Annotated in this window: 111 protein-coding genes, 1 tRNA gene and 1 pseudogene (1 of these 113 only partly in view); 85 read left to right on the top strand and 28 right to left on the bottom strand. The window is 49.2% G+C overall.

Features of this window, described 5'->3' with window-relative positions:
- The first annotated feature begins 495 nt into the window (after positions 1-495).
- On the top strand, positions 496-585 hold the full coding sequence (locus tag ACJJIM_RS11240) for a hypothetical protein (RefSeq protein ID WP_444913325.1): 90 nt from the start codon (positions 496-498) through the stop codon (positions 583-585).
- A gap of 696 nt (positions 586-1,281) precedes the next feature.
- On the opposite strand, the gene ACJJIM_RS11235 is transcribed toward ACJJIM_RS11240, so the two are convergent.
- On the bottom strand, positions 1,282-2,445 hold the full coding sequence (locus ACJJIM_RS11235; RefSeq protein ID WP_444913391.1) for an alpha-hydroxy acid oxidase: 1,164 nt from the start codon (positions 2,443-2,445) through the stop codon (positions 1,282-1,284).
- Positions 2,446-2,652: 207 nt separating this feature from the next.
- Here ACJJIM_RS11235 and ACJJIM_RS11230 point away from each other — a divergent pair, with 207 nt between their 5' ends.
- The 9 genes from ACJJIM_RS11230 to ACJJIM_RS11190 all read left to right on the top strand — a co-directional run bounded on the left by ACJJIM_RS11230 (position 2,653) and on the right by ACJJIM_RS11190 (position 23,710).
- Positions 2,653-3,051, top strand: a complete 399-nt coding sequence (locus ACJJIM_RS11230) for a hypothetical protein (RefSeq protein WP_444913324.1) — start codon at positions 2,653-2,655, stop codon at positions 3,049-3,051.
- Positions 2,973-3,758, top strand: coding sequence for an HNH endonuclease (locus tag ACJJIM_RS11225; RefSeq protein WP_444913323.1), 786 nt, complete (start codon positions 2,973-2,975; stop codon positions 3,756-3,758). Before ACJJIM_RS11230 ends, ACJJIM_RS11225 begins: the two co-directional genes overlap by 79 nt.
- Before the next feature lie 56 nt (positions 3,759-3,814).
- Entirely contained in the window at positions 3,815-6,739 is a 2,925-nt protein-coding gene (locus ACJJIM_RS11220) for a DEAD/DEAH box helicase (RefSeq protein WP_444913322.1), read from the top strand.
- 2 nt (positions 6,740-6,741) lie between these two features.
- On the top strand, positions 6,742-11,628 hold the full coding sequence (locus ACJJIM_RS11215) for an Eco57I restriction-modification methylase domain-containing protein (protein WP_444913321.1): 4,887 nt from the start codon (positions 6,742-6,744) through the stop codon (positions 11,626-11,628).
- A 25-nt stretch (positions 11,629-11,653) separates the two neighbouring features.
- Entirely contained in the window at positions 11,654-13,879 is a 2,226-nt protein-coding gene (locus ACJJIM_RS11210) for a GmrSD restriction endonuclease domain-containing protein (RefSeq protein WP_444913320.1), read from the top strand.
- Between the two features lie 10 nt (positions 13,880-13,889).
- Positions 13,890-20,261, top strand: coding sequence for a DEAD/DEAH box helicase (locus tag ACJJIM_RS11205; protein ID WP_444913319.1), 6,372 nt, complete (start codon positions 13,890-13,892; stop codon positions 20,259-20,261).
- Positions 20,258-22,510 carry a UvrD-helicase domain-containing protein gene (locus tag ACJJIM_RS11200; protein WP_444913318.1) on the top strand — a complete coding sequence of 751 codons (2,253 nt, stop codon included), beginning with the start codon at positions 20,258-20,260 and terminating at the stop codon, positions 22,508-22,510. The genes ACJJIM_RS11205 and ACJJIM_RS11200 overlap by 4 nt, the downstream gene beginning before the upstream one ends.
- 274 nt (positions 22,511-22,784) lie before the next feature.
- Positions 22,785-23,111: a hypothetical protein gene (locus ACJJIM_RS11195; RefSeq protein WP_444913317.1), complete on the top strand. Its 327-nt coding sequence runs from the start codon at positions 22,785-22,787 to the stop codon at positions 23,109-23,111.
- 95 nt (positions 23,112-23,206) lie between these two features.
- Positions 23,207-23,710 (top strand): GNAT family N-acetyltransferase, encoded by a 504-nt coding sequence (locus ACJJIM_RS11190; protein ID WP_444913316.1) that lies wholly within the window; start codon positions 23,207-23,209, stop codon positions 23,708-23,710.
- Between the two features lie 82 nt (positions 23,711-23,792).
- Here ACJJIM_RS11190 and ACJJIM_RS11185 read toward each other — a convergent pair whose 3' ends face one another.
- On the bottom strand, positions 23,793-24,221 hold the full coding sequence (locus tag ACJJIM_RS11185; RefSeq protein WP_444913315.1) for an Rrf2 family transcriptional regulator: 429 nt from the start codon (positions 24,219-24,221) through the stop codon (positions 23,793-23,795).
- Positions 24,222-24,337: 116 nt separating this feature from the next.
- Between ACJJIM_RS11185 and ACJJIM_RS11180 the strand changes: the two genes are divergently transcribed.
- Entirely contained in the window at positions 24,338-25,237 is a 900-nt protein-coding gene (locus ACJJIM_RS11180) for an NAD(P)/FAD-dependent oxidoreductase (RefSeq protein ID WP_444913314.1), read from the top strand.
- 105 nt (positions 25,238-25,342) lie between these two features.
- Here the strand turns inward: ACJJIM_RS11180 and ACJJIM_RS11175 are convergent, their stop codons facing one another.
- The 4 genes from ACJJIM_RS11175 to ACJJIM_RS11160 form a co-directional block, all read right to left on the bottom strand.
- Complete coding sequence (locus ACJJIM_RS11175) at positions 25,343-26,728, bottom strand: L-serine ammonia-lyase (protein WP_444913313.1); 1,386 nt, start codon at positions 26,726-26,728, stop codon at positions 25,343-25,345.
- Between the two features lie 188 nt (positions 26,729-26,916).
- Positions 26,917-27,894 carry a tRNA 5-methoxyuridine(34)/uridine 5-oxyacetic acid(34) synthase CmoB gene (cmoB, locus tag ACJJIM_RS11170; protein ID WP_444913312.1) on the bottom strand — a complete coding sequence of 326 codons (978 nt, stop codon included), beginning with the start codon at positions 27,892-27,894 and terminating at the stop codon, positions 26,917-26,919.
- A gap of 7 nt (positions 27,895-27,901) precedes the next feature.
- On the bottom strand, positions 27,902-28,645 hold the full coding sequence (cmoA, locus tag ACJJIM_RS11165) for a carboxy-S-adenosyl-L-methionine synthase CmoA (protein ID WP_108733518.1): 744 nt from the start codon (positions 28,643-28,645) through the stop codon (positions 27,902-27,904).
- Between the two features lie 101 nt (positions 28,646-28,746).
- Positions 28,747-31,656, bottom strand: coding sequence for an insulinase family protein (locus ACJJIM_RS11160; RefSeq protein ID WP_444913311.1), 2,910 nt, complete (start codon positions 31,654-31,656; stop codon positions 28,747-28,749).
- Between the two features lie 177 nt (positions 31,657-31,833).
- On the opposite strand from ACJJIM_RS11160, the gene ACJJIM_RS11155 reads away from it, so the two are divergent.
- From ACJJIM_RS11155 to ACJJIM_RS11145, 3 genes are read left to right on the top strand one after another with little or no spacing between them, the layout of a single operon-like run.
- Positions 31,834-32,565, top strand: a complete 732-nt coding sequence (locus ACJJIM_RS11155) for a DUF599 domain-containing protein (RefSeq protein ID WP_108733516.1) — start codon at positions 31,834-31,836, stop codon at positions 32,563-32,565.
- A complete protein-coding gene (locus ACJJIM_RS11150; RefSeq protein ID WP_444913310.1) occupies positions 32,552-32,887 on the top strand; it encodes a nucleotide pyrophosphohydrolase in 336 nt (111 codons plus the stop codon). The genes ACJJIM_RS11155 and ACJJIM_RS11150 overlap by 14 nt, the downstream gene beginning before the upstream one ends.
- A complete protein-coding gene (locus tag ACJJIM_RS11145) occupies positions 32,880-33,671 on the top strand; it encodes a methyltransferase (RefSeq protein ID WP_444913309.1) in 792 nt (263 codons plus the stop codon). Before ACJJIM_RS11150 ends, ACJJIM_RS11145 begins: the two co-directional genes overlap by 8 nt.
- Here the strand turns inward: ACJJIM_RS11145 and ACJJIM_RS11140 are convergent.
- Positions 33,668-34,177: a DnaJ domain-containing protein gene (locus ACJJIM_RS11140; protein WP_282932527.1), complete on the bottom strand. Its 510-nt coding sequence runs from the start codon at positions 34,175-34,177 to the stop codon at positions 33,668-33,670. The two genes, ACJJIM_RS11145 and ACJJIM_RS11140, sit on opposite strands and share 4 nt — an antisense overlap.
- Positions 34,178-34,334: 157 nt before the next feature.
- Between ACJJIM_RS11140 and msrA the strand changes: the two genes are divergently transcribed.
- From msrA to ACJJIM_RS11125, 3 genes are all read left to right on the top strand, one after another.
- The gene (msrA, locus tag ACJJIM_RS11135) at positions 34,335-34,958 is read left to right on the top strand and encodes a peptide-methionine (S)-S-oxide reductase MsrA (RefSeq protein ID WP_282932528.1); all 624 of its coding nucleotides are present in this window, start codon (positions 34,335-34,337) and stop codon (positions 34,956-34,958) included.
- Positions 34,959-35,313: 355 nt separating this feature from the next.
- Positions 35,314-35,949, top strand: coding sequence for a YopT-type cysteine protease domain-containing protein (locus ACJJIM_RS11130; protein WP_413662335.1), 636 nt, complete (start codon positions 35,314-35,316; stop codon positions 35,947-35,949).
- Between the two features lie 688 nt (positions 35,950-36,637).
- Entirely contained in the window at positions 36,638-37,357 is a 720-nt protein-coding gene (locus tag ACJJIM_RS11125) for a YopT-type cysteine protease domain-containing protein (protein WP_413662334.1), read from the top strand.
- 254 nt (positions 37,358-37,611) lie between these two features.
- Here ACJJIM_RS11125 and ACJJIM_RS11120 read toward each other — a convergent pair whose 3' ends face one another.
- From ACJJIM_RS11120 to ACJJIM_RS11090, 7 genes and pseudogenes are all read right to left on the bottom strand, one after another.
- Positions 37,612-38,310 carry a tetratricopeptide repeat protein gene (locus ACJJIM_RS11120; RefSeq protein ID WP_413662333.1) on the bottom strand — a complete coding sequence of 233 codons (699 nt, stop codon included), beginning with the start codon at positions 38,308-38,310 and terminating at the stop codon, positions 37,612-37,614.
- Positions 38,311-38,378: 68 nt separating this feature from the next.
- Positions 38,379-39,017, bottom strand: coding sequence for a glutathione S-transferase family protein (locus ACJJIM_RS11115; RefSeq protein ID WP_413662332.1), 639 nt, complete (start codon positions 39,015-39,017; stop codon positions 38,379-38,381).
- A 244-nt stretch (positions 39,018-39,261) separates the two neighbouring features.
- Complete coding sequence (locus tag ACJJIM_RS11110; protein ID WP_413662331.1) at positions 39,262-40,176, bottom strand: hypothetical protein; 915 nt, start codon at positions 40,174-40,176, stop codon at positions 39,262-39,264.
- Between the two features lie 333 nt (positions 40,177-40,509).
- Positions 40,510-40,907 (bottom strand): annotated as a pseudogene (gene fos / locus ACJJIM_RS11105) (fosfomycin resistance glutathione transferase).
- An 18-nt stretch (positions 40,908-40,925) separates the two neighbouring features.
- On the bottom strand, positions 40,926-41,756 hold the full coding sequence (locus ACJJIM_RS11100; RefSeq protein WP_444913308.1) for a sulfurtransferase: 831 nt from the start codon (positions 41,754-41,756) through the stop codon (positions 40,926-40,928).
- 59 nt (positions 41,757-41,815) lie between these two features.
- Entirely contained in the window at positions 41,816-43,468 is a 1,653-nt protein-coding gene (locus ACJJIM_RS11095; RefSeq protein WP_444913307.1) for an alpha/beta fold hydrolase, read from the bottom strand.
- A gap of 60 nt (positions 43,469-43,528) precedes the next feature.
- Positions 43,529-44,146: a trimeric intracellular cation channel family protein gene (locus tag ACJJIM_RS11090; protein ID WP_413662328.1), complete on the bottom strand. Its 618-nt coding sequence runs from the start codon at positions 44,144-44,146 to the stop codon at positions 43,529-43,531.
- A gap of 215 nt (positions 44,147-44,361) precedes the next feature.
- On the opposite strand from ACJJIM_RS11090, the gene ACJJIM_RS11085 reads away from it, so the two are divergent.
- Positions 44,362-45,261, top strand: a complete 900-nt coding sequence (locus ACJJIM_RS11085; RefSeq protein ID WP_444913306.1) for an EamA family transporter — start codon at positions 44,362-44,364, stop codon at positions 45,259-45,261.
- Between the two features lie 477 nt (positions 45,262-45,738).
- Here ACJJIM_RS11085 and ACJJIM_RS11080 read toward each other — a convergent pair whose 3' ends face one another.
- Positions 45,739-46,923 (bottom strand): acyl-CoA dehydrogenase, encoded by a 1,185-nt coding sequence (locus ACJJIM_RS11080; RefSeq protein WP_282932536.1) that lies wholly within the window; start codon positions 46,921-46,923, stop codon positions 45,739-45,741.
- 320 nt (positions 46,924-47,243) lie between these two features.
- On the opposite strand from ACJJIM_RS11080, the gene ACJJIM_RS11075 reads away from it, so the two are divergent.
- The 4 genes from ACJJIM_RS11075 (at position 47,244) to ACJJIM_RS11060 (ending at position 57,037) form a co-directional block, all read left to right on the top strand.
- Positions 47,244-48,680 (top strand): efflux transporter outer membrane subunit, encoded by a 1,437-nt coding sequence (locus tag ACJJIM_RS11075; protein WP_444913305.1) that lies wholly within the window; start codon positions 47,244-47,246, stop codon positions 48,678-48,680.
- Positions 48,680-49,918: an efflux RND transporter periplasmic adaptor subunit gene (locus ACJJIM_RS11070; protein ID WP_444913304.1), complete on the top strand. Its 1,239-nt coding sequence runs from the start codon at positions 48,680-48,682 to the stop codon at positions 49,916-49,918. Before ACJJIM_RS11075 ends, ACJJIM_RS11070 begins: the two co-directional genes overlap by 1 nt.
- Complete coding sequence (locus tag ACJJIM_RS11065) at positions 49,911-53,069, top strand: efflux RND transporter permease subunit (RefSeq protein WP_444913303.1); 3,159 nt, start codon at positions 49,911-49,913, stop codon at positions 53,067-53,069. Before ACJJIM_RS11070 ends, ACJJIM_RS11065 begins: the two co-directional genes overlap by 8 nt.
- 416 nt (positions 53,070-53,485) lie before the next feature.
- Positions 53,486-57,037 carry an amino acid adenylation domain-containing protein gene (locus tag ACJJIM_RS11060; protein WP_444913302.1) on the top strand — a complete coding sequence of 1,184 codons (3,552 nt, stop codon included), beginning with the start codon at positions 53,486-53,488 and terminating at the stop codon, positions 57,035-57,037.
- 105 nt (positions 57,038-57,142) lie between these two features.
- Here the strand turns inward: ACJJIM_RS11060 and ACJJIM_RS11055 are convergent, their stop codons facing one another.
- Complete coding sequence (locus ACJJIM_RS11055; RefSeq protein WP_444913301.1) at positions 57,143-58,378, bottom strand: MFS transporter; 1,236 nt, start codon at positions 58,376-58,378, stop codon at positions 57,143-57,145.
- A 495-nt stretch (positions 58,379-58,873) separates the two neighbouring features.
- On the opposite strand from ACJJIM_RS11055, the gene ACJJIM_RS11050 reads away from it, so the two are divergent.
- The 29 genes from ACJJIM_RS11050 to ACJJIM_RS10910 all read left to right on the top strand — a co-directional run bounded on the left by ACJJIM_RS11050 (position 58,874) and on the right by ACJJIM_RS10910 (position 80,540).
- The gene (locus tag ACJJIM_RS11050; protein WP_444913297.1) at positions 58,874-60,082 is read left to right on the top strand and encodes an IS91 family transposase; all 1,209 of its coding nucleotides are present in this window, start codon (positions 58,874-58,876) and stop codon (positions 60,080-60,082) included.
- 74 nt (positions 60,083-60,156) lie between these two features.
- On the top strand, positions 60,157-60,993 hold the full coding sequence (locus tag ACJJIM_RS11045) for a hypothetical protein (protein WP_444913300.1): 837 nt from the start codon (positions 60,157-60,159) through the stop codon (positions 60,991-60,993).
- A 57-nt stretch (positions 60,994-61,050) separates the two neighbouring features.
- Positions 61,051-61,563, top strand: a complete 513-nt coding sequence (locus ACJJIM_RS11040; protein WP_444912351.1) for a hypothetical protein — start codon at positions 61,051-61,053, stop codon at positions 61,561-61,563.
- Positions 61,547-62,155: a hypothetical protein gene (locus ACJJIM_RS11035; protein ID WP_444913299.1), complete on the top strand. Its 609-nt coding sequence runs from the start codon at positions 61,547-61,549 to the stop codon at positions 62,153-62,155. Before ACJJIM_RS11040 ends, ACJJIM_RS11035 begins: the two co-directional genes overlap by 17 nt.
- A 116-nt stretch (positions 62,156-62,271) precedes the next feature.
- A complete protein-coding gene (locus tag ACJJIM_RS11030; protein WP_444913298.1) occupies positions 62,272-62,880 on the top strand; it encodes an ankyrin repeat domain-containing protein in 609 nt (202 codons plus the stop codon).
- Between the two features lie 181 nt (positions 62,881-63,061).
- Positions 63,062-64,270: an IS91 family transposase gene (locus ACJJIM_RS11025; protein ID WP_444913297.1), complete on the top strand. Its 1,209-nt coding sequence runs from the start codon at positions 63,062-63,064 to the stop codon at positions 64,268-64,270.
- A 63-nt stretch (positions 64,271-64,333) separates the two neighbouring features.
- Complete coding sequence (locus tag ACJJIM_RS11020) at positions 64,334-64,708, top strand: hypothetical protein (RefSeq protein WP_444913296.1); 375 nt, start codon at positions 64,334-64,336, stop codon at positions 64,706-64,708.
- Positions 64,709-64,824: 116 nt separating this feature from the next.
- Positions 64,825-65,187, top strand: a complete 363-nt coding sequence (locus ACJJIM_RS11015; RefSeq protein WP_413662918.1) for a DUF2750 domain-containing protein — start codon at positions 64,825-64,827, stop codon at positions 65,185-65,187.
- A gap of 76 nt (positions 65,188-65,263) precedes the next feature.
- On the top strand, positions 65,264-65,527 hold the full coding sequence (locus ACJJIM_RS11010; RefSeq protein WP_444913295.1) for a hypothetical protein: 264 nt from the start codon (positions 65,264-65,266) through the stop codon (positions 65,525-65,527).
- 83 nt (positions 65,528-65,610) lie between these two features.
- Positions 65,611-66,120, top strand: coding sequence for a hypothetical protein (locus tag ACJJIM_RS11005; protein ID WP_444913294.1), 510 nt, complete (start codon positions 65,611-65,613; stop codon positions 66,118-66,120).
- A gap of 123 nt (positions 66,121-66,243) precedes the next feature.
- A complete protein-coding gene (locus ACJJIM_RS11000; RefSeq protein ID WP_444913293.1) occupies positions 66,244-66,579 on the top strand; it encodes a hypothetical protein in 336 nt (111 codons plus the stop codon).
- Between the two features lie 177 nt (positions 66,580-66,756).
- Positions 66,757-67,164, top strand: a complete 408-nt coding sequence (locus tag ACJJIM_RS10995) for a hypothetical protein (protein WP_444913292.1) — start codon at positions 66,757-66,759, stop codon at positions 67,162-67,164.
- A 77-nt stretch (positions 67,165-67,241) separates the two neighbouring features.
- Positions 67,242-67,604, top strand: a complete 363-nt coding sequence (locus ACJJIM_RS10990) for a hypothetical protein (protein WP_444913291.1) — start codon at positions 67,242-67,244, stop codon at positions 67,602-67,604.
- A 577-nt stretch (positions 67,605-68,181) separates the two neighbouring features.
- Positions 68,182-68,481: a hypothetical protein gene (locus ACJJIM_RS10985; RefSeq protein WP_444913290.1), complete on the top strand. Its 300-nt coding sequence runs from the start codon at positions 68,182-68,184 to the stop codon at positions 68,479-68,481.
- A gap of 839 nt (positions 68,482-69,320) precedes the next feature.
- Positions 69,321-69,722 carry a hypothetical protein gene (locus ACJJIM_RS10980; protein ID WP_444913289.1) on the top strand — a complete coding sequence of 134 codons (402 nt, stop codon included), beginning with the start codon at positions 69,321-69,323 and terminating at the stop codon, positions 69,720-69,722.
- 106 nt (positions 69,723-69,828) lie between these two features.
- Positions 69,829-70,221 (top strand): DUF5958 family protein, encoded by a 393-nt coding sequence (locus tag ACJJIM_RS10975; protein WP_413662929.1) that lies wholly within the window; start codon positions 69,829-69,831, stop codon positions 70,219-70,221.
- A gap of 93 nt (positions 70,222-70,314) precedes the next feature.
- Positions 70,315-70,737 (top strand): GNAT family N-acetyltransferase, encoded by a 423-nt coding sequence (locus ACJJIM_RS10970; protein WP_444913288.1) that lies wholly within the window; start codon positions 70,315-70,317, stop codon positions 70,735-70,737.
- Between the two features lie 509 nt (positions 70,738-71,246).
- Positions 71,247-72,281, top strand: coding sequence for a hypothetical protein (locus tag ACJJIM_RS10965; RefSeq protein WP_444913287.1), 1,035 nt, complete (start codon positions 71,247-71,249; stop codon positions 72,279-72,281).
- A 113-nt stretch (positions 72,282-72,394) separates the two neighbouring features.
- Positions 72,395-72,802: a hypothetical protein gene (locus tag ACJJIM_RS10960; RefSeq protein WP_444913286.1), complete on the top strand. Its 408-nt coding sequence runs from the start codon at positions 72,395-72,397 to the stop codon at positions 72,800-72,802.
- A 97-nt stretch (positions 72,803-72,899) separates the two neighbouring features.
- Complete coding sequence (locus tag ACJJIM_RS10955) at positions 72,900-73,415, top strand: hypothetical protein (protein ID WP_444913285.1); 516 nt, start codon at positions 72,900-72,902, stop codon at positions 73,413-73,415.
- Positions 73,416-73,552: 137 nt separating this feature from the next.
- Complete coding sequence (locus ACJJIM_RS10950; protein WP_444913284.1) at positions 73,553-74,917, top strand: IS4 family transposase; 1,365 nt, start codon at positions 73,553-73,555, stop codon at positions 74,915-74,917.
- Positions 74,918-74,959: 42 nt separating this feature from the next.
- Positions 74,960-75,418: a hypothetical protein gene (locus ACJJIM_RS10945; RefSeq protein ID WP_444913283.1), complete on the top strand. Its 459-nt coding sequence runs from the start codon at positions 74,960-74,962 to the stop codon at positions 75,416-75,418.
- Between the two features lie 76 nt (positions 75,419-75,494).
- The gene (locus ACJJIM_RS10940; RefSeq protein WP_444913282.1) at positions 75,495-75,956 is read left to right on the top strand and encodes an ankyrin repeat domain-containing protein; all 462 of its coding nucleotides are present in this window, start codon (positions 75,495-75,497) and stop codon (positions 75,954-75,956) included.
- An 84-nt stretch (positions 75,957-76,040) separates the two neighbouring features.
- Positions 76,041-76,310, top strand: a complete 270-nt coding sequence (locus tag ACJJIM_RS10935; protein ID WP_444913281.1) for a hypothetical protein — start codon at positions 76,041-76,043, stop codon at positions 76,308-76,310.
- A 195-nt stretch (positions 76,311-76,505) separates the two neighbouring features.
- Positions 76,506-77,855: an IS4 family transposase gene (locus tag ACJJIM_RS10930; RefSeq protein WP_444912479.1), complete on the top strand. Its 1,350-nt coding sequence runs from the start codon at positions 76,506-76,508 to the stop codon at positions 77,853-77,855.
- Positions 77,856-77,937: 82 nt separating this feature from the next.
- Entirely contained in the window at positions 77,938-78,108 is a 171-nt protein-coding gene (locus ACJJIM_RS10925) for a hypothetical protein (RefSeq protein WP_444913280.1), read from the top strand.
- Positions 78,109-78,228: 120 nt separating this feature from the next.
- Positions 78,229-78,582, top strand: coding sequence for a transposase (locus ACJJIM_RS10920; protein WP_413662302.1), 354 nt, complete (start codon positions 78,229-78,231; stop codon positions 78,580-78,582).
- A complete protein-coding gene (locus ACJJIM_RS10915; protein ID WP_444913279.1) occupies positions 78,534-79,421 on the top strand; it encodes an IS3 family transposase in 888 nt (295 codons plus the stop codon). Before ACJJIM_RS10920 ends, ACJJIM_RS10915 begins: the two co-directional genes overlap by 49 nt.
- Before the next feature lie 105 nt (positions 79,422-79,526).
- A complete protein-coding gene (locus tag ACJJIM_RS10910) occupies positions 79,527-80,540 on the top strand; it encodes a hypothetical protein (RefSeq protein ID WP_444913278.1) in 1,014 nt (337 codons plus the stop codon).
- Positions 80,541-80,644: 104 nt separating this feature from the next.
- Here the strand turns inward: ACJJIM_RS10910 and ACJJIM_RS10905 are convergent, their stop codons facing one another.
- Both ACJJIM_RS10905 and ACJJIM_RS10900 read right to left on the bottom strand, forming a co-directional pair.
- A complete protein-coding gene (locus ACJJIM_RS10905) occupies positions 80,645-81,607 on the bottom strand; it encodes a hypothetical protein (protein ID WP_444913277.1) in 963 nt (320 codons plus the stop codon).
- A gap of 283 nt (positions 81,608-81,890) precedes the next feature.
- Positions 81,891-82,124, bottom strand: coding sequence for a hypothetical protein (locus ACJJIM_RS10900; RefSeq protein ID WP_444913276.1), 234 nt, complete (start codon positions 82,122-82,124; stop codon positions 81,891-81,893).
- Between ACJJIM_RS10900 and ACJJIM_RS10895 the strand changes: the two genes are divergently transcribed.
- From ACJJIM_RS10895 to ACJJIM_RS10860, 8 genes are all read left to right on the top strand, one after another.
- Positions 82,118-82,267, top strand: a complete 150-nt coding sequence (locus ACJJIM_RS10895; RefSeq protein ID WP_444913275.1) for a hypothetical protein — start codon at positions 82,118-82,120, stop codon at positions 82,265-82,267. The genes ACJJIM_RS10900 and ACJJIM_RS10895 overlap by 7 nt on opposite strands.
- Positions 82,268-82,352: 85 nt before the next feature.
- A complete protein-coding gene (locus tag ACJJIM_RS10890) occupies positions 82,353-82,694 on the top strand; it encodes a DUF2793 domain-containing protein (RefSeq protein ID WP_444913390.1) in 342 nt (113 codons plus the stop codon).
- 217 nt (positions 82,695-82,911) lie between these two features.
- Entirely contained in the window at positions 82,912-83,325 is a 414-nt protein-coding gene (locus ACJJIM_RS10885) for a hypothetical protein (RefSeq protein ID WP_444913274.1), read from the top strand.
- Positions 83,326-83,577: 252 nt separating this feature from the next.
- Positions 83,578-83,868, top strand: coding sequence for a hypothetical protein (locus tag ACJJIM_RS10880; protein ID WP_444913273.1), 291 nt, complete (start codon positions 83,578-83,580; stop codon positions 83,866-83,868).
- 117 nt (positions 83,869-83,985) lie between these two features.
- Entirely contained in the window at positions 83,986-84,417 is a 432-nt protein-coding gene (locus tag ACJJIM_RS10875) for a hypothetical protein (protein WP_444913272.1), read from the top strand.
- Positions 84,418-84,531: 114 nt separating this feature from the next.
- Positions 84,532-84,804 carry a hypothetical protein gene (locus ACJJIM_RS10870; protein WP_413662294.1) on the top strand — a complete coding sequence of 91 codons (273 nt, stop codon included), beginning with the start codon at positions 84,532-84,534 and terminating at the stop codon, positions 84,802-84,804.
- 129 nt (positions 84,805-84,933) lie between these two features.
- The gene (locus ACJJIM_RS10865) at positions 84,934-85,386 is read left to right on the top strand and encodes a hypothetical protein (RefSeq protein ID WP_444913271.1); all 453 of its coding nucleotides are present in this window, start codon (positions 84,934-84,936) and stop codon (positions 85,384-85,386) included.
- 462 nt (positions 85,387-85,848) lie between these two features.
- Entirely contained in the window at positions 85,849-86,163 is a 315-nt protein-coding gene (locus tag ACJJIM_RS10860; protein ID WP_444913270.1) for a hypothetical protein, read from the top strand.
- Positions 86,164-86,251: 88 nt separating this feature from the next.
- Here the strand turns inward: ACJJIM_RS10860 and ACJJIM_RS10855 are convergent, their stop codons facing one another.
- Positions 86,252-86,512, bottom strand: coding sequence for a helix-turn-helix domain-containing protein (locus tag ACJJIM_RS10855; protein WP_444908052.1), 261 nt, complete (start codon positions 86,510-86,512; stop codon positions 86,252-86,254).
- 156 nt (positions 86,513-86,668) lie between these two features.
- On the opposite strand from ACJJIM_RS10855, the gene ACJJIM_RS10850 reads away from it, so the two are divergent.
- The 3 genes from ACJJIM_RS10850 (at position 86,669) to ACJJIM_RS10840 (ending at position 88,627) form a co-directional block, all read left to right on the top strand.
- Positions 86,669-86,866, top strand: a complete 198-nt coding sequence (locus ACJJIM_RS10850; protein WP_444908053.1) for a hypothetical protein — start codon at positions 86,669-86,671, stop codon at positions 86,864-86,866.
- A gap of 100 nt (positions 86,867-86,966) precedes the next feature.
- Entirely contained in the window at positions 86,967-87,356 is a 390-nt protein-coding gene (locus ACJJIM_RS10845; protein ID WP_444908054.1) for a LexA family protein, read from the top strand.
- On the top strand, positions 87,356-88,627 hold the full coding sequence (locus ACJJIM_RS10840) for a Y-family DNA polymerase (protein ID WP_444913269.1): 1,272 nt from the start codon (positions 87,356-87,358) through the stop codon (positions 88,625-88,627). The genes ACJJIM_RS10845 and ACJJIM_RS10840 overlap by 1 nt, the downstream gene beginning before the upstream one ends.
- A 750-nt stretch (positions 88,628-89,377) precedes the next feature.
- On the opposite strand, the gene ACJJIM_RS10835 is transcribed toward ACJJIM_RS10840, so the two are convergent.
- From ACJJIM_RS10835 to ACJJIM_RS10800, 8 genes are all read right to left on the bottom strand, one after another.
- Complete coding sequence (locus ACJJIM_RS10835) at positions 89,378-89,593, bottom strand: hypothetical protein (protein ID WP_444913268.1); 216 nt, start codon at positions 89,591-89,593, stop codon at positions 89,378-89,380.
- Positions 89,594-89,690: 97 nt separating this feature from the next.
- Positions 89,691-90,908: a DUF2971 domain-containing protein gene (locus tag ACJJIM_RS10830; RefSeq protein ID WP_444913267.1), complete on the bottom strand. Its 1,218-nt coding sequence runs from the start codon at positions 90,906-90,908 to the stop codon at positions 89,691-89,693.
- 535 nt (positions 90,909-91,443) lie between these two features.
- Positions 91,444-91,731, bottom strand: a complete 288-nt coding sequence (locus ACJJIM_RS10825) for a hypothetical protein (RefSeq protein ID WP_444913266.1) — start codon at positions 91,729-91,731, stop codon at positions 91,444-91,446.
- A 64-nt stretch (positions 91,732-91,795) separates the two neighbouring features.
- Positions 91,796-92,242, bottom strand: coding sequence for a hypothetical protein (locus tag ACJJIM_RS10820; RefSeq protein WP_444913265.1), 447 nt, complete (start codon positions 92,240-92,242; stop codon positions 91,796-91,798).
- 457 nt (positions 92,243-92,699) lie between these two features.
- Positions 92,700-92,915 carry a hypothetical protein gene (locus ACJJIM_RS10815; protein WP_282950757.1) on the bottom strand — a complete coding sequence of 72 codons (216 nt, stop codon included), beginning with the start codon at positions 92,913-92,915 and terminating at the stop codon, positions 92,700-92,702.
- Complete coding sequence (locus ACJJIM_RS10810; RefSeq protein ID WP_444913264.1) at positions 92,915-93,433, bottom strand: hypothetical protein; 519 nt, start codon at positions 93,431-93,433, stop codon at positions 92,915-92,917. Before ACJJIM_RS10810 ends, ACJJIM_RS10815 begins: the two co-directional genes overlap by 1 nt.
- A gap of 210 nt (positions 93,434-93,643) precedes the next feature.
- Positions 93,644-93,731, bottom strand: a tRNA-Ser gene (locus tag ACJJIM_RS10805).
- Positions 93,732-93,896: 165 nt separating this feature from the next.
- Positions 93,897-96,851: an Rne/Rng family ribonuclease gene (locus ACJJIM_RS10800; protein ID WP_444913263.1), complete on the bottom strand. Its 2,955-nt coding sequence runs from the start codon at positions 96,849-96,851 to the stop codon at positions 93,897-93,899.
- On the opposite strand from ACJJIM_RS10800, the gene ACJJIM_RS10795 reads away from it, so the two are divergent.
- The 3 genes from ACJJIM_RS10795 to ACJJIM_RS10785 all read left to right on the top strand — a co-directional run bounded on the left by ACJJIM_RS10795 (position 96,850) and on the right by ACJJIM_RS10785 (position 99,287).
- Positions 96,850-97,323: a hypothetical protein gene (locus ACJJIM_RS10795; protein WP_444913262.1), complete on the top strand. Its 474-nt coding sequence runs from the start codon at positions 96,850-96,852 to the stop codon at positions 97,321-97,323. The two genes, ACJJIM_RS10800 and ACJJIM_RS10795, sit on opposite strands and share 2 nt — an antisense overlap.
- A 312-nt stretch (positions 97,324-97,635) precedes the next feature.
- Entirely contained in the window at positions 97,636-98,631 is a 996-nt protein-coding gene (rluC, locus tag ACJJIM_RS10790; protein WP_444913261.1) for a 23S rRNA pseudouridine(955/2504/2580) synthase RluC, read from the top strand.
- A 14-nt stretch (positions 98,632-98,645) separates the two neighbouring features.
- Entirely contained in the window at positions 98,646-99,287 is a 642-nt protein-coding gene (locus ACJJIM_RS10785) for an HAD-IA family hydrolase (protein ID WP_282932471.1), read from the top strand.
- On the opposite strand, the gene ACJJIM_RS10780 is transcribed toward ACJJIM_RS10785, so the two are convergent.
- Positions 99,284-99,880: a Maf family protein gene (locus ACJJIM_RS10780; protein ID WP_444893643.1), complete on the bottom strand. Its 597-nt coding sequence runs from the start codon at positions 99,878-99,880 to the stop codon at positions 99,284-99,286. The genes ACJJIM_RS10785 and ACJJIM_RS10780 overlap by 4 nt on opposite strands.
- Positions 99,881-99,986: 106 nt before the next feature.
- Between ACJJIM_RS10780 and ACJJIM_RS10775 the strand changes: the two genes are divergently transcribed.
- The 20 genes from ACJJIM_RS10775 to ACJJIM_RS10680 form a co-directional block, all read left to right on the top strand.
- On the top strand, positions 99,987-100,529 hold the full coding sequence (locus tag ACJJIM_RS10775; RefSeq protein WP_444913260.1) for a YceD family protein: 543 nt from the start codon (positions 99,987-99,989) through the stop codon (positions 100,527-100,529).
- A 73-nt stretch (positions 100,530-100,602) separates the two neighbouring features.
- A complete protein-coding gene (rpmF, locus tag ACJJIM_RS10770; RefSeq protein ID WP_108733564.1) occupies positions 100,603-100,797 on the top strand; it encodes a 50S ribosomal protein L32 in 195 nt (64 codons plus the stop codon).
- A gap of 3 nt (positions 100,798-100,800) precedes the next feature.
- Positions 100,801-101,859 carry a phosphate acyltransferase PlsX gene (gene plsX / locus ACJJIM_RS10765; protein WP_282932473.1) on the top strand — a complete coding sequence of 353 codons (1,059 nt, stop codon included), beginning with the start codon at positions 100,801-100,803 and terminating at the stop codon, positions 101,857-101,859.
- A 51-nt stretch (positions 101,860-101,910) separates the two neighbouring features.
- Positions 101,911-102,855, top strand: coding sequence for an ACP S-malonyltransferase (gene fabD / locus ACJJIM_RS10760; RefSeq protein ID WP_444913259.1), 945 nt, complete (start codon positions 101,911-101,913; stop codon positions 102,853-102,855).
- A 56-nt stretch (positions 102,856-102,911) separates the two neighbouring features.
- On the top strand, positions 102,912-103,655 hold the full coding sequence (fabG, locus tag ACJJIM_RS10755; protein WP_444894745.1) for a 3-oxoacyl-ACP reductase FabG: 744 nt from the start codon (positions 102,912-102,914) through the stop codon (positions 103,653-103,655).
- A gap of 225 nt (positions 103,656-103,880) precedes the next feature.
- The gene (gene acpP, locus ACJJIM_RS10750) at positions 103,881-104,117 is read left to right on the top strand and encodes an acyl carrier protein (protein WP_020415205.1); all 237 of its coding nucleotides are present in this window, start codon (positions 103,881-103,883) and stop codon (positions 104,115-104,117) included.
- 191 nt (positions 104,118-104,308) lie between these two features.
- Positions 104,309-105,550, top strand: coding sequence for a beta-ketoacyl-ACP synthase II (fabF, locus tag ACJJIM_RS10745; protein ID WP_413662282.1), 1,242 nt, complete (start codon positions 104,309-104,311; stop codon positions 105,548-105,550).
- A gap of 45 nt (positions 105,551-105,595) precedes the next feature.
- Complete coding sequence (locus tag ACJJIM_RS10740; RefSeq protein ID WP_444913258.1) at positions 105,596-106,366, top strand: aminotransferase class IV; 771 nt, start codon at positions 105,596-105,598, stop codon at positions 106,364-106,366.
- Positions 106,363-107,427, top strand: a complete 1,065-nt coding sequence (mltG, locus tag ACJJIM_RS10735) for an endolytic transglycosylase MltG (protein WP_444913257.1) — start codon at positions 106,363-106,365, stop codon at positions 107,425-107,427. Before ACJJIM_RS10740 ends, mltG begins: the two co-directional genes overlap by 4 nt.
- Positions 107,427-108,047, top strand: coding sequence for a dTMP kinase (gene tmk, locus ACJJIM_RS10730; RefSeq protein WP_282932477.1), 621 nt, complete (start codon positions 107,427-107,429; stop codon positions 108,045-108,047). Before mltG ends, tmk begins: the two co-directional genes overlap by 1 nt.
- A 47-nt stretch (positions 108,048-108,094) precedes the next feature.
- The gene (locus ACJJIM_RS10725) at positions 108,095-109,120 is read left to right on the top strand and encodes a DNA polymerase III subunit delta' (RefSeq protein ID WP_413662280.1); all 1,026 of its coding nucleotides are present in this window, start codon (positions 108,095-108,097) and stop codon (positions 109,118-109,120) included.
- A 104-nt stretch (positions 109,121-109,224) separates the two neighbouring features.
- Positions 109,225-109,578: a PilZ domain-containing protein gene (locus ACJJIM_RS10720; RefSeq protein ID WP_413662279.1), complete on the top strand. Its 354-nt coding sequence runs from the start codon at positions 109,225-109,227 to the stop codon at positions 109,576-109,578.
- Positions 109,579-109,585: 7 nt separating this feature from the next.
- Complete coding sequence (locus ACJJIM_RS10715; protein WP_444913256.1) at positions 109,586-110,362, top strand: TatD family hydrolase; 777 nt, start codon at positions 109,586-109,588, stop codon at positions 110,360-110,362.
- Between the two features lie 27 nt (positions 110,363-110,389).
- Positions 110,390-111,013: a dUTP diphosphatase gene (locus ACJJIM_RS10710; protein WP_444913389.1), complete on the top strand. Its 624-nt coding sequence runs from the start codon at positions 110,390-110,392 to the stop codon at positions 111,011-111,013.
- A gap of 133 nt (positions 111,014-111,146) precedes the next feature.
- The gene (locus tag ACJJIM_RS10705; RefSeq protein WP_444913255.1) at positions 111,147-112,127 is read left to right on the top strand and encodes a malate dehydrogenase; all 981 of its coding nucleotides are present in this window, start codon (positions 111,147-111,149) and stop codon (positions 112,125-112,127) included.
- A 72-nt stretch (positions 112,128-112,199) separates the two neighbouring features.
- Positions 112,200-112,838 (top strand): DUF2244 domain-containing protein, encoded by a 639-nt coding sequence (locus ACJJIM_RS10700; protein ID WP_413662277.1) that lies wholly within the window; start codon positions 112,200-112,202, stop codon positions 112,836-112,838.
- A gap of 83 nt (positions 112,839-112,921) precedes the next feature.
- Positions 112,922-113,398 (top strand): thioredoxin-dependent thiol peroxidase, encoded by a 477-nt coding sequence (gene bcp, locus ACJJIM_RS10695; protein WP_282932483.1) that lies wholly within the window; start codon positions 112,922-112,924, stop codon positions 113,396-113,398.
- Positions 113,399-113,814: 416 nt separating this feature from the next.
- On the top strand, positions 113,815-114,261 hold the full coding sequence (locus ACJJIM_RS10690; protein ID WP_020415217.1) for a helix-turn-helix domain-containing protein: 447 nt from the start codon (positions 113,815-113,817) through the stop codon (positions 114,259-114,261).
- Between the two features lie 111 nt (positions 114,262-114,372).
- The gene (gene yajC / locus ACJJIM_RS10685; RefSeq protein WP_282932486.1) at positions 114,373-114,705 is read left to right on the top strand and encodes a preprotein translocase subunit YajC; all 333 of its coding nucleotides are present in this window, start codon (positions 114,373-114,375) and stop codon (positions 114,703-114,705) included.
- 363 nt (positions 114,706-115,068) lie between these two features.
- Positions 115,069-115,343, top strand: the 5' portion of a protein-coding gene (locus tag ACJJIM_RS10680) for a D-cysteine desulfhydrase family protein (RefSeq protein ID WP_444913254.1). It continues 751 nt past the right edge of the window; only the first 275 of its 1,026 coding nucleotides appear in the window; the start codon lies at positions 115,069-115,071; the stop codon falls past the right edge of the window.

Below are 115,343 nucleotides of genomic sequence, written 5' to 3'. Positions count from 1 at the left end.
CGTACATTTTAAGTAGGCTTAGTCCAGTATCACGATGCTGTATAAGTTGTGTTATGCACCATCGGATATTTTTTTGAAATATCCCTTTGTTTTTATCCGGTTTTCTATGTATCTGATATCTAGAGTTGATTTGGGTGCTGCAAATAGAGGGGATTATCTACTTATAATTCGGTCGTTTTTTGGCACACAAAAGGATCGAAAAGCAGAGCGTAGATTGATGTATGTGCTTTGCACTGGATAGAGTGGGGCGATTATCACTTCTTTGGTGTAAATGGGGGCTTAAGTAGACTAGGAAACGGTGCGTGGCTTTGAAGTCACATGTACTAGTTGTCAATATTGGGGCTAAACAATAGTTTGTATTTATATATAGTATTGTGATATCCGATATGAAGTTCCTTTCTTTATTCAGTCGTAGTGTTACCTGCGGCTTTCCCTCGCCAGCACTTGATCACGAGTCCAGCTGCCACGTTCCTGGCCAGAGCTTGTGGTGATTCTATGCAGAATCTTGGGATTTTTGATCGTGACCTTCTGGTAGTAGATCGGTCTCTTACGCCTGTTCATGAGGATGTTGTTGTGGTCGCTTAAGATGGGCAGATAACCTGTAAGGTGTTCGATCGTCACAAGGGCAGGCTGTTATTAGCAAACGATTAATATGAACCAATTCCTATTGGGGATGGCCAGGAGTTGATTGTTGAGGGGGTAGTAAAGGCCTCTATCCTTGTGCCATCGTCCCTGCTAATGTTGGCCTTGGTTGATTACAACAGCTGCTATGCCAGCTGTGAACAAATATTTCGTACGGGCTTGCGCGGTGGCCTGCTCTGTTGAGGCCAAATCGCTTGGTATTCCCGAATTACAACCTTTTTTCAAAATTGAGCACCTACTGCGGAAGCATGGAGTTGCTATTTTCTACTGCATGCGTCACCTTACGAATCCAACAATTACCGCTGTAGTACTGTAGTACAACCCCCATACTCAACTGATGACACCCGGCTCATAGTGCAACTGGTAAAGAGGGCTGTGCCGGGGCTATTTCGACAGGTTTGTCGATTCTTTAAAGCTGGAGTGGAGTTAATTCCCTGTTCATTGAGGCGAGGTGATATGTTTTGCTTGGGGCAGCCATTTAAGGCCAGTAAAATCATGCAAACCATTGATTGAATTGACCAGCGTTTTGGCCGAAGAGCACTATTTCTAGGGGGAAGGGCATCCAAAAGAATTGGAAAATGCGGTAACAGTATAAGCTTTCGGCTTACACGACTCGGCGGGATGAACTGCCTGAGCTTTTCATCTGTTGGTTAGTTCTACCTTGCCGCAAATACCTTCAAGATTAGTAGCTCCGATTTGCTGCATAACCTGAGTTAACTGAGCTTTAAGTAGGTAAATTGCATGATTGGCTCCTTCATTGCCAAGGGCACAGACGCTATACATAAAAAATCTTCCCAGAAAGCAAAAGTTTGCCCCTAGGCCACAAGCACTTGCGATATCCACACCGGATCTGATTCCACTATCGATAGCCAAGGAAATCCTATCCTGATAGTTGGAAAACCGTCCCAGTAAGGGAAGAGTCGCTTCGCCTAAATCAAGTTGCCGTGCACCGTGATTGGATAAAATGACTCCATCTGCCCCGAGTTTAATCGCTTGTTGAAGATCGGGTTCACTCATTATCCCTTTAATAATAAGTTTATGGGGCCAGAGATCTCTTATACGTTTTACACTGTCAAAATCCAGTGGGCCCATAGTTGTGGTGTTCATAAACTCGGTTAGTTCAAGTTTTTTGTTATCGGTATCAATGTAAGGCTCTAGATTTTTAAATTTAGGGAGACCGTATCGCAATGTGGATAGACTCCAATTTGGCCTGAGTATCGCTTGCCAGATATTTTTTACATTCAATTTCGGTGGCATTGCCAATCCGTTGTGGAAGTCTCTGGGGCGTAAGCCAAAAGTAGGAACATCAATGGTAATGACTAAATGTTGGTATTGGGCAGAGGTTAGTCGGGATAGCAGGTCAGAAAGAATGGCTGGGTCTGTTGGGTTGTAGAGTTGGTACCAGGCTGTTCCCTGTGAGACTTCAGAAATTCGCTCCAGTGATTCAGAAGATACAGTGCTGAGGATGAATGGGATCTTGTGTTCATATGAGGCTTTGGCAAGTATTACAGGCGCATTTGGCCACATAAGCCCCTGTAGCCCAATGGGCGCTATGCCAAATGGAGCGCTGTATAGCTTCCCAAAAAGTTCACAATTTAAGTTTGGTGTAGAGTTGGGGCGGATATATTGGGGGGTGAACTTTACAGAATCGAATGCCTGGCGATTTCGGCATAAACCAATATCATCCATACAGCCTTCTATTAGGTATTCATAGGAAAACTTTGGAACTCTCTGCTTTGCTCGATTTTTAAGCCGTTCTGAACTTGCGAAGTGACGGTTAAATAGGCTGTTGTAACTGGTCATGCGCCCCCCATTTCTGACTAACATAGGCTAGTCCAATTATATGGAGGGTGCCTCTTGAGGTTGTAGCGGTTTAATTCTTTTATGCATTTTGCTTATTCGACAATACTACCGAGTGAGGTGATGTATAACAAATAATGGAGCTTTCCGGTATTTCAAGGCAGGATTATAGGAAGAGCTTCTTGTCCAAAAAATACTGGCGGCAGCCCCATGAGGTTGGACCTGGATCGGGAGTTGCTGGCGCTTAGGGCCTCGGCAGAGCGGATGGGAGACTTTACCCCAGACTTTAATATTGAAGCTATGGCCGCAGCGGAGTTCAGTTTGGACACCGAGCTTGAGCGCGGCAAAGAAATTAGCTTGGACGAGTTGGCAACGGATAATGGACTCTTATCCATAGAAGGGCGACAAGTTCTGCTTTATATCCCCGATCATGGTGTCGGGATTATTGAGGCCCAACTAAACCCTGTTCTGGGAGGAAGTTTCATGTCGCGGATTGTAGAACGCTGCAAGCGATGCGACGGAAAAGCCGTTTGGAACGCTATAAAGTCACAAATAACCTTTCCGGTGTTTTTGAGATTTACGGTACTCACCCAGGTGGTAGGGAGATAAAAGGGGAGACAAAGCTCAAAGTCTGCCAAAATTATTTAAAGCTGGTGAACTATAAAGGTTTTGCCACTTCAGGTGATCGCAGGGTGTTTACTGGCTTTAAGATAGATGAATTCTTTGCAACCTATAGTTCACTGTTTACCCAGTTGCCCAAACACAATGAATATTTGAAAGGGACAGGGTATAGCAGTGATTGGGAGCGGATATCACTTAGTGTGCGGGAGAGAGCAAGGTATGTTTGTCAGGATTGTCGGGTAGACCTCTTTAATCATAAATCCCTTCTTCATGTCCACCATATTAACGGTAATAAACGGGATAACCGCCCGGAAAACCTCCGAGCTCTTTGCGCAGATTGTCATAAAAAGCAGCCGCATCACCAGCATATGCTGGTGAGTTACGGCGATATTCAAATTATTAAAAAGTTTCGTCGGCAGCAACATCTACACAAGGTGAGCGAGTGGGATGATGCATTTGCATTATCTGATACGGCCGTACATGATTTGTTGGAGTGCTGTCGAAGGGCAGGCCGCTCGGTCCCTGAAATTGGATATGAGGTAGTCAATCATGAAGGTGCAGTGCTTGCGGAATTTGAAATTGCTTGGCCCAATGAGAAAAAGGGTATTTATATTGATGCTGAAGCTGCACAGAATGCTAAATCTATTGGATGGAATATTTATAGCCTGGGTCAGGCCATGAAGAGCTTCCAGTAGAGGACAATAACGCCTAGTATCTCCACCTCTGATTTTTGCCAAAAAAGGATCAAGTGGTGGAGCAGTTTATACCGGGCATGCGAGTTGAAGTTCGGGATGCGGAGTGGCGGATTCAACGCGTTGACCGAGCTAGTGATGGTGGTTACTTACTTACATGTATTGGACAGTCCGAATTAGTGCGCGGTCGAACTGCAAAATTTCTAAGTAAAATTGAAAAAACTGCACGTATTCTTGATCCAGCTCAAACGGAGCTGATAGATGATTTGTCAGATGGTTACCTCGCTGGGCAGCTATTTATTGATACGGCCCTTCGGCAAACGCCCCCAGTCGATGACAAGATCCATATCGGCCACCGGGCCGCTATGGATCTTTTACCATTCCAGTTAGACCCGGCCCTTCAGGCGCTGCGCCAACCGCGCCAGCGCATAATGATTTCTGACGCGGTGGGTTTAGGTAAAACTCTGGAAGCAGGAATTTTGGTTTCTGAACTAATTCGCCGGGGGCGCGGTAAGCGTATATTGGTTCTGGCCGTTAAATCTATGCTGAGCCAGTTTCAGCGAGAGTTCTGGCAGCGCTTTACCATTCCCCTTGTGCGCCTGGATTCCGTGGGCTTACAGCGGGTACGCAACGATATACCCACCAACCACAATCCGTTCCACTATTACGATCGTACCATTATCTCAATTGATACCCTGAAGCATACCCTGGAGTACCGCCACCACCTGGAGCAGGCCTACTGGGATATTATTATTATCGATGAGGCGCACAACGTTGCCAGGCGCAGTACAAACTCTCAGCGGCATAAGTTGGCAGAACTTCTCTCAACCCGTTCTGACACCTTGATTATGCTGTCGGCCACACCGCATGACGGCAAAGCGGAAAGCTTTGCCAGCTTGGTTAACATGCTAGACCCAACCGCTATCGCCAATCCCCGTGATTACGCTCACGAAGACTTTCGCGATAAAGGCCTGGTTGTGCGCCGCTTTAAAAAGGACGTATCCGCACAGCTCAGCACCCATTTTCCTGAGCGTGATATTGATACGGTGAAGGTGGTCGCCTCTTCGCAAGAGGAGTCCGTTTTTGCCGTGTTAAAAGCGATTCGCTTTAATACCCTGGATGGGCGTGGTAAATCGGGTGCGCAGTTATTTCGCACTACTTTAATGAAGGCCCTGTTTTCCAGCCCCAGAGCCTGCCTGTCAACGGTGGAAAACCGCCTTAAAACGCTCGAGAAAAAGTGCGATAAAGCGGGGGTTGCAGAGGACATTTGCACATTGCAAAGTGTTCAGTCCGCCCTGCGTATGATAACCCCTGAAGAGTTTTCTAAATACCAACTGCTGCTGCGCCTGCTCGCTCCGAAGGGCAATGAGTCCCTGGGCTGGAATTCTAAACAGACAGATGACCGGCTAGTGATTTTTACCGAGAGCCTACAGACTCTCGATTTTCTCGCCGAGCACCTGGGCGCGGATCTTAAGCTCAAGAAAAATCAGCTGGCGGTGCTCAAGGGCACTATGCAGGATAATGAGCTGGCTAAAACGCTGGAAGACTTTAACAACCGCAACACACCGCTGCGCCTACTGCTCTGCTCCGATGTGGCATCAGAGGGGATTAACCTGCACCACCTCAGCCACCGGATGATTCACTTCGATATTCCCTGGTCTTTAATGGTATTCCAACAGCGCAATGGACGTATTGACCGCTACGGCCAGACCCAAGTGCCGCAAATCCGCTATCTAATGACCCACAGCGAGCAGCCCGAAATACTTGGCGACCAGCGTATCTATGAGGTGTTAACCGAAAAGGATACCCAGGCCGGGCGCAATATTGGCGACCCCTCAGAATTTATGGGAGCCTTCAGTGCAGTGGAGGAGGAGCAGAAAATTGGCGAAGCAGTAGAGGCTGCGCAGGGAGCTGGCGACGATAGCGACGTTTCCGATATTTTTGCCGATTTGTTCGATCTGGAAGACAGCAATATTGCCGATACGGCCGAATCGACGCTCTCGGCGTTTAGTGCGGCTACAACGATAACCGCGCATGAAGATTTGGAATCGGTTCAAGGGGACAGTATCAGTGTCTTTGCGCAGGATTTCGAGTTTGCGCGGGCCGCACTGCGCTGTATTCGCGAAAGTAACCAGCACTTGCAATTTAGCGTAGACGAAGAGCGCCGAGAGATAGACTTTACCGCCCCCGCCGACTTACGCCAGCGCCTAAAATACCTGCCTCGGGAAGTGCGGCCCCAGGATGATCGCTTTTTCCTGACCGATGATCGCGCCAAGGTACAGGAGGTGATTCGCTCAGCGCGGGATTTGGATGATGCACTGTTCAGCAACCTGCAATATCTCTGGGGCCAACACCCGGTTATGGAGTGGTTGATGACCCGCGCCCAGGACTTTTTTGGTCGGCACACTGCGCCGGTCATACGATTGCCGAAGCAGCTGGGGGCCGGTGAGCACTGGTTTATTGTGCAGGGGGGGTTCCCCAATAAACGTGGTCAGGCCCTTATCCAGTCCAGCCTCGCAGTGCTGGTGCAAGACGGTAAGATCACAGTGGATACGCCACTGGTCGATATCCTGCGGGAATTTGCGCTGAATGGCCAGCGGCTGCCCAACCGGGGAATATCAGGAGATACCGCCGAATTACAGGCGCTGCTTCCCCGAGTGATTCAGCATGTGACCGGCAGTCTGAAAAAACTGCGCACAGAGTTGCAAGCGGAAAAAAATACTGAGCTGAACGAGCACCTGGGCAGGCTCGATGCCTTGCGCGGCAAGCACCTGGATCAGCTAGAAATGGACCTCAGTGGCCACCAGCCGAATGCCTTCCGCGAGCGCCGTAAGCGCGATCGCCTGGATCATATCGACCAGGTTTTTCGCGAATACAACCAGTGGTTGCAGGAAACCCGCCACACGGAGGAAGAACCCTATATTCAGGTGATTGCCGTTCTTACCGGCGATAAAGCCAAAGCAGTTGCAGAGCAGGGGGTATAAGCATGGCCTGGTTTGGAATTAACAACGAAAACGAATTTTACTCTGAGCACTACCTGAGTGAGATCTTCAGCAAAGACATTCAAGAGCGCATCGCCCACTGGAGAGAGCGGGAGGAGGCAGCGGCAGAACCCGCAGAAACTTCGCGAGAAACTACCAGAGCGCCCTACAGCCGCCTGCGTACCCTGAGCCGCGAAGCCCTACAATTTTTTAAGCTTGTCGAGCAGGAGAAAACCCCGGTAGAGCGCCTGCACTTGCAGCGCCGCTGGAGCGAGAAACTGCTGGATATCTTTGCCTGGAAGCAAAAGCCCGAGCGCTACCCGCTAGACGACGACATAGAGATACCTCTGCTCGCCCAGGTTAGCGATCACCGGGGTGCACCACTATTGTGGATTGTCGAAGCGCTGCCCGCCGAGGCCAGTGACAACGACCCCCTGGGGGAAAGGGTCCAGGCGCAGCAGTTGCAGAGCTTGAACAGCGCCCCGTTTCCAAAGGCGATGAAAGCACAGGACTGGCAGCAACTGCTGGCCACCCGGGTCTTTGCTCAGGCGCGTCCACCGCGCTGGGTAATCCTCGCCTCCGGGCGCCAGTGGCTGCTGCTGGATCGCACCAAGTTTGCCCAGGGCCGTCTATTGCGCTTTGATTGGCTGGAGCTGTTTAGCCGCCGGGAAAATGACACCTTAAAAGCTGTCAGCGTATTGTTGCACCGCGATAGCCTGCTGGGTGGCCAGGGCGCCTCCAGTGGCTGCCTGCTGGACACTCTGGATGAGAATGCCCACAAGCACGCCTACGGCGTTTCTGAAGATTTAAAATACGCCCTGCGGGAATCCATCGAGCTGCTGGGGAATGAAGCCGCGCAGCAATTGATCCAGCGGCGGGATATCGGTTACACCGGTAAATCCGCCCTGGACCCGGATCAGCTCTCGGTGGAATGTCTGCGCTATATGTACCGGCTGCTGTTTTTGTTTTATATCGAAGCGCGCCCAGAGCTGGGTTATGCCCCGGTAGACAATGACGTTTATCTCACCGGTTACAGCCTGGAGTCCCTGCGGGAACTGGAAATGGTACCGCTCACCTCGGAGCGGGAGCAGCGCGGGCGCTATTTTAACGACTCGCTAAATACCCTGTTTACCCTGATCCAAGAGGGGCACAAATTGGCTCAGCAGAGCGATATGCTGGCCACCTCCGCCGATGGCTTTAATCTCTATGCCTTGCAGACTCACCTGTTTGACCCCAAGCGTACCCGCCTGCTGAATAAGGTGGTCTTCCCCAATCAATTGCTGCAACGGATTATCCAGCTGATGTCCCTGTCCCGCCCGGGGCGCGGCAGCAAGCGGCGCGGGCGCATCAGCTACGCGCAGCTGGGCATCAACCAGCTCGGCGCCGTTTACGAAGCGCTGCTCAGCTACCGGGGATTTTTTGCCAGTGAAGATCTCTACGAAGTGAAAAAGGCCGGTGAGAAACCGGACGAGTTGGACACCGGTTATTTTGTCAATGCCCGCGATCTAGAACAGTACAACGACGACGAAAAGGTGTACGACAAAGACCCCCAGGGCCACCAGGCGCTGCGGGTGCACCGCAAGGGCAGTTTTATCTACCGTCTCGCTGGGCGCGATCGAGAGAAGTCTGCCAGCTATTACACCCCTGAAGTACTCACCCAATCCCTGGTGAAATACGCCCTCAAGGAATTGTTCCGGGAGCAGCTGGACCCGCTGCCCGATGACGCCACCCGCGCCCAGCGCATCCTGGCACTGCGGGTGTGTGAGCCGGCCATGGGCAGCGCGGCCTTTTTGAATGAGGCCATCGATCAGCTCGCCGACAAATACTTGGAGCTGGCCCAGAGTGCCGCCGGGGAGCGCATACCCCAGAGCCGCTATTTGCAGGAAAAGCAGCAAGTAAAAATGTACCTGGCGGATAACAATGTCTTCGGGGTGGATTTAAACCCGATTGCTGTGGAACTGGCGGAGGTCTCCCTGTGGCTCAACGCCCTGTCCGCAGACCGCTTTATTCCCTGGTTGGGCCTACAGCTGCACTGTGGCAACTCCTTGATCGGTGCCCGCCGCGAGGCCTTCCCCCTTGAGAGTCTCGAAATTAAGACCAGCGATGCCGCCAGTTGGCTCAAAACCGCCCCTCAGCGGGTCCCCCTGGGCAGTGCCCGCCAGCCGGGCCAGATCTGGCATTTTCTGTTGCCCGACAGCGGCATGGCCAAGTACACCGACAAGGTGGTGAAAGACCGGTATAAGGGGGAGCTTAAACTCATCAATGACTGGCGCAAAAAGTTTACCCAATCCTTTGCCCGGGAAGATGTGCAGCGCTTGCAGACGCTCAGCGATAAGGTCGATGCCCTATGGGCGGAGCACGCCGCATCCCTGAAAAAGCTGCGCGAGAAAACCACCGATCCCTATACCATCTACGGCTTTAGCCACCGGGGCCAGCGCACCAGTATCGACTACAAGGACGAGGTGCTATCCGGTGAGTTACTCAGTGAAAAATTGGAAAATGCCAGTGCCTACCGACGCTTGAAACTGGCGATGGATTACTGGTGCGCCCTCTGGTTCTGGCCCATTGACCAGGCACACCTGTTGCCCAGTCGCGACGAATGGTTGTTCGACCTGGAAAACCTGCTGCTGGGGGATACTCTCAGTGCCGGGCCTGTGGGCGAGGTGCAGGACCTGTTTTCACAAACCGCGCCGATGGAGGAGGGGCGTTCTTTTGTCAATAAATTTGGCGTGGTCAATCTGAAGCTGTTGTTTGAGCACTTCCCCCGCTTAAAACTGGCGGACCAGGTGGCCAGTGGTCAGCGTTTCTTCCACTGGGAGCTGGCTTTTGCCGATATTTTTGTCGAGTCCGGCGGCTTCGATCTGATTCTGGGCAACCCGCCCTGGTTAAAGGTGGAGTGGCAGGAGAGCGGTATCCTCGGGGACCAGCAACCGCTGTTTATTCTGCGCAAATTCTCCGCGTCGAAACTCAATGCCCTGCGCAGTGAACTCTTTACCCAGAGGCCACAGCTGGAGCAGGCCTGGCTGAGGGAGTACCAACAGGACGAGGGCACGCAAAATTTCCTCAATGCGCAGGTGAATTATCCGCAATTAAAAGGTGTGCAAACCAATCTGTACAAGTGCTTTTTGCCGCAGGCTTGGAAAGCCAGTTCGGACAAGGGTGTCTCAGCGTTTCTACATCCGGAGGGAATTTATGATGATCCTAAGGGGGGCGCTTTTAGGGAGCAGATTTACTCTCGGTTAAGGGCACATTTTCAGTTTATTAACGAAATGAAGCTATTTGCCGAGGTACACAATCAAACTTTATTTAGTGTCAATATTTATGGACGCGGTAAGGAAAAAGTTGCTTTTTCCCATATGTCCAATTTATTTGCTCCTCATACAATAGATCAGAGCCTTGTGCATAATGGTGAAGGTGCAATACCTGGTATTAAAGAAGAGATATACCTTGAAGGCAAACTAAAAGTCCGTTGGAATCTCAATGGACACAGAGCGCGTGTAGTAGAGGTCAAAGAGAGTGAACTCGAGTTGTTCGCACGCCTATATGATGAGAGTGGGACTGCGCCGCTAAGAGCGCGGTTGCCGGCACTGCACGCCTGCCAATTAGTTAATGTATTGGAAAAATTTGCCGCTCAGCCGAAACGTTTAGGGGACTTGGCTGGTGATTACTATTCCACCGTGATGTTTGATGAAACCTATGCCCAACGGGACGGTACCATTAAGCGGGAAACCAACTTCCCTAAAGAAGCCTGTGACTGGATATTATCAGGCCCACATTTTTATGTGGGAAACCCGTTTTATAACACTCCAAAAGCCGTCTGTAATACGAATAAAGCGTATGACAGCCTGGACTTGACCTATCTGCCGGAAGACTACCTGCCGCGCACTAATTATATGCCTGCCTGCTCAGTGGATGAATACCGTGCGCGCACTCCGGTTGTGCCCTGGGTGGAGGAGGGCGAGCCTGAGCTGAGACGGGTGACAGACTATTACCGACTGTTTTGCCGGCGGCAGCTCAGCCAGTCTGGAGAGAGAACACTTTTAGCCACTCTGGTCCCAGAAGCAGTTGGCCATATACATCCGGTTATTTCGACCACATTTAGAGATCCAAAAGTATTCCTGGATTTCTCGGTGGCTTGTTGCTCATTGGTATTTGATTTTTGGGTGAAGACCACAGGGAAATCAGATCTTTATGAATCTATGTTAAGACTTTTACCTCTAGTTAGCTCGCAGCGGGCACGTATAAGGGGGCTTAGTCTGTTTTGTTTGACCGAGCCCTATGCGAAATTTTGGCAAGAGCTTTGGGAACCAGAATTTCTCGAGGATACCTGGGCTATTGAGTTCGAAAATGGTTCTTCGCATGGTTTACTAAATATAGATTATTTCAAAGGTTTGAGAGGTGAGTGGAATTGGAAATCTGCACTGCGCGTTGATTTTGAGCGAAGGCAGGCCCTACTAGAAATTGATGTCCTGGTCTCTATGGCATTGGGTATGACCCTGGAAGAACTACTCACCATCTACCGGGTGCAGTTCCCGGTAATGCGCCAATATGAAGCGGAAACCTATTACGATCAAAATGGCCGCATTGTCTTTACGCCCAGTAAAGGCCTGGTAGGGGTGGGGCTGCCGCGCAAGGCGAAAAAATCTGAACTGAAACAGGGGATCTCCTACAGCGTAAAAACTATCGATGGTGATAAGCGCGAGGGCCTGGCTCTGGGCTGGGAGGACATCCGCTATCTACCCGCCGGCAGCAGGGTGATGAAAACCTTTATGGACGACACCCTACCCGGCGGCCCCCAGCGCCGCACGATCGAATACCGGGCGCCGTTTATTAAACCGGAGCGGGAAACAGACTACGCAATTGCCTGGCGCGCCTTCGAGCAGCGCAGTTAAGACAAAAAAAGAACAAGGACGAAATATGAAAATCTCCACCATTCTTGACCATATCGACAGTGGTCACATGGCGTTGCCGGAATTTCAGCGCGGCTACGTGTGGAACCGCGATCAGGTGCGCGGCCTGGTGTGGTCCCTGTACCATCGCTACCCGGTGGGCAGCCTGCTGGTGTGGGCGACGGAGTCCTCCACCGCTACCCATCGCGGCGATCAGGCCCTGGCGGCGGGGGTGGTCAAGCTATTGCTGGACGGCCAACAGCGTATGACCTCCCTGTACGGATTGATTCGCGGCGTGCCGCCGCAGTTTTTCGATGGCGATGCCAAGTCGTTTACCGGCCTCTACTTCAATATGGACAGCGAGGAGCTGTCCTTCTATATGCCCACCAAAATGCAGGGCAATCCCCTATGGGTGAACGTCACCGAACTGCTCAAGGGAGATATGGCCCCGCTGATCCAACGCATCTCTTCCGATCCGGAGCTGGCTGCCAATTTGGGCATTTACATTGCGCGCCTGAACCAGTTACAGGGTATTCGCGATATTGAAGTGCACGTAGAGGAGGTCACCGGCAAAGACAAAACCATCGATGTGGTCGTGGATATTTTTAACAAGGTTAACAGCGGTGGTACAAAACTCTCCAAAGGTGATCTGGCCCTGGCCAAAATCTGCTCCGAAGAGCCCCAGGCCCGCGCATTAATGCGCGCGGCCCTGGACACCTGGGAGCAACAGGGCTTCAGTTTTAAACTCGATTGGCTGCTGCGCAATATCAATGCCATTGCCACCGGGGAGGCGCGCTTTAGTGAACTGGATCGGATCGGCGGTGAGGAATTTCTCACCGCCCTGAAGCAGGGGGTGGATGCCATCGATTACCTGCTCAATGTGATCGGTGCGCGTCTGGGCCTGGATCACCACCAGGTCCTGTTTGGCTACTACGGTTTTCCGGTATTGGCGCGCTTCCTTCGCGAGCAGGGCGGTTCGGTGAGCGATGAGCAGCAGCTTAACAAGATGCTGTTCTGGTTTGTGCACAGCGCCCTGTGGGGGCGTTACTCCGGCTCTACTGAATCGGTGTTGGGGCGGGACTTGGATATTCTCGCCAACCCGAAGAAGGGCCTGGATGGGTTGATCCATGAACTGAAATTGTGGCGCGGCGGCCTGCGTATTTTGCCGGAGAACTTTACCGGCTGGAGCCGCGGCACCCGTTTTTACGCCATGCTCTACCTGCTTACCCGGGTGGGCGAGGCCATGGACTGGGGTCTGAATATTCCCTTGAAAAAAGGCCTGCTGGGGCAGAACAGCTCCCTGGAAGTACACCATATTTTTCCCCGTGCTCTGTTGAAAAAACACGGTTATGACAAAACAGAAATTAATGCGATCGCTAATTTTTGCTTCTTGACCAAAAATACCAATATCAAAATTAGTGACAGCGCGCCGGAAGTCTATTTCGAGGAAATCGAAAAACGCGCTCCCGGTGCCCTGGCGAGTCAGTGGATTCCGCTGGACCGGGAACTGTGGAAAGTGGAGAACTACCCCCGCTTCCTGGAGAAGCGCCGCGAGTTACTCGCCGAGGCTGCCAATAATTTCCTCGACAGCCTCTACACCCTGGATGCAGGTAGTACAGCAGTTCGGCACACCGCTGAGGTAGCGGCAGTGCTCGGCGGTATCGATAGCGTCGACGAGCAGCAGTTGCTGGATGAGATTCGAGGTTGGCTGTTGGATAGCCATTTACCCCAGGGAGAGCTTGAGTACGAATTGGTGGATACAGAAACCGGGGAGTTGCTGGCAGTCTTGGATCTCGCTTGGCCTGAGGGTTTTCAGACCGGATTATCGGAGCCGGTAGCACTGTTGATCGATGAGCCAGCTCCCGTCGCAAAAGCGGCCTCCGGAGCCGGCTTCCGCGTGTTTGAGGATGTGAAACGCCTCAAGAGCCATGTGGCCCAGCAGATTCTCGGCGATCACTTGTATGGCCTGCCCCAGTGGGCCTCCCTGGTGGATCGGCAGATCCTGCCGGTGGTGCACCGCTTGCTGGAGGCAGGGGTGGCAGAACCGGAGTGCGGATATGAATTGCAGGGCGAGGGTAGCGAGGTGATCGCTGAGTTCGAGCTGGCCTGGCCGCAGAAAAAAGTAGGCGTTTGGACTGCGCGCGGTGCAGACAGCGACTTGGACCTGTTACCTGAGGGCTGGTTGGTATTTACCCAAGCGGAGGCCACCGAATCTCCGGACTTGCTGTTGGCCCCACTGATCGCGCAACGCTAAGGAGGCCAATGTGCTGCCCTCACTGGTTGCCGGCGAGCTGGCCTATGCTGTTCGCGAATTTTTACGCACGACTTTTCCCTCAACCACGCCGGGATTTCTGCGCGATGACGGTCGCAGTGCCATGGATGATTTGCTGTCTGAGACGGAGTCAATTTTTAAGGGCCCCTATTTAAGTCTGGGCCTGCCGTTTCACACGGCGGCAGAGGGAGAGCCTCTGCCATTTGCGCACATCGACCCGGGTTTCTCGCCCTATCGCCACCAGTTGCAGGCCTTTCGGCGCCTGTGTGGCGGCGCGCCTCAGTCCACAATTGTGGCCACGGGCACCGGCTCTGGTAAAACCGAGTGTTTTCTATTGCCGGTGCTGGATCACTGTGCCCAGGTGGGGGCGCCTGGTATCAAGGCGATTATTGTCTACCCCATGAATGCTCTGGCCACAGACCAGGCTAAGCGTTTCGCCAAGGAAATTTACCGGCGCGATTCACTGCGCGGCAAGGTCACTGTGGGCCTGTTTGTTGGGGATAACGACGACTCTCCGGAAGATGAAATGGGTCCAGAGACAGTGATTCGCTGTAAAGATACCCTGCGCGACGAGCCGCCGGATATCCTGCTGACCAACTACAAAATGTTGGACTACCTGCTGATTCGGCCCAAGGATCAAGTATTGTGGCGCTATAACACACCGGGTACCTTGCGCTACTTGGTGGTGGATGAGCTGCACACCTTTGACGGCGCCCAGGGTACTGATCTGGCCTGCCTAATCCGCCGCTTGCGCCACCGTTTGGAGGTGGGGCCGGAGATGGCGTGTGTGGGCACCTCTGCCACCATCGCCAGTGAGGCGTCCAGCACCCAGCTATTGGACTACGCCAGAAAAGTTTTTGCCGCTGACTTTGCACAAGACGCGGTTATTTTGGAGGATCGCCTGGCGGCGGAGGAGTTCCTGCCCGCCGTAGCTAGCGAGTTTACCCGCCCGGATACCGACACTTTGTTGCGGGCGTCGGCGGCGACTTATAGTTCGGAGGATGATTTTATCAGCGCCCATGCGTACTTGTGGTTTTCCTCACCGCCGGCGGGCCTGGATAGCAACAATTTACAGCGGCGCGCCCAGGCGCAGGTGCAGCTGGGGGAACTACTTAAGGCTCACGAAGTGTTTCATATATTGCTGAAACGCTGTGTGGGTATTACCGATACCCGTGCATTGGTGGCCGATTGGGCGGCGAGCTTCCACACCACCGAAGAGGGGGCTCAGGCACTGTTAGAGAGCCTGTGTGCACTGGTCTCCACGGCGCGCAGCTGGCGTGAGCCCAATGCGCAGAATTACCAAGAGCTGGGCACCAAGCCATTTTTACAGGTGCGCTATCAGCTGTGGCTGAAAGAGTTGCGCCGCCTGGTGGCGAGCCTGGATGCGGAGCCTCGTTTTCGCTTCTACGATGAGTTGCCCAACGCCAAAGAGCCACTGCATTTGCCGGCGGTACACTGTCGCGAGTGCCACACTACCGCCTGGGTCTCGGTGCGGGCGCCCAATGAGCCGAGTGTCAACGCGGATTTGCGCAAGATCTACACGGCCTTTTTTGGCCGCTCGGCGGATACCTGTGTACTGCTGCCAATAAAACCTCACGAGCAACCGCATAAGCAGTTAGTGCGTAATTTGTGCCGGGCTTGTGGCCATCTGCTTGCGGAAGATAAAACCCATTGTCCAGAGTGTGCGGGCAAGACTTTCACTCGGGTTGTGATCCCCGAGATGGCCAAACAAGTTCAGCGCAATAAAGAGACGCTCACTCAGTTCGATAACGCCTGTCCCAGTTGTGGTGCCAGTTCGGGCCTTTCAATCGTCGGCTCGCGGGCGGCCAGTTTGAGCAGTGTGCTGATCGGCAAGCTGTTCGGCAGTGTCTATAACGATGATCACAAGTTAATCGCTTTTTCTGACTCTGTGCAGGATGCGGCTCATCGCGCCGGTTTCTTTGGTGCGCGTACCTGGCGGCAGGTGATGCGCCAGGGTATGGCGCAGGCGGTGCAGAAGCGCTTAAAAAATATGCCGCTAGACCAGGTGGCCAGGCAGTTGAGTAGTTTTTGGCGCGAACAGCTGGGGGATGCCGGCTTCTGTGCCACTTTCCTGGCGCCAAATCTGGAGTGGCTGCGGGATTGGGAAACCCTGCGCGCCGAGGGGCGCCTGCCCAGAGATAGTAACCTGCCAGATAGCTGGGTGGCGCCCCGGGTGGAGTGGGAGACACTGCGGGAGTTTGGTCTCGGTAGCCGTATTGGCAGAACCTTGGAGCGCTCCGGCTTGGCGACGGTGATGCCGAACATGGGCGCGTTGACCCAGGCGGCCCGGACAGCGCTGGAAATTCTGCCGGAGGAAATTGCCGAGTTGCGCGGCATTACTGAGATCGAGGTGCGCCAGTTTATTTTGGGGCTGCTGTGGCGCTTGCGGATTAAGGGGGCCTTTTTTCATAAGATCCTGGAGTCGTACCTCCTCTCCGGTGGCAATGAGTATCTGATCAACAAACAGCGCTATATGCCCTCCTACGGAAAAACCTCGCCGCCGCCGGCTTTTCTGACCATGGAGCGCTTATCCAAGCACTTCGAGTCGGTGTTGGGCAACAAGCGCGCAACTTGGTATGAGCGCTGGTTTTTTAAGACACTCGCCACTCACGGTAGAGACTTCGCAGCGGCCTCTTTGCGCCAAGCCTATCAAATTGTGTTGGATACACTGGTTGCGGAAAAAATATTGCGAGAAGACGAGGTGCGTGGTCAAAAGGTGTGGTCACTACTGCCAGATCGCTGGTCCTGCATTACTGAATTGTCGCAATTGAATTGTGATAAGTGCCGCCATCAGGTACAGGTACCTGAATTACAGGATAGCGATTGGCGGGGCACTGCCTGCCAGAGGCCCACTTGCGATGGCCACTATGGCGCTGCGGTGCGTTTCTCGCAGGCTAATAAGACCGCTAAACCCCCTCTGCGCTTGGTGACCTCGGAACACACAGGTTTGCTTGACGCCGAAACCCGCCACAGAATTGAGCGATCCTTCAAGCAGGGCGAGGACCGTTGGGATATTAATTTACTCTCGGCAACGCCCACCATGGAAATGGGGATCGATATCGGCGATCTCTCCAGTGTGTTGCTTTGTAGTGTGCCGCCGGCCCAGGCCAACTATCTGCAACGTATCGGTCGCGCCGGCCGTACCGATGGCAATGCCATTAATGTAGCGGTGGCTAATGGCCAGCCCCACGATCTGTACTTTTATGCCGATCCACTGGAAATGATGGCGGGGGATGTGCAGTCCCCTGGGGTTTTTCTCGCCGCGATGGCGGTGATGGAGCGCCAGTTGATCGCCTTCTGTTTTGACCATTGGGTGCAAACCGGGGTTGATATTCACGGGATTCCCACCAACTTGAAGCCGATTCTGGATAATTTGGAAGTGGAGAATACCGGTGGCTTCCCCTATCCGTTAATTCAATTTATCGAAACTCATCGCGGTGAGTTACTGCCAAAATTTAAAGCTCTGTTTGATAATTTTGAGGGCGATGATGAAGCGCACCTCAAGGCTTTCTTATTTGGCACCTCTAAAAATGGTGGCATCAATGGCCATCTGCTCAACCGCTTATTCCAAATGGAGAAGCAGCGCAAAAGTTTGAAGGTGCAGCAGAAGGAGCTCAAGCGGCAGCTGGATAAACTGCGTCAGAGACCCAAAGATGAGGCCACGGATGAGGATATCGAGACCCTGGAGCAGGAGCGCAATGCCTTATTGCGCTTGATCTCGGCTATCAATAACAAGCAGACACTGAACTTTTTTACCGATGAGGGGCTCTTGCCAAATTACGCTTTCCCTGAGGAGGGCGTTCAGCTGACATCGGTTATTTTCCGACGTACCGAAAAAATAGCGGAGGGTGACAGCGAGCAAAAACCCTATGAAAAACTGACATTCGAACTTACCCGTCCAGCTCAGGCTGCCCTGAGTGAGCTGGCGCCGGAAAATCGCTTTTATGGATTCCAGCGGCAGATGGAAGTGGACCAGGTGGATCTTGCAGTTTCACCGGTGGAAAGCTGGCGTTTGTGCAACCAATGCCACTATGCCGTGAGCTTGGCGAAAGGCGATAACGACAGCTGTTGTCCGCGCTGCCACAGCGATTTTTGGTGTGATATCAGTCAGAAGCAGTCTCTGCTCAAGCTGCGCCAAGTGTATGCCAACGCCAATGATCGGGAGAGCCGTATAGGGGATGATTCTGAGCAGCGCGAGCCGGTATTTTTTAATCGCCAGTTATTGGTGGATATTCCTGATGACTCCTCTCGCAGAGTTTTCCGGCTTGACAATGATGCCTTGCCATTTGGTTTTGAATACCTGAGCAAGGCGACTTTCCGCGAGGTCAATTTTGGTAAATTGGGGGATGACGGCCAGGAGATTGAAATTGCAGGTAAGTCTGCGAAACGGCCCGGGTTTAAGTTGTGTAAGCACTGCGGCAAAGTAAAAAAATGGCGCCGCAACCCCAAGCAGCATCACGCTTTTAACTGCCCGCTGAGTAAATCGGGGGCCGAAGTCAAAGAGAGTGATTACTACGACGCGCTTTATTTATATCGCGAGTTGGAGTCTGAAGCAGTTCGGTTGTTATTGCCGCTTGCGGAGGTGGTTTCATCGGATATCCGCCTACAAAGTCTGGTGGCAGCACTGCATCTGGGATTGCAGCGCTTTTTCCAGGGAGATGTCAGCCACCTACAGATCACCACCTATTCTGAACCCCTTCCAGGTATCAATAGCAATAACCAGCGCAAGCACTATTTGGTAATTTTGGATCGTGTGCCGGGTGGGACAGGTTACTTAAAAGAGCTGTTGCGGGAGCCGCAGAACTTATTGCGAATGTTGCAGCTGAGCTATGACACGCTAGTGCGTTGTGATTGTAATAGTGATCCAGCAAAAGACGGCTGCTACCGCTGCCTGTTTGCCTACCGGGAGAGTCGAAACTTAGAGTCTATTTCCCGGGACTCTGCCCGGGATCTATTGCAGGGGATTTTAGATAACTCCGATAAATTGGTAGAAACACAGGGGCTCGATAGTGTCGACTTCAATGTGCTGATCGAAAGTGAACTGGAAAAGCGCTTTATTGAAGTGTTGGCTAGCGCCCAGCCAAACACGACTTTGTCCGTAACCCGGGTCAATGGAAAACCGGGATGGAGTTTGTCAGTTGAGCACGCCACTGGGGTAATGACCTGGCTGATTGAGCCCCAGGTTAATCTCGGCCAGGACAGCGGTGTAGCTATTAATAGCCGCGCAGACTTTGTGATATGGCCGCAGCGGGACCAAGGCGTAAAACCCGTAGCCGTCTACCTGGATGGCTTCTTGTATCACCGCAACAAGTGTGTGGACGATAGTGAAAAGCGCTTGGCGGTATTACTGTCTGGCAACTTCTTGTTGTGTAGCCTTAACTGGCGGGACCTGCCAATTCCCGGCAAGCCGGCAGATACAGGAAGTGTGGGGTGGCTGTTACAGCCCGGGAGCAGCCAGGCGGTGACTCGATTTGACCTTCTGGCAGAGCGTCTGGATAAGCCGACCTTCCTGCGAATGAATGGCACTTTGCAAAGAGGCCCCTTCTTCTGGTTGCTCGATTATTTAACCGCTACAGAGGAAATTATTGAACGTTACCAATGGATGGCGTTTTCGCGGCAGTTTTGCATTTTGAACTGGCACACACTAGAAGACAGCGTGCTGCGAGAATCCTATCTGAAGGTTGAAGAGCACCGTGTGCCTCCGACCTGGTTTCACCATCATCTGGAGGGTGAGGTAATTTTAGGTGTGGGGGCTCCGGATAAAGCATCGTGTAATAGCTATGTATCAAGCCAGCCAATGCCAAGCCGGAATTTTACAGTGGATAAGCTGCGACAAGGTGCTGCATTGCTGTTAAGTATCGATGATAGTGAGCGCGATGCGGATACCTTTGAGATGCACTGGCGACAGTATTGGACTGCCACCAATTTATTTCAGCATCTGAGCGCTTTTTGTTTTATGGCCCGTTCAGGCGGTTCAACAGCGGTGCAGGATGATCTTTTGCAGCGTATGTTACAACCAGCGGCGATGCCAGCGTTACTGTGCGATGCCGCCTGGGAGGAAGCTCTGGAATTGACGGACTATGTGCAGGAAGCACAGCAGTTGGCTGGGTGGGGTGTCTGTGCACCTGAGGTAGGGGTGGACTGGGAGGCCCCGAATGGTGAAGTACTTGGGGAGCTTGAGTGGGTTTGGCCTAAAGCTAAGGTAGCATTTGTATCGTCAGGTGAGATTGATAGTGAACTATTGATTGAGTGTGGTTGGCGAGTAATAACGACATTGGAATATTCAGCATTGGAAATGCTCACCGAGTGGTTGCGCAGTGAGCCTGTGGGGGATTCAGAATGAGTACAGTTAAGGTAGCGATTTCTTCCGACTTTATGTTGGCCTTTAGCCGGGTGCCAAAAAGTGCGCAGAAGAAGGTGATGGAGTTTGTGACCAAGTTTCGTCAGGACCCCAGGTCGCCTGGTATCAATTATGAAACGATCAATGATGCTAGAGATGGAAATTACCGCTCCGTACGTGTCGATAAAAACTATCGCGGCATTATTTTAAAACCCGATGAAGGCGATGTTTTCCTACTGCTGTGGGTTGATAAGCATGATGATGCTTACGACTGGGCACGCAGGCATAAATGCCAGATAAACCCCAGTACAGGGTCTCTACAGGTCTTTGCCAGCACAACGACCGAAGAGGTTTCAGCCACTGAACTTTTGAGAACGCTAGAAAAGCCCTTGAGGGCGTCGAAGCCACCGGTGGAATATGAGCCTGTGGCGCATAGTAACGTGGTACCTCCCAGAGTGGAGAACCCCCATTTAATAGCGCTATCCGATGATCAGCGCCTACAGGTAGGGGTACCCACAGAGCTACTGCCTCTGGTTCGCGCTGTGCGTACGGAGGAGGAGCTGGAAGAGCTTGAAAGTAGTTTGCCTGTGGAGGCTTACGAAGCGCTGTATTTATTGGCTGCCGGTACCGCTTGGGAGGAGATTGAGCGGGAGTATGTGCGCCACAGCAGTGAGACCATCGACACTAGCGATATTGCAGCGGCCCTGGATCGCCCCGAGACCCAGCGCAGCTTCCACGTGGTTCACGATGAGCTGGAGTTGATTGAAATGCTAGAGGCGCCACTGGAGCGCTGGCGTGTCTTCTTGCACCCTTCTCAGTTCCGTTTAGTAAATCGCAATTGGAATGGCCCAGTACGGGTACTGGGTGGTGCCGGTACCGGTAAAACCGTTGTGGCAATGCATCGAGCAAAATGGTTGGTGAAAAACGCCCTACAGAGCAGTGATGAGAAAGTTCTATTTACCACTTTTACGGCGAACTTGGCGACAGATATCGAGTCCAGCTTAAGAAAAATATGCTCTGCTGAAGAAATGCAGCGTATTGAGGTGAAGCATATTGATCGTTGGGTTAATGAGTTTCTGAGAAGGCAGAAATACCCTGCGGATATCGTTTATCCAGATTCCAATCGATACGGCAGCCGAGATGGAGAATACAAAGCGATATGGGATAGTGCTTTGCAGCTGTGTGAGGCTGCTACTGGCCTGCCCAATTCATTTTATAAAGAAGAGTGGGAGCGGGTCATACTGCCTCAGCGCGTTATGACAAAATTGGAGTACTTTAAGGCAAGCAGGGCTGGACGAGGTGTCGCTCTTAGCAGAAAACAGCGAGCTGCTATTTGGCCGGTATTTGAAGAGGTTCGTGCAAGGTTGCAACTCCAAGGCCTTAAAACCTTTGAGGATGCGACTCTGGATGCGGCCGATATTCTCTCTTCCGCAAAAATCTATCTTCCCTACCGATCTGTGATTGTCGATGAGGCTCAGGATATGGGCCCCGAGGCACTTACCTTAATTAGAAAGCTCGTGCCGGAGCAGGCCGATGATATCTTCGTTGTTGGTGATGGACACCAGCGGATATATCGCCGCAAAGCGGTGATGAGCAAATGTGGAATCCAGATCGTCGGTCGAAGCCGCAAGTTGCGTATTAACTATCGCACTACAGAGCAGACCCGTCGTTTTGCAACCTCTGTGCTCGAAAATGTATCCATCGATAATTTGGATGGTAGTGAAGATACTTCCAATGATTACCGTTCCCTGATTCAGGGGCTAGAGCCTCAAGTAAAATGCTATGCTGATTTTGCGGCGGAAAGCGAAGCGCTCGTACAGAAAATAAAGTCACTAGTAGATAGTGGGGTGACTTTACAAGATATTTGTATTACGGCTAGAACTGTGCGGCTGCGGGATCAATTTACCGATGTGTTAAAGCGCGCTGGTATAGCAACGGTTGTATTGAAGCAACAAAATGATAATCGCAATATTCCAGGAGTACGTATCGCGACTATGCACCGGGTTAAGGGATTGGAATTCCGCTATGTCTTTATCCTGGCTGCCAATAAAGGCGTTATTCCTTTAAAATTTGCGACGGGATCCTCGGATGATCCCGTGGAAATGCGTCAGCTGGACCTGAATGAACGCGCGCTTCTCCATGTTGCTGCGACCCGCGCGATAAGAGAACTTTATATTTCTGCGCATGGGACACCGAGTCCTTATTTTAAGGAAGTTTGCTGTGAGGGTAAACCTGCGGAAGTAACTGTATAAGTCCATCTTCCATTAACTCTTGTGTATTAAACCACCCTGGTTTCACTTAATTTTTCGGTCCGGGGTGGTTTTGTTCAAGTGAGGAGGTTGTCGCTTTTACTTGACTGCCATTTCATAAGGTATCTTTGGCCGTTTTCTCTTGACTTGTAGGATGCATTTTCGAACTCCTCTTTAATTTGTAATTTATTTTGGTTGGAGCATTTGTAGTGCCCGTGGAATTTTTTGATGTTGAATAAACATATCCAATGCTCAAATTTAAGTATATGTAGGAAAAATGCGTAATACCTTTTGGATTTTTATTTTATTGATGTTAGCCGGTTGCTCAAAACCACTTCCTGAAGACAAGTTAGATTACGCTGGCACTTGGATTGGTAGCCAAATAAGCTTGATCATAACAACTGATGGTCGGGTCTTGTATGAACGGGTTGAAGGGAGCGTTACAACTTCTATAGAAGGGCCGATAGAAGGGTTCAACGGAGATGATTTCAGTGTTGGATTTTTATTTTTGACTGCAAATTTTCATGTTTCCAATCCCCCTTATGAAGAGGATGGGATTTGGCAGATGACAGTGGATGATGCTCGGCTAACTCGGGTTGATTGATCAGTTCGCGTTATAAATTAGTATCTGGTGTATATGGAGTAAAGAGAGCAATAGAAATACTTTCTATTGTTTTCGATATCCCTTAAGGAGTTCTGTTGAATATAAAAATCAGACACCTAGAAGAATCCGATAATAAGGATTTGTTCGAGATTCATAGTTTTGCCTCAGTAAATGAAAATACCTCTCAACTACTTTTCCTAAGCTCTGATAAAGTTGCTAACCTTTTTTCTGATCCGAATAATTATACCTTGGTCGCTGAATTGGATACCAAGGTCGTTGGGTATGTCACTCTGTTCTTAACCAATAAAATCCGGGATAGACATAGTGCTGTGCTGGCAATTGCGGTACATCCTGAATTTCACGGTCGGGGAGTTGGCCGGATGTTAATGGAAGAGGCGCTTAATCAGGCGGATAATTGGCTCAATCTAATACGATTGGAGCTGGAAGTTCATGTTGATAATGGTACTGCAATAGCACTTTATGAGGGCTCGGGTTTTCAGGTGGAGGGAACCAAGCGGCTTGGCAGGTTTAAGGCGGGTCGTTATATAGACGTTTTGTTGATGGCGAGAATACACCCTGAGTACCAAGCTAAAGCATAGGGTGCACCTTGCAATCGCAAAATGGACCTGGATATTAGGGAGGCTCAGAATCGAAATTTGGAGTTCCCTAGGACGAGGCGAATTATTCCGAAGTCTCTATGTGTGTAAATTCTCCACCGAGCTGATCCAGGGTGATCTCTCCAAATCGCGCGAGTAAAATACTCTCCGCCTCATCCATTACATCCTTTAGGGCGGCATTTACTGCGTGCTCAATGATGCAGTTAGTGTGTTCGTCTGTAAGGCCAATGGTAAAAACTGAGCTGTCTCCCAGCGCTTTATGGATATCCAGAAGTGTAATTTCATCCAAGGGCTTTGCGAGTGACCAGCCCCCATTGTGCCCTTTACTGGAGCGCACGTACCCCTGATCTCGCAATAACGCCATAGTTCTGCGAGCCACCACAGGGTTGGTGAGGAGCATAGCCGCCATCTTGTCTGAAGTAACCGGCTTGTCGGTCATGTTCAAATGGATAAGGACATGAAGTGCCCGGGATAATCGGCTGTCTTTGCGCATAATTCACCTAAATTTCTGATCCTGCAGTTTATCACGAAACTTTTGCTGTTACGTGTGTTGTGCAGCTTTGAATTTTTGTGTAACAATAAAAGTTACATGATATCGGAGGGGTGGCTATGGATACGGATGTATTGATTATCGGTGGAAGTTTTGCCGGTCTGTCTGCGGCGATGCAGCTCGTTCGCGGCAGGCGCAAGGTCGTTGTGCTGGATGCTAAAAGACCTAGAAACCGCTTTGCAAAAGCGTCCCATGGAGTGTTTTGCCTGGATGGTAAGACGCCCGAGGAAATTCGTAGCACGGCGCTTTCCCAGCTACAGGCTTACTCGAGTTTCCAGGTGGTTGAAGGCACTGCGGATACTGTGGATGTTCATGAAGAGGGGTTTGTTGTTGCTGCACAGGGAGATGCCACTTTTAAAGCAAAGAGGCTAATTCTTGCAACCGGCATTACGGATCAGCTACCGGATATCCCTGGCGTGAAAGAGCGCTGGGGTAGGAGTGTGATTCACTGTCCTTATTGCCATGGTTATGAGCTGAGTGATCGCCCTTTAGGTGTGCTGGCTACCAGCGAGCTGTCTTTCCACCAGGCGGCGATGATTCCCGATTGGGGCGCAACTACCTTATTTACCCAGGGCCAGTTCAATCCGCAGGGGGAAGTGCTCGATCATCTGCTGGCTCGGGGAGTAATGCTGGAAGAAGCCCCGATTACGCAGTTGGAGGGAGAGGGGGATAGTTTAAGTGAAGTTGTTTTAGGGGATGGCCGCAAGTTGCCACTGGAGGGGCTCTACGTGAGCCCCAAAGCGGAGTTGACCTCTCCGTTTATCGATCAATTGGGGTTGGAGCTGGAGGAGTCTTTTACCGGGCAGATTGTGAAGGTGGATGGCTTTAAGGAAACTTCTATAAAGGGAGTCTTTGCTGCTGGGGATTTATCCAACCCGATGCAAAGCGGAACCTTTGCGATTGCATCCGGCACCATGGCGGGTGTTGGAGCTCATCGCTCGTTGATATTTAACCAGTGATTTTTAAAGACCGGTGGGGGTTCGTTGGAGATATGCGACAAAAAGAATTTGGTATCTTTAGGGCTAAAAGCGGCAGGAGCAGATTTGTGCTCCTGCCGAAAAATATCAGCAGTTCACAGCGTTTACTGCGAGCCCGCCAAGAGAGGTCTCTTTGTATTTGCTCTGCATATCGATACCGGTTTGACGCATCGTCTCGATAACGCTGTCCAGCGGTACGATATGAGCGCCATCACCGCGCAGGGCCAGGCGTGCGCCGTTAATGGCTTTTACTGCACCCATGGTGTTGCGCTCGATACAGGGGACCTGCACCAACCCGCCGATTGGATCGCAGGTAAGGCCGAGGTTGTGCTCCATTCCAATTTCAGCAGCGTTTTCAATCTGCTGGTTGGTGCCGCCCTCTACGGCGGCCAAGCCGGCGGAAGCCATGGAGCAGGCGACGCCAATTTCTCCCTGGCAGCCCACTTCAGCGGCAGAAATAGAGGCATTCTTTTTAAACAGCATACCGATAGCACCGGCGGTGAGCAGGAATTTCACTACCTGGTCTTTCAATTCACCGTGAATATTGCTGTCGTGTACAAATTCCACGTAGTAGGCGATAACGGCGGGAATTACACCGGCGGCACCGTTGGTGGGCGCGGTGACGATGCGCCCGCGCGCGGCATTTTCCTCATTGACGGCGAGGGCAAAAAGACTAACCCAGTCGAGAATGGCGAGGCCGTGGTTGCGTTCTTCCAGACTCTGTTTGCTCAACTCCCGGTAGAGTTCAGCAGCGCGGCGGCGAACATTGAGGCCGCCGGGCAAGAAGCCATTCTGGTGGCAGCCTCGCTCAATAGAGGCATCCATTACTTTCCAGATATTCCACAAACGGTCTTTGACCTCCTGCTCGCTGCGGAAGGCTTTTTCGTTTTCCATGGCCAGCTCGGCAATAGTCCAACCGTGATGATCACAGATCTTCATCAGCTGTTCTGCATTGCTGAAGTCATAGGGCAGAAGGGTGGCGATTTCCTCTTTGTGAGCGAAATCCTCTTCGGAGAGCACAAAGCCGCCGCCGATGGAGAAGTAGCTGCGCTCGAACAGCAGCTCTTCGCCAGCGTAAGCCTGGCAGGTCATTCCGTTGGAGTGCTGGGGAAGAAATTCCTCCATATGGAAAACCAGATCGCGCTCGCGAATAAATTCGATATCCTGGTCACCGTTTAATAGCAGGCGGCGCTCGCTCTGGATTTGCGCCATTTTCTCGTCAATCGAGTCGACATCAATGGTGTCTGGAGATTGACCCAATAGCCCCATCAGAACTGCCATATCGGTGCCGTGACCAACCCCGGTCAGGGCCAGTGAGCCGTATAAATGAACTTGTACGCGGTTTGTGCGGGGCAGTTGGTCCCGGTCTTGCAAATCCTGCACGAATTGGCGGGCAGCGACCATAGGGCCCACCGTGTGGGAGCTGGAAGGGCCAACCCCAATTTTGAAAAGCTCAAAAACGCTAATACTCATAAATATTCTCTGCGCCGGGCTGCATCCTGCGGCAGCCCTCCCTAAAGGATATAGTTGCACTATTTAGGGGCGCACTTTGCCTTATGAGTCGCAACAATCAAGATGGTGCTCCCCATTCCGTACAAAATTCTATTAGCAGCAAATTTTGCGGAATTTATGAGTTCCCAGACCTTAAGCGTATAGACAAGCTACGGCGCTTCCGCGACCAAAACCGCTCTCTTGGGCGCGGGGTGACCTTCCACGGTTTTGTCTGGCGATTCCGGGTCGAGAAAATCTGCCAGGGATTCGAAGTGCATCCAGTCGGTGCGCCGCTGTTCCTCCAGGCTGGTGGTGTTCAAATCCACGGTCCTGGGGCTGCGGAAACCGCACTTGCGCAGCCAGCTCTCCAGGGTGGCGCAGCTGGGGAAAAACCACACATTGCGCATCTTTGCATAGCGGTCTTCGGGTACCAGGCAATCGCCGAGTCCGCCGTCGATAACCAATGTCTCTAATACAAGCTGGCCGCCGGGACGGAGGGTTTCGCGCAATTCGCGCAGGTGATCCATGGGTGAACGGCGGTGATAGAGTACCCCCATGGAAAAAGTGGTATCGAAAGCGCGCAAGTTTGCCGGGAGCGCTTCAATACCCAGGGGCAACAAATCCACTGGTGCTTCCTGGCCCAGGTATTTTTTCAGCGCATAAAATTGCGCGACAAATTTGGCGGAAGGATCAATACCGATGACCCGGCGCGCGCCGGCACCGTAGGATCGCCAGCAGTGGTACCCATTGCCACAGCCCACATCGAGCACCAGTCGATTTTTCAGTGGTGCCAAGTGCGGAAGTACCCGATCCCATTTCCAATCGGAGCGCCACTCAGTATCAATATTTAGTCCAAATAACTCCCAGGGGCCTTTGCGCCAGGGGTGTAATTTGCGCAGCTCCCGCTCCAGGACTTCGAGTTGTTCTGAGCTGGCATCGGCGGCAGTGCCCGCGCTGACCTTGCTGTTGAGTTCGATAGCGGAGGGCGTGATTTCCGGTAGGGCTTCCACCGCTGCGCGCCAATCGGGCAGATCGCCCCAGCGATGAGGACTCAGGTTTTCAGCCACCTGTGTTGGCAGCTGGGCCAGCCAGGTGCGCAGGGCGGGAACGTGTTGCAGGCCTTGATAGAGTTGGGTGTAGTCGATCACGGGGTACTTACTTTTCCGGCGCGCCTTTGATGGCGATTAAAGAGGCAAAATTAAAACACTGGAACCAGACATCGACACTGGTAAAGCCGACATTTTTCAGTCGTGTGCGGTGGGTATCCAGGGTTTCCGGAATTAATACATTCTCCAGGGCAGAGCGCTTCTGTGCGATTTCCAGCGCGCTGTAACCGTTGGCGGCTTTAAAGGAGTGATGCAGTTCGATCATTAACTCGTTGTGAGCCTTGTCGGCGAAATCCACTTTCTCGGAAATAATCAGAATGCCGCCGGGGCGCAAACCATCGTGGATTTTCTGCAGGATTTCTTCGCGCTCTTCCACTGGAATAAATTGCAGGGTGAAGTTGAGCACTACGACCGAGGCATTTTCGATAGCAACGTTTTGCAGGTTGTCGCAGATAAGTTGAACGGGAACCTCGCCGCTATCGGCTTCGAGTACTGTGCGCGCCTGATCAACCATGGCTTGCGAATTGTCCACGGCGACGATTTCACAGTCGGCGGCGGGAATGCGATGGCGCATGGCCAGGGTTGCCGCGCACAGGGAACTGCCCAGGTCATAGCAGCGGCTTCCGGCTTGGGCGTAGCGCTCTGCCAGGGTGCCGATCATGGCTACGATCGTGGTGTAGCCGGGCACGGAGCGCTTGATCATATCGGGAAAAACTTGCACCACCTGGCGATCGAACTCGAAGCCAGCTACTTGGCCCAGTGGGTTTGCATAAATATTGTCGTGTTTACTCATTGGAACTTCGCTAGAGGATAACGGCGATAGATCGGCGCCGGTTTTTGGCCGGCGCCGCAGAGCTTCCCCGGACAAATTGCCGGGGAATCGTCGAGCTCCAGTTAGAGCTTCTCTTCCTTCAGGTTGAGCTTGGCTGCCGCTTCGCTACCTTGGGGACCGGTAACAATGGCGGTACTGGCCTTGCTCGGGTCCAGATAGGTGGCTCCGACGCGTTGCAGGTCTTCCAGGGTAACTTCCGTAACCTGCTTGCGGAATTGTTGGCGCGTCTCGTGGGTGCGACCGTAAAGGCCCGAGTGGAAGTTCTTCTTGGCTTCACCAGCGGGGGAGCCGGGTTTATCCAGACCGCCGACGACGCCGAGGATCGCTTCCTCAACCTGTTCTTCCTTGTGCTTCTCTTCGGCCAACCACTTAAGGGATGCGTCGAAGTCCTCCAGGGTTTCACCCATACGCGGATCGCGGTAGGAGTAGAAGCGGAATACGCCGATATTGCTGTCGTGGCCGGCTCCGCCGCCATAGGCGCCGCCCTGTTCGCGGATGGTGCGATGCAGGAAGCCGTTGCGCAGGAAGCCGCTCAAAACCGACAGCGGGGCCGCATCCGGGTGGGACATAGGCACAGTAGCGTAGGCCTTGGCACAGAAGTTCACCTGGCTGTTGGCAACCCAGAGTTCCTCGATTTGTTTGCGTTCGAAAGGTGCAGCGGGGTTGGCTGCGGCGATGCTGGAAGTCGAGGTCAGTGGCATCAGTGTCTGGCTGAAATCGCCAATTTTCTCTTCTTCACCCACCAGCAGGAACTGGCGCGGTGCTGCGAGGATTTTCTGGTGGATAGCCTGGAATTGGGTGGAAAGGTCTTGCAGGCCTTCCTCTTTTTCCAGTCCGGCAACCAGGGCTCGCAGGTTGCGCAATCCCAGCAGACCACCGCTGGCATGGCTCTCCCAGGCGGCGCGGTTGTAGCCGGCACTGGCGGCAGCCATGGCAAGGGCGTGGCCGTTGCCGACAACACCCTGTTCGCGGCGGGCGAGGGTTTGCAGTAGCAGTTCCTTGATGCGGGCGTGCTCGTCAAAACGCACCTGCTCCATGGTGGCTTGCATCAGTTCGGTCAGGCCGCCCTGATTGCGTGCCAGAGCTTTACCGGACAGGATAAAGTGGCCGGACAAGTGATCCAGGTTGTCGATGGCAGTGCGGCTGCTGGTGAAACCGTGCAGGGCGCCCACCACGCTGGTCTGCCATTGCTGGACTTCCAGGTAGTCTTTTTCACCCAGGCCAACTTCGCTCAGTACCTGGCAGTAGTAGGGCAGCAGTTGCTTTTCGGTTTCGGTGAATTCCGGTAGCGCGCAGACCATTTGTTGGTAAACCAGGCCGTTGGTGCCCGCGCTATAGCGGGTCAACTTCTGTGGGCCCAAGTCTATTGCTTCGCCTTCGACATCGGGAAGCTCTGCGGGAATATCTTCCACGCCGACCTTGGGCAGGATAGAAGCGTCGTCCTCGCGGTTTTGTCGATCGGCCAGGGCTTTGGCGGTTTCGACAATCTGTGCTTTTTCTTTGTCGCTGAGAGCGGCTTTGATTTCCGCCAGCTGGTCTTTCTCCGCCTGCTCGCGGCGCGCAGCCAGCTGCTCATCGGGACTCAGTACCATACGTACGCGGTGCTGGTTCTCCAGCAGAAGTTCACGGGCTTTATTGGCGATAAACTTCGGATCTTTGATCTGCTCGCGCAGACGCTCCAGGGTGGCATCGATATTCAGCAGGCCGATGGCATCGCCACGGTGAGTGGCGCCGGTCAATGCGGTGAGAATCAATTGCAAGCCGAAGGGGTAGCCGTCGCCACCAATTTCCCGCTGTTGCAATTCCAGCTGGTGCAAGCTGGCTTCTACCTGTTCGTAGGGGATGCCGTTTTCCGCCACGTCCCTCAGCACGTCGAGAACCTGTTGCTCAAGCTCGTCGGCACTTTCGCGTTCGCTGCCTTCAATACCGCAGACAAACACCAGTTCGCGTTGGGAATCGTCCAGGCCAACCAGCGGAGAAGGGGAAGTGCCCAGGTCGGTGGTTTCCAGCAGCTTCATTAAAGGTGAAGCGCTGTTATCCAGCAGTGCGCCGGCGAGCAGGTGTGCGGTCAGGGCTTCTTCAAGATCGGTGACATCACCCAGTAGCCAGCTCAATACGATATGGGTCTTGGCCTTCAGAGGCTCGCCATTTAACGGGTAGTGCTCTTCGACTTTCAGCGGCGCCTGGTAGCGGTCTTCGCGCCCAACGGAAATGGTCTTGTCGAGTTTCTCGAACTTGTGCAGCGCTTTTTCTTCAAACGCGGCCTGGTGTTCCGCTGCGGGAATATCACCGAAAGTCATAAAGGTGGCGTTGCTGGGGTGGTAGTGGCTGCGGTAGAAGGCAACCAGCTGCTCGTAACTCAGCTTTGGAATATCGGTAGGTTCGCCACCGGAGTTGTAGTGATAGGTGGTGGTGGGGAACAGATATTTGCTCAGGGTGTGCCACAGCTGCGAGGTGACGGAGCTCATGGCGCCTTTCATCTCATTGAACACGACACCTTTGTAGACGAGCTCGCTGCTCGCATTATCCGCTTCGGCAAATTCCAGGCGATGGCCTTCCTGGGCAAAGTCCAGCGGGTCCAGGCGCGCAAAAAATACCGCATCCAGGTAGACGTCGAGAAGGTTGTCAAAATCCTTTCGATTCTGGCTGGCAAACGGGTAGGCGGTCCAATCTGAACTGGTGAAGGCGTTCATAAAGGTATTGAGTGAGCGCCGGATCATCATAAAGAAGGGATCGCGCACCGGGTACTTGTCACTGCCGCACAGAGCGGTGTGTTCAAGAATATGGGCGACACCGGTGGAGTCTTCGGGCACGGTGCGCAGGGCGACAAGGAAAACATTTTCCGAGTTGTCTGCGGCGATGTGCAGGTGCTGGGCACCGGTCGTAATGTGTCGGTATTCCTCGACGCGCACGCCGAGAGAATCAATATCTGCGCTGGTAACCAGTTCAAATGCAGGATGTGAGTTGCTCAAAAGACAGCTCCCTGGAGTTATATGAATTTTCTGGCCGGCCACTGCTGCCGGCGAAAGGGCGCTATTCTACCGCTTGCACACATCGGAAAGACAGTGTTGACAAGGATGCCAGTAGGGCGAAGACTTCGCTTGCCGAAGCTACGGCATAAATGTAGACGAACACGGAGATATTAGAGGTTGTCCTGGTTGGATATTGCCAGTGTCATTGGCTTTTTTATCACATGGGTGGGTTACACCGTTTTTGCGCGAAAAAAAGCCAAAGAAACCTGGTGCCTTACTTCATCGCTTCAGTGGTACCGCGTTGAATGGATGATGCGTATGCTCGATAGGGATATGCGCATGGCGGATACCGCTATTCTCAGTAACCTGGAGCGGGTCATTGGTTTTTTTGCCTCCACCAGTATTCTTATCCTGGCGGGTTTAGTGACGGCTTTGACGGCGAACAAGGCGGCCATCGAAGTGCTCACCAGTTTGCCTTTTGCGGAGCCCACCACCGTTGAGCAGTTTGAACTCAAGGTGATGTTGTTGATCCTGATTTTTATCTTCGCCTTTTTCAATTTTACCTGGTCACTGCGCCAGTACTCCTTCGCCAATGTGCTCATTGGTGCAGCACCGCCGCCGGAAACCGGTGATCTATCTGAGGAAGAGCGACGCCGATTTGCCATCAGTACTGCCAAGGTGATCGACCACGCGGGCCACAGTTACAACTACGGTCTGCGCTCTTATTATTTCTCAATGTCAGTGCTGGGCTGGTTTATCCACCCAATCCTGTTTGTTGCCGGCTATCTGTTTGTTGTCTGTGTTTTATACAGGCGTGAGTTTCTGTCCCGCGCACTGAATTCAATTTTGGCGGCCCGGGAGGGCGGGCTGGAGCGGCAGCAGAGGAAAAAATTCGATGAAAGACCGTGAAATCCTGGCGGCTTTTGATGAAGTCGCTGAAATGCGCGGCTGGCAATCACTGCATACCCCAAAAAACCTGGCTATGGCGCTATCTGTGGAAGTTGCAGAGTTAGGGCGACACTTTCAATGGTGCAGTGATAAAGATATCCAGGATCTAATGGCAGACGACAAGGCCGAGCAAGTTGCCGCTGAACTGGCGGATATTCAGATGTACTTGAGCAAACTGGCCGCTGTACTGGGGGTTGATATGGAAGAGGCGCTACAGCGCAAATTCGCCGAGAACCGCCGCCGATGCAATGAGGCTTTGCAAGGTGAGGGCTCCGATGGGTGACAGCCGGCGTAAAGATCGAAACTTTGACGATCTCGCTCACCGTTTTCGCAACCGTATCTATGGCGGCCTTAAAGGGGATATCCGCCTGGCAGTGCTCAACCGGGATCTGGCGCCGCTGTTGGGGAGCGAGCAGCGCACTCTAAAAATCGTTGACGCTGGGGGTGGCCAGGGCCACTTTGCCATGGATCTGGCTGAGGCTGGGCACGAGGTTTTTCTCGCAGATATTTCTGCGCAGATGCTTGAACTCGCGGATGCGGAAATTCGCCAGCGCCATTTGCAAAAGCAAATGACCTTGCTGCATAAACCCCTGCAAGAACTGCCGCAAATAGAAGCGTTAAAGGACGCAGACCTGGTAATTTGCCACGCTGTGCTGGAATGGTTGGAACAGCCGCAACAGGCATTGCAGCAGCTGCGCAGCCTGTTAAAGCCTGGTGGGCATCTTTCGCTCACTTTCTACAATCGGCGTGCCCTTGAGTTCCGTCTATTACAGCGGGGCAGCTTTCGCCAGCTGGACCGCAATATTGAAGGGGACAACTGGGGTGGCCACCCTGGCAGCCTCACTCCACAGAATCCACTTTTGCCGGAATGGGTGGAAGACTGGCTGACCGAAGCGGGCTTTTCCGTGGCTTGTCACAGCGGTATCCGCTGCTTCCACGATTTTATGACGCCGTCAATCCGGGAAAAGTTGCCCGCTTCGGCCATTGTGGAAAAGGAGCTTGAATACTCCCAGGTGGACCCCTATCGGCAATTGGCCAGGTATATCCACTTGCTTTGTAAGGTTTAACCCAGAATGCTCAGTAGTAACTCCTTGGCGGCGTTGATACGCGATGCCAGGTAATCGTTGCCGCCGCGATCTGGGTGGAGTTTTTGGATTAATTTGCGGTGTGCACTAATGATTTCATCTCTGCCAGCATCGGCATCAACGCCAAGGATTCGGCGCGCTTCGTGTTCCGAGAGTGGCGGGCCCTCGGAGTTGTGTGGCGGAGGATGTTGAGTGGCCCCTGGATTTGGGCGCCTGTTTGAATACTTTTCAAACAGTGGCATCAACCAGGGTAAATAACGGGAGAGCTGACTGAGTAAACGGCCCAACACAGGAAGAATGAGCACGAGCGCTGCTCCTACCCAATGCAGGCGCCCGGTGATAGCCAGCACAACCACTATTGCGGCGACGCCGGCGATACAGGCCATAAAAATCTGCTTGCGCCGCTCCTGCGGTGAGCTAGATTTGATTTTTTGCCAGAGATACCAGGCACCGATGGCGATTAAAATCAGTAAGATTAAGCGCGCCAATGACGACTCCTTATAGTGTTGATCTGCCAATGTTTGTTCTGCGTATCATAGAGTCCTCTTAACTACTTGATTCGCGGATTAATATTACTTGATCTGGGAGGATAAGCGCCTTAGAGCTATCCTGACAAAAGAAAATACCTGCACTTGAGAAAACAGTATGCAATACGACAAATTTCAGATACCCGATGCGGACCAGGTGCTGCCCGGCCGGCCCCAGCCGATGGAGATCAGTGGCACCCACTTTGTAAATGGCAACACCATTAAAGAGCCATTCCCTGAGCACCTGGAAGTCGCCATTTTTGGTATGGGATGCTTCTGGGGCGCAGAGCATGTGTTCTGGGATACGGATGGTGTGTTTGCCACTGCCGTTGGCTACACCGATGGCGCCACTGAAAACCCGAACTACGATGAAGTCTGCACCGGCCGTACCGGGCACGCAGAGGTGGTGAAAGTGATCTTTGATCCCAAAAAGGTGAGCTATGCAGAACTCCTGCGGATCTTTTGGGATCACCACGACCCAACCCAGGGTATGCGCCAGGGTAACGATATCGGCTCCCAGTACCGTTCCTGTGTTTTCTGCCTGAACGAAGGCCAGAAACAGGAGGCGGAAGCGAGCAGGGCAGCTGTGCAGGAAGCGCTGGATGCCAAAGATCGTGGATCAATCACTACCGAGATCAGCATGGCCCAACCGTTCTACTATGCCGAGGAATACCACCAGCAGTATATGGCTAAGAATGAAGACGCTGTTTGCCCAATTCTTCGCAACCCAATGCACGACTGAGAATTGATAGATTACAGAAGCAGGTGGCGCGGTGAGTACTGCCTGCTTTTGTGATGCTTGGCACAGTTACTTTCCCGTCACTTTTCTTTCCTTCCCCTGTCTCGATAGATTTGGCTTGTCCGTATTAGGTGGCCGCAAAATTATGGCCAAAATCTAAAAACTTACGACCAGAATCTAAAGTTGACTGCTGCCTTGGCGCGTAAAGTTCTTATGCTGATGTTGGTGTAGAGTGAGTATTGGCGCCTTCCTCTTGCTAGGTCTAGAAGCTATAGCGCTCGAAGGGGAGAGCTTTTAGCAGGCTTCGTTCTACCCGTGTTCAGCACAGAGGCATAATAATTTACCCGCAGGAGTACTTATGTACAGCGTTTACTCTATGGCGCGCCAGATGGATGGAGTATGTACTTGGGATTTCTCTCAATCATTTCCCGTTTTGAATATCAACCAAATTGCAGGCAGTGGAATCTGTCTGTCATTAGCCTCACATTGGATTAAATATCACGCATTTGATGATTCACTGGTAAATCACCTGGGTGGAGTTTGGAGTCAGCGAAGGTTTATCCCCTTTAATATCCCCAAGCTAAGGCAGATGGCTGGACAGCAGCAAGCCTGGGCGCAAAGTGCCAATTGGAGGGGGGCTCATAGGGCTTGGTTGTTATTTAATCGACTGAGAGTGCTGTCCTCTGTAGCAGGGCAATCAAATAGGGATTCCTTACGACAGAGGCTAGAGCAAATTAATGGGGCCTACGCTTTGATAGAAATGTGGTCTAACCGGGATCACACTCAAGGCTCCCATGCAGTAGCTGCGTGGATTGGAGCTCCATCATCCGCCGGACAAAAACAGGATGCTTGCTTCTTTGATCCGAACTTTGGGGAGTTTTGGTTTGAGGATAAAGAGGACTTCTATTTCTTTTTCCATTTGGTAAGTAATATGCACTATCGTGCCCTTTTTAAGTTCGATTCCTGGATGATTGACAGGGTATGGAAAAGCTAATTCTATCTGTAAATTGGTCTTGCTTAGCGTTGTAAGTAGGATTTCCCTTCGTGTAGAGCTGCGAAAGCTGTTTAAGATGGCCAGCACTTTGGCCATCTTACTTCCCTCTGGTAAAGCAACTTAATCTGCACATATTTAAATCGATCTGGCAAAAAGTCCAAAACCTAAAAATATTTGCCCAGTATCTAAAGTTTACTCGACAGTGCCGACATAATATGGAGCATAAGCCTGCAGAATGAGCGCTAGAGAAAATAGGATTCATTAGTGTAAATGTTACTAGGCCTTGACCTGGTTTTGCGGATGTAGGGCGATGAGTATTTGCTAGTTATGAGCAGTTGTAGAGCGTTATAGAAGTATAAATTTTTTGGTTCAAATCGAGCTAGAATTATTCACTTGAGCTAGTGAGTAAAGAGCTGGTTGATGATTTCGATGCGTGGGGTTTGTTAAGTAGCGGGGATGTTGGCTGCCCCGAAAAATTTTTAAAGCCTTGCCAGTGTATTTAACTACTGTGGCACTGCCGCAGGTATAAGAATTTATCAATCTCTACAATCTGTTTTTCTATGAGAGTCATCAATCTCTTTGGGTAAAAGTCTTTGATTAGGAACAGCTTAGTATTTTTAAGTAGATCTTCGCTCTAATTAATATAGATATTTTATGGATTTTAACCGTCTGTTGGGAGGCTGTCAGTATGCGCGTTAGTACAATTGCCGGGCGTCATCGAGGACAAAAAGTTTGGGGCTTTTCTCAGGGTTCACTGAGAGTTTGGGTGCACTATGCAGGATTTAGCAAATTTGGTATTTGTGGAGCCTTAACTGCACATTGGGTACATTGTAGGGCTACTGAAGGAGTATCTTTATCAAGTAAATTGGGTTTGTATGAAAAGTGGAGAGTTGGAACAGGTCCATTTACATTCACTCGACTTCGCTCTCTAAATATTCGTGAGTTAAGAAGTGTTGCCAGATCTCAGTGGGGGTGGGCACACGATAAAAATAATGCTTACATGAATAATGTAGAAGCATGGCTTAGAGATCGCGGAGTGAGCGCAGTACCTGGGCTTGGTGATAACTCCAGTATCCAGATAATTAATCCTGGGGGGCAGCCTTTATCAATGACCGATTTTTTAATAGCATCATTAGATCAATTAAATGACCATTACGTAATAATTACCGTATCAGGTACAAGTTTTGGGTGCTTTCCGGCGGCCCATGCGATTTCTCTCTATGTAGGACCTGCTGGAATGGCTCAGCAGTGCATTTTTTTTGATCCTAATCATGGAGAGTATAGCTTTAATAACAAGCAGGATTTTTTCAATTTCTTTCGTGAGTATTACCGACGAAAGATCCTGTCTAACGGGTTTGGTTCCCTGGGTCTTTCAGATGGTTGGCGTACTTATGTTTATAAGCCATAAGGTTTAAGGCAATGGATATTTATTAGGCTTATGCCGTTGAAGCATAATCTGGCAAAGTAATGTGGGCTGACATGGGTTTGATAATATTTACGGTATTTTGTATATAGAGATAACTGTAAGTACTCTGATGTTTACCTGATAAAGTGCCCTTGATGGTTACTGGATATGCTTGTAGTGTAGGCTGCATTTGCGTGTTACTGCCGACTATGGGCCCTTTATAAAGGTGGCGCCTTAAATAGTTGGCAGTCTGTGTTCTATTGGTAAAACCAATCTGGGTGGTGCCTATAGGGTAGCAGTGGTAATTCTCTTGATCTTTTCTTCCAATAGAAGGTCGCACTTAAGTCTTTGAACTGTTTGCCAAACCTTCCTTCATATATCTCTATGATTCTGCGAAAAGCCCACTTCGAGTCAGTCACATTATGATTGCGAGTAACACACTGTTTATACCAGTATAATGATTTAGCAATATCAACATGGCCTGCCTCGCCGCTCATCCACATTACGCCTAAGTCGCGCTGTGATTCTGATAAACCCTGTTCAGCAGCTTTGGTATCCCAGTAAACAATTTGAGTGTAGTCAGGCGGGACAACTTCTCCATGAGCGTAGGTAACTGCTAGCCATCTTTGTGCGTCGGTGGAGCCCTTTACAGCTGCTTTTCTGACCTTGGCAATTTGGGCCTTTGACTCTCCAAAACTTGCCCAGTGATTTCCTGTGAAGTCGGTAGTCGCTAAAAAGTATAGAGCGTCAGCATTACCTTGTTTTGCAGACTTTTCTAGCCATTTTTTTGCATTAACTCCATCCATTCCAGAATCAGCCATAAAATATAGATAACCTAATATTAGCTGAGCGACTTCATTCCTGGCGTTCGCAATAGGTAAGAGGAGGTCTATGGCCTTTTTATACTTTCCCGCTAAGATTAATCTTTTAGATATACCTATCCTATTGTACTTCATGGATGTTCATACCTGGTGCTATTAAGATAATTTGAGTGAAAAGTCAATTGATCCACAGTGATTTGAGGCTATTTATATCTATCTAATTTTGTACCCTCGGTAGTACATACAGCCTGGAAGGCTTCTTTTGAGGCTAAGTTCCTTAAGCATCGGGCTAGATTTGGAAATGCTATTGGTGGCGTTTTAAATCCGCTTCCCCAGTGGCAAAGCATAAATAAAAAATAATCGCAAATAGATATTTTGTTGCCAACCAGATACTCCCGATCACCAATCTGATCATTCAGAATACCATACATATCGGTAATCCTCTGCTCTTGGGCTTCAACGATACTGGGGGTGCTGTTATTGTTTGTTGTGTGTTTTTCAGGGTAAAAATATATCATTAGCTCAGGTTGAAGCGTGGAGGTTAGATAAAATAACCATTGATAACATAGCGCACGCTCTGTACTGTTTGCTTGTGGAAGTAGCTCTGCCTCAGGATGTTTTTCGCACAGGTAAAGAGCGATAGCAGCGCTCTCGAATAGAGCACTTCCACCATCTACCAGCGTAGGTATTCTTCCAGTGGGGTTGAGCTCTAAGTATTCAGCGGCTTTTTGTGCTTCAGACTTACGATCAACTAGTACAAGTTCGAATTCAACACCTAACTCCTTTAATATAAGGTGAGGTGCCCAGCTCGCATTTCTTGGGTAATAGAATAATTTGTACAAACTAAGGTCCTGTATAGTGATTAATCCCACACAAACACAGGAAGATTATAAGGCCTTAGTATGGTGTGTCGCCAGAGGTTACTTTGATTAAAGTATTGTGTGTTATCGTTGGCTGTCCAATTTTTAGGCGCGAAGCCTGTGTTGATTTCAGTGGGCAACTTATACCTATGGCTTAGCTGTTTAATAAATAATATTAACTTTCTGGGACTTTATATTTTCGATACCTTCTGTGTGTAGGGTAGTGCTAATTAATTTTGCCTGATAGCCAGAGCATAATGTTTAATAAGAGCCTTTCATTTTGTTCAGCTCCTTTGGCATTCAATCCCATATTCCATTTCCCGTCTGGATCTGAATCAACCTGAGCGGTGAACATGCCTGCCTCACCAGATACTACCAGTCGACCATTTCCAAATTTTAATGTAGATAGCTGATGCCAGTTTGTGGCGGAAATTTCTGGCGTGTTTTCATTAAATTGAAATGAATTTCTAGGCATGTAAGCGATTGATGGCTTGCTAAAAATCATCACCGGCTTAGCATTTGGTGGACTCAAAAAACCCTGACCCATGAACCCCCTTACTTTATTCAGTTTATGGGAGTCTTTCACTCCTTTCAAAATACTGTGGTCAGCTAAGCTCCCATCGCTGGTTTCAAAGTACTGCTCTTGCTGTCCAATGACTTCAACATAACCATTCTGGAAGTGGAAGCCAAATATCTCTGCAAGGTCAGCTGTTGCTTTTGGCCATGGCATATGGTCAGCTATCAAAAATAGAGATCCACCACCTTTAACCCAGTGGAAAAGCGCCTCTATTTCTTTTCGTGTAAAAGCTGAATGGTTGGGAAGATTCCAGTTCTCAATGTTCTCTTCACTAAGGGCATTGGCAATAACAACGATATCGATGTCTTTCAGGTTGGCTTTGTCAAATTTTTTATCATTTGACCTTACTATGTATCCGTCACTTTTCAGAACGTCAGCGAATGGATGGTATCGCCCGGATATTGTATGAAAGTTATGGTGTGCAGCATCTACTAGAACTACAGGTCGTTTTTCTAGGGTATGCGTAATTTCATTGTTTTTGGGTAAATAATCTAAATCCACAAGCTGCTCGGCCTGAATGTGGAGTGAGTAAGAAAGTACAAAAAAGGCAATCAGCTGTCTCAAGGTTATTTCTCTGTGAATGGTTGACTTTAGAGGAGTAAGCTACTTGTAGTATGGGGGGTATAAGCTGTAGCTTTATTTTGCTCTTCAGAAAGTTTGTCCTATCCATTGCTGGAATCCCCGTCTATTGTTTTTCGGGTTTCTCTATTTTGTGCCGCATTGAATCCAGTAGTCTTTTTCTTCTGTTTCTGGAGGTATTACTGGCCCATTATCTTATCGAATAAAATCAATTTTTTCTGGCACATCAAATGACAAACTGGTGAGTGCGAAGTAAGGGATATGCAGTTGAGGTCACGTAACGATTGCTACGAAGTTGATGTACTTGTTGAGTTTCATTCACAACCACTTCAACCCTTGATATGGTTTTGATTTTAATGATTCCAAGCGGCTCCTCAACGAGCCTGCATGAATCTCAAGTTGATGGCCATCTGGATCAAGAATGTACATTGAATTACCTTCACTGGAATTTTTTTCCACTCTTTTACATTATGCTCCTTAAGTAAGCCTGCAAACCTTTCAAAGTTACTCTCGCTGATGTTGAAGGCAATGTGGGTGTAGTCATTTCTTGGCTCAGGTGTGCTCAAGGATAGGCAGAGCCAGAGATCATTTAATGATAAATAGGCGCCGGAATTCCATTTTACCTGCCCCGAAAACCCAAGAATGCCCATGTAAAACTGAGCGGAGCGATCTACATCGCTGACAGCAAGAGTTATGTGATTAAGCCCTGTTAGCATGCAGACTCCTTTTTATCTTCACTGGCGCGAACACCAATCACTCCAACTCCCTGGATAGAGTAGTGAGTCGTGGCGACCAGCTAAAAATTGTGCATAGAAATTAACGCAGGCAGTAACTCCGGAGCCGCAGTAATTGAGAAGTGGTTTACCATCTTCCAAGTTGCCAAACTGTGATTTAAGTTCGGCAATAGATTTCACTTTCCCATTGTTTTTGTCAGTAATATTTTGCCAGGGCTGGTTGATTGCGGTGGGTATATGTCCGGCAATCGGGTCGATAGGCTCTTCAATTCCTTCAAAGCGCTGACTGTCCCGGGCGTCTACTAACTGCCAGGGTGCTTTACCCAGGTTTTGTTTGATGGTCTCGTAATGAACCAAGAGATTTTCTTTTGGTTGTGCGCTGAAGTTTCCTTGCCTGGATCGAGTGGGCTCGCTTGTGTCCAATGCCTCCCCTGCATCGAGCCAGGCTTTTAGACCGCCATTCAGAATGCTGATTTTCTTGTGGCCAAAGAAGAAAAACAGGAACCAGGCACGGGCAGCGAAACCCAGGCGGTTGTCGTCGTAGACGATTACCTGTGTGTCACTATCGACTCCCAGATTGCGAGCGTAGTCCTGGAACTGTGCAGCACTCGGCATTGGGTGGCGGCCGCCGTAGCGTTGCACAGGGGCAGAGAGGTCACGATGCAGGCAGGCGTAATGGGCATCGGGAATATGGCCAGCCCGATAGTTTCGCTCACCACTATCGTGATCCGCCAGGCTATAGCGGCAGTCCAATATTACGGGTTCGCCGGTCTTTTTGAGCTCTACCAAATCCGCAACTTCAATCAGGGCTGGGTTGTTATTGCTCTCCATAGGCCTCTCCTCAATCCTTGATACCGCTTTTGTCGTGTAACTTCAGCTGTTGTCTTTGGTTATTGGCCGCTTTCCGGGGCAGGGACCTCAGCTGCTTGGGGTTCAACGGCCTGTTGTTCGGCTTCTTGCTGGGACTCAGACTCTTCTTCGGTGGAAATCTGGTCTGCCAGCTCCGCTTTGCGGCAAGTCATGGTGGTTTCGGTTTGATCTTCGGCAGGGTTATCGAGAAAGCGCGCTACTGCCCGCTCCGCGCAGTTGCTTGCGGAAATAATATCGTGAGCTAGGTTGGGAAATAGCAGCCATTGGTGATTCGGTAGCTCTTTGCGTGCGATATCGACATCATCTGCAGCTAGTACCGGATCCAGGCCGCCGTGTAACACTATCACTGGAACTGGGGTGGAGATGGCTTCTGACTCAGTGAGTGGAGCAGAGGGGATTGCCCAGATGCGACACTGTAGCTGTAACAAATTTAAATCTGATCGCACGGCCCCGCCGAGAATACCGGTGTCTGCAGCGTTGGCCCTGGCCTGATCAAAATCGACAAAGGGAGCCTCTTCATAGCAGAAGTGGCTAACGCCGGCTGCATCCCCAAAGTAGGGGTCCAGTACGATCTCCATAAAGTGTGCGATGGCATCCTGGGCCGGCTGCAGCCCTTCATCGCCCTCATTTTCCAGGCCCTCGATCATCTTGGGCAGTTCACTGTAGAAGTTTTCGTTATACAGCGCCTGGAATAGAATTCTCAGCAAACGCTGTCCAGTAAGCACAAAGGGATAGCTTTGCTTTGAGTAGCGGTGCTTGATCGGAATGGTGCGCGGCTCTTCGTCTAAGGTCTGGATCAGGTTTTCCAATCTGCGACGCAAATTGGGGTAGCGACTGTTACATTTCTCGTCTTCGATGCAATGCTTTAGGCCGCGTTCGTAGGCCGCCAGGGAGTCCTGAGGGAGCTGTTGCGTGTAGACAATATTGGGGAAGACCGCACTGTTAAGCACCAGGGTGCGCACTGACTCTGGGAAGTCGCGGGCCACTGTCAGGGCGTAGCGGGAGGAGTAGGACACCCCATAGAGGTCGAATTTATCGAGCTTGAGGGTTTTTCTCAGCTCTTCTACATCCCTGGCGATCACAGAACTGTTGTACTGGGCCAAGTCGGCACCTTTGCTCAGGCGACTGTAACAGCGCTCCATACTGAAGGAGAAAACACGGGCCTCTTCTTCCGGAGACAGGTTGCGCCGGAAGGCGGTATCGGCATCTTCGATAAACTCGCTGCAAGTGAGGCGCGGCTGGGCCATACCGGTGCCCCTGGGATCTATAACAAAGAGATCCCGGCCATCTTCTACTGTCATGGCGGCATAGTTAAGCCACAACCAATCGCTGGCGTTCTCGGGCTCTAACCCCATGCTGGCTCCGGGGCCTCCGGCGCCTAGGTGGAGTAGGGGGATTTTCTTGGGGTCGGGGTTTGTGGCGCGGAAGCGCACTACCGGGAAGCGGATTTTGCGCTTTTCCGGGTGGGCATAATTCTCCGGCACCTCCATCATGAAACACTGGGTGAAAGGCCAGGTTTCATCGGTTTTGAACCAGCAGGGCTTTGCGACCAGGCGAGCGTATTGTTTTTGCGGGGATTGGCCGGTTTGGACAGAGTTTGTCGAGCGCTCACAGGCTCCAATCACCATGGAAAAGAGAATGATGAGGAGTATGCGCAATCGGGCTTTTTGCACTTAGATTATTCCTGTGACTGCTACTAAATAGTGGTTAATGGTTCCAGACCTTTGAGCGGGTCAGTGCTTGCCGAAGCGTGCCACTGGCGCAGAGATATTCCAGCGCAATGCCGCGAGGCGAATCGCTAAGGTCACAAATACAGCAATAGCCACCACCAGCTCATGGGGTAGCCACCCTACATTGTCCAAGGCAACGAGTATGGCCGTACCGGTAAGGGCAGCGGTGGCATAGATCTCTCGCCGGAGTAAAAGTGGAATGTCACCGGACAGCACATCCCGAATCACCCCGCCAAAAGTACCGGTCATTACGCCGAGCACGATTGCGATGGTCGCGGAATAGCCCAGTTCGAGTACTTTCTGGGTTCCGAGCACCACAAAAACGGCGAGTCCAATGGCATCTGCCACCATTAGCAGGCGCATAGGGACCTTTAGATAGCGTATCAGGTAAAAGCTTACTACACCGGTAATTGAGGCGATCCACAGGTAGTAGGTGTGCTCAAGCCAGAATACAGGGACGTTGAGAATAATGTCCCGGGCGGTGCCGCCGCCAATAGAGGTGACGCAGGCGAGTACCACGGCACCAAATAAATCCATCTGTTTGTGTCCGGCGGCGAGTACACCGCTGAAGGCAAAGACCGCGATACCGATCAATTCAAACCAGTGCAGCAGCTCATCCATATCTTCGTTACATCCAGAGATTGGCGGGCAGGGGAGAATAGCACTTCTGTCTACGCAAAGGGAATTGAGCAGCGATCTACTGGTGAGAAGTGTGAGGCGCCGCAATAGATCGGTACCAGGGAGCTATTGAAACAATGACAAAGGGCCCATTAGGCGCAGAAGAGTAATGGAGGCTGCTACCCTTTGGTTACGTCCATTGTTCACTGGCTGTAGAGATGCCGTATAGAAGCATACTGTTGGCTTTGCTGGCAGTCTCAATTTTTGGACTGAATTACCCGATAACCAAGGTGGCGCTGGCCGACTTCCCGCCAATGTTATTGGCTTCGGTTCGCTTCACCCTCGTCGCTGTTCCTCTGGTTTTCTTTTGTCCATTCCCCAAGACCTCGATCCTCAATGTTGTTGCGCTCGGCTTCTTCTTAGAGTTTCTCTCTCTGGGGTTGATGTACTACGCCATGAAGGCCGATATTCAAGCGGGTGTAGCGTCACTGCTAATGCAGTCGCAGGTGCCATTCACCCTATTGCTATTCGCAATGCTATTTGGCGATAAGATAAATATGCAGCAGTGCTTGGGTTTGGTAATAGCGGCTGTAGGGTTTTCTGTATTCTTCTACTATGCCGATAAAGGTGGGTCGACAACGATAGTGGGATTTATTCTTATCATGGGGGCGGGGCTGTCTTGGGCGATTGCGAATATCGTATTCCGCAGGATGCCAGGAGTTAACTTACTTCATTTAATGGTTTGGGCTTCACTGGTACCGCCAGTACCTCTTTTGGTTTTGTCGATACTTTATGAAAGCCATACTCCTTGGGTTTTCTTTTTTCAAGCGCATACGGCCAGTTGGTTTTCAATTGTTTACCAAGTGTGCATGGTGACATTGGTTGGTTATATTTTATGGGGTGATTTAATTCGTCGCTATTCCTCTGCCTGTGTTTCACCATTCGGGTTGCTGGTTCCTATTGTGGGAATAATCGGTTCATCAATTATCCTTGGTGAATATCTTACATTTGTCGAGTGGGTAGCGACTTTTGTCGTGTTGCTGGGTATTGCTCTTTGTGTAGTGAAATTAAATGATCGAAATCCGGGGCAAGAGATTGTTGATGTGGAGGGAAGTTAGGGGAGACGTGCAGAATACGGCAGTCTAACGTTCTTTATACTGACGATGGAAGATACCCTGCCTATGTCGTTGGTAATAATTTTATTCAGCTTGTTGGGCTCTCTGTTTGGGCTTTCCGCGCTTCCCAAAACTTCCTTTTTATACCTTTATTGAGAGTTTAATAATTGCTGAGGGCTGTCTTTACTTATTTCGCGGTTCGATGATGCGTAAATGGTCACAGTCAGTTTTGGCCTGCTCTCAAATTATTATTACTTTAAATCCAAACGTTTTTTTCGGTGCAGTACTTTGCTTGGTGTGGGTAATAATTTAATACTGCTCCACAGTCTATGCGCCGCCTTTTTGCGTGACTATTCCGAACTTTAGTTTAATGGTTTTGTGCTACCAACCTGGGGGGCGAGGTAGAAGTAAGGAGATAAGAAGTGATGGGATAAGGGCGATGCCCACGGAAAATACCGTGAGCATCGAACTAGACGTGTTTTACACGAATGCTTGCAGGCCGGTCTGGGCGCGGCCGAGGATCAATGCGTGTACGTCGTGGGTACCTTCGTAGGTATTTACAGCTTCCAGGTTCATCACGTGGCGAATTACGTGGAATTCGTCGGAGATGCCGTTGCCGCCGTGCATATCGCGAGCAATACGCGCGATATCCAGTGCTTTACCACAGTTGTTGCGCTTCACCAGGGAGATCATGGTGGGGTCGAACTGCTTGTTCTCATCCATGATGCGACCTACGCGCAGGGAGGCTTGCAGGCCCAGGGTAATTTCGGTCTGCATGTCCGCCAATTTCTTCTGGAACAGCTGGGTTTGAGCCAGAGGGCGGTTGAACTGGGTGCGGTCCAGGCCGTACTGGCGAGCGGCGTGCCAGCAGAACTCGCCGGCACCCATGGCGCCCCAGGAGATACCGTAACGAGCGCGGTTCAGGCAGCCGAAGGGGCCGCGCAATCCGCCAATTTCCGGGAACTTGTTTTCTTCCGGAACGAACACATTGTCCATCACGATCTCGCCGGTAATGGAGGCGCGCAGTGAGAACTTGCCTTCGATCTTCGGTGCGGAGAGGCCTTCCATACCCTTGTCCAGCACGAAGCCGCGAATAATATCGTCGTCATCTTTCGCCCAAACAACGAAAACGTCGGCGATTGGGCTGTTGGTGATCCACATCTTGGAGCCGCTGATGCGGTAGCCGCCATCGACTTTCTTGGCGCGGGTTTTCATGCCGCCGGGATCGGAACCCGCATCGGGCTCGGTCAGGCCGAAACAGCCAACCCATTCGCCGGAAGCCAGCTTGGGCAGGTATTTCTGCTTTTGCTCTTCGCTGCCGTAAGCGTAAATCGGGTGCATAACCAGGCTGGACTGAACGCTCATGGCGGAGCGGTAGCCGGAGTCAACGCGTTCAACTTCGCGCGCCACCAGGCCGTAGGAAACGTAGTTGAGACCGGCACAGCCGTAGCCTTCGATGGTGGAACCGAGCAGGCCCAGTTCACCCATCTCGTTCATGATTTCACGATCGAAGATTTCGTGGCGGTTACCCTCGAGAACTCTGGGCATCAGTTTGCTTTGGCAGTACTCACGTGCCGTGTCGCGCACCATGCGCTCTTCGTCGGTCAGCTGTTGGTCCAGCAGCAAAATATCGTCCCAATGGGCGAGTGGCTGATGTTTACTCATGGTTTGTCTCTTCTACTTCCGTTATTAATTCCACCGGAGCGTCCAAGGGGGCCGGCTGAAGAAGGCCGAGCACCTTTGTACAGAGGGGAGACTTTTTGGATAAGCTCCGCGTCAAACCCCGATGACTATTCAGTTTAGTGTGCCGCATCATACCGAAGTAGTCGGTTTTCGGCACTCCTGCGGGCAGCAATTTTTTGCCTGATTTTACGCATGCTTTGTAAACAAGAGTAAAACGCATTGCGAGCGATTTTGGGGGGCGGATAATGCACGCAATAAATCTCTATTTTTTACGATTAAACGTTTAATTTCGGTGATATTCCTTGTCCTTTTACCGTATTTTGGCAATTTGTGTTCCGCTGCTTGTCAGCTGTAGTTCGCAGCCAATTGAAACCATTCAACCCGATGAAAATTTGGGGTTACCAGAATCTTTTCGTGCATCGGGCACTGTCGCACCGAGTTTGCGCTGGTGGCGAGATTTGGAAGATCCGCAGTTGGACAATTTGGTACAGCTGGCACTGAAAGATAATCCGGATATTCAGGCTACCTATTGGCGATTGGAGCAGGCCGCAGCCACTGCGCGGGGAGCGCGATCGGGCCTTTGGCCAAGACTGACCGCCAGTATTGAAAATACTGAGCAGCGCTACTCTTCCGGCGAGTTCACCGATCCCTCTGCGGAGGGCAATAGTTGGAGTACCCGTATCGCCGCCAGCTACGAAGTGGACCTTTGGGGACGGGTTCGTGCCGGTGCCAGTGCAGCAGAGGCGGCTTACCTGGCCCAGGAACAGAATTTACAGACGGCAGCCCTGACCCTGGCGAGCGAGGTGGCAGCTACCTGGTTGGAGTTGCGGGAGCAGTGGGGGCAGCGGGATTTGCTGCAACAACAGCTGGAGATCAATCGCAAAAGCCTGAAGGTTCTGGAACTGCGCTTTGGTCGAGGCGTCTCAGGTGCAGCCGATGTTTTGCAGCAACAGCAACTGGTCCAGCAGTCACAGCAGGAACTGGATGAGGCGGAAGCGGGTGCCGAAACTTTAAAAGTACAGTTAGCGGTGCTCTTGGGTATCAATGTCGAGGAACTTAGCAGCATTATTCACGAACAGGCCGGGTTGCCGGCCTTACCAGCCCTGCCAGAGACCGGCGTGCCATCGCAATTGTTATTGCGCCGCCCGGATGTCGTTGAGGCGCAGCGAGACCTTTTACAGGGCTATCACTTAGCCGATGAGGCCTGGGCCGATCGACTGCCCGTATTTAGCTTGTCTGCGGTAGCCAGCAATGGCACCAGTTTAATTAGTGACGTGACTGAAAACTGGCTCTTGGCCATCGCAGCCTCTATTGAGGGGGTGATTTTTGATGGTGGCGCCCTGGCATCAGCCCGGGAGCAACAGGACGCTGTTCTGCAGGAGCGCTGGGCGCTCTACCGCAGTGCAGTTAATGAAGCCTTGTCTGAAGTAGAGCAGGCCTTGATTCGAGAGAGTCTGATCGAGCAGAGACTCAACCATCTACGTGAGCGTGAGCGTCTCGCAGACCTTTTGGTTCTGCGCCAAAGCCGCGCCTATGCGCGGGGGACCATCGACTTCCTCAATGTGTTGACCGCGACGAGTGAACAACAGAGTTTGGCGCGACAAATCTTGTCTGCCGAGCGCGAACTGATTGAAAACCGAGTAGTACTTTACCGCGCGCTTTCCGGCGGGATCCCCCAGGCGGATCTTCCAGCCCCCGAGCCAGTGGATTTGGAGTTGTACCTGGAGGGAAATAACTGATGTTGCAGAAACTCAATTGGCGCCTGCTGATCCCCATAGTGTTGGTGGTGTTGGCATTCCTGGCCTTCAACTGGATGATGCGGGAAAAACCGTCGGTCAGTCGCGGTGAACGCAAATCACCACCGCCGACAGTCGATGTAGCTGTTGCTGAGCAGGGTCGTTTTCCTGTAACCCTGAGCGCGCTGGGTAAAGTGAGTGCCCGAGAGTTAGCGGAGTTGGAGCCCCAGGTACAGGGGCAGGTGCAATGGCTCGACTATGATCTGGGCCCCGGAGCCGTAATGCCAAAAGGGCAGGTGCTGTTGCGTATTGACCAGGAGCCCTACCAGTTGGCCCTGATGACTGCCCAGAGTGCCCTCGCCGAACGCCGTGCTGAATTGCAGCAGGAGCAAGGACAACAGCAAGTTGCTCAAGAGGAATACGAGCTTCTTGGCACAGCCCTGTCTGAAACGGATAAGGCTCTGGTATTGCGCGAGCCTCAGAGAGCAGCAGCAGAGGCGGCAGTAAAATCCGCAGAGGCAAATGTGGCCTTGGCTAAACGCGATCTTCGGCTTACCGAGATTCGCGCCCCATTTGATGCCCTGGTAGTTGAGCGTGATGCCGATGTCGGTGATCGCGTCTCTCCGGGAGATACTCTCTACAGCCTCGCTAGTGCCGACCGTTTCCAGATTGCCGTTGAGGTTCCCGCGTCGCAACTGCACCGGCTCGGACGCGGTGATGTTGAAGTTCGAATTTACGGCAGCCAGTGGCCGCAGGGCGTCTACCGCCGCGGTGAGTTTGTCCGGGTTATCCCGGTACTGGAAGAGCAGGGTCGTCTCGCCAGTGTGTTGGTAGAGCTAGAAGACCCGCTTTCCGTGCAGGATCCGTCCCAGCCGCAGCTGCTTCTCAACGATCTGGCGAAAGTAGAGATCGTTTCCCAAAGTGAGGATGAACGTGTGCGTATCCCCCTCACCGCATTGCAAGACGGCAACAATGTGTGGGTGGTTCGCGAGAATCGCACCACGGTTCTGCCGGTAGAAGTGGCCTATATGAGCGGCGACTTTGCAGTCCTGGAGCAGGGGCTCAGCGGTGGAGAAGCCTTAGTGACGACCCGGTTGGTAACCGTTACTGAAGGCATGCCGGTGCGAATTGCCGGAGACAGTAATCGCCAGCAGCGCCCGCCGATAGATGCGGCTGCCTCTGCGGAACGCCCGCCAAGACGCGGCCCCGGTGGACCCAACGCTGGGGGCGCAGATGACTGAACAGAATAGATCCAAAGATAAGGTCGATACCCGCACGGGAGCCATCGCGTGGATGGCACGCAACCACGTAACTGCAAATTTGTTGATGTTGGTCTTCTTGATTGGTGGTTTGATTTTTTCGACCATCGTTAAAAAGGAAGTCTTCCCGGAATTCAGCCTGGACACTGTGAGCGTGTCCATTTCCTATCCCGGTGCCAGCCCTGAGGAAGTCGAGCGCGGTGTACTGGTGGCTGCCGAGCAGGCGGTGCAGGGCTTGGTAGGCATCAAAGAGATGACCGCGAGAGCCAATGAGGGTAGTGCCTCGTTAACCCTGGAGCTGGAAGGCGATGCTGATGCTGCCTTGGTGTACCAGAATATTCAGCAGGCTATCGATTCTGTTGCCACCTTCCCCACAGATATTGAGCAGCCCCAGGTCAGTCTCGCCGAGCGCAAACGGGATGTGCTGGATCTGGTATTACACGGCGATCTTACCGAGCAAAACCTGCGCGCGTTGGCGATGCAGGTTTACGATAAGCTCGAAGCGCACAGTGGTATTACCCAGCTGGAAGCGCGAGGGATGCGGGACTTGCAAGTGGCGATCGAGATTCGCCGCGATGACCTGCGTCGCTATGGGCTTACCCTGCTGGAAGTGGCAAACATCGTAGAAAATGCAGCGGTAGATATTCCCAGCGGCAGTGTTAAGTCTGATGCGGGGGAGATATTGGTCCGGGTGACCGAGCGCCGCGATTGGGCTCGTGAGTTTGGCGATATTGTTATTGCCCAAGGTATTGGTGGCGGTGCCGTTTATTTAAAGGATGTTGCCAATATCAGCGATGCGCTTGAGGAAGAAGCGCGCAATATGGTGTTTAACGGCGAGCCAGCTATCAGCATCAAGATCTACCGAGTGGGCGACCAGACACCAATGAGTGTCAGTGAGGCTGCCCATGAAGTCGTTGATGAGGTCAGGGCAAGCCTGCCTCCGGGGGTGACCCTGACAGTTCGAGATGACGACTCGGAAATTTTCAAAGCGCGTCTGACCCTGCTGCTGAAGAACGGTTTTATTGGGCTCTTATTAGTATTTGTTGTGCTCGGAGCCTTTCTGGAATTGCGGTTGGCTTTTTGGGTAACACTGGGCATTCCTACCAGCTTCCTGGGGGCATTGCTATTCCTGCCTGGGCTGGATATTTCCATCAGCATGGTAAGTATGTTTGCCTTTATTATCGCCCTTGGAATAGTGGTGGATGATGCAATTATTGCCGGTGAGAATATCCACGAGTGGCGGCAGAAAGGTTACAGCAATCTGGAGGCTGCCGTTGCCGGTGCCCGCCAGGTATCGGTACCGCTCACATTTGCGATCCTGACTAATATTGTCGCCTTCCTTCCATTGATGGCCTTACCCGGCTTTATGGGCAAAATCTTTGGTGTGATTCCCTTTGTGGTGGGCTCGGTATTTATTATTTCCTGGGTGGAGGCCCTGTTTATTTTGCCCGGTCACTTGGCCCACTCTCGTCGTGGCTATAAAAGTCGCCGGGCGCGCCGCTTTGCCGCGCGGCAGAAAATGCTGGCGCGGGGATTGGATCGTTTTGTACAGCAGCGCTTTAGGCCCTTCCTGGATATATGTATCAAGCACCGCTACACCACTATTGCCGTGGCGGTAGCGGCACTGCTGGTGGTTGGCGGCTATGCGGCTAGCGGTCGTATGGGCTTCACCTTGATGCCCAGGGTGGAGCGTGACTCCGGTCGCTTTGCCGTCACCTTTCCCACCGGAACGGCCCAATCCCAGCTGGAAAAAGCGCGCTCGCAGATTATTACTGCTGCCGATAGGGTGCTCGAGCAATACGATAAAGAAAAGGTCTTTCTGGGGATTCGCGGTTTGATGGGCGATGACGCGATTATGGTGGACGCTTTCTTTGTTCCCGCAGATGAGCGTCCTTTTTCCACCGGTGAGTTTATTCGCGCCTGGCGCCAGGAAGTGGGACCCATTGCCGGTGCCCTAAGCGCGACAACAGCTTCTGACCGTGGCGGTCCCGGCGCTGGCTCCTCGTTAACCGTGGAGCTTCGCCATACCGACACGGATACCTTGGAGCAAGCTGCGATACGTTTAGGGGATGAGTTGGAGAAATTCCCCAATGTCAGTGATATCGATCCCGGTATTTCCCTCGGTAAAACCCAGTTGGACCTTACGCTGACTGAAACGGCCAAAAGTTTGGGCATGTCTGCGGAGGATATTGGTCGCCAGTTGCGGGCAGCGTTGTACGGGGCTGAGGCCTTACGCCAACAGCGCGGCCGGGATCAGGTGAAGGTCATGGTGCGTTTGCCTGAGGATGAGCGGGCCAATATCAATGATGTGAATAGCATTATGATCCGGGCCAGCAATGGACTTTGGATGCCCCTGCCAGATCTGGTAAAAATTGATAAAGGGCGCGCCTATGCCACGATTAATCGCCGGGCAGGCCGCAGGGTTACAACAATTACCGCCAATGTGGAGCCCAGTGACCAAGCGACGCTTGTGATTAATGAGCTGAATGAAAGTGTGGTCCCCCAATTGAAAGCTGAATTCCCCGGCCTAAGTGTTTCCTATGAGGGACGCCAAGCGGAGGAGCGAGAGGGATTGGCAAGCCTGGCGATGACCTTTGCCCTTGCGATGGCGGTGCTGTACTTGCTATTGGCAATTCCCTTAAAGAGTTACGTACAGCCGTTGATCGTAATGGTGGCGATACCCTTTGGTGTGATCGGTGCGTTACTTGGTCACTTGGGCATGGGGTATGGACTCAGTATGGTGAGTCTGCTGGGTATGGTGGCACTGGCCGGAGTTGTGATTAACGACACTCTGGTAATGATTGAGTACAGCAATCGTCTCCGAAATGATGGCGCTGATTTGGAAAGCGCTATCAAGGGAGCGGCAGCGCGGCGTTTTCGCCCGATCGTATTGACCACCATAACAACTTTCTGCGGCTTAATGCCGATGATCTTTGAAAGCTCGGTGCAAGCGCGCTTTATGATTCCAATGGCGATCTCGCTGGGCTATGGAATACTCGCTGCCACAGCGATCTCATTGTTATTGGTACCCTGCCTCTATTTAATGATGGGTAAAGATATCCCCCAGTTGTTTACAAGGTTGAAAAATATCATCGCTCGCCTCGGTAGTAGCGGTGCAATCACACAGAAATAAATTCAACGGTAGCCGGTATCTTCTTACCGGCTTTTTTCCTCAGAAATTTAATTTTATGACTGATGTTTAACTATCAGTTTCCAAATTGCGTTTCTGTCTTCCTGAATACCACCTTCATTTAAATTTCCTTTATGACCTGGAACTGCGGTAGCTGAAATACTGCTCCAGTTCAATGTTATGAAATTATTTCCCGGCATACTTCCAATTTAGCAACTGATTTTCAAGTAATTCAAATAACAGAAAATTTTGACCAAATTTGAAAGACAGAGAAATGAATTGAAAGTTAGTTTTCGGATTTTAATAAGTATAAAAGGTAATGTTCAGTGTGCAGCTCAATAAACAAACATAACGCCCAGTCCTTAGATTTTGAATCGGGAGAAATGGGAGCTGTATCATCAGGAGATACAGTTTGCGATTTGATCGAAAGACAAAAGCTAAAGAATCCTGATCAGGTCGTTATTGTCGATGGCAACACAGAAATAAATTTCACTCGCCTGATGAAACGGGTCGATGGGATTGCCGCTGAGTTGGTAAATCGAGGAGTTGAGCCTGGTTCCTTGGTTGGAGTCTGTATGAGTCGATCCTGGGAGCTGGTCGCGGCTCTACTTGGCGTAATGCGTGCAGGTTGTGCTTATGTCCCATTGGACCCAACTTATCCGCTAGAGCGGGTACGATATATGCTCGAGCACTCCAGAGCTGCCGCAGCAATTGTCGACTGTGACGATAACGCAAACTTGTGCCTTGGCGTGAAAGAACTGTTATGGATCGATGAGTTGCGAGAGCAGGCACCGGAGTTTCTACCGGAACATACCAGGCCGAAAACGAGTGATTTAGCCTATGTAATCTATACATCCGGCTCTACTGGAAGCCCGAAAGGGGTTGCTATCGAACACCGAAGCCTTATCGCTCTCAGTAAGTCCATGAGTGAGCTGTTGAGCGATGGAGAGCTAGAAGGCGTTTTGGCTTCGACCTCAGTTTGCTTTGACCCCTCGGTGATGGAAATTATCGGGACTCTTTCTCTGGGCGGCCGAGTTATATTGTCGAAGAATATTTTGGAGCTGCCAAAACTTCCCTTTCGAGAACAGGTGCGAACTTGTATCACCGTTCCATCTGCGGTTCAGGCTTTACTTTCGATAGACAAATTGCCTCAGGGAGTGCGTTGCCTGATTTTTGGGGGTGAAGTACTTAAGCAATCCCTGGTCGAGCAAATATACGCGGGGGCTGAACAACTGCGGATAATTAATGTTTATGGCCCCACAGAGGACACGGTTTACTCAACTTATACAGAAGTTAGCCCCGGTAGCGACCAAATTACGATTGGAAGGGCGGTTTCAAGTTCCCGTGCATATATTTTGGATGAGAGATTAGAGCCAGTTGCTCCCGGCGGGGAGGGGGAGTTGTATTTGTCTGGTGATAAGCTAGCTCGGGGCTATTTAAATGATGAGTATCTGACGGAGGAACGTTTTATACAGCAAGCTTCCAACCCCCGAATTGCCGATCAGCGCTTGTATAAAACGGGAGACCTGTGCCGATGGACAGCAAGTGGAGAAATAGAATACTTGGGGCGCGCCGATTGCCAGGTGAAGATTAGGGGCTATCGTATTGAACTTGAAGAAATAGAATCGGCAGTTGAGTCTATACCGGGCGTTGATGCTGCCGCTACTACCGTTATAGATGGCGGGGCGGGGCAGAAGATCCTGATGGCCTATATTGTTGCTAGCGAAAAGACAATCACCGAGGTAGCAGTAAAAGAGTTTCTTGAACAGCGCCTTCCTAAATATATGGTCCCCCAGTTTGTCAAGCACCTGCAAGAGTTCCCCTTGCTACCCAACAATAAGCTGGATCGCAAACGATTAGCACTCCTTGAAGCGGAGCTTGTCGTTCCAACTGAAAGCAGTTTGGCTGCAAACGATGATATTAATCGAAGCCGTGGAATGGGCGAGCACTTCGCAGGTTTATCAGTAGACAGCGAGGCAATTTTTACTTCAATTATCCAGGGTGAGGTGGCTTCCATCATGAATCACCCAAATCCGGAGGTTGTGCGCCCAGAGATAGCCTTCGACAAGCAGGGCCTGGATTCGCTGACAACATTAGAATTGGCCAGCCGATTGAGTCATTGCATTGGACACGCCCTATCTGCGCAAACAATCTTCGATTATCCCACGCCGAAGCTATTGGCTGGCTATATGCTTGATTTGACGGAAGGTAAGATCAGTAGTGAGTCAGCTAATGAGGTTGCCAAATCTGAAATTGATGCGCTGGCTAGCTTCCAGTCCCAGCTCCAGTTGAGCCATCCAACTTTTCAGGCCGCAAAGGCGTCATCCTGGTCTGCTTCTGACAAAAGTAAGTTGGTACAGGCGGTGATAGCCATGGCAAACAATCAGAAGAGGAATCCTTACAGTAAAGTTTTACGTACAGGTAGTGGGACGCACGGCACTGTTACAGATGTTTATAACGATGATACCCAGGATGCAATTATTTGGACGACCAATCTATACCTTGGCCTAAATAGAGATCAAGAAGTTATCGAACAGGCTTCATCCGCTGTACAGCTTTTCGGAACAGGAATGGGCACTTCAGCGGCGGCATCGGGCCTGACGGATCTTCACCTACAGTTTGAAACGGAGTTTGCTGATTTGGTAGGCAAGTCTGGAGCCTGCTTGTTTCCAACGGGTTATACGGCCAATGTCGGGGTGGTGGCAGGAATATTAGGTAAAGATGATGTTGTGGTTATAGACCAACTTTGCCATGCCTCAATTGTTGACGGTGCTCGTCTCAGTGGTGCCAAAATCAGAACTTTCCAACACAATAATGCCTCTGATCTGGAGTCAGTGTTGGAATCTGAAGCATCTCCCTACCGAACGACGCTAGTGGTTCTCGAGGGCGTTTACAGTATGGGGGAAGGTGCTGCGCCGGTAGCTGAAATCGTGCGTGCAGCAAAGAAATACAACGCCTTGACCTTAGTTGATGAGGCACACTCATTCGGTTTTTATGGTGAGCGTGGTGCCGGTATCTGTGCGGCTCAAGGTGTTACTGATCAAGTTGATTTTATTATGACAACACTCAGTAAGTCGCTCGGTAGCCTTGGGGGTGTGGTTGCTGCGAGTAAGGAGTACGTTGACTTGCTGAGGTCCTCAGCAAGGGCATATATCTTTCAGGCTTCTATCAGTCCTGCAGATATTGCAGCCGCATTGACTGCCTTGCGTCGGATTAAATCTGACGATGGACTGCGTGATCGATTGTGGGATACGACCCGCTATATGCGCCGGAAATTCGAGCAGGCCGGATACGATTTGGGAACAGGTGATGGGCCTATTATCACGCCCCGTTTTAAGGATAAAGATAAACTATACGGGATAGTCCAAGCGCTTTATCAGCGCGGTATTCAAACCTCGGCTGTCACATACCCGATAGTCGAGAGCGGCCGTGGCCGCCTGAGGTTGATCTGCTCGGCAGCTCACACCAGGGAGGATGTTGATAGGACCGTGGAAGCTCTTATTGAGGCTGAAAAAGAGGTTGATGCTCAATCCCAGGAAGCAAAAGAGGAAGCTATGGATTTGGGGCAAGCCCTCGCTGAAATTGGTGAGTGGGCAAATACCTTTTCTAACTTCTTACAGGAATATATCAATCGACTATCCAGCCCCGTGCCCAACTTGTGCTTGTCCGTGAGTGTTACTGAACAGTTTGAGCCGGTGAGGATTTTAATTGATGGCGGCAAAGTAATCTTGAGTGATCTCTCGGTCAACGACGTTCCTTTTTGCTCAGTAACGCTAAGAAACCAGAGATCTGTCACGGCCTTGCGGCTTCACGATGTTCAGTCGCTGCTTGATGATATTTGTACAGGTAGCTGCACCTTAAGCGGTCAGGTTGAGCCATTTATATGGTGGGTCGCCCGTATTCTAGATTTAAGTGTGGAGGTAAATAACCCTGTAGACTGTGGATTAGCTAGAGAGCAGGCGATTCATTAACTAATGAGGGGCGAGGTTTAAAGTTATGGGCCTTTCAGCTTATCCTGATGGGCCCATGTCTGTTGTCACTGGCGGAGTAGGTCAGTTACATATTTGCCTGGTTTTTCACTTTGCTACGCCTGGGAGTTTGCGCCAGCTCCAGCGGATTAAAACAAATACTAATATCGATGCAGCTGCTGTAATGTAAAACGGTAAGCGGATATCAACTTCCATTGCTATGCCCCCCGCGAGCGAAATCAAGCTTGCTACCAGCGTGAAGCCCGCAGTAGCTATTCCCATTACCCAACCCTGTTCCGTTTCATCGACACTATTGGCGAATATATTCAAGAGGGCGGGGTAAGCGAGCCCAAAGCAAAGGTACGCGAAGAACACACTGAGATAACATAGCCAAATATGGCTGCTGAATACGAAGACTAACGCGCTCGCTCCCATCACTAAGGCGGAAACTGTAACTACCAGGGGTTTAGTCCAGCGGGACAAAACAGGCTTGACCATAAAGAGGCTGGAAATTGCCACCGCAATACCCATAGTCAGCATGGCCATACTGGTTATTAGCAGGCCAGCTTGGAACCTACTGCTTAAATAGTTTGTGATAAATATATAAAAGCTGAGATGCACCAGCATGAAACAGAGGTAGGCAGGGCAAAGTCGGACAACCCGAGGGCGGTCCTTTAGATGTATAAACTGAGTAAATAGATCCAGAAAGCGAAGCCTAAGCTTCATCGGGGCTTGCCGGGTATCGTGATAAAAGGTCAGGATCAAAAACAAAGTAATAGCGACAAGTACCAGAGCAAAGTAAAAGGGCAGCTGGATACTGGCTATGCTCCCCAATAGCTCCCTGTCTGCCAGGGCTCCTGCCATAATCGGCCCAGCTACAGCCCCAGCACTCATTCCTGCTACCAATAATCCTAGGTTCTTGGAGGCCTCCAGCTTACTTTTGCTGGCATCAATCATTGCTGCTTGAGCGATAGGTTGGTTTCCCGCAGTAAAGCCGCTGATCACTCGTCCGAGAATAAGAAGCCAGAGACTATTGCTTAGCAAAGAGAGAACAGTGATCGCGTACCCGGCTATAGCCCCCACCAAACACAGCACCATGGCAGTTTTGCGTCCAATGCTGTCAGATAGCTTGGCGATATATACGGACCCAACAAACCACGCCAGAAAGAAGCTGCCGATCACAACTCCATAGTACAAGTGCCGAGTTGATTGTGGCGTATCAGTAGGTAGGAACTGGAATTTTGTCGACATAACCAGTTCATTGATGATCGGGAACAGCAATCCCTGACCCATCAGATCTACAAATACTACCGCCAAAAGGGCTAAACGGCACATGACAGACATAACCACTTCCTCCCCCAGCTTCAGCTTTGCTGCCTAAAGCAAGATAGCAGGTGATGAATAGGTGACGGAGCCTGTCATTGAGCAGCGTAAGCCAGGTAAGAGCGATAGAGCTATTTGAGACTAAGCGCACGGTTAGTTACCCGGGAATAAAGGCGGTTAAGACAGTTGAGGCTTGCTCTATATATCAGAATTCAAGAGAAGCTTCTCCTATTTCTGGAAGTGACGATCTATCTCTTTGATTTTTATAGGGTTGATAATGTTATAAAGAGCAGAAAAAGCAGGTAGATATATAGCGCCTGCTTTATATCTACCTGTTGAGAATTATGTCAAAGCTCTTAACTTTTTGATATTATTGGGTTTTTGAGGTTATCTTGAAAGAAGTGAGTAGAATTATATAGAAGGGTGATATAGAGACGCTTCTTTTGAATTAACTGTTGTACAAACCCGCTGCGCGGGAGTGGTGCCACTTTTAAATTATAAGAGGCATTTTAGAAAATGCATAACCGGGTATTGCAAAATATATTTTCTGCGTACAGTGGTTATTTATCTAAAACTGCGCAGCCACTAAAAAATTTAAAGGCTATCTCCTCGATACAAGAATGCCGTACAAAATCGATGGGAAGCAGTTATTATCGTTGTAAGCACAACCATGTCACTGAGCAGCATCATTCTTGTAGGCATAGAAGTTGCCCCCTTTGCTCAGGCAGAAAACAGCTCCAGTGGGTTGATCAGCAGCGTCGTAAATTATTTGATACAGAACATTTTCATGTGGTCTTTACTATACCTCATGAGTATCTGCCGATATGGCAATACAACGAGGAGAAGCTTACAGATATACTCTTTTTGTCGAGTAAAGAAACGCTATTTGAATTGATGGCAAGTAAGGACTATCACGGCGTAACCCCCGGGATGCTTATGGCTCTGCATACTTGGGGAAGACAGTTAACTTTACATCCACATATACACTGCCTGATCACCGCTGGCGGTTTGACTTTAAGAGAAAACTGGAAAGAAACAGGTGAGTATTTATTACCTGTGCGAGTGGTTAAGAGTCTTTATAGGGGAAAGTTTCAAGCGCTGTTACTAGAGCAGTATCGTGCTGGGCTAATCAAGCTGCCTCCCAGTTGGCCCATTGGCCAGTTTGATATTCTCTTTAAAGCTTGCTATCGCAAAGAATGGTCAGTTCGTATTCAGGATCGATATGAGCATGGACAAGGAGTGCTTCTGTATTTTTCACGATATATCAAAGGTGGCCCGCTGAAGCCAAAGCAGATATTAAACGTGGATCATAAGGAGCTGGAATTTCGTTATTTTGATCACCGTGACCAGCGACGCAAGCGACTAAGATTAAAGCCTCAGGAGTTCTTAAGACGTGTCTTGCAGCACATACCTCCAATAGGAAAACACATGGTACGGAGTTATGGGTTATATGCTGGGTGCAATAAGAAAAAGCACGATCTATGTAGTAATCAAGTGGGTTTAATGAAAGATCAACGACTCCCAGCTGGATTGCAAATCCAAGATCTGGTGGTAGAGTGTGGGCAGTGCCATGAATCTACAAAGTTGACTGGCAGAGTGTGGTCTAAGGCGAAAAAAGGAATTTCCTTTATAAAGAGGGCGGCTCGGCAAGATAGTGCCGGCGGGAATGTACAACATGGCGATGAACCAGACACTGCAGGAATGGGCCTCTTTAGTTCGGCCTAAATTCAATGCCAAGTCATTTTTTTACCGCCTGCAGTGCAGGTTATCTAAGCGTTAGGCAAGAATGAGATCGAGCTATGGAAGGTAATAAAGAAATAGAAATTGGCAGGACCGAAGAGTTCATATCTTACGACCTTGCTATTTTGAAGGATCAAGGTAAGTGGAAGAAATACTGCCGAGTTGTCGCTAATGCTATGTCTGCAATACCTTGGATTGGACAAATTCTATCGACCGGAGCTTCGGTCCATGGGGAGCGTGAACAAGGAAAAGTAAACGAACTACACGAAGAGTGGTTGAAAGTCCACAAAGCGAAAGTTGAGCATCTTATGTTGGCACTTGACGAAATGGCTGGTCGCTTAGATTCCGTTCATGAAAACTATGAGGAAAGAATACAATCTGACGAATACCTAGGCCTAGTTCGGCGTGCATTTCGATCTTGGGATGCGTCAGAAACAGAAGAAAAGAGAGCTTATGTAGTAAACCTGATTTCGAATGCTGCTGCATCACACCTTTGTCCTGACGATCAAGTTAGGCTTTTTAATGATTGGTTAGATTTGTACCATGAAATTCATTTCAAAGTTATCAGAGCAATCTATCAAAGCCCTGGAATCACCAGATTTGGTATATGGCAAACAGTTAGTCACGATATGCCCAGAGAAGATAGTGCTGAAGCTGATCTATTTAAACTCCTAATAAGAGATTTAAGCACTGGTGGCGTTATAAGACAGTCCCGGCAAACTACCCATGACGGTCAGTTTCAAAAGCAAAGCACTAAAGGGAAAAAGCGCACAGCGGGTAGCGGAACAATGGAATCTGCATTTGAAAATACTAAGCCCTATGAGTTGACACAATTAGGTGAGCAATTTGTTCACTACACAATGAATCAAGCAGTAAAGAGAATAGGTAATGCCTAACAAAGCAAAGCAGCGGATTCGCTTTGCTCTCCGCTGTTTGCGGCGTTAACTTTCACTATGAATAAAGTCACTGCCACAATTTTACTGATATTCCTGAGTTTTGGTTCTCATGCCGATAGCCCTTTGCCAGTTCCCAAAGCAAAGAGGGTATGTAACATCTTCGTTACTTATTGTGCTTATTTGGAGCCTGCGAAAGACACTGTGGTCTACAGCGTGGAGGGTAATTTCGAAACTAAGGAAATATACAAAATAAGTGGCTGGCACAGGTCCTTTCATATTTCTCCAAGTGGTGAGTACGTAGTGGTGGGTTACCCTGGGCTAAATCTTGTTCCAAAATCAGTAACACCTAACCAAGTAATGTTATCCATCTACTTAAATGGTAAGTTGCAACATGCCATTACTCTTAAGCAACTCTTCCACAATTTAGAATCGCTGGAGCCAACAGTTTCACATTATCAATGGGGTTCCATTACAAATGTTTCCAATTACGATGTGCGCCTCGAAACAGTTGAGGGGATTGTCTCGGTAGCTCTAGAGAGTGGAAAGGTCTATCGTGCACCAAAAAGTTAACAAGAGCAGGCACGATCACAAATGCAAGCATTTGCTGGACCTCCGCCGCGTTGCGGCTCCGGCCCGTGCTGCAGGCGTTAGCTGTAATTGGATTATGAGCATTGATCTAGAAAAAGTACTGAAGTTGTTAGCAGAAACAGACACTATAAATCTTTCTGTCTTAAATGAGACTTCTTGGTTTAACGTGACTTGGCTCTGTGGTTATATTTGGGTGTCATCTGCGCTAATAGCTAAAGAAACAACATTCGAGGATTTTCTTGCATCGGTTTTTAAAAATGATCCAACGGATCCCAACCTCCCGATTGATCGTTGGATTCCTCATTGCGATATTCGCGAGGTAAGCAAGGAAAAATTATTGTCACACCTCGATCATGCACGATCAGATCTGGCGGAGGCAAAATCAGAGGAAGGGTGTGAATTCCCTACCGTGGATATGCCTTTAAATGAAAGTAGTACTTTAAATTTACGAAGCTGCTATGAAATTGTAGGGATAACTAATCCCTGTAATAAACATCAATATGGGCCAACATATATCTATGTTTGGCGCTCTGGAGATTGGTATCATTACTGTGAAATACACAATGAGTCATAGCACAGCTAACGAGGCCGAGCACAGCGACAGTTTTTCCGTTGCGGCTTCGCCTCCACTACAAAGCTGCGCGTGTTGGCGGCGTTAAACCCTATTCATCATTATCGAAGAAATGAAATATGTTAAAAAAGGATATTAAGGCATTTTTTAAAGCCGTTAGAGCTGGCAATCTTGACTTAGTTAAAGAACTTTACAATCAGATTCCTGAACTTATTAATGCATGTAGCTCTTCTCCACCCAAAAAAGATGATGGGCAATCACCTTTGCACGTGGCTTATAAAACTGGGAGCTATGAGATAGCAGACTATCTTATTTCTAAAGGAGCTGATGTTAACTTTATTGAGCAATCTACTATAAACGAATGGAATGCTCCTGTTATTCATGACTGTATCAGGGGAGTAGCGTTTAATACTTATGCTTTGGCTGATAGTGAAAAGGATTTTCAAATTGCTCTAAAGGCTTTACAAAATATTATCGAGAATGGTGCATCTGTAAATTCTGAAGATTCATACGGCAATAGCTGTTTGGCAAGAGCAATATTAGATACTAGGCAAATAATAGGTAGAGAATTTACTGATAAACAAGCGAGTATTGTGTATTCACAGTTTAAGTCTCTATTTCGTGTATTACTTGAAGCAGGTGCTGACCCTAATATGAAAACACAAAAGAAGAAAACGGCTTACGAACTCATAGAGCAGTTTAAATTAAATGAATACAATCTGGTTTAACAAGGCCAAGCAACCTCAGTCGCTGCGCTCCCTGGACAGCCTTGCTGCTGCACTTTTTGTGCATGGCTTCGCCATTTTAGCACAAAAAACACAGCAACAAGTCTGCCGTTGTTGGCGGCGTTGTACAAACCCGCTGCGCGGGAGTGGTGCCACTTTTAAATTATAAGAGGCATTTTAGAAAATGCATAACCGGGTATTGCAAAATATATTTTCTGCGTACAGTGGTTATTTATCTAAAACTGCGCAGCCACTAAAAAATTTAAAGGCTATCTCCTCGATACAAGAATGCCGTACAAAATCGATGGGAAGCAGTTATTATCGTTGTAAGCACAACCATGTCACTGAGCAGCATCATTCTTGTAGGCATAGAAGTTGCCCCCTTTGCTCAGGCAGAAAACAGCTCCAGTGGGTTGATCAGCAGCGTCGTAAATTATTTGATACAGAACATTTTCATGTGGTCTTTACTATACCTCATGAGTATCTGCCGATATGGCAATACAACGAGGAGAAGCTTACAGATATACTCTTTTTGTCGAGTAAAGAAACGCTATTTGAATTGATGGCAAGTAAGGACTATCACGGCGTAACCCCCGGGATGCTTATGGCTCTGCATACTTGGGGAAGACAGTTAACTTTACATCCACATATACACTGCCTGATCACCGCTGGCGGTTTGACTTTAAGAGAAAACTGGAAAGAAACAGGTGAGTATTTATTACCTGTGCGAGTGGTTAAGAGTCTTTATAGGGGAAAGTTTCAAGCGCTGTTACTAGAGCAGTATCGTGCTGGGCTAATCAAGCTGCCTCCCAGTTGGCCCATTGGCCAGTTTGATATTCTCTTTAAAGCTTGCTATCGCAAAGAATGGTCAGTTCGTATTCAGGATCGATATGAGCATGGACAAGGAGTGCTTCTGTATTTTTCACGATATATCAAAGGTGGCCCGCTGAAGCCAAAGCAGATATTAAACGTGGATCATAAGGAGCTGGAATTTCGTTATTTTGATCACCGTGACCAGCGACGCAAGCGACTAAGATTAAAGCCTCAGGAGTTCTTAAGACGTGTCTTGCAGCACATACCTCCAATAGGAAAACACATGGTACGGAGTTATGGGTTATATGCTGGGTGCAATAAGAAAAAGCACGATCTATGTAGTAATCAAGTGGGTTTAATGAAAGATCAACGACTCCCAGCTGGATTGCAAATCCAAGATCTGGTGGTAGAGTGTGGGCAGTGCCATGAATCTACAAAGTTGACTGGCAGAGTGTGGTCTAAGGCGAAAAAAGGAATTTCCTTTATAAAGAGGGCGGCTCGGCAAGATAGTGCCGGCGGGAATGTACAACATGGCGATGAACCAGACACTGCAGGAATGGGCCTCTTTAGTTCGGCCTAAATTCAATGCCAAGTCATTTTTTTACCGCCTGCAGTGCAGGTTATCTAAGCGTTAAGTGTCATTATGGACGATAGAGCATTTACAAAATTAATTGAGTATCTTGAGAAAGTTCCAGCGATACGTGGTGCCATCGGAAAAGGTTCAGAAGTAGATGGCTGCTGGTGGGTGAAATTCGATATTGATATTCACCATCAATTTGCGTGGCACACCGTCCAGGAGCTTGGTCATGTTTTGAACTACATGTCAGTCAATGAGCGTCTGCCAACATCCTTTCACCCGGTGTCTCCACCACCTTATATGAATGGTGGCCCTGATGAGTTTCTATCTTGGGTAATAGAGTGCCATAACCCAGAATTTAAGCCTGGTACATGTGCTGAGTGGCTTGTTGGTCGTTTGCCAAATCCAGTAGAGGACTTAGGGCAATGGGCTACGGAGTAAAACACTTAACAAGGGTAGGCAACATCGCCAGCGCAAAAAGCGCGCTGGCTGGACGTCTTACGCTACGCTTCAGCCGCCGTTGCTACCGGCGTTATGTGATCAATAAGGAAGTATAGATGGGACAATCAGCTTCACAGGCTGCAGCATTTTATCGAGATGTAGCCAAGAATGGTAAGCTATGGACTTGCAAAGATGAGGGGGGGAATCCTGCCCCTTTAACGTCAAGTGGAAAAAGAGCAATGCCATTCTGGTCAACTCATAGTCGAGTTCAGAAAATTATAAAAAATGTACCTGCATACTCAATTTTTGAGCCACAAGAATTAACATGGGAAGAGTTTGAAAAAGAGTGGGCACCAAATTTAACTGATAGTGAGCTGTTAATTGGCGTAAACTGGAGTGGTAAAAATGCTACAGGTTACGACCTTGAGCCAAGTGATGTTATTGCTAATGTTAGCTATTACCTCGACAAAAACACATAACCAGTGCAGGCAAAATCGCCCGCAAGCGGGCTGGACCTCCCTGGCGGTCGGCCTTTGCTGCAGGCGTTAAATGCTTATGCAATACGAATCTGGAGAAGAAGTAAAATTGGGTGATATCGTTGAATACGATGTGGGCCCAAACGAATTCGTATCTGCAAATGTTGTAATGCTCGGAGAAGACTATTCTCACAGCGAACTAGAAGAAGGATTTTTGCAATGGGTTACAACAGACAACGTTTTAGAAAAAGATAATGTCGTTGTAGAAGTAGAGCATGAAAAAGACAGCTACATGTTTACAACGTTGTGTTGCTTCAAGCTGAAAAGACGAGCAGATGCCTAATCATGCATTTAACCAGGCTAGGCACCGGACTACGCACTGCGTGCTTCGCTCGGTGCTAGCGGCGTTAAACGGTAATCGTAGATATGAGTAAGAGAAAGGCATTTAGCTTCACGAAGGGTTATACGTTTATATTCGAAGAAGACGGAGCCGTAGTTGAGGCTTGGTTCAGTGCTCTCTCTGGACTTGAGAAAGTATTTGTAAATGGCGAGTTAGTATCTTCTCAAAGAAACTTATCAACTGATTCAACCAATAACTTTTCTATTGGAGAAAATGAATATTCGACAAATCTCAACGTGGTGAGCTTATTGAAGGGTCCGTTTGTATGCACACTAAGTAAAAACGGCAAGGAGTATAAGAGGCAAAAGCTAGTTTTTCCCAAGGCCGAACCATCGAGGAAAGGACTGCCTTTTATTATTAGGCTTTCGTTCTTCATTCTTTTAGGCGCATGCTTTGGCGTTGCCAGTTCTTATTCGCAGCTTTCCAAAGAGTCTATTTACGTGTTTATCGCTCTAATATTCGTAGTTGTATTCGCCTATCACTCCAAGAGCTACAAAGGAAAGGGGCCGGTGATTGAGCATGAAGAAATCGTTTAACAAGGCCATTAAATTCGTTTCGGTCGCAAAAGACGCGCCCTCCACCGGACTGCCTACGCGTTGCTTCGGCATCCGTTTATGGCGACGTTATGTGTTCACTCGCTCCAATCTAAGAGATTAGTTATGATCCCGTCTTTATTTAGGAAAATTGTTTGGAATGGAGGTGGGTATGATTATTACTATTTTTACTTCTCGTCAAGTGGCCATGTATTTTGGGATGTAAGCGACTTGATTGATGAATATCCACCATTAAATAAAATTACAAATAGCAGAAATCTTCAAGGTGAATATAATTTAATAAATAATCAAATTGATTTTTCGATAGACTTTTACGGTGAAGAGCCTCGTGTAAAACTATGTTTCACTGTAAGCGATGGAGGCGGTTTAGTTGCTGAGGATGAGGTATTAGATGCTGGTGGTTTATTAGCTGGCGAGTGGGAACGATGCATTAACTGCTAAAATATTTATATTATGCCAAAACGGCATTTACAATAATGTGGCAGCTGGATAAAGCCCACATAACAAGGCGCTGCAACCGACCTCCGGCAACTGTCACCTTTTGTGCATAAAACCCGCACAAAAGGCGGCAGTTACCTCCGGCGGCTGAGCGCGGCGTTAGGTGCCAAAGGAAAGATTGTGCCAGATAATGAAATTCTATTATTCCCAAACGAAAATGAATGGGAACAGGTGATTCAGAAGCGAAACTTGGCTGATTCTTCTCCCGCCGTCTACGCAATCGTTAGTGATGTTTCTTTTGGTAGGCTAGTTGGAACAAGTAATGTCTTATATATCGGCAAGGCTACTTGTCTTGGCGGTGATGGTGATAACACTAGGCTGTATGGTTATCGTTATCAGCCGTCAAACAGTAGAGATGGGCGGATACGCGAGTTAGCTATGCGAGCAGCAGAGCATGGTCACAATTTAAAATTGAAGTGGCTCGTAATGGATTCAGCAGAAAGTGCTGCGACGAAAGAAACTGAACTTCTTAGAGGTTTCATGAGGTTACATCTAGAAGTACCACCATTTAATAGTAAAGTAACATAAGCACCTAACAAACGCGTGCATTTGACCTCCGCTGCGCTGCGGCAAATGACGCGGGCGTTAGCCGTAAGAAGTAGCTCATGGATAAATACGAGATTAAAGAATTAATAGGCGATTACTTAGAAGGAATTGTATCCCTGGATAGTCTAGACGGGTTGATTCAAACGGTATTACTTGGTCCCGTTGAAACTAGTCAAGGACTACAACGCTATTACATTGATATAGATACTTTACTGCTTGATAATATCGATACTTCAGAGGCAATTTGGAGTCTTGGGGAAGATGAAACCTATAAAGGCAAAGAATCAGAAATTGTCTTTTTCGAAGAGTTAAACCATCTTCGGGGAGTAAGGAAAAGAATATTGTCTCAAGAGGATGGTATTGCTAAATGGCAGCGTATCGAGTTAAAAGTATTAAATAGAATCGATGAATTACATGGCTAACAAGTCACTCCAGCTGACGTTTTTTCCGTCGCTCCTTTTTGTGCTTATAGCACAAACGGACTCCTTCAAAAACGCAGCTGAGTGAAGCGTTAGAGCAATAAATGGACACTGAAGAAATTTCTTACCTGGTCATATATCTGGCAGTTCTAGCTGTGTATTTCTTTGTGTCTTTCATCACTGTAAGGTGGGGCTGGAGAAAGTTTGAGTACTTCAAAAGCGCAGTCAAAATTCCACTAAGAACCTGTCTAATTACCTTTTTCTTTGCACCGACAGTATTTGCGTGTGGAGCAGCAGCTTTTGTACCTTTCCCAATATTATTGATAAGTGAATTCGTCAGCGAGCCTTCTGCATGCTCTAGCCAACTTAGGTTTGCATTTCCTGTACTAGCTATTTTTTGGGCGGTATGTTTAGTTGTATACCTTTCAAAGTTAGCTATTTGTAGGCTTAGGTCATGAGTGCAATGTTCAGTCTAACAATCACAGGCAGTTTGCGCCGGCCCCTTATGAGGCCTCTGCGGGACAGCCTACGCTACGCTTCGGCCGCCCCTGCTGTGGTCGTTAACTGTACTGGTGAAATTATGACTAGAGGAAAAGGGATAGCATTGAGGCTCGCATTAGTGGTCGTACTTGCAACTGCTATTTCATTTTTCTTTGGAATTAGTTTCTATATGAGTGTTGTTATAGTTGCAGCTTTAGGAGTTTTTGGCGAAATGGTACATATGCCTGAAAATATGCCAGGAGCTACCGACAACCCAGAAGGAAAAGAAGCTCATCCAATTAAGGCAATGGCCATTGGGGTACTTGTTGTATTTGTTTTACTGTTTGTGGGTTTTCTGTTTCCAGAGGTATACCGTTATGGTTTCGGTACATACAGTTAACAAGCCGCAGCAATCGCTCCCTTTGGTCGCTGGGACAGCCAAAACGCTACGCTTATTTGTCTGCCCTTGTGTGGGGCGTTATTGTGGCGGCCGATTTTCAGATGTTCTGTAGCTACTGCAAGCATCAATCTCTATCTGAGCACTTTTTTCTGAGAGTTTTCCTGCAATTTGGTACTATAGTTTCGTTCCAGTGCCATCGTTTTAAGTCAGCAGGCCCTGCAAGCCAGCTACGCCATCATGGAGTGCCAATCAGATAGTTAACCGGTTGGGAAAGTATGGTATTTTCCCCTTTAAATTTATCGGGCAGTGGCCAGCCAAAGATGGCTGGTAGAGAGCAAGTAGGTGGTTCAGTGCGCGCCAGCCATAACCAGGCTAGTCAAGCTCGCCCAACCCCTCCGGGGCTGGGCTGGACAGCCTACGCGTTGCTTCGGCTGCCCTTGCTAGCGGCGTTATTGTGGCGGTCATTTTTTAGATGGTTTGTAGTTGCTGCAAGTAACAATCTCTACCTGAACACGCTTCGCCAGAGAGTTCTCCTTCAAACTGGTACCGCAGTTTCGTTCAAGTGCCTTCGTTTAAAGCCAACAAGTTCTGCAAGCCAGCTGCACCATTGTGGAGTGCCAATCAGCTAGTTAACTGGTGGGGAAAGTATGGTATTTTTCCCTGTAAATTTATCGGGCAGTGGCCAGCCAAAGTTGGCTGGCAGAGAGCAAGTAGGTCGTTCAGAGCGCGCCAGCTATAACCAGGCCAGGCAAGATCGCCCAGCCGGTGGCTGGGCTGGACAGCCTACGCTTTGCTTCGGCTGCCCTTGCTGGCAACGTTATGTTGCTTGAGAGATCGGGATGAAGACTTACCATCTATATAAAGACAAGAATAGTGATTCGCATTATCTCGTTTCCCATAAAAGGGATAAGGTCATTAATCACATTGAGAGTTCTTTCGAAAAAGCTATTAATAAAGAGTACAAAGCAATTTCTCGTCTTGTAAGCAAGCTTGCTGAAGAGCCCAAATGTCTTGGTATTATGGAAGATTTCCCGATTGGAGATGGAATCTTTGAGGCAAAGGATGGAGATCTCTTAGATATCTGGTTCTCAAAAAACACACTAAATAATGAGTTCCTGATCTTGGGTACAGCGCATACATTAGATGATTTTCATCAAGAAGCAGTAGAAGACTATGGTGATATGGTAGGATCGATATCTAGCCATAAGAAAGCCAGAGCTGTTTATATAAATGCAACATAACAAGGGCCAGCAACGGACCGTCAAACCTGTCACTTTTTGTGCGCTTCGCAGCACAAAAACCGCCAGCTTTGCCAGCCGCTGTGGCCGGCGTTATAGCTAATCGAGCATGGAACGATACGAAGTCACAATAAATAGAATCGCTCAAGGTGAAATTCCTGTAGAGCAAGGAATCGAGTGGTTTCAAGGCCTCCCTGAAGAGGCGCGGCATGACGCCCTACGGGATATGAACTTATGCATTCATCAATCTCATCCACGAGAGTCTGAAATTGAAGAAGGTATCAAGTTGTCCGGCTTAAAGGAGTCCTATACGCCCTGCGTAATAATGCGGAAGAACAATTTCAATAATGCACGGGCAAAGGTGCTAGCTCTGCCCAGCCATGAATGGCTCAAGGCCTTTAGGCTTTGGCTCGCGATATTTACCATTGCTGATGGCCGTAGAAGAACTACGGATTGTAGGGCTGGGTGCAATCATTGGTGGCATAACCTTGAAAAGCTATAACAAAGCAAAGCAGCATCGCCCACTTCGCGGGCTGGACAGCTTTTCCGCGGCTTCGCCGCTCCAAATCTGCCGCTGTTTGCGGCGTTATGCATCATGAATGAATGGAACCTGATCAAAGATTTTAGAAAGCATTTTTCTGCCTCTATGGTTGACGAAAATCATAGGCATGAAGATGGGCTATTGATGGGCCCTTTCGAGCCTCTCGTAGTCCACATTGATAATGAGCCTGTTGGATGTGTCGATTTACGAAAGGAGCCGAACACTGTCGACGGCTATGTAGAGTTAGCGTACATATTTATTTATGCTCAAAAACAAGGATATGCTGCTGTAATTTTAAAAAAACTATGTGAATTAGCCGACTTATATTGCTTAGAGGTTGAGCTAGATGCTGTGCCAGTAATCAAGTTCGGACAAACAATTTCGAGAGAAAAGCTGCATTCCTTATATCGTAGCTTTGGTTTCAAAAACAGTGAAGTCCTTGGCTCAAATATGATGACTAGGTATCCAAATGCATAACAAAGTTAGCCAACATCAGTCGCTTCGCTCCTTGGACAGCCTTGTTATTGCGCCAGCTGTGCATGGCTTCGCCATTGTTGCACAGCTGCCACAATAACAAGTCTGCCGTTGCTAACGGCGTTATGATTAAGAAAGTTTCTAGATACACGCTCTTAACTTACTTGGATTTCGGGGGCCTAATTGATTACATTTTTATACGTTATACTAATTATCATCCTGGCTGTCGGTCTTGAAATGGTCTATGAAAAAATTAGTAGAGTTGATCGAATATATAAAGCCGATGATACAATGGAGGCTATGGCTAATAGCGGTGTTAAAACTTCTCTCAGGCTAATTGGCTTTGGTTTGTTATCCATTATGATTGTTACTGGTCTTACCCAAAGGTTTAACTAAGTGCAAAACATAACAAATACAAGCAGGTTGCTGCGGGCCTTTGGCCCTTCGCGGGACGGCCTACGCTACGCTCCAGCCGCCCCTGTTGTAGTCGTTAAGCGAATGGGTCCCAGTCAATGAAGTATGAGAAAACACTAAAAAGTCTCTGTAGGCAGCCAAAACTAAGCGTAGCTCAAGTTGAATCTATGTTTAGGAAGCGAAGTGGTATTGAAGTAATTGTTACCCCAAAGAATATTGGTCGTGACGGGTTTGAAATACAGACCGACGATGGACTATGTTTTGTAACCGAACGACCTATTCAGTATCTCAACAATAAATGGGGACGTGTTACGGGTCTTCAGGAAAGAATGCTAGATTTGGCTATCCCTGTTCCTCTTTACATTGGGGAAGGAACTGTAGTCGGAGATATTCATAGAATTAATAACTCAGATGATCCAGTTTCTGAAGCGAATTTATGGCTGCATCAATCCTTTACAGCTGATATAGCGGTCGCGTATTTCAATAAATATCTTTCTAAAAGTGAATCTTTTAAGGAATACAATTCAATTATATTCGAAGCGATAGAAGCTTATTATTTTGGTCTTGATCACATTGGCATAATGGCTTTATTTCCAGTATTTGAAGCAGGCCTAAGGAACATACAGGCAAAGATATTGAATAGTGATGTAGGGAATGTAAGTACAGAAAAATTTGATAAGGGACTCAAAGAGCTAATCCTTACGTGGGGGAGTACTCGTTTCCCTAACTACTGCTGGTATCCTGGTAAAGGGTATAACTCACAAGTCGAAATTGATTTTTTTACCCATGTAAACCCTCAATGTGATGTTATCAATGCTTTTAGGCTGTTTTTTCAGCAAGTCTTGTACAAGCCAAGTAACGCTGGCAGTTCCATGAATGGATTTAATCGTCACTTGGTTGTTCATCTCTTGAAAAACGATTTCAACGAGCCTTCAAATTTTGCAAGGTTGTTTTTAGCATTAACACAAATCACATTTATTGAGAGTTTGCACAATCAAAATGTACCGTTCTTCTGGAAAGGTATTGACGAAAATGACACGAAGATTAGTAACTATATGCGTGCTTTAACTGATCAGTTTTTTTCACCAAGACGGAAGATGCTAAAGGAGCAAGGTATATGCGAGTATCCCTGATAGCGCTTAACAAGGCGATGAATTTCGTTCCGGCCCAGTGGGCCTCTACCGGACAATCCACGCTGCGCGTGGCTTGCCGATTATCGCAGCGTTAGCAGTCTACGGAGGCATAGTTGAGACCTCTACGAAAACTATTGCTACTTCTGGAAGTAGTTATTTGCTTTGGCCCCTCACTTTTAATATTAGCGATGGGGTTAATCGTTATTCCTGTAGCGATATCATCCCTACTTGAAGGTCAATTTTCGGGCCTATACCTTATGGCGATGCTATTAGGTGGTAGCTTTGGTATGGTAGGGATTATATCGTTAGTATTAAAAATTATTGAGCCAGAGAGTAGTGTATTGTCACCAACCAAAATCAAAATATTCATGGCTATGGGACTTATATCCATATTAGGTTTCCTCTTCATGGTTTCTGAAGGCGGAATAAGTTGGCAAATGGTGGTGCTGTGTCTACCAATTTTGTCGTCGCTACACCTGCTTTACTTAGGTCGGCGATATGTACTTTCTATCAGCCGCTAACAAATACAGGCAGGTTGCTCCGGCCCTGCAGGCCTGCGCGGGACAGCCTACGCTATGCTTCGGCCGCCCCTGCTGTGGGCGTTAAGGCTCACTAAGTATGGGTATCGAACAAGACAAAAGAGCATATGAATTACTCGAAAATCCATTTGAGTATCAATCAATGATTGAACGTAAGGTGCTTTTTAAAAGTATCAGAATTTGGAACTACTCTTCCTTTGATCCTTTCATTTCATTTATGGTGGCAAAGGAAAAAGAAGAGTTTTACGCCCGACGGGTGATCTGGGATCAGTACAAAACAGTGCCCTCTGGTGATCCTCAAACATACTGTGCAGAGGTAAAAGTTGAGAGCAGTGTTTTCGAAGAACTTATCGAGAGCTTCTCAGAGGTAAGTGTTTCCCCATTAATTCCTGGAGATTTAGTTGGTATTGATGGTGTTAGGTCTGGCGTGTCTGTCAAAGACTTTCTATCTGAGTCAACGTTTAGTTGGTGGTCGGGAAGTCCCAAAGAATGGGGCGCCATAAGAGATTGGCACCAACAATATATTGTTAAAATAAATGGCCTATTCTCCGGTTCACCTATGAGTCTAGAGTCGGCCTTAACAAGCGGCTGCTAGGGACTGCATTACGCTGCGCTCCATGCAGCCCCAGAGCCGAGCGCTAAGTTTTATACACAAGTTCTTTCAGTTTTATTATAGAAATCAATGAGTTACAGTTTTCACGGTATAGGAACTACAGATTTGGCTGGATAATTATGCAGGACTGGGTCAGGGACGAAGTGAAAAATCAGGTTATGGGTGATATACGATTGAATAAGCGGTTGTCGAATATTCTTAGTAATTTAAGTTCCGACCCAAAGAGTAGTATTCCCTGTGCAAACAAGTCTTGGGCAGAAACCTTTGCAGCCTATCGATTTATCGAAAATGATAAAGTTAGCTTTGACTCGATTATGAGTGGCCATAAATCAGCCACTCTTGAAAGAATCAAGGTTCAACCAGTTGTTCTTATCCCTCAGGATACCACTTTCCTAAATTTTGCTACCGATTTAGAAAGCAAAGAAATGGGAACACTTCGACGCAAAGAGACTAATCAGCAGCTCCTACATACGTCTATTGCTATCACACCATCCAGAGATAATCTGGGAATTATTGAGGGTAGCATGTGGCAGCGAGATAAAGAATCTAGTGCTAATTCTCGCTATACCAAGTCGATACAAGATAAAGAGAGTCGACGCTGGCTAGACCATTATGAATCAGCTTGTGAGATACAAGAACACTGCCCTGAAACCACGATTGTGAGCATCGCAGATAGAGAGGGGGATATTCATGAGTGGTTTCAATTAGCTGAAGACCAAAATGAACAGCGGCGTGCAAGCTATATTGTTCGAGCCAAGGCTAATCGTAGTTTAGAGATCGAAGGAGAAGATACGACTTTACTTTGGGACTATATGACCAAGCAGAAGTCCATCGGGAAATACTCAGTCCGTATCCCCAAAAGGAATGGACAACCAGAAAGGGAAGCTAAGGTCAGTGTATCCATTGCAGAAGTAAGATTACAGGGAAAAGGAAAATCAAAACGACCTCTTTCTATCTACGCAGTTTTTGCTAAGGAATTAAGCCCACCAGAAGGCAAAAAAGGTATTGAATGGATGCTGCTGACCGATCTTGCAGTTGAGGACTTTAAGCAAGCGAGGATCATCATTGAGTGGTATCGAAGTCGATGGGAAATTGAAACCTATTTTAGAGTGGTGAAAGGCGGATGCCAGATAGAAAGTAATCGCTTTAGAACCGAGCAGCGAATGCTGAACTGTATTGCAATCTATATGATTATTGGGTGGCGTCTACACTCCATGACAACACGAGCACGAACACTTCCTGATACATCGTGCACGAAAGTCTACTCCGAAAAAGAGTGGCGCATGATATGGATAATGCAAGCTAAAACCTCCCCACCAAATGAAGCTCCAAGTATGAGAGATATAACTCGTATGTTGGCAGGACTTGGAGGCTTTCTGGGGCGGAGCGGCGATGGTGAGCCTGGAGTTAAAACCGTTTGGCAAGGGTACACTAAACTGCTCCATTATATGGAGGCTGCGGAGGCTTTAAATGGAATTAAATGATGTGTATAAAACACAGGCCGAGCGTTATACGATAAGCAAAGTATGAGTATCAAAATAGAATTCTGTAAGCATCAAGATATCTGGGATGACTGCTATCTTGGATATGTCATCTGCGAGAATAATTCAAAGAATACCGGCCAAGAAGCTATAAAGGCAGTCATTGAACGTGATATCTCATTTAATTTTTACCCTTGGTTAAATGAGACAGAATCAATATCCCTTCCTAAAAATGGCCTTATCAAAATCAGCAGAAACGAATTTGAAAATATATTTTTTAGAATGGCGCAAGAGGCTGTCTCTTATGGTAGTGATAAGCGATTGTTAGATCGTGAGATAAAAACAATTCTTGACTCTTTCATCACAGATGTAGATGGACGTGACTTTTATAGTAACTGTACTCATTCCGGGTGGCGCCCAGTAACTCTGCATAGCCGTGATAATTTCCTTTGTGTAGTAGGTAAACATAAAATCGGAATGTGGCTAAGCTGTGATGACGAGTAATCGTATAACAAGTGCGTCCAGGCGACCGCCTTCGGCGGCGCCTGACGCAAGCGTTAGTTGGCAGTAGGGGCAATTAATGAAATCAGGGAAAGGATTAGGGTGGCATCGCCTCCACACAGTTGAAAGTGTTTCTGAGGCGGGGAGTATTATCAATTCTGGTGTGCCTGTAGATATCTGCGGTTCAGGCGATGTACAGCCGATACATGTCAACGACAATCCGGATATAATTCGGTTGTTTATCAATTTGGGTGTTTGCCCCGATGTAAAAAGGGGCGATGGAATGGCTCCACTTCATATTCATAGTAATCCAGAAGTAATTCGTGTTTTGCTCGAGGGCGGGGCAGATCCTAATTTGCCAAATAGTGAGGGCGAGTTAGCGATACATTATGCATCAGACTTAGGGTGCTTGAAGCTTCTCCTTGAATATGGGGCTGACCCATCTAATCGAAGTGAAGAAGGCGATTTTGCTGAAAAACATTTTGACGATGCAGAAATGGAGGCATTAATAATTGAGTACCGAGCTAGAGAGAGCAACTAACAAAGCAAGTCACAGGAAAAAAATTTCGCTGGAGCTCCAATTTTTCCTGTGCTCTTGGCGTTATAGAGCAGCAGGGTTCGAGTAATGGAAGTACCTATATCCCAAGAATTCGTAAAAATCTGTAAGCAAATTAAAGCCAAATCGTATTCAATCTCCCAGTGGTCTGAAATCGAATCCGATGATATGTTTCACTCAGATTCTTTTCGTGGTGGCTTTGATGCAGATGAACAGGAGTTCTGCTTTAGCTTTTATGACCAAGCTGGAGATGAGTATTGGTTTCAAGTAAGTCTTTCTTCAATCATAGAAATAGCTAGTGGTATACAGCTTAAAATTGTAGGTAGGGCTGCAGACTGAAGGCCTATAACAAGGTGCTCAAACACCGTTCCGGCCGAAAGCGGCCTCCACTGGACGCGCAAAAAGCGCGCGCCGTTTAGCACGGCGCTAAGTTTTATACACAAGTTTTTCCGGTTTTATTATGTAAATCAATAAGTTACAGTTTGACCTGGCATGAATTACAGATTTGATTGGATAATTATGCAGGACTGGGTCATGGAGGAAGTAAAAAATCAGGTTATGGGTGATACACGCTTGAATAAGCGCTTGTCCAATATTCTTAGTAGTTTAAGTTCAGATCCAAAGAATAGCATTCCCTGTGCAAACAAAACTTGGGCAGAAACGTTTGCAGCTTATCGCTTTATCGAAAATGATAAAGTCAATTTTGATTCTATTATGAGCGGCCATAAATCTGCAACTCTTGAGAGAATCAAAGCGCAGCCTGTTGTTCTTATCCCACAAGATACTACCTTTCTAAATTTTGCCACTGACCTAGAAAGTAAAGAGATGGGAACACTTAGGCGTAAAGAGACCAACCAACAACTCTTGCACACCTCCATCGCGATAACACCATCCAGGGTTAATTTGGGTGTTGTTGAAGGTAGTATGTGGCAGAGAGATAAGGGGTCCAGTTCTAATTCCCGCTATACCAAGTCGATAAAGGATAAGGAGAGTCGACGCTGGCTAGACCATTACGAAACGGCTTGTCAGATACAAGAGCACTGCCCTGAAAGCACAATTGTGAGTATTGCTGATAGAGAGGGTGATATTCATGAGTGGTTTCAGCTGGCTGAAGAGCAAAGTGAACAGCGGCGGGCGAGCTATATCGTTCGAGCTAAGGCCAATCGCACTTTAGAGCTCGATGGAGAAGAAACGGTTTTGCTTTGGGATCATATGAACGAGCAGAAATCTATTGGTCTATACACGGTAGACATTCCCAAACGGAATGGGGAACCTGGAAGAAAAGCCAAAGTCAGCGTATCCACTACTGAGATACGGCTATTTGGAAAAGGAAAATCTAAACGACCACTTTCTCTCTATGCTGTATTGGCTAAAGAAATAAACCCACCAGAGGGTGAAAAAGGCATTGAGTGGATGCTGTTAACTGATCTTCCAGTTGAAGACTATAAGCAGGCGAGAGTTATCATTGAGTGGTATCGAAGCCGGTGGGAAATTGAAACCTATTTTCGGGTGGTAAAAGGCGGATGCCAGATAGAAAGTAATCGTTTTAGAACAGAGCAGCGAATGTTGAACTGTATTGCGATCTATATGATTATTGGATGGCGACTACATTCGATAACTACACAAGCAAGAAGTCTTCCTGATGAACCATGTACGAGTGCTTACTCTGAAAAAGAATGGCGCATGGTATGGATGATGCGAGATAAAAGCTCCCCGCCAAATATACCTCCGAGCATAAGAGATATAACGCGTATGCTGGCAGGTCTAGGAGGATTTCTAGGACGTAAAGGGGATGGCGAGCCAGGGGTTAAAACTGTTTGGCAAGGATATGCTAAGTTACTCCATTATATTGAAGCAGCAGAGGTGTTAAATGGATTTAAGTAATGTGTATAAAACACAGGCTTGGCGTTATGTTTTATTGATTCTTAGCTTCAATTTATATTTGTGATGACTAAAGGGATTTTGTATGAAAGAAGAGATAGCTGAGTTAAAAAGTGAATTTAAGGCTAAGTTATTATTCTGGAATAACATCAAAAGTAAAAAACTTAAAGTAGCCTTGATAGTTTTGTTTGTTGGCCTCGTAGGTTTAAAGGTTTTTACAACCGTTTTGACGTTCGACTGGCTAGTAATTTTTTAATTGATAAAGCAGTGTAGTAAAGCATAACAAGCGCATGTTGTTCGCCGCTATCTCGGCCGGACGGCTTAGAAACCTTCCCCCATTGAGTAGACGCCTATCTTTTAAATAGGATAGGAAAAAATGCCGAAAATACTGAGTGAAGAGCGGGTTGTTGAATATTCAACAGAGTTCAAAGTTAGAGTGGTAGCTCTCACTAATCAACTGAAAGTAGATACGACTACTATCGCCAACATTATTGGTTTGCATCCAGTAATGGTGTATAGATGGCGACAGGAAAGTAGAGAAGGCAAGCTGGTCGAGAAGCCCAGTCGTAGAATAAGTATGACAAAAGCAACGAAAAATCGGTCTCAAACCGATGATAAAGAGATAAGACGTCTAAAAAAGAAAGTCGAGAAATTGCAAAAGGAGAATGATTTCCTAAAAAAGTGGGAAATGTACCTGAAAGATCCAAAGCCGAAAGATTCTCATTCATAGCTCTTAATCGATCAGACTTTGGTGTCAGGTACTTATGTAGATACTTGAATGTTTCACCCCAAGGGTTTTATAAATGGCTCAATCGAGATGAGAGCACTCGTGACATAGAGAATAGGCGAATTCTAAGGCGTATCGAAGCTATCTATACACAGCATGATGGTAATTATGGAAGTCCAAGAATTAGCGCAGAGCTGAAAGCTAATGGTGAAAGAATAAATCACAAACGCGTTGAACGCCTTATGAGAGAGGCTGGAATCGTGGGGAAAGCTGGAAGGATCTATCGTCGACGCCCTTTGCCTGGAAATCCTTGTATTAAGGTTGAAAATTTACAAAGAGAGCATGGTATGCCGAGTAAACCAGACTCTCAATGGGCTGGTGATGTAACCTATCTGAAGATCAATGGGCAATGGCAATATTTAGCTGTGATTATTGATCTTTACTCCCGGAAAGTGTTGGGTTGGGAGCTGTCGGATACTCGAACTGTTGAGCTAACACTGTCAGCGCTAAATAAAGCTGTCCGTCGCAGAAATATAGAATCAAATCTAATATTTCACAGCGACAGAGGTTCTGAGTACGGTGCTTATGCATACCAAAACCGACTCAAAGAGCTGGATATTGAGCCGAGCATGAACCGTCCAGGGTTTATGAATGATAATGTGTATGTGGAATCATTTTTTCAAACACTGAAAACTGAGAGTTTCAAAGGATTTAATTTTAAATCCGTTGAGGAGCTAAGAACCAACTTAGCTTGGTATCTTGATAGGTACCATAACTTTAAAAGAAGACATGGTTCACTTGGGTTCAAAAGCCCAGATGAATATGAAAGAATGGCCGCATAAGATGAATATAAGGTGGCGTCTACTTTAAGGGGGGAGGCTTCTTACGCTATGCTTCAGCCGCCGCAAATGCAAACGTTAGGCAGTAGAGTTAAGGAATATAAGTTAATGGAAATATCAGTATTTCATAGATTGTATAATTCTTTCGGTGGGCATCGGTCGATTTCACTAGTTTCAGAGATACTGGAAAATGATGAGCCAGACTTTGGAAGTGCCGTCGAAGAGATAGAAGTCACTGTTCACTTTTACCATGATGGTCCAGCCAGAAAGAGTTTGGAGCAAACTCAGGAAAACTTTCACAATAATCTTAAAACCTTACCTAAATGCACCTTTTATAGAAAGAAGAAGCGAATTGCTCTGGATATTGAAGGAACTTTTACTACCGGTTACGAAATAGAACGAAATAAAAAACCTCCTATTCAGATAAATCCAGATTGGGTTAAAGCGACTCTAGCAGACATAATTGAAAACTTAACTGCCATTAAGCCTAAAATAAAAAAGTCAGATGACTTCTCATATGAAGAATTTCAGAAGTATCTAAGTAAAAAGCTCGAAGAAATTCCGCATAACGTTGAGGAACTTGAAAACCTACAGAATGAAGTCAGAGAGCGCAGAAAAGCAGAATTCGAAAAACTCGATGAATGGGAAAAGCTGGGGCTCGATTGGGTAGACTTTCACCCAAACGCAAAAGATGTTGTGCCAGTACCAGGTTTGTGGAGTTGTGGTGACGAGTTTGCACCAAATGGGAATGATACTGGTGCAGATACTTTAGGTCTTTTTACTGACTGGAATAACCGCAATAAAAGTAAATCTCCACTCGTTTTTCTAACGAAGCTGTTAAAGGGTTGGGAAATCGATATAAATAAACCATATGATAGTGACTATAGCTCTTATACCTACTTTCAAGCGACAGTCGGCTTAGCATTTGCATCAGCTAAACTAAGAGGTGAATGCGAACAACCCCTTAAAGAAAAAGCAATGCAAGCAATTGAGAAGTACCTGCAAAGCATTGCTGCCGAAACGAATTGGGAGCATAAGAACGAATGCGAAGAGAAATTAACAACGTCGCTGAGTGTGCTCGGTAAGATGCCTAACAAGGCGTTGCAGCCGATAAACGGCTGAACGCGGCGGTATAGCTATTTAAAAAGCATCTCTTTTACCCAAAAACAGTCAAACACCCATAGCTGCTAATAGGGAGTACAGTGTTGAATCGTCAACCTTATCCGCTATTGAAAAATCACGCCCATATTGCCAGTACCAGATTGGAGGGCAGTTGCAGAATTACCGGATGTTGCCTGACCGATTTCATGCACATTAGATGTGCCAATCTGGGATTGACTGGCAAAGTTGGATATCCCCGTCTGATTGGTTAGTGCCATATTCATCATGCCAGTTTGGTTGGTATCAACTATGCCAAAATCAGAAGCATCTTGATTAACTTCCGACATATTCATCATGCCTGACTGGAATACGCTCACAGTATTATTATTTGAATTATTTAACTGTGTAACAATGCCATCATTGCTATCTCCGTCTTGTTGAATAAGTAAGCTATTAAAGTCGCCGTCGTTTTGAGCCATGCCAGCGATATTAGCAGTTCCATTCTGGATCATAACTGAGGTATTTGAGGTGCCGCTAGATTGGAAACCAATAGCACTATTGGCCATTCCTGTCTGGTTCACTATAAAACTGTTAAAGGAGGTATTGAGTTGAGTATTACCGGAAATTTGGGAATCTCCAGATTGCAATACAGAAATAGTATCGCTATCTGACATTATCTGCGCACCGCCATAGCTATTGGTATCCCCAATTTGGTTAACAAAAACAGTACTTAACTGAGAGTCAACTTGCGACATGCCTACCTCATTAAGATTGCCCTGCTGAATTGCCGTAATCTGGGTAGAGTCACTGTTATTTTGTAGTAAGGCAGGAGCGGTATTTAGATTTCCAGTTTGAATATGAATAATAGTGCCATTTTGAGTGGCATTCTCCTGTACCGGTGCAGATTCGTTGAAATCACCATCCTGGGTGATTGCGATCAAACTGTCCATCGTTGCGGGATCACTTTGGTCCGGGTTAGCCATATTACCATTTCCATTCTGGTTCACTATGGCAGTATTCCCATTTGCGAGTGAATACCCACTAATTACTAAGAAGATAGCTGCCGCTATCGGGGTGAAAGCTTTCATGATGATCCCTTAAAAATCAAGCGATTAATTTTGTTACAGACTGTTGATCGATTTGGGACTCAGCTGAACAGCTAATTAGGCGGAGAATGCTCTCAAATCTTTGTCATTAAAGTTGAAGTGGAGTCACCAATACAGGATTTCATCCTTAGAGAGTTCCTACTGCTTGTCTGGCTGTCTAGGTAAAATAGAGGTGACACGGGAAGTATAGGGCTGGATTGCAGTAGTTATCTTTAGGAAGATGATCTCAAAAAGCTGGGAATAAAGTTTAAACATATAGGGATAACTAGTTTAGTAAGAAATTCCTATATTTATATTGTTTATAGAGTGCCAGGCTTGGCAATTTGTCTACATCATCGACGACAGCCATTGTGCTGGTACGATTGCGCGATCTGCAATTACGCAAAAGGCTGAGCCCGCAAGCTCCGAAGCCGTCGCCGTGCTCAAGTGCGTTATTGCCGTGATTGATGATCAGAACAGCGTGCAGACCGATGCCCGATGGATCGGGTCTATGTGACAACGAAGACACTCACCACAGATGCAGGGCAGGCGGTCAATGTGATTGACGAGGCAGCGGGCCTTGTTTCTGACTGCATTGGTGAAGTGGCGAATCGCATGGTCGTGCATAGTTCTATTGCGGTGATGGAGATTCCGAGTGGGTGAGTATGGTTGCAATTAACTGCGGTGAGCGAGTTTATGCGGATGATGATGGTGAGTGGGGTGTTTGTAACAATGAACTTACGCGCTTCTGCAGATCGAAGTGCAGGGCATCCAAAACGGTCCCCCCGACTCCCCCAGCGATGGCGACCGCTACATAGTGGCCAGCGATACCGGAGACTGGGCAAGCCAAGACGGCCAACTGGCCCGCTATGTAGCAGACCCCGGCTACTGTAAATTCTTCCCCGCTAAGGCCGCACTCAATCAGGCGGGCGGCCTGCTGTATATCAACGGCAGTAGAGGCTGGCAGGTAGCCAACCGCCCGGCGACTCTGCCGCAGATCACTGGGGATACCAGCACGGATCTGGCCGGGGTGGTTGGGCAGGTGTTGGCAGCGTTAAACAATATTTACTGGGATAACCAAGTCACCTAGCCTGCTTCGTATATCTGGGATCAAAAGCATCTGCATCTTATGCACAGGAAAAAAGGTGTTAACTTTCTGACTTTTAAGGGGGTTCCAAAAATATATATAGCACCCCAAATGTCTGGATATAATGCAGTTGCAATATGCCCATTTGTGTACATTGGTACCAACTGTCGATAGGTTAATGTTACTTAAAGGCTTTTTATATCGTGGTCGAAGGAATTTTGTGGGTATAGTGGTGGGTGATATATTGCAGCTGCTTTTGAATACACTGTTAAGCGTTCAAGGAAGAGCATTGAAGATAGCTACCATATTAGCGCTAGTAATAATTAGTAATCCTGTTTGGGGGAATAGTCTTAATACAGTCAAGAAAATACAGGAAAGTATTTCTGCTAATCTATCGCAAGGCGATAGCAAGGAAATAATTGAAGAATATTTAGCCTCAGCTAACATTGTGTATTCTTACGATAAGTATTCTTTTAGATATCAGGCCGTAGTACGAGAGAATGAGGCTGACTGTAACATTGAATCTATATTTCTTAGGCTATTCTATGAATGTGCCATTCAAATATATATCAACTTAAATGAGCGAGGGGACTACAAAGATCATGAGGTTTTCCAAACTTATTCTGGCTTATAGCGTTGCAATGCTTAGCAAGTACAAGCAGGTTGCTACGGGCCTTCGGCCGCCCCTGTTGTAGTCGTTCAGGCTGTAGAAAAACTAATTTATGTCTTTGCTTTCTTAGATGTGGTCAAATATTAACCATAAATGGTGATTCTACGTGAATTCTGATCTAGCTTTCACTGATGAGTAGGCTATTTTTCACGTAGAAGCACAATACGAAAAGAGGGCTGAGTTTTTCTACACCCTCGTTAGGCAGTAAACGAATCCATGACTTCTCTAGATAAAGCGATAAGTAATCTTGGAATTAAACGCACCATAAATTTCTCTGGCAAGCAGATTAAACTAGCCTGCTTACTTCGGGAAGAGGATAGGCGCCCCTTACAAGCAGACTGGTGGAAAGGTAAGCAATCAACCCTGATCGGAGTTGATGATAATGGCAATTTTTTGCTCAGGCATTGCGGTGGCTATATATTCTATTGGTGCCATCAGGCACAATTCGAAGAGGTAATCGCAAAGAGCGAGGGTGAATTCCTCAAATTAATCGAGTTCGGAGAGTAGCCCATGCCTAACAAATGCAGCAAGCAACACCCAAGCAAGCTTGGGTTGGACCTACATTCCGCAGCTTCGCGGCTACATTTCGGCCGCTTCTGCAGGTGTTATATTTCAAGGAAGGTTATGAACAAGATTCTTTTAGCTTTACTCTTTATCAGTCAATTGGCTTTTGGAGAATCTCCAAGCCCAAAACTGATAATGGCCACATCCGCATACGACACACCCATTAATTGGGCTGGTGAGATAATTGACTCCAAGATAAAAGAGAATGGAGAAAAAGTATCAGTTTACTGGCTTGTAAAGCACCATTTTGAAAAAGCCCCGCTTAGCGATAAGCCATATAAGTTAAAGAAAACGGGTGACGGCTACTTTGTTATTCATCTAGTTATTTCGTCAACAGTAGAAGACGCCAAATTGTTAACTGAGCAAACTAAAGGCTCCGGCTCATTTGCTGTAGTCAAAGGCATTGCCCTCAGCCAAGTTCAATTTAGTGGGCACACTGCAGTCGCCATTGAAACAGAAACGATGGACATCACCAGTGAAATTGAAATATAAAAAGTATAGGTAGGTTGCTGCGGGCCTTTGGCCCTTCACGGGACAGCCTAAGCTACGCCCCGGCCACCCCTGTTGTAGTCGTTAAATGTCTAAATGATTTCAGGAATTGAGCCAATGGGCATTTTTATTGTTTTAGCCTTGCTTCTTTGCTGGCTTTCAATTTTATGGGGGCCAGCAATTTATAGCTTTAGGAGAAAGGGGTTCCCAATAAAGTCAAAACTAGTGATGGCTACACTCGTAGGGCAAGTTATATTGGTAGTTCTCTTGGTAGTATTGGCTGAAGTTGTAGGCCTCTTAAATCCGGGCGGGCTAATTTTAGCATTTACCATAGCTGTTTCAGTTGGCGGCTTTTTTATAATAAGGTGGCTTTGTGCCAAAAACATTTAACAAGTTTATCAGCCATCGCCACTTCGTGGTAGGACAGTCAAACTGCTGTCCTTTTTGTACGTTTTTTTACGCAAATTATCGCACAAAAACCCCATCACTTTGCCTGCCGGTTATTGAGGCGCTAAACATATGAAATTCATCACACTAATATTTCTCCTAATACCCCTACAAAGCTATGCATGCTCATGCTGGCATATAGGAGAAGTTGACAAGAGTAAGTCATTCCTCGTAATGCCTATAGAGGGCGAAGCGATCTACCCCGTAAGCGAAGAAGAAGGAAAAAAACTTATGGGGGCGGGTGAGGTTACAACAATACTTGAAGTTTTCGCCCCACTAAACAGCGGCCTCACAAAAGGCAGCAGGATTACCTTCAAACAAAGATATAGTATGTGCACCGCATTTCTCTTGCCCAATGGTGTGTATAGAATTGACTCTCCACCAGAAAGTAAGTTCATCACAGGATCAAGGTGTAGCATACACCTCGAAGATGTAGGCAAAGTGCCCGAGAGCGTAGACCCAGAGCTTGTAGATTTAATTAAGCAAGTAAATGAATTGGATCAAATTAGGCCTTATGCCAAGTAATTGTTTAACAAAACGCGCAAGCGGGGCAAAGTGCTGCGTACTTCGCTTGGCATTATGTCTAAGGAAGTGATTAAGGGAAACTTGAGTAGAATAATCTTTTTCCTTTTGGGGATAGTGATTTCATATGGCATTTCAGTTGTCTGGTGGAATGCGTGGATGTATAAAGAGGTAGTTGGTCCAGTTCCTTTCTTGAATTGGATGTTCTCGATTGATGGTGAAGCTTCATATTTTCTAACGGAGCTGGAAATGTTTGCGCACATATTATTCCTGTATTTAATTGGCTATTCCCTTTACTTCTTAGTAATCCTTAAGAAAGGTAGGTAATATATGCCTGTGAAACACATAACAAATTGCTGCATTCGACCACCTACACTCCACTCGCTTTGTACTGTACGCTAAGCTAGCACAATGCGGCTCTATTCCGGTGACGGCTGAGCAAGGCGTTAACCAAAAAGATGAAGCATGATTTCTGAGAGAGAAAATACGATTATTGCGGCAGCATTTGAATACTGGATCGAAAAGTGGGGCTCGGAATGTCCGGCTTTGTTTGGTTTTGAGAAAGAAACGCTGGAATCGATAAGAGCCGCTTGGCCACAAAGTATATCGGAGTGCTCATGTGAGTGTGCATTAGCCATAAATAGTTCATTCGGTGAAATCTTGTATGGAGCTTCTGCGCTAAACGTAACTAAGTTCCATTCTATCTTGGGTTTTGAGCGTAATGAGATTGAGGTGTTGTTTAAAGCCCTTCGGCCAGAATTGGAATGTAAAATTGATTAACAAGGCGAAGTAGCATCGACCCTCCGGGGCTGGACCTCGCTATGCTCGGCCACTATTGGGAGCGTTATCCCAACCTCTTCCAGAGTTGCTAGCTACTCTCAATGACCGAATGAATATGCTTGCGAAAATTCTCCGGTAGTTGCGAATAGAGTCGAGCAGTAAAAGGGGGAAATGGAATCTGTGCAAAATAGTGCAGGTTCTCCACTCCGTAAATCTCCACCAAAGTAATCCCCACGGCCTCACACCATACCGGCAGCAGGTCCGCCGGAACTCTTTGTACGCCCGTTTCCATTTTCGAAATTTGAGATGACGCAAGCCCCAGCTGTCTTGCCGGCTGTGCAATCATCATCCTCTCCCGTTTCCGTACGTTGCTCAGGAGATCGCCTAGTGATCCGGCCTCAAATATCGAGGTGCGTTTGGCGGCTTGTCGTCATAAGGCAATAAAGATGGCCGGTGTTAGGTGACACAAGATTGAGATAGGGCTAGCAGTTACAAGGAGTTGCGCATGCCTATAAAAGCGCAAGTGGAGCAATTGCAGCGGGTCGCAGGCCTGTGTGTGGCCCTGGAGCGGGTAACAGGCTGCCCTGATTTAGCGGGAATGGATGCCGTGTTAAAGCTGATAGGTGAGGAAGTGAGCACCACTATCCAAGGTGTTATCTATTCGGCTGAGTCAAAAGGAGGTGGCGGCGCCGAGATGGCTTGAGTACAAAATACCTGTGAGGCCCTGGAGTCACACTGGCTACTTGTCTTTATTGGGTGCTCGCCACTACACTGTATAAAAATACAGTACATTGCTAGAGCACATGAAACTTTCCCCTCTATACGGCAGTGGTGTTAGCTGCGGCTTTCCCTCGCCAGCGGATGACCACAAAGAAGCAGCGCTGAGCCTGGATCAACACTTGATAACCAGCCCGGCGGCGACATTCCTCGCCCGCGCTAACGGCGACTCTATGCAGAACCTCGGCATCTTTGACCGGGATCTGCTGGTAGTCGACCGATCATTAACGCCAATACACGGTGATGTGGTGGTGGTTGCCCTCGATGGGCAGTTAACGTGCAAGGTGCTCGACCGCCAACAGGGCCGCCTGCTATCAGCCAATGATAAATACGCACCGATTCCCATTTGGGAGGGGCAGGAATTGATTGTTGAGGGAGTGGTCAAGGCTTCCGTGCGGTACCACCGGTCCTGCTGATGTTGGCACTGGTTGATTGCAACAGCTGCTATGCCAGCTGCGAACAGATATTCCGCCCCGACCTGCGCGGGCTCCCGGTGGTAGTCCTTTCCAATAATGATGGTTGCGTGGTGGCTCGCTCGAAAGAGGCCAAGGTATTAGGTATTCCTGATTTGCAGCCGTTCTTCAAGATCGAGCATCTGTTGCGAAAGCACGGGGTAAAGATCTTCTCGAGTAATTACGCCCTGTACGGCGATATTTCCCACCGGGTAATGATAACGCTGAAGCAGTACAGTCCAGAGGTTGAAGTCTATAGCATCGATGAGATGTTTCTGGATCTACATGGGTTGCAAGAGTGTCTACTGGATTACGGCCAGCAAATAAGGCAAACCCTCTGGCGGGATGTTCGCATGCCGGTGGGCGTTGGCATTGCCCCGAGTAAAACCCTGGCCAAGCTGGCAAATAGAGTCGCCAAGAAGATCCCCAAATGTCAGGGCGTCTGCGTCTTGGACTCCCCCGCAAAGTGGCAATGGCTGCAGCGACGCACTGAAGTGGGTGATGTGTGGGGTGTAGGCAGGCGCCTATCAAGGCGACTTGGGCACCTGGGTATCAAGACAGCCTATGACTTGGCACAAGCCAACCCGAAAATTCTACGCAGCCATACGAATGTAAATATTGAGCGCACGATAGAAGAGCTAAATGGCATTAGTTGCTTAAGCCTGGAAGAGCAGCCACCGGCCAAGAAACAGATCTATTGCACACGCTCATTCGGCGAAAAGCTCACCGATCTGCAGCCGATACTGCAGGCCGTCACCTTGTACGCAAGCAGGGCAGCGGAGAAGCTGCGCACTCAGGATTCCCTGGTGAAGTCCGTCCATGTATTCCTGCATACCTCACCCCATGAGCCGCACTACTACAGCCGCAGCACCGTAGTGCAAACCCCTTACCCCACCGATGACACTCGGCTGATAGTGCAGCTGGTAAAGCGCGCGATTACAGAGCTGTTCCTGCAGGGGCATAGATTCCTGAAAGCGGGGGTGGGGCTGGTAGAGCTTATCCCCCGATCACTGGGCCAAGGCGACATGTTCACCACGGGCCAGCCAATACGATCAGGTGAGACCATGCAGGCTATCGATCAGATCAACCAGAGGTTTGGCGGGGTACCTTGTTTCTGGGAGCTGAAGGTATCGACAAGAAGTGGAAGATGCGACAGGAGCATCGATCGCCAGCCTATACGACTCAGTGGGACCAGCTACCGGAGATTACGGTCTAGCTGCTGCGTAAGCGTATGAGGTCTTTGTAAGGTTAATGGGCGGGCTCTCGTGGAGCCTGCAAAAGAGCTAAATCGACCTAATGTTCGCGGAAAGGGGTAGATGATAAAGACGTTGGTGCGCTGCCGCAGTTGGCGCGTATCGTATAGAGTTTGCGTCATCTGAAACGTTACGGGCTAGCAAAAGATAAGTGGGGGGACTGAGTGGGGGACCACAAAAGGCAGAAACAAAAAAGCCCTGAAAAATCAGGGCGTTCTGTATGAGTAATGGCGGTGGGGCAGGGATTCGAACCCTGGGACCTGTTACAGTCAACGGTTTTTAAGACATCTGTTTAACTTTCCATTGGTACTCAAAATGCCACTAAATGGCGTTATCTTGCGTGAAATCTCCCTTTATTACCCTGTAACCTTCAGTTGTGTTGAGATATTCAGGGCAATGTTTTAGGGGCGATTTTCAGTATTTTTGAGCACAGGCCGCATAGGCCATACTCATTCAAATCCAGAGGCTCATTTAGCTTCTCCAGCTCTCTTTTGATGATGCTTCTCTCTGTATCTTCCGAAAACCCTGGATCAAGAATACTGGGCTTAAGGCCGGTGGTTTGACACTGTTTACATGAAACAATAAAACGCTTTCCACGCCCCAGTCATGTATCAAGGGGGTATGATTTTCCGCGTTTTAAATGTTTGCTATGAGACATATCAAAATGATTATTGTGCCCTTAGATTTTAGTGGATAGCCCTTATGTCAATTGTGTCTGGCAGCAAAGGTGAGTCACTTAACTGTAAAGGTGGCCTGGTCATTAGTGCGGAATAGCTCAAGAGCAAACGGTTGGGCCAGCGTATATACATCTAAAATGTTGTAATCTTTACCTGGCGTAGCTCCGGACTGGATGAGGGCATCCTCAACATTACGAGCTGCAATCATAAGCATGTCTGTTAAGTCTGTTTGATCTACTTCTTCAAATCTTTGAATCAGTGGCTTTGGCATTTTATATCCTCATTTAGCACTATCGTAGTCGGTGGATGCGAGTAACAAATAGTTTTTGCTATCCTGCTTTCGGATAGCGCAGTCGGCTCAACTATAATTATTTAGACTCAAGCCATTTGCCATTATCTAGCGGTTCCTCCATTCCATAGTAATCTTCCAGAAATCCTCTGATCGTAGTGTCTACCATATAGGGGGATATGTTGATTTTCTTTATCATTGCATCTCTGATTAAGTCCCCCATCCAGTTCAGAACAGAGCAGCCAAATTGCTTAGTGTCCAAGTTAATATTTTCACCTTCTTTGTGTAAAAAAGCAGGTAATAAATCAATGTAGGATTTTGGGACTTTGTGGTATTCCAATGCTTTAATTAAAGAACCTTGATCGTTTTTATATACTGCTGCATTGAGACATTTAATCTTATTTGTTCGGCCCCAGTTGTTGGGGTCATGAACGGCAGTAAATAGTGATCTGGTATTCTTTGGAGGAGTCCATTTGTCTTGTTCTATGAAATCTAATTTGAACTCCTCATTATGCATTTGAGCGAAATTTATAGTTACATTTTCATAGTGAGGGTGATTTTTCTTTGCATCGTTAAATTCGTCAATGATTTCTTGGTGGATATTATTTTGATTTCCATTATCTTTGTTTTCGCCATAAGTTCTACATCCTAAATAGACTCCTTTTATGGCTTCAACTGGTAGAGGAAACAAAAATATTGATTTTCTATCATTGGGGTCCTTTTCGACGTTTCTAGTCACAGCAATAGGAATATTATGATCCCCATTGAAGTCAAGAATCATTCGGTACTCTTCCTCATATCTCCAGTCAGTGCTTTTTACAAAAAAACGATCATAAGCTGATTCCATAGTTGAGGCGGATTCGTGTCTATCAGTTCTGTACTGGACTTTCCATGGCTTACCTTTATGGCGGCATAAAGATGAATTTTTTCGAGACATGGGGATATCTTGTTTGAAAAACTTATGTTCCATGTCGAATTCTAAAACTATCCCTTGGTGTTCATTCGCATAATGGGGCCACATGAGCAAGTTGTCATTCCTTGCAGTAAGACATAATATACCTATGTCGATATACTTAAATTGTAAGTCCTTCAGATTCCAATTTTCGATAATGCTAGAAGAAACTCCATTGCCATGAATTTTTTGCTTGATAGATGAGAGTTGAGGAAATCCTTCGAATGGGTCGTTGAAGGTTTCAGGTTGAGAAAAACGTAACATTGGTGAATTGAAAAAATTGTTACTAGGTCTCCAGGGCATATACTTGAATAGTGATTTCTCACTAGGTGGTGTTAATATCATCTACCGGAATCCATCTTGCTAGTTTCTAAGAAAAAATTAATTATTTAATGGCAACTTAGAATATCACTTATAGCTTCATTCCCTAAAGTGAATTCTTTCAATGGCGCTCTAGCGAGCTAAGCGCACTCCTCTCCACCACATCCTCCGGCGACAAATGCGCATAGCGCATAGTCATCTCTATAGTGGAATGGTCCAAAATCTTATTTAGAGTGAGAAAATGAAATTTCTTCATTTTTGGAATGTTCTCTGTGGTAACGGTTGACTTCCTCTTCTGGGGTGGATTCCTTTAGTGGGAAATCAGGAAAGTATTTTTTAAGAAGTTTATCCGTAATTCATGGCTGATACCATCTGTATTGAATTTGGCATAGCCTTCAAAGGGGTCATTGAGGCTTGTAAAATCAGCAAACCATATGTAATTTTTATGTAAGGCATAAAAGTCTCTTTCGGTCCCGAATCTAAATTTAAACGTTCTAATACTCATTCACTGCACCCTTAGATACATAGATGTTTTACGACAGTGGGGGATTCATGGTGTTTATGCATGACTTCCCTGATTTGATCTGCGAATAATGTAGGTTTCATGTCTGATCTTTATTTCTTTGTATCCATATATGAAATTGACCAAAGGAGTTCCATAGCCAATCAGTATGGTTGCCACTTTCATTCCAGGATTAGGAGAGGATGTAAATATAAGCTCCATCCCTCCAAAGAAAGTGAGCCATGTAACGCTAGCTAATATTAAAGTTATAGATAGATAGTTTTTAACTAGTGTTGCCTTGAAAAACTCTTTTTTCTTAATTAATTTGAAAAATAATTTTCTCATGGGGTGGTGCTCTTTTTTTATTTTCGAGTTGGGTTGGTCAGCGTGCTAGCTGATGCGCTGGCTTTTACAAAGGTTTGGGTGGGGGAAGAGGCGTCGTCATCGCCAAATACTTTCCGGCGGAGGGGTTATATAGTTGGATATCTATTATTATTCTATCGGTAACACTAGCCGTGGTTACAGTGTGATGCTCTCTTGACTGTATATATTTTTCGCTACCCCATAGACAGGTTGCTTGTATGCCCTCTTCATTAATTAAAGAAGTAACTGCGATTTTTTGTCCAAGGTTTGCTCCAGGTATTAATATTTCACACTTGCGAGAAGGGGATTCACCAACCAAAATCAGGATGCCATTATCACTGTTCCTCGCTTCCATAATACTGAGTTGGTCTGGATCAATTTCTATTAGGTTATCTGCTGTTGGATAGATTTCATTTCCTTTCATTGCATCCTGGCAGCCAGATAAGGCAAGCAAGCAGGTACCAACCTTCAACAAGCCCATAAAAATTCGCATAACCAGCTCCCTCTGATTTTCTATGGTTATTAATTGTGCAGAAAAAAGTGGCGCCAGTCACTCCTCCCCACGCCTGCCGATTTTGGGCGCTCTTTTAGTTGATGGAATGGCACATGAGGCTAGGGCCTGAGCTGGTGCAGGGTCTACAGCCAATGGGGATTTCACAAAATGAAAGGTTTTGAAGCGCTTTGAACAGATTTTTCACTGATCAGAACCTCAGAATACTGGTACGGGCTACAAGGGAAGAGGGCGACAGGAGCATCTTTGTAGCTAGGGCTGGCGCGCTCTGACTTGATTTGTAATGGCGGCGTTGGTAGGCGGTTATCTTGTGCCTGTCCCTTTCTTGACCTCAGCTAATGCCTTTGAGATCGCTTTCTTTGCCTTTGTATACGAACTCTTAGGGTCTGCTTCATTGGGTAGAACAGTGAACTGTTTTTCTTTGTCGGTTAGCGGCTTGTTACTCATCGTCATGGTCCTTATCGAGATCAATGATCATTTTTCCGTCTTTGTCACTTTTGCCGGATGCCAAGCCTTCAGGCTCTTTGATCTTGCCTTTCTCTGCTCTCATTTGTTGAGCCAGCTTCTTTAGCCCAGCTTTTGCTCGCTCCTCTTTGGAAAGCCCTTTGAGCTTTTCATCATGAGCAGTATTGAAGTCTTTGATTTTGTCGTTCATCAAATAATTCTCCGGGTACAGCTGTCGCTTTTGGGGTCGTACTGGAACCCTTTGTGTTCATAGTAATCTCGGACATCACTATTTATGGGGTGCATGATTTTCACATGCGTAGCGCCGAGAAGAGTGGCATAGGCGTATAGGGCCAAATAGGTTAGGTCTAAATGTGGTTCCCCAGCTTCTGGTGATTTCTCGATGTAGTCCAGCCTTAGCCCTGTAGCGTGATAGGTTGGGCGCCCCATAGCGAAGCCTACTAGACGGTTCCCAGCCCAAGTAGCAGATTCAAATCGTTTAGGGAACTTGAGTTTCCAGCTTATCCAGGAAGAAGGCCAGTCCCAATCAACCTTCCGATTGGGGTGATTCTCCCAATGCCGGAAAGCCGCGTAGGAGGCGCTATCGACAAGTGCAAGGCGGGTATCCGGTAGATCCAGTGCCTCATTGGCCATTTGGATCGATTGCCGTCTGAGTTCGGTATACCTGCGCTCTAGTTCCTCGCGCATGCTCAGCTTATAGGCTGCCATATAAACTCCTTTTCAAATGGCTTTCTGCTTTTTTCTTTCAGCTTGGAGAAGGGTATCGGCGCCATGAAGACATGCACTTCCCGCCTCCCTGGCAGTAAGAGATATTTTTGTGTTGAGACTTTGTTGAGACGTGAACGAAAAAGGGCGGTACCAAGGAAATTGGTACCGCCCTTCTGATGCTTGTAAGTCTATGATTTACAAGACTTTATATGGCGGTGGGGCAGGGATTCGAACCCTGGGACCTGTTACAGTCAACGGTTTTCAAGACCGCCGCTTTCGACCACTCAGCCACCCCACCAAATTGTGCTGCGCATTATACATGGCTTCTCGGGATGTACAAGCGCCATTTTGATTTTTTTTATATAGTTCAATAAGTTAGGTGATTTATTGACCAGCTTAAGGCTTACTGTCAGGTTGATAAGGCCGCCCCGGCCATTGGCTGGGGCGGCTTGGCAGCTATCGCTTAGCTCGCTTCTGCAGAGTCGCGATCGATATCTGCGTTGGCATCAACTTCCACGGCCTTGCGGCTGATACGCGGGTCGTTGGCCGGGCGGGCGAGGGCGCGTGGATTGTGCTCAATCGCTGCCGGCTGTGCGGTATCCAGCGGCTGCTGGGAGCCCACTTCACGGCGCTCAGTAACAATTGAGAATTCACCCAGTGGTTTGGGGTTGATGCGCGGATCATTTACTGCGCGTCCCTGGCTGGGTGCGGTCGGTTCCTCTTCGGAAGCTGCCTGCTCGGCGGCAACAATTTCTTCCTGAACTTCCGGCTCGCTGGTGCCTGCCTGTTCCTGTAAAGCTTCAGCTGCAGCTTGTGCTTCTTCAAGCACGATTTCCTCTGCTGCTTCTACTTCTGGCTTGGCAGGAGTGGTTTCAGCTTTGGGGGCAGCCGGAACTTCTGCCGTGGTGGCTTTTTGTTCTGGCGCTTGCTCTACAGGCTTGGTCGGCTCGGCAGCTGGCGCAGCTGCTTTTTCTACCGGGGTAGCTTTGGGCTTGGGCTGAGTAGGCTGCTGTTGCTTGGCTGCCTGTGGGGCGCTTTGCGGTTGAGCTGCAGGCTTCTGGGTCTCTCGTGCTTCAGACTTTTCCTCGTGAGCAGTGCGCACCGGCATTGTGATGGCGGGCTGAGCTGCTTGCTTGGGAGCTCGCTGCGGCTTCTGAGAGTCTTTTGCTTTGGCCTTGGGTTTGGATGCCTCGGTGCGAGTCTCTTTTACGACTTCCTTAGTTTTGCGGACCTCGTTTTCGGCTTCGTCGATGGCTTCGTGAACTTCGCGATTCAGCTCTTCCTGGCTGTGAGCTACCGCGGTTGCTGCGGTGTTCTCACTGCGGCGTCCGCCACGACGGCGCGCCTGAGGGCGGCCGCGCACATTGCTCGGGCGACGTGCTGGGCGTTGCTGATCGGAGGTGTCTCCAGCTTGTTCGTTGGTATCAACGGTATTTTGGGTTTCAGCAGCTTGAGTGCGGTTGTCGCTGCGGCGGTTGTCGTTGCGGCGGCGGCGACGTCTGCGCTGACCTTCACCCTGGCGATCGGAGGCGCTGTCATGCTCGTCCAGCTTGGCGCTGCGCTTATCTTCGCGTTGGTCGTCGCGCTTATTGTCTTCGCGGCGATCATCCTTGCGGCGCGCGGGGCGGCCGCTGCGGTTGTTGCGATTTCCGCGCTGGTTGCGATTGCGGTTGCGCTGCTGGTAGTCCTTGCCACGGCCTTTGGACTTTTGATGTTTCTTCGGCTCTTCCTCTTCTGCGGTGAAGAAGGAGGCGATAGCGCTAATCAATCGGCTGAAGAGACCAGGCTCTTCCTTTTTCTCCGGAGTGGGAGCTGGAGCGGTGTGGGCAATTTGCTGCACGGCCGCTTGCACTGGAGCTGGACGCTGTGGCTTTTCCTCTTTCTTGGTCACTGTCTCTTCGGCAGTGCCAGAAATCTTGTAGGAGGTTTCCAGAGTGGCAGTGTCATCGTCGCGGAGTCGCTGAACTTCAAAGTGCGGCGTTTCCATTTCCGCGCTGGGTACAACTACTACGCGAGTGGAATTGCGGGACTCGATCTGGGAGATCGTTTTGCGCTTTTCGTTCAGCAGATAGGTCGCGACATTCACCGGGGTGATTGCACGGATCTCGGCGCTGCGCTCTTTCTTCGCTTCCTCTTCTACCAGGCGGAGAATGGAGAGAGCCAGAGACTTGGTGCCGCGAATGGTGCCTTGGCCGCTACAGCGGGGGCAGACGCGGAATGTGGTTTCACCCAGGGATGGGCGCAGGCGCTGGCGGGACATCTCCAACAGTCCGAAGCGGGAGATGCGGCCAACCTGAACGCGCGCGCGGTCCATGCTAAGGGCCTTCTCCATGCGCTTTTCAACTTCGCGCTGGTTGGACTTGCTCTGCATGTCGATAAAGTCGATTACAACCAGTCCGCCCATATCGCGCAGGCGCAGCTGGCGAGCGATTTCATCGGCGGCTTCCAGGTTGATATTGCGCGCGGTCTCTTCGATATCGCCGCCCTTGGTTGCGCGGGAGGAGTTGATGTCGATAGATACCAGGGCCTCGGTCACATCGATAACGATGGAGCCACCGGAGGGGAGCTTCACTTCGCGCTCGAACGCTGTCTCAATCTGGCTTTCAATTTGATAGCGATTGAACAGCGGGATGGCGTCTTCGTAGTACTTCACCTTATTGGCGTAGTGGGGCATTACCTGGCGGGCAAACTCTGCGGCCAGCTCAAAGGCGCCTTTGTCGTCGACAATAACTTCGCCGATATCATCGCGCATGTAGTCGCGGATGGCGCGGATAATGACGTTGCTTTCCTGGAACAGGAAGTGTGGCGCCTTGGAGGTATCAGCTTCTTCCTTGATGGCATTCCAAAGTTGCAGCAGGTAGTTGAGGTCCCATTGCAGTTCGTCACCGCTGCGGCCAACGCCGGCGGTACGCACGATGATGCCCATGCCTGAGGGGACATCTACACTGGCCAATGCATCGCGGAGCTCGGAGCGCTCATCACCTTCAATGCGGCGGGAGATGCCACCGGCACGAGGATTGTTGGGCATTAATACCAAGTAGCGGCCGGCGAGGCTGACAAAGGTGGTGAGGGCGGCGCCTTTGTTGCCGCGCTCTTCCTTGTCCACCTGGACAATAACTTCCATACCTTCTTTGACAACATCTTTGATTTTGATGCGGCCTTCGATGTCTTTGGGCTGCTTGAGGAAGTACTCGCGAGAGATTTCTTTCAGGGGGAGGAACCCGTGGCGCTCTTCGCCGTAGTCGACGAATGCAGCTTCGAGGGAGGGTTCTACACGGGTAATCTTACCTTTGTAGATGTTCGCTTTTTTCTGCTGGCGGGTTCGGTTCTCAATATCTAAATCATAGAGCCACTGGCCGTCGACCAGGGCAACACGCAACTCTTCAGGTTGGGTTGCGTTGATTAGCATTCTTTTCATGCGTGTCGTTTTCCTTGCGTTGCGCAAAGGTGTGACACCGCTACTCACAGGCTTGCTTGTTGGCTGCCTGGTGGAGAGGACCACCAGGCAGGGCAGGGAAAATAAGGTATGCCAGCTCTACCGCGCCATGGATCTATGCGGCTTGTTGAGACTGGCATTTGCCTATTATTCGCTCTGCAAAAACTCCGGATACGCGCTGTTATTGTGCTATCCGTTGGTACCTTTAATACCTTTTGTTAGTACTGCCCTGTACCTGTGCTGCAGGCTTCTGCAGCAGGGTTGGGCGCCGCCCCTTGGTTTGTTTCATGCTGGGCGGCAAGGTTTGCGTCAATCATCAGAGGTTCTGCAGTTCAGCTTTTGGCTGATACCCATTCTTCTTAATTTTTTTACCAGGCTTGCGGAAGCTGTGCTGCCCTGGTTGCCAGTTCGGTTGCTGGCTCGTCGTATTCTGCAAAACCGGACGCAAGTTTGAGTCGTCCTTTCAAGCGCTGCGGGTCACGGCCCGTCTTACCTTCGCGATAATTACCCGCATAACCGCGGGCTGTTGTTGCCGGTGAGCTCCCCTCTGGTTCTGGTAATTGGGGGACATCTCAACGGCTAAGTTTTATCAATGACGCGGCATCTCCGCGCACCGACCGAATGGGGTATTTTCGTTGGGGTCACGGCTATCTCTTCATGTGGGAAGTCGCCTTTGACCGAAAATACGCCGAATTCAGGCCGGCCGAATATAGCATGGGCAGGGAGGTGCTTCAATTGTATCCCTGGCAACGCTATGATGCGCGTCATGCGAAGTATACCCCACCCTAAGAAGGCTCCGGCCGAGACCCCATCAAAGACCTCGAATCCATCTGGCGGCGTGCAGCTTTTAACTGTACCTGAAGAGCTGGCGGGACAGAGGATCGACAATTTCCTCCAGGCGCGCCTCAAGGGTGTGCCGCGTTCACGTATATACCGAATCCTGCGTAAGGGTGAGGTAAGAGTAAATAAAGGACGAATAAAGGCTGAATACAAGTTAAAGGCGGGCGATGTGGTGCGAGTGCCGCCAATTCGTGTTGCCGAGCAGGCTGAGGCCCCTCTCGCTGGTGAATCTCTGCGCCAGCTGATCCAAGAGTCCATACTTTACGACAAGCACGGGCTTATGGTGATCAATAAACCGTCGGGACTTGCGGTCCATGGCGGCAGCGGTGTCAGATTGGGCCTGATTGAAGTTTTGCGCCAGATGTTTCCGCAAAGCCCGTTTATTGAGTTGGTGCACCGCCTGGACCGGGATACCAGTGGCGCCATCATGGTGGCCCGCAAGCGCGCGGTATTGCAGCATGTTCAGTCGGAGTTGCGGGCGGGAAAGATCGGTAAATCGTATCAGGCATTGGCGGCGGGCAAGTGGCCCCGAGGTCGCCGCGTTGTTGAGGCACCTTTGCGCAAGAACACTTTGAAAAGCGGCGAGAGAATGGTGTCAGTGCACCCTGAGGGGAAGCCTTCAGAGACCCGCTTTAAGTTGATTGAGAGATTTAAGGCGGCGACTCTGCTTTCCGCAGAGCCGGTCACCGGGCGAACACACCAAATTCGAGTTCATGCTCAGTTTGTTGGTTGCCCTCTGGCGGGCGACAACAAGTACACCTCGGACGAAGTCAATCGTGAATTTCGTGGTCGCGGTCTGAAGCGTCTCTTTTTGCACTCGGCTTCAGTGCGCTGCTCTTTGCCAGATGGCTCCAAGGTTGAGGTGGAGGCTCCACTCCCTGCGGAGCTGAGTGCAGTGCTGAATAGGTTAAGGGAAGAGTAGGGCGTTCTTTTGTTATGTTGGTAATCCTCGATTGGGACGGGACGGTTTGTAATTCTGAGGCGCGTATCGTCGATTGTATGTTGCGGGCAGCAGATAGAGCCGGTTTGCCGGTGCTTGCCCCGGAAGCGGTTAGCAACATTATCGGGCTTGGTCTGCCGGAAGCGATATCCTCTCTGTTTCCGGAGGCTGCCAGTGAAGAAAAGCTCACGTTGCGCCAACTTTACTTTGATGAGTGGATGGCGGCCCGGGTTGAACCTCTGCCGTTATTTGAGGGAGTCCTGGATACCCTGGACCAGTTGCTGTGCGGTGGTCACCAGTTGGCGGTAGCGACCGGGAAGAGTCGGCAGGGGCTCAACCGGGAATTTGAGGAGCACGGCCTCGGCCACTTGTTTGCCGCCAGTCGTTGTGCGGATGAGACCGCTTCCAAGCCTGACCCGCTGATGCTGAATGAGTTGCTACATGAGACCGGAACCGGTCCGGAGCAGGCGGTAATGGTGGGGGATACCGTATACGACCTGGAAATGGCGGCGGCGATCGGTATGCCCTCTATCGGGGTGAGCTATGGCGCTCATTGCCCAACCCGACTGCAGGGGTGTGGCCCCAAGGTTGTTATCGATCGTTTCTCTGAGCTGCTCCGCTGGCCGCCACTCCTTTAAGTGGCTTGCGGGCCCAATGGATCTATGCCAAAGTGGTTCAGCATATCGGTAAGGCGGATTAGTGGCAGCCCTACCAGGGTGTTGAGATCTGCTCCTTCAAGCCTTTCAAATAGGGCGATACCTAGCCCTTCCACTTTAAAAGAGCCGGCGCAATCGTAAGGTTGTTCCAGCTCTACATACCGTTCAATTTGCTCTGTGCTCAACTGTCGAAAGTAGACGGTGAAGGTTTCCGTATCGCCCAACTGCTCTCCGCTTGCGCTATTCAGCAGGCTCAAGCCGGTGTGGAATATCACTTTTTTGCCGTTGCAGGCTTGCAGCTGGGCGATGGCGCGCTCCCTACTGCCTGGCTTGCCAAGTATTTGACCGTCGCAAGAGGCAACTTGATCTGAACCGATAATCAGTGATTTCGGGTGGCGGCCTGCGAGGGTGCGCGCTTTCTCTGTGGCGAGGCGCAGGGCGAGTGCAGCTGGCGCTTCCCCCGCCTGTGGTGCTTCATCTATATGGGGCGAATCCTGCTGAAAGGGGATGCCAAGCTGTTGTAGTAGGGTTCTGCGGTAAGGAGAGCTGGAGGCTAGTATCAGAGGGTGGGGCATTCTGGTGGATTTTCCGCTGGGTCGAATAGTGGTTTGTGACCGGGCGATACTGCAATGCCTGATTTGTTTTGACAAGGCTAAGGTGAGTCCATAGAATTGCGCGCTTATGTCGATAGCCCCCTCTAAATCAGTATTGCCAAAGAGCATTGATGCTCGGAAATTGGTACAGCGAGAGCAGTTGCTCGATGGTGTTTTGCCGTTGGAGTCCCTGCCTCGGGTTTGTAGCGCAGTTGAGTCTGTCCACGGAGAGATTTCTGCTGAATTGCAGTTTGAGCGAGACTTGCAAGGTCACCAAACGGTGAGCGGTAAGGTTCAACTTGCAGTTGACCTCTTGTGTCAGCGCTGTTTGTCACCGGTCCATGAGCAGATCGAGGCACAGTTTAGCTGGGGTATCGTATGGACTGAGGAGCAGGGTAAGGCCCTGCCCAAAGATCTGGACCCGGTGATCCAGGACGGCGATGAGCTGGACTTGCACCAGATCCTTGAAGATGAAATTTTGCTCAATTTGCCAATGGTGGCTTATCACCAGGAAGAATGTGTCTCCAAGGAGAGCTTTCATTTTGGTGACGAGGTTGCCGAGGCGGATGAGCAACAGGCAAACCCCTTTAAAGTGCTGGAGCAGTTGAAGGGTTCGTCGGGTAAATCCTAGGTTTCCCGATGAGTTTGGGCTCGCCGGTAGGCGCCCCGGTTCCAGCGAAATTTGTTTATTTTAGGAGCTAGCAATGGCTGTTCAACAAAACAAGAAGACTCGTTCCCGTCGCGGTATGCGCCGTTCCCACGATGCGCTGGGCGCAGGTGCTACCCTTTCCGTCGATCCGACTACCGGTGAAAAGCACCGTCGTCACCACGTGACCAAAGACGGTTTCTACCGTGGTCGCAAAGTGATCGAAGTTAGCGGCGGCTCTGAAGAAGAGTAAGCTTTGTCCAGCCAATTGCGATTGGCCGTGGATGCAATGGGCGGGGACTTAGGTCCCCGCTCTGTCGTTCCGGCATGTATTAGATTTCTTCAAAACTTCCCTGAAGCGCAGCTAAAGCTATTTGGTCCGCGCGCAGAGCTTCAAGCTCTGGTTCATCAAGAGCTGCAACGCCATCGCCGCCGCGTTACCCGCCGTCTCGAAATTATCCATTGCGAGCAAGTCATCACTCAAGAGTGCAATCCGCTGCAGGCTGTTCGCCATAAGCGCGATTCAACCATGGCGATGGCCCTGAAGAGTGTTGCATCGGGAGATGTGCAAGCTGCAGTTACCTCCGGCAATACCGGCGCCTTGTTGGCGTTGAGTCGCAGTATTCTCGGTAATATCCAAGGTGTTAGGAAGCCGGCGCTCGGTAAGTCTGTACCTTCGGGTATGGGTTCCTGCTATCTTTTGGACCTTGGTGCCAATGTGGATTGCAGTGCTGAGGATTTGCTTCAGTTCGCCCGTATGGGGATTGAGGCTCAGCGGATTCATACTGCCCGCAAGAGTGTGAAGGATATAAAGGTGGCACTGCTCAATATTGGGGCGGAAGCACATAAGGGTAGCGCCGAAATACGCCGTGCAGCGGAACTGCTCGATGCGGACCCCGGGGTCAATTATGTTGGCTTTGTTGAGGGGCATGATATTTTTACCGGCTCGGTAGATGTGGTTGTTTGCGATGGCCTGATGGGTAATGTCGCGATGAAATCTGCCGAGGGTGTGATTCGACTAATGGGTCAAAAAGCGTTCACAATCGAGAAAAGAGGGTGTTTCAAGCGTTTTTTTGGCCAATTGGCCATAAAGCTGTTGCGAAAATGGCGTACACAGGTGGAACCTGCTCGCTATAATGGCGCCAGCTTTGTAGGGGTAAAGGGCAACGTGATCAAGAGTCACGGCGGTGCCAGCAGCGAAGCTTTTTATCGGGCGATGGTTACGGCGAAGGAGTGTGCCGATGCTGACCTGGCAGCCAGGGTCGATGCCGCTATGGCACAATCCGGCGAAAGACGCTCCATGGATGAAGGGTAAAAAGCAGTTTTCCCTTACTGAAATCAGCCACATTTAGGTTAAGGATATCTTATGACCAATGCCGCACTCGCATTTGTCTTTCCGGGGCAGGGTTCCCAGAAAATAGGTATGCTCTCTGAGATTGCCCAAGAGGCGCCTGAAATTCAGGCCACTTTTGCCGAAGCATCCAATGTGCTCGGCTATGACCTCTGGGACCTGTGCCAGAATGGCGAGCAGGAAGCCATTAATCTCACCCAGCGTACCCAGCCCCTCTTACTGACTTCCAGTGTTGCCCTTTATCGCATGTGGCGCTCTCGCGGCGGTGCCCAGCCTGCATTCATGGCCGGCCACAGTTTGGGTGAGTGGTCAGCACTGGTGTGCTCTGGCGTTCTGGCATTTAAAGATGCGGTTCATTTGGTTCGCGAGCGCGGCCGCTTGATGCAAGAGGCGGTTCCCGTAGGGGAGGGCGCTATGGCTGCGATCATCGGTCTTGATGACGCAGCTGTCGAAGAAGCTTGTGCTGCTTCTGCTGAGGGTGAAATAGTCGCTGCGGTGAATTACAACTCTCCCGGCCAGATTGTTATTGCGGGAAGTAGCGCGGCGGTGCAGCGCGCCATCGAAGCCTGTAAAGCTGCCGGTGCAAAGAAGGCTATGCCTCTTCCGGTCAGTGCTCCATTCCACACTGAGCTGATGCGTCCCGCGGCGGAAAAGCTGACCCCTCAAATAGAGGCGACAGAATTTAACGCGCCAGAAATACCCATCGTGCACAATGTCCACGCTGAGCTTGAATCGGATCCGGAAAAAATTAAGACCCTGATGATCGAGCAGATTTATCGCCCGGTTCGCTGGACTGCCTGCGCACAAAAAATTATTGGCTCCGAAGTGGAGCAAATGGTTGAGTGTGGTCCGGGTAAGGTTTTGTCTGGCCTGATCAAACGTGTCGATCGAAGTGTTTCCTGTCACGCAATCGATAGCCCCAGTAACTTTAATGAAGCTCTGCGAGCTACAGCGGTATAAATCGCTCAAAAAGTAGTCCAGAAGTCGAATAAGGATAAGTGAGAATGACCTTACAGATGTCCCTTGAGGGTAAAGTTGCCTTGGTGACAGGTGCAAGTCGCGGTATTGGTGCGGCAATTGCAGATATGCTCGGTGGAATGGGTGCCACAGTTATTGGTACTGCCACCAGCGAATCCGGTGCTGAAAAAATAAGCGCCCGCTTCGCAGAAGCCGGTATCGCGGGTGCCGGTAAAGTTCTGGATGTGGGCAATGCGGAAAGTGTTTCCGAGCTTCATGCAGCGATAAAAAATGAGTTTGGTGCTCCTGCGATATTGGTTAATAATGCTGGCATCACCAAGGACAACTTGTTGATGCGCATGAAGGATGACGAGTGGGATTCAGTCGTCAATACGAATTTGACCGCGGTCTATCGCATGAGTAAGGCTTGCCTGCGCGATATGACCAAGGCGCGATGGGGACGGATTATTAATATCAGCTCCGTCGTAGGAAGTATGGGTAATGCCGGTCAGAGCAATTATGCAGCGACCAAAGCTGGTGTGGGAGGCTTTGCCCGCTCCCTGGCTTCAGAGGTGGGCTCCCGAGGAATCACGGTTAATACCGTAGCTCCCGGCTTTATTGATACTGATATGACAAAAGTCTTGCCTGAAGCGCAACGCGAGTTGCTTCTGGGTAAGATTCCTCTCGCGAGGCTCGGGAAGCCGGAAGAAATCGCTTCGGTGGTTTCCTTCCTGGCGAGTGATGCGGGAGGCTATGTCACCGGCGAGACAATTCATGTCAATGGCGGTATGTACATGGCGTAGTTTGTGTTTCAAAATGTCTCTTTAACTTATTGATTTTAGAGATATTTATGTTTTTGCTGATGGTGTTGAGGGGCCGCACATTACATCCCGAAAAACTTGGGGTACAATGGCCTCTGAATTATCCAAAAGCTGTGTGAGCCGGTCGTTATCACCAACAACATTGGATACGGTGAAAAACAATAGCGACTAAAACAGATTTTTACCCACTAGGAGTTAAATTGAATCATGAGCAGCATTGAAGAGCGCGTTAAAAAGATCGTTGCTGAACAACTGGGCGTTAAGGAAGAAGACGTTAAGCCTGAAGCCTCTTTTGTTGAAGATCTGGGCGCTGACTCACTCGACACAGTTGAGCTGGTTATGGCTTTGGAAGAGGAATTCGAAACTGAAATTCCCGATGAAGAAGCTGAAAAAATCACTACTGTTCAGCTGGCAATGGATTACATCAAGGATAACCTTGGTTAATTCCTGCTGGGTAGTTTAGGCACGGGCAGCTCAATATGCTGTACCTAGCCGAGCGATTCTGAAAGCCGTTCTATGTTTCATAGCGCGGCTTTCTTGTTATTGGTACTACGGAATTGTGACTGCTGACCGGATGTTGTTCTTTTAACTACATTGGTGAAGGACGGTAGCAGAAAATTTCAGGGGGGAGCGCAGTGTCGCAAAGAAGAGTTGTTGTAACCGGAATGGGAGTCGTTAGCCCGTTAGGTAACACCCTAGAGGATACTTGGTCTGGGGTACTACAGGGAGCTAATGGTGCTGCTCCGATTGAGACATTTGATGTCTCGGCTTTTTCAACCCGCTTCGCCGCTACTGTAAAGGATTTTGATCCCACGCCATACATGCCCGCAAAAGAAGCGCGCAAGATGGATACTTTCTTGCAGTACGGACTGGTTGCCGGTATTCAGGCTATGCAAGATAGCGGCCTGGAGGTAACCGAGGAGCTGGGTCCGCGCGTGGGTACCTGTATTGGCTCTGGTATGGGCGGTATCCTGGCTATCGAAGATAATTCATTGCTGATTGCCGAAAAAGGCCCTCGCCGTGTATCACCTTTCTTTGTACCTGGCGCCATCATTAATATGGTTGCGGGTAACCTCTCGATTAAATATGGCCTCAAAGGCCCCAATCTGGCAGTGACAACAGCCTGTACCACAGGAACCCATGCGATTGGTCTCGGCGTTCGTGCGATTCAGCACGGTGATGCCGATGTGATGGTATGTGGTGGTGCAGAAATGGTTACCACCCCGGTAGGGCTCGGCGGTTTCTGTGCGGCAAGAGCGCTGTCCACCCGCAATGATGATCCGCAATCAGCAAGCCGCCCCTGGGATAAAGACCGTGATGGTTTTGTACTGGGTGAAGGGTCTGCGGTACTTGTTTTGGAAGAGTACGAAAATGCAATCGCTCGCGGAGCCAAGATTTATGCAGAAGTAGCTGGCTTTGGTATGAGCGGTGATGCCCACCACATGACCTCTCCTCCGGAGGATGGCGCTGGCGCTGCTCTCTCAATGGAAAATGCCCTGAGAGATTCTGGTATGAGCCCAAGTGATATCCAGTATATCAATGCTCATGGTACTTCCACTCTGCTGGGAGACACAGCTGAGATCCTGGCGGTTAAAAAAGTATTCGCGGGGGTGACGGACTCCCTCGCTGTGAGTTCTACCAAGTCGATGACCGGTCACCTGCTGGGGGCTGCCGGCGCTATTGAAGCCGTTTTCTCGGTATTGTCATTGCGCGACCAGGTTGCGCCCCCCACTATCAATCTCTTTTCCCCGGATGAGGCCTGTGCCGGTATTAACCTGGTGCCCCAAGAGGCCCAGCCGATGGCAATCAATGCAGTCCTATCCAATTCCTTTGGTTTCGGTGGCACCAATGGGTCACTGATATTCAAGCGAGTCTGATTCCCGTGCCCACCGCGAGGTGGGCACACCTGCCTTGGGAGCTCCATGTACCAGTTACCTCAAATGTACTTTCGGGGGCTGGCCGTTGATCAGTTACCAGATGATGCTGATTACTCGGGTGGAATCCTCGAAACAATGCGCTGTCACAACAAAGGTCTACCGCTTTGGTCTTTCCACCGCGCTCGCCTGGAGCGTTCGGGAGTGTTGGATGAGGCCTGTCTGGGAGAAATTGAGCAGTCGACGTTAAAATTGACAGCCGGCTGTCGCTGGCCTGAGGCGATTGCGCGCCTGCGTGTTGGCAGTGTGCGCGGGCAGCAATGTTGGGATTTGGTGCTGCGGCCGCTGATTGAAACTGCTGAGGGGCAGGTGGGCACTAGCCTTTTCCCTTGTTCGACGAGCTTGCCGATCGGTAGTAATTCGAACCAGGGCTGCAAAACTTTACTCCGTAACCGATATAATGCGGCAAAAGCAGAGCTGCCGATGGGTCAATTTCTCGATGGATTGATGCTGGATTCGGCGGGAAGGGTCATCGAAACCCTGCGCTGTAATATCCTGGCCCGATTTGGTGGGAAGTGGATGACTCCATCCCTGCACCGGTGTGGTGTTCATGGTGTGATGCGGCAGTGGCTCTCGAGCCATATCCACTGGCAAGAGGAAGACATGGGGCTTTCCGAGCTCTGTGAGGCCGATGAGCTGGCTCTCTGCAACAGTGTTCGAGGTGTATTACCGGTAGTAGAGGTAATCGGTTACAAAAATTGGCCTGTGGGTGTCGAGACCCGCAAGCTACAGAAGCTGATATTGGATAAATTGTGGTGAAGAAAAAGCAAGCGAGTTTTGCTTGGAGAGTGTTGAAGCTGATATTTGGTGGGCTGGTATTAGCCTGCTTGGTTGCAGTTGCCTCTCTATACGTGGCAAAGGAAGCCTTGGAATCCCCCCTGCCGATTGCACAAGATGGGCTTACGCTTCAGGTGGAAAAGGGCGGAAGTTTGTCCCGGACGCTGCGAAGCCTGCAGGGTGAAGGGATAATCCAGTGGCCGCAAATACTTCTCGCCTATGCCTACTGGGAGGGCACAACAGAAATCCATTCCGGCGAGTATTTAGTTCCCTTTGGCAGTAACGCCAGGGACTTAATCGCACGCCTGAATCGCGGTGAAGTTACCCGCTATCGCATTACGCTATTAGAGGGCTGGACCTTTCGCCAGGCCCTGCGACAAATCCGCTCCGGTGAAAGAATCGTTCAGTCCGAAGAGGGGAGCAATGTCAGTGCCGCTGCCCAGGCCCTGGGCCTAAAGGAAGATGAGGTCGAGGGTTGGATTTTCCCGGATACTTACGTCTACCGGTCCGGTACCACAGATATTGAGCTGTTGCGTCAGGCCTATGGTCGGATGCAGAAGGTACTGGATGAGGAGTGGCAATCAAAAGGGGATGATCTGCCCTATAAGTCGCCCTATGAAGCCTTAATCATGGCTTCAATTATCGAGAAAGAGACAGGGCAGCCATCTGAGCGCAGTGAAATAGCCGGTGTTTTTGTGCGCAGGCTGAATAAAGGTATGCGCTTGCAGACCGACCCCACCGTAATTTATGGCTTGGGTGAGGACTTTGACGGAAATCTGACCCGTACACACCTGCGCCAGGCAACACCTTATAATACTTATGTTATTAATGGCCTTCCCCCTACGCCGATTGCCCTACCTGGGCGAGCGGCAATTCGGGCCGCTTTAAATCCAAAGCCCGGCAAGAGCTTGTATTTTGTTGGCAAAGGGGATGGATCTCATCATTTCTCAGCGACTCTGACAGAGCACAACCGTGCGGTGCGGGAGTATCAGCTGAAAAGGCGCGCGGATTACCGCTCGAGTCCGGCAAAAGGAAAGAATTAGTGTCGCACGGCAAGTTCATCACCCTCGAGGGTGTAGAGGGGGTGGGGAAATCTACCAATTTACTCTTCATCACCGAGTGGCTCAAAAAGCACAATATTAACTTTATCCAAACCCGGGAGCCGGGAGGCACCCCATTGGCAGAACAGCTGCGCGAGCTGTTATTGGCCAAACGGGATGAATCCGTTGATCCCACGGCGGAATTATTGATGGTGTTTGCCGCCCGCGCGCAACATCTGTCCCAGGTTATACTGCCCGCCTTAAAACGTGGGGATTGGGTGATCTGTGATCGCTTCACCGATGCTACCTATGCCTACCAAGGCGGTGGTCGCAGACTGGATCGACAATTGATCGAGCAGTTGGAGCAGACAGTTCAAGGGGATTTGCGCCCAGATAAAGTGCTTTTATTGGATCTCGACCCAGAAGTGGGGCTACAGCGAGCTGCACGCACTGGGGAAGCGGATCGGTTTGAGAGTGAGCATCTGGAGTTTTTTCAGCGGGTGCGTGCGGCTTATCGTGATCGAGCTGAAGCTGCGCCTGCCCGTTACGCGGTTGTGGATGCCGGTCAATCTCTGGAACAGGTGCAGATGGATCTAGCCAAGCAATTGGAGCTGTTGCTTTAAGCTATCTTGCCCCAGAATCTATTTTTAAATGATAAGAATTGTGGCTGATGTCTGTGCCTGAAACTTTTGAGTATAAATCGATACCGGTACCTCTTCCCTGGCACTCCGAGCAATGGCAGCGGTTGGGCTTGCAGTTGCAGGCGGGCCGCTGCCCGCACGCTTTGCTGCTGACTGGCCCGGAGGGGTTGGGAAAGCGACAATTCGCGGCTGCTTTTACCGCGTTGGCCCTATGTGAACAACCAAGGGCAGGTCAGGCCTGTGGAGAGTGTAAGGATTGTCGGTTGTGGATGGCTGGCTCGCATCCTGATTTCCTACAAGTTGAACCTGAAAAGCCCGGTGGCCCGCTGAAAGTGGAACAGATCCGTCAGCTGGGCAACTTTGTTTCCCGCACCAGTGGGCGGGGCGGGGCGCGTCTGGTTTGTTTGTCGCCAGCGGAGGCGATGAATGTCAACGCAGCCAATGCCCTGTTGAAAAACCTGGAAGAGCCGGCACCCTCCGTTATCTTTGTGTTGATCACCGATGCCCCCACAGGCCTTTTGCCAACCATTCGAAGTCGCTGTCAATCTATAGCTTTTCCGCCCCCAACTGGAGAGGTGGCGTTACAGTGGCTATACAGCAATGGGCTGGAAGAGCCGCTGGCACAGCGTGTCTTAACTCTGGCAGGCGGGGCACCATTATTGGCGGCGGAGCTGGCCGAGCCCAAGTCGAGAGAAGTACGCGAGCAGTTTTTTAAAGATTTGGTTGCTGTAGCTCAGGGTACGGCAAGTTCAGTCTCTACAGCGGGCCGTTGGGAAACACCGGCCGAGGGTGTTGAATTGGTTCAACTACTGCTTTTCTGGCAGCACTGGTTAACCCAGATGGTGCAGATTCGCAGTTGTGATCTTAGTGGAGATGCCCAGCTAATGGTTCTTTTGCAGAGGTTGCCGGGGTCGAGTGAGCAAAGCTTGCAGCCAGTATTTGCGTTCTACGATCATTTGCTTCAGGCGCGGAAAGGGTTACTGGGCACAGCTAACCCCAATCGTCGTTTGCTGCTGGAAGAATTATTTATTCGTTGGGCGAAGCTTTTTGCTTAGGCGTCTTGCACAAGTCGGGTAGGGTAATTGACGTTGCCTGGACACAGGCAGCGGGCTTAGATAAGTTAGCGCATCATTTAGAAATATAAACATTGAGGTTGTCCATGAAAGCCATGGGAGGCGGTGCCCGCAACGGCATCCTGTCACTGAAAATCCAGGATAAATCTGTGCTCTATGCGGCCTATATGCCCTTCGTAAAGAATGGTGGCTTATTTATCAGTACGGATAAATCGTACAACCTTGGCGATGAGGTTTTTCTGCTTCTGAGCTTAATGGATGAGCCGGAAAAGATTCCGGTTGCCGGTAAAGTGATCTGGATTACGCCCAATGGTGCTCAAGGCAACCGCACTCCCGGAATCGGAGTTCAATTTGGCGATAAGGACAATATCGCGCAAAACAAGATTGAAACCCACTTGGCGGGAACCTTAGAATCCAGCCGCCCAACCCATACGTTGTAACCCTCTAATGCTTGTTGATTCTCACTGTCACCTGGACAGACTTAAGCTCGATAAATTTGATGGCGATCTGGATGCTGTATTGGACCTGGCCCGCAGTCGCGGTGTTGGCAAGTTCCTCTGTGTCGGTATCAGTTTGGAAAACGCCGATGCGGTTGTTGAAATCGCATCCCGCTATGAGGACGTAGTCTGTTCCGTTGGTGTGCACCCGCTGGATGTCGACTCTGGCATGGCGGATGTTGAGCGACTGGTAGAAATGGCTAACCAGCCCAATGTTGTTGCATTGGGGGAGACAGGCCTGGATTACTACTACAGTACTGACACCCAGGAAATCCAGCAGCAGAGCTTTATTGCACACCTGAAAGCGGCAGGGCAGGCAGAGCTTCCGGTTATTGTGCATACGAGAGATGCGCGGGAAGATACTATCGCTCTCATTAAAGAGCACGGTAATACCAATACTGCAGGTGTTCTGCACTGTTTTACCGAGAGCTGGGATATGGCCAAGGCTGCCCTGGATCTCAATTATTATATTTCTTTGTCCGGCATCGTGACCTTTAAAAATGCCGAGGAGCTGCGGGATGTCGCCCGCAAGTTGCCTTTGGATCGGTTACTCGTTGAGACCGACTCCCCTTATTTGGCCCCAGTGCCCTATCGGGGTAAGCCCAATATTCCGGCCTATGTGCGTGAAGTGGCGGAATTTATCGCTGATTTACGCGGTATTCCCTACGAAGAGCTGGCCGAAATCACCTCAGAAAACTTTTTCAGATTATTCCCCCGGGCAGTTTGATCCGGGTCTATTGGATGTTCCCCTATGATGAAGCAGCAGTTGCAAGTCATGCTGACTCTGCAAGACCAGATTAATACGGTAGTAAATGAAAACTGGCGTGAGCAAAATTTTGCCTGGTACCGCGCTATTTGGGTAGAAAGTGCAGAGTTGTTAGACCATTACGGTTGGAAGTGGTGGAAGAAGCAACTTCCAGAAATGGATCAGGTGAAGCTTGAATTGGTGGATATCTGGCATTTCGGTTTGAGCCTTGAATTGCAAAAAGGCTCTCCGCAGGAAGTGGCTGGGATCATGCTGAAGGAGTTTGCCGGTTCCGAGCGTACGGCGGGTGATTTCCGTGAAAACCTCGAGTCTTTCACCTTGAACACCCTGGCCACCAAACAGTTTGATGTTGCTGGCTTTGCTCAACTATTGGCCGATGCAGAAATGTCTTTTGCTGAGTTGTACCAGCGATATGTTGGTAAAAATGTACTCAACCGATTCCGTCAGGATAACGGCTACAAAGATGGCAGCTATGTAAAAAACTGGGCGGGCCGTGAAGACAATGAACACCTAGCGGAAATTGCCGGACTTTTGGACTCATCTGCTGCTGATTACAGTGACCAGGTTTACAAGGCACTGCAGGCGCGTTACCGGGAATTGGCGCTGACATAAACACTCGCAAAGAGTGTCCAATACAGTCTGAGAGGTTTTGTCATACAAATTGAGCCGCTATTTCGCTTGTGTAAGATGAAATTTACTCGCGAGGCCCTATAATGCGGCCGCTTACAAACGAGGGAGAACTATCGTGAAAGCACCTGTACGTGTTGCTGTTACCGGCGCTGCCGGTCAGATTAGCTATTCGTTGCTGTTCCGCATCGCCTCTGGCGAAATGCTGGGCAAAGATCAGCCGGTTATTCTGCAATTGCTGGAAATCACTCCGGCATTGGAAGCGCTGAAAGGCGTTGCTATGGAGCTTGAAGACTGCGCTTTCCCGCTGCTCGCGGGTATCGTTCAGTCCGATGATGCTACTGTTGCGTTCAAAGATGCAGATTACGCTTTGCTGGTAGGCGCGCGTCCCCGTGGACCGGGTATGGAGCGTAAGGACCTGCTGGAAGCTAACGCTGCTATCTTCTCTGCACAGGGTAAAGCCCTGAACGACGTTGCTTCTCGTAACGTAAAAGTACTGGTTGTTGGCAACCCGGCTAACACCAATGCCCTGATCGCTCAGCGCAATGCGCCAGACCTGGACCCGCGTAACTTCACCGCGATGACCCGTCTGGATCACAACCGCGCTCTGTCTCAGCTGGCAAACAAAACTGATTCCAGTGTTAACGACATCACCCATATGACCATTTGGGGCAACCACTCTTCCACTCAGTACCCAGACCTGCACCAAGTGAAGGTTTCCGGTGCTGCAGCCATGGATAAAGTGGAGCAGGAATGGTACGAAAACGACTTCATCCCGACTGTTCAACAGCGCGGTGCAGCTATCATCAAGGCGCGCGGTGCTTCCTCTGCGGCTTCCGCTGCCAACGCTGCCATCGACCATATGCGCGATTGGGCTCTGGGCACCGCTGAAGGTGACTGGACCAGCATGGCTGTATTCAGCGATGGTTCTTACGGTATTCAGGAAGGCCTGATTTACTCTTTCCCTTGCACTTGCAAAGACGGCGACTGGGAGATTGTTCAAGGCGTTGACATCAACGACTTCTCCCGCGAGAAAATGTCTGCTACCGAGCAGGAGCTAGCGGAAGAGCGTGATGCAGTAGCACACCTGCTGCTGTAATAGGGAGTGACAGGTCCCAGGCCTTGGCCGCAGACCTCTCCCAAAAACCCACACTGAGGTGTGGGTTTTTTTATGCCTGAATTTTGTAAACCCCGGCCCGGACCAGGAAACTTTCCCGGTCAGTATCTTCGTGTGAGCTGCCGCCATCGGCACTACACTGATTTTATATATCTGCCGGATGTCCCTGCTATGGTCACTGAAGTTGGCCGCAACACCGCCCGTTGCGCCTGTATCCTGCTGCAGCCTAACCAGTCCCTGTCCCTCTCCGGCAATCTGTGGGTGTTTTTCTCCCTGGTTGGGGTATCCCTTGGAATCAGCCTCGCTTTTGCGATGGCGGGAGCCTGGATGATTCTTCCCTTTGCCGGGCTTGAAATGATCCTGCTGGGCATCCTGTTTACCTACGTGTACCTCGAAGGGACCCGCAGAGAAGTAATACGCATCAATGAGGAGTTGGTAATTCTCGATTGCTGTAAGGGATTCAGGCAGCAAACGGTGTATCACCGGGAGTTCGCCCGCGATAAGTTGGCAGTACTCGTAAGGATGGGGAGCAGTGCTACCGAAATGGCTTCGGTAAACTTTAGTGGTCCTGAGGGGTGCCTTGAAGTCGGGGAGTTCCTCACCGAAGCTGAAAAGGCGGAGCTGGTGCAGAAGTTAGGTCGTTTTGGCATTTGTGCCAGGAAAGAGAAAGAGTTTCGTCTGCAGCAGTTCTGATTTCTCTATAGAACTGGCGTCTCGTTTGTTTCTTTTCGCTATAATCCCCGCTTTACTCTTAACTGTTCCACAGGGGATATCAGATGGCTTTTCCGAAGATCGGTAATTTGGCTCCGGCTTTTACGCTGACCAACCAAAGTGGCGAGAAAGTGTCACTTAAGGATTTTCGTGACAAAAGTAATGTCGTCCTCTACTTTTACCCGAAAGCACTTACCCCCGGTTGTACCACTCAGGCATGTGGGATTCGCGATAGTGCGGCTGAATTTAAAAAAGCCAATACTGTTGTGTTGGGGGTAAGCCCGGATCCAGAAGCAAAGTTGCAGCGCTTTATCGACAAGCACGAACTGAATTTTGATTTGCTATCTGATGAAGAACACAAGATTGCTGATAAATATGGCTGCTGGGGCTTGAAGAAATTTATGGGCAAGGAGTACATGGGGCTTCTGCGAACAACTTTTATTATCGATAAGAGTGGGCGCCTTCGCCATATTATCGACAAAGTTAAAACCAAGACCCATGACACTGATGTTTTGAATTGGATTGGCGAGAACCTGGATTAATTGCCAGACTCTGAGGGGCGGGGCTGGACTGGTGCTTGGTCTGCTGTAGCCCCTACCTTTCGGACTCAAAGGCGACACGTGGGTACCGAAAGTAAGTATTTTTGGCCCTTGGTACACAATAAGATGAAAAAAAGCACTGTCGCCCCTTGCTTTCTTAATTCTTGGTCTATACTGGCAGTTGTAAAGGAAAGGTGCGCCGGCTAGAGAGAGTCTCTCTGCGGGAATTGCCGGAGCGGTTAGTTTAAAAATTGTACATCTCTGTGAAGGATTCGATGTCTGTTTTTTGGTGCATCCCGCATCACGTAGTCGTCCGCCGAAGTTGATGTTGTGTTGGTGTGGGCAGGGGCAACCGGGATTCGCTGGATGCGGACATAGAAAAATAACTGCGGCTCACGGAACTCAATAGGAGCAGCTCGATGAACCATACTCAGCCCGACCAGACTTCGCTCTCTGAAGACAAATCACTTCAGCAGGCCAGAATATCCGGAGACCCGAATATTCTCGACCAGCTGCTGGCCCCCCCCGAAGCAACCAGTTTTGGTATTGCCGCACGGGTAATAGATGTGCTGGAGCAGCGTATCGGTAAGGCCTCTCTCGCTATTCGCCCGGTAGCGTCCGACCTAAGTATGTCCACCCGGACTCTGCAACGCCGGTTGCAGGAACACAACCTCAGTTTTGCATCTTTACGTGACCATGTTCGTTTTCGTCACGCGGTGCATTTCCTCAAAGATACTGCGCTGAGCGTTGATGGAATCTCACGAATTCTCGATTTCTCTGATCGAACCAGTTTTACCAGCGCGTTCAAACGCTGGACCGGGATGTCTCCCACTGGCTACCGCCGGCAGGTCCGCCAGAGGTTCTGAGTGTGGATTGGTTTGGCCGGTCTCTACGGGATCGGCCCAATCCGTTGCCTCGGCGGGGCAAACCCGTTAGAGTTGGCGGCAATTTAATAGGCTGACTCTTTGAGGTTTTGCATGAGCTTTTTTATCCCCTCCGCCATGGCACAGGAAGCGGCGCCGGCAGCACAGGGTAATCCGATGATAACCCTGCTGATGTTTGCGGGTTTGTTTGCATTCATGTGGTTTTTTATTATTCGCCCACAGCGCAAGCGCCAAAAAGAGCACCAAGAGCTGGTTGGCGCTCTGAAAAAGGGTGACGAAGTTGTAATGAGCAGCGGGATGCTGGGCCGCGTCGACAAGGTCGATGAGGACTACATCGTATTGGAAGTTGCAGACAGCATGTCTTTGAAGTTCCAAAAAGTAGCTGTGCACGCAGTATTACCGAAAGGTACGATTAAAAAGATCTAATCCTATTCAGGGTTTATCTTTGAATGTCGTAACTAAAAAAGCCTGGCAATTGCCGGGCTTTTTTTTGGTTACTATTTTTGAGCGGGCAGTATTTATTGTGCCTTGAAAGCCCACAGAAAAATTGCGGAATTAATCAAAGGCTGGACTAATTTGTCTGATTAATTTTTCAATAAAAAAACAGGTTAGGCAAAAAGCAATAAATAGCACTGAAAGGCATGCTTATGTTCATTTTTCAAAGCTAGTCCTCTATCTGCTTACTCAGCAAGCTTGGTTCTACCTCTGCGGAAACTTTTTGCTAGAGATGTCCTCTTACTGAGTCACATCGATAAAACTAATAATTAGACATAACAGGTTTAATTCACCGTGCTTAAGAGCCTGCCAATAGAGTTGCCTGAGCGGTTGCGCCTGGCGAACCTGCCCACACCTCTGCAGTCGTTAGACCGAATCAGTGATCTTTACTCCCTTCCTTATGGAGGGCCCAGGATTTGGATAAAGAGAGATGATCTTACCGAGTCCGGCATGTCGGGAAATAAACTGCGCAAGCTAGAGTTTGTTGCCGCTGAGGCCCGGGCCCAAGGGGCTCAGGTTTTGATCACTTGTGGCGGAGTGCAATCCAATCATTGCCGCACCAGTGCATT

The organism is Microbulbifer maximicatervae (SeqCode) (genome assembly GCF_052467615.1).
This window is presented reverse-complemented; position numbering and strand designations above follow the sequence as displayed.

Excerpts from the sequence above, each read along its gene's own strand:
- ACJJIM_RS11240 (WP_444913325.1), top strand. The coding sequence starts at position 496 with ATGCAGAATCTTGGGATTTTTGATCGTGACCTTCTGGTAGTAGATCGG.
- ACJJIM_RS11235 (WP_444913391.1), bottom strand. The coding sequence starts at position 2,445 with ATGACCAGTTACAACAGCCTATTTAACCGTCACTTCGCAAGTTCAGAA.
- ACJJIM_RS11230 (WP_444913324.1), top strand. The coding sequence starts at position 2,653 with ATGAGGTTGGACCTGGATCGGGAGTTGCTGGCGCTTAGGGCCTCGGCA.
- ACJJIM_RS11215 (WP_444913321.1), top strand. The coding sequence starts at position 6,742 with ATGGCCTGGTTTGGAATTAACAACGAAAACGAATTTTACTCTGAGCAC.
- ACJJIM_RS11210 (WP_444913320.1), top strand. The coding sequence starts at position 11,654 with ATGAAAATCTCCACCATTCTTGACCATATCGACAGTGGTCACATGGCG.
- ACJJIM_RS11200 (WP_444913318.1), top strand. The coding sequence starts at position 20,258 with ATGAGTACAGTTAAGGTAGCGATTTCTTCCGACTTTATGTTGGCCTTT.
- ACJJIM_RS11195 (WP_444913317.1), top strand. The coding sequence starts at position 22,785 with ATGCGTAATACCTTTTGGATTTTTATTTTATTGATGTTAGCCGGTTGC.
- ACJJIM_RS11185 (WP_444913315.1), bottom strand. The coding sequence starts at position 24,221 with ATGCGCAAAGACAGCCGATTATCCCGGGCACTTCATGTCCTTATCCAT.
- ACJJIM_RS11180 (WP_444913314.1), top strand. The coding sequence starts at position 24,338 with ATGGATACGGATGTATTGATTATCGGTGGAAGTTTTGCCGGTCTGTCT.
- ACJJIM_RS11175 (WP_444913313.1), bottom strand. The coding sequence starts at position 26,728 with ATGAGTATTAGCGTTTTTGAGCTTTTCAAAATTGGGGTTGGCCCTTCC.
- cmoA (WP_108733518.1), bottom strand. The coding sequence starts at position 28,645 with ATGAGTAAACACGACAATATTTATGCAAACCCACTGGGCCAAGTAGCT.
- ACJJIM_RS11150 (WP_444913310.1), top strand. The coding sequence starts at position 32,552 with ATGAAAGACCGTGAAATCCTGGCGGCTTTTGATGAAGTCGCTGAAATG.
- ACJJIM_RS11145 (WP_444913309.1), top strand. The coding sequence starts at position 32,880 with ATGGGTGACAGCCGGCGTAAAGATCGAAACTTTGACGATCTCGCTCAC.
- msrA (WP_282932528.1), top strand. The coding sequence starts at position 34,335 with ATGCAATACGACAAATTTCAGATACCCGATGCGGACCAGGTGCTGCCC.
- ACJJIM_RS11130 (WP_413662335.1), top strand. The coding sequence starts at position 35,314 with ATGTACAGCGTTTACTCTATGGCGCGCCAGATGGATGGAGTATGTACT.
- ACJJIM_RS11125 (WP_413662334.1), top strand. The coding sequence starts at position 36,638 with ATGCGCGTTAGTACAATTGCCGGGCGTCATCGAGGACAAAAAGTTTGG.
- ACJJIM_RS11120 (WP_413662333.1), bottom strand. The coding sequence starts at position 38,310 with ATGAAGTACAATAGGATAGGTATATCTAAAAGATTAATCTTAGCGGGA.
- ACJJIM_RS11100 (WP_444913308.1), bottom strand. The coding sequence starts at position 41,756 with ATGGAGAGCAATAACAACCCAGCCCTGATTGAAGTTGCGGATTTGGTA.
- ACJJIM_RS11090 (WP_413662328.1), bottom strand. The coding sequence starts at position 44,146 with ATGGATGAGCTGCTGCACTGGTTTGAATTGATCGGTATCGCGGTCTTT.
- ACJJIM_RS11085 (WP_444913306.1), top strand. The coding sequence starts at position 44,362 with ATGCCGTATAGAAGCATACTGTTGGCTTTGCTGGCAGTCTCAATTTTT.
- ACJJIM_RS11080 (WP_282932536.1), bottom strand. The coding sequence starts at position 46,923 with ATGAGTAAACATCAGCCACTCGCCCATTGGGACGATATTTTGCTGCTG.
- ACJJIM_RS11070 (WP_444913304.1), top strand. The coding sequence starts at position 48,680 with ATGTTGCAGAAACTCAATTGGCGCCTGCTGATCCCCATAGTGTTGGTG.
- ACJJIM_RS11065 (WP_444913303.1), top strand. The coding sequence starts at position 49,911 with ATGACTGAACAGAATAGATCCAAAGATAAGGTCGATACCCGCACGGGA.
- ACJJIM_RS11055 (WP_444913301.1), bottom strand. The coding sequence starts at position 58,378 with ATGTCTGTCATGTGCCGTTTAGCCCTTTTGGCGGTAGTATTTGTAGAT.
- ACJJIM_RS11050 (WP_444913297.1), top strand. The coding sequence starts at position 58,874 with ATGCATAACCGGGTATTGCAAAATATATTTTCTGCGTACAGTGGTTAT.
- ACJJIM_RS11045 (WP_444913300.1), top strand. The coding sequence starts at position 60,157 with ATGGAAGGTAATAAAGAAATAGAAATTGGCAGGACCGAAGAGTTCATA.
- ACJJIM_RS11040 (WP_444912351.1), top strand. The coding sequence starts at position 61,051 with ATGAATAAAGTCACTGCCACAATTTTACTGATATTCCTGAGTTTTGGT.
- ACJJIM_RS11030 (WP_444913298.1), top strand. The coding sequence starts at position 62,272 with ATGTTAAAAAAGGATATTAAGGCATTTTTTAAAGCCGTTAGAGCTGGC.
- ACJJIM_RS11025 (WP_444913297.1), top strand. The coding sequence starts at position 63,062 with ATGCATAACCGGGTATTGCAAAATATATTTTCTGCGTACAGTGGTTAT.
- ACJJIM_RS11020 (WP_444913296.1), top strand. The coding sequence starts at position 64,334 with ATGGACGATAGAGCATTTACAAAATTAATTGAGTATCTTGAGAAAGTT.
- ACJJIM_RS11015 (WP_413662918.1), top strand. The coding sequence starts at position 64,825 with ATGGGACAATCAGCTTCACAGGCTGCAGCATTTTATCGAGATGTAGCC.
- ACJJIM_RS11010 (WP_444913295.1), top strand. The coding sequence starts at position 65,264 with ATGCAATACGAATCTGGAGAAGAAGTAAAATTGGGTGATATCGTTGAA.
- ACJJIM_RS11005 (WP_444913294.1), top strand. The coding sequence starts at position 65,611 with ATGAGTAAGAGAAAGGCATTTAGCTTCACGAAGGGTTATACGTTTATA.
- ACJJIM_RS11000 (WP_444913293.1), top strand. The coding sequence starts at position 66,244 with ATGATCCCGTCTTTATTTAGGAAAATTGTTTGGAATGGAGGTGGGTAT.
- ACJJIM_RS10990 (WP_444913291.1), top strand. The coding sequence starts at position 67,242 with ATGGATAAATACGAGATTAAAGAATTAATAGGCGATTACTTAGAAGGA.
- ACJJIM_RS10985 (WP_444913290.1), top strand. The coding sequence starts at position 68,182 with ATGACTAGAGGAAAAGGGATAGCATTGAGGCTCGCATTAGTGGTCGTA.
- ACJJIM_RS10980 (WP_444913289.1), top strand. The coding sequence starts at position 69,321 with ATGAAGACTTACCATCTATATAAAGACAAGAATAGTGATTCGCATTAT.
- ACJJIM_RS10975 (WP_413662929.1), top strand. The coding sequence starts at position 69,829 with ATGGAACGATACGAAGTCACAATAAATAGAATCGCTCAAGGTGAAATT.
- ACJJIM_RS10970 (WP_444913288.1), top strand. The coding sequence starts at position 70,315 with ATGAATGAATGGAACCTGATCAAAGATTTTAGAAAGCATTTTTCTGCC.
- ACJJIM_RS10965 (WP_444913287.1), top strand. The coding sequence starts at position 71,247 with ATGAAGTATGAGAAAACACTAAAAAGTCTCTGTAGGCAGCCAAAACTA.
- ACJJIM_RS10955 (WP_444913285.1), top strand. The coding sequence starts at position 72,900 with ATGGGTATCGAACAAGACAAAAGAGCATATGAATTACTCGAAAATCCA.
- ACJJIM_RS10950 (WP_444913284.1), top strand. The coding sequence starts at position 73,553 with ATGCAGGACTGGGTCAGGGACGAAGTGAAAAATCAGGTTATGGGTGAT.
- ACJJIM_RS10945 (WP_444913283.1), top strand. The coding sequence starts at position 74,960 with ATGAGTATCAAAATAGAATTCTGTAAGCATCAAGATATCTGGGATGAC.
- ACJJIM_RS10940 (WP_444913282.1), top strand. The coding sequence starts at position 75,495 with ATGAAATCAGGGAAAGGATTAGGGTGGCATCGCCTCCACACAGTTGAA.
- ACJJIM_RS10935 (WP_444913281.1), top strand. The coding sequence starts at position 76,041 with ATGGAAGTACCTATATCCCAAGAATTCGTAAAAATCTGTAAGCAAATT.
- ACJJIM_RS10930 (WP_444912479.1), top strand. The coding sequence starts at position 76,506 with ATGGAGGAAGTAAAAAATCAGGTTATGGGTGATACACGCTTGAATAAG.
- ACJJIM_RS10925 (WP_444913280.1), top strand. The coding sequence starts at position 77,938 with ATGAAAGAAGAGATAGCTGAGTTAAAAAGTGAATTTAAGGCTAAGTTA.
- ACJJIM_RS10920 (WP_413662302.1), top strand. The coding sequence starts at position 78,229 with ATGCCGAAAATACTGAGTGAAGAGCGGGTTGTTGAATATTCAACAGAG.
- ACJJIM_RS10910 (WP_444913278.1), top strand. The coding sequence starts at position 79,527 with ATGGAAATATCAGTATTTCATAGATTGTATAATTCTTTCGGTGGGCAT.
- ACJJIM_RS10905 (WP_444913277.1), bottom strand. The coding sequence starts at position 81,607 with ATGAAAGCTTTCACCCCGATAGCGGCAGCTATCTTCTTAGTAATTAGT.
- ACJJIM_RS10880 (WP_444913273.1), top strand. The coding sequence starts at position 83,578 with ATGACTTCTCTAGATAAAGCGATAAGTAATCTTGGAATTAAACGCACC.
- ACJJIM_RS10875 (WP_444913272.1), top strand. The coding sequence starts at position 83,986 with ATGAACAAGATTCTTTTAGCTTTACTCTTTATCAGTCAATTGGCTTTT.
- ACJJIM_RS10870 (WP_413662294.1), top strand. The coding sequence starts at position 84,532 with ATGGGCATTTTTATTGTTTTAGCCTTGCTTCTTTGCTGGCTTTCAATT.
- ACJJIM_RS10865 (WP_444913271.1), top strand. The coding sequence starts at position 84,934 with ATGAAATTCATCACACTAATATTTCTCCTAATACCCCTACAAAGCTAT.
- ACJJIM_RS10860 (WP_444913270.1), top strand. The coding sequence starts at position 85,849 with ATGATTTCTGAGAGAGAAAATACGATTATTGCGGCAGCATTTGAATAC.
- ACJJIM_RS10855 (WP_444908052.1), bottom strand. The coding sequence starts at position 86,512 with ATGATGATTGCACAGCCGGCAAGACAGCTGGGGCTTGCGTCATCTCAA.
- ACJJIM_RS10850 (WP_444908053.1), top strand. The coding sequence starts at position 86,669 with ATGCCTATAAAAGCGCAAGTGGAGCAATTGCAGCGGGTCGCAGGCCTG.
- ACJJIM_RS10845 (WP_444908054.1), top strand. The coding sequence starts at position 86,967 with ATGAAACTTTCCCCTCTATACGGCAGTGGTGTTAGCTGCGGCTTTCCC.
- ACJJIM_RS10840 (WP_444913269.1), top strand. The coding sequence starts at position 87,356 with ATGTTGGCACTGGTTGATTGCAACAGCTGCTATGCCAGCTGCGAACAG.
- ACJJIM_RS10835 (WP_444913268.1), bottom strand. The coding sequence starts at position 89,593 with ATGCCAAAGCCACTGATTCAAAGATTTGAAGAAGTAGATCAAACAGAC.
- ACJJIM_RS10830 (WP_444913267.1), bottom strand. The coding sequence starts at position 90,908 with ATGATATTAACACCACCTAGTGAGAAATCACTATTCAAGTATATGCCC.
- ACJJIM_RS10825 (WP_444913266.1), bottom strand. The coding sequence starts at position 91,731 with ATGAGAAAATTATTTTTCAAATTAATTAAGAAAAAAGAGTTTTTCAAG.
- ACJJIM_RS10820 (WP_444913265.1), bottom strand. The coding sequence starts at position 92,242 with ATGCGAATTTTTATGGGCTTGTTGAAGGTTGGTACCTGCTTGCTTGCC.
- ACJJIM_RS10815 (WP_282950757.1), bottom strand. The coding sequence starts at position 92,915 with ATGAACGACAAAATCAAAGACTTCAATACTGCTCATGATGAAAAGCTC.
- ACJJIM_RS10810 (WP_444913264.1), bottom strand. The coding sequence starts at position 93,433 with ATGGCAGCCTATAAGCTGAGCATGCGCGAGGAACTAGAGCGCAGGTAT.
- ACJJIM_RS10795 (WP_444913262.1), top strand. The coding sequence starts at position 96,850 with ATGCGTGTCGTTTTCCTTGCGTTGCGCAAAGGTGTGACACCGCTACTC.
- ACJJIM_RS10800 (WP_444913263.1), bottom strand. The coding sequence starts at position 96,851 with ATGAAAAGAATGCTAATCAACGCAACCCAACCTGAAGAGTTGCGTGTT.
- rluC (WP_444913261.1), top strand. The coding sequence starts at position 97,636 with ATGCGAAGTATACCCCACCCTAAGAAGGCTCCGGCCGAGACCCCATCA.
- ACJJIM_RS10785 (WP_282932471.1), top strand. The coding sequence starts at position 98,646 with ATGTTGGTAATCCTCGATTGGGACGGGACGGTTTGTAATTCTGAGGCG.
- ACJJIM_RS10780 (WP_444893643.1), bottom strand. The coding sequence starts at position 99,880 with ATGCCCCACCCTCTGATACTAGCCTCCAGCTCTCCTTACCGCAGAACC.
- ACJJIM_RS10775 (WP_444913260.1), top strand. The coding sequence starts at position 99,987 with ATGTCGATAGCCCCCTCTAAATCAGTATTGCCAAAGAGCATTGATGCT.
- rpmF (WP_108733564.1), top strand. The coding sequence starts at position 100,603 with ATGGCTGTTCAACAAAACAAGAAGACTCGTTCCCGTCGCGGTATGCGC.
- fabD (WP_444913259.1), top strand. The coding sequence starts at position 101,911 with ATGACCAATGCCGCACTCGCATTTGTCTTTCCGGGGCAGGGTTCCCAG.
- fabG (WP_444894745.1), top strand. The coding sequence starts at position 102,912 with ATGTCCCTTGAGGGTAAAGTTGCCTTGGTGACAGGTGCAAGTCGCGGT.
- acpP (WP_020415205.1), top strand. The coding sequence starts at position 103,881 with ATGAGCAGCATTGAAGAGCGCGTTAAAAAGATCGTTGCTGAACAACTG.
- ACJJIM_RS10740 (WP_444913258.1), top strand. The coding sequence starts at position 105,596 with ATGTACCAGTTACCTCAAATGTACTTTCGGGGGCTGGCCGTTGATCAG.
- ACJJIM_RS10725 (WP_413662280.1), top strand. The coding sequence starts at position 108,095 with ATGTCTGTGCCTGAAACTTTTGAGTATAAATCGATACCGGTACCTCTT.
- ACJJIM_RS10720 (WP_413662279.1), top strand. The coding sequence starts at position 109,225 with ATGAAAGCCATGGGAGGCGGTGCCCGCAACGGCATCCTGTCACTGAAA.
- ACJJIM_RS10715 (WP_444913256.1), top strand. The coding sequence starts at position 109,586 with ATGCTTGTTGATTCTCACTGTCACCTGGACAGACTTAAGCTCGATAAA.
- ACJJIM_RS10710 (WP_444913389.1), top strand. The coding sequence starts at position 110,390 with ATGAAGCAGCAGTTGCAAGTCATGCTGACTCTGCAAGACCAGATTAAT.
- ACJJIM_RS10700 (WP_413662277.1), top strand. The coding sequence starts at position 112,200 with ATGCCTGAATTTTGTAAACCCCGGCCCGGACCAGGAAACTTTCCCGGT.
- bcp (WP_282932483.1), top strand. The coding sequence starts at position 112,922 with ATGGCTTTTCCGAAGATCGGTAATTTGGCTCCGGCTTTTACGCTGACC.
- ACJJIM_RS10690 (WP_020415217.1), top strand. The coding sequence starts at position 113,815 with ATGAACCATACTCAGCCCGACCAGACTTCGCTCTCTGAAGACAAATCA.
- yajC (WP_282932486.1), top strand. The coding sequence starts at position 114,373 with ATGAGCTTTTTTATCCCCTCCGCCATGGCACAGGAAGCGGCGCCGGCA.